89 protein-coding genes and 1 tRNA gene (2 of these 90 cut by a window edge) are annotated in these 115,343 nt (G+C 73.7%); 45 read left to right on the top strand and 45 right to left on the bottom strand.

Annotation, left to right across the window (positions count from 1 at the left end; all coding sequences use genetic code 11):
* Positions 1-2,682, bottom strand: partial view of a methionine synthase gene (gene metH / locus AMK13_RS12875; RefSeq protein ID WP_074002317.1) — the 5' portion only. Its footprint begins 831 nt before the window's first position; only the first 2,682 of its 3,513 coding nucleotides appear in the window; its start codon is at positions 2,680-2,682; the stop codon falls past the left edge of the window.
* A gap of 142 nt (positions 2,683-2,824) precedes the next feature.
* On the opposite strand from metH, the gene AMK13_RS12870 reads away from it, so the two are divergent.
* Positions 2,825-3,919, top strand: a complete 1,095-nt coding sequence (locus AMK13_RS12870) for a hypothetical protein (RefSeq protein WP_198959341.1) — start codon at positions 2,825-2,827, stop codon at positions 3,917-3,919.
* A gap of 322 nt (positions 3,920-4,241) precedes the next feature.
* On the top strand, positions 4,242-5,195 hold the full coding sequence (locus AMK13_RS12865; protein WP_049650984.1) for a PAC2 family protein: 954 nt from the start codon (positions 4,242-4,244) through the stop codon (positions 5,193-5,195).
* 100 nt (positions 5,196-5,295) lie between these two features.
* Here the strand turns inward: AMK13_RS12865 and mshC are convergent, their stop codons facing one another.
* The 6 genes from mshC to AMK13_RS12835 form a co-directional block, all read right to left on the bottom strand.
* Entirely contained in the window at positions 5,296-6,525 is a 1,230-nt protein-coding gene (gene mshC, locus AMK13_RS12860) for a cysteine--1-D-myo-inosityl 2-amino-2-deoxy-alpha-D-glucopyranoside ligase (RefSeq protein WP_074002316.1), read from the bottom strand.
* A 229-nt stretch (positions 6,526-6,754) separates the two neighbouring features.
* Positions 6,755-7,591: a dioxygenase family protein gene (locus tag AMK13_RS12855; RefSeq protein WP_049650986.1), complete on the bottom strand. Its 837-nt coding sequence runs from the start codon at positions 7,589-7,591 to the stop codon at positions 6,755-6,757.
* 125 nt (positions 7,592-7,716) lie between these two features.
* The gene (locus AMK13_RS12850) at positions 7,717-8,595 is read right to left on the bottom strand and encodes a helix-turn-helix transcriptional regulator (RefSeq protein ID WP_049650987.1); all 879 of its coding nucleotides are present in this window, start codon (positions 8,593-8,595) and stop codon (positions 7,717-7,719) included.
* Positions 8,596-8,775: 180 nt separating this feature from the next.
* On the bottom strand, positions 8,776-9,573 hold the full coding sequence (locus AMK13_RS12845) for an SCO1664 family protein (RefSeq protein WP_074002602.1): 798 nt from the start codon (positions 9,571-9,573) through the stop codon (positions 8,776-8,778).
* A gap of 44 nt (positions 9,574-9,617) precedes the next feature.
* Positions 9,618-10,187, bottom strand: coding sequence for a DUF3090 family protein (locus AMK13_RS12840; protein WP_049650988.1), 570 nt, complete (start codon positions 10,185-10,187; stop codon positions 9,618-9,620).
* A 197-nt stretch (positions 10,188-10,384) separates the two neighbouring features.
* Positions 10,385-11,077, bottom strand: coding sequence for a histidine phosphatase family protein (locus AMK13_RS12835; protein WP_049650989.1), 693 nt, complete (start codon positions 11,075-11,077; stop codon positions 10,385-10,387).
* 161 nt (positions 11,078-11,238) lie between these two features.
* Here AMK13_RS12835 and AMK13_RS12830 point away from each other — a divergent pair, with 161 nt between their 5' ends.
* The gene (locus AMK13_RS12830; protein WP_074002601.1) at positions 11,239-12,219 is read left to right on the top strand and encodes a magnesium and cobalt transport protein CorA; all 981 of its coding nucleotides are present in this window, start codon (positions 11,239-11,241) and stop codon (positions 12,217-12,219) included.
* 36 nt (positions 12,220-12,255) lie between these two features.
* On the opposite strand, the gene AMK13_RS12825 is transcribed toward AMK13_RS12830, so the two are convergent.
* Entirely contained in the window at positions 12,256-13,302 is a 1,047-nt protein-coding gene (locus AMK13_RS12825; RefSeq protein ID WP_049650990.1) for an LLM class F420-dependent oxidoreductase, read from the bottom strand.
* Positions 13,303-13,542: 240 nt separating this feature from the next.
* Here AMK13_RS12825 and AMK13_RS12820 point away from each other — a divergent pair, with 240 nt between their 5' ends.
* Positions 13,543-14,523 carry an aldo/keto reductase gene (locus tag AMK13_RS12820; RefSeq protein ID WP_074002315.1) on the top strand — a complete coding sequence of 327 codons (981 nt, stop codon included), beginning with the start codon at positions 13,543-13,545 and terminating at the stop codon, positions 14,521-14,523.
* Between the two features lie 59 nt (positions 14,524-14,582).
* Complete coding sequence (locus AMK13_RS12815) at positions 14,583-16,745, top strand: helix-hairpin-helix domain-containing protein (protein ID WP_074002314.1); 2,163 nt, start codon at positions 14,583-14,585, stop codon at positions 16,743-16,745.
* Positions 16,746-16,865: 120 nt separating this feature from the next.
* Here AMK13_RS12815 and AMK13_RS12810 read toward each other — a convergent pair whose 3' ends face one another.
* Positions 16,866-17,471 (bottom strand): hypothetical protein, encoded by a 606-nt coding sequence (locus tag AMK13_RS12810; RefSeq protein ID WP_049660402.1) that lies wholly within the window; start codon positions 17,469-17,471, stop codon positions 16,866-16,868.
* Between the two features lie 363 nt (positions 17,472-17,834).
* Between AMK13_RS12810 and AMK13_RS12805 the strand changes: the two genes are divergently transcribed.
* Positions 17,835-18,044 carry a DUF5703 family protein gene (locus AMK13_RS12805; protein WP_037901221.1) on the top strand — a complete coding sequence of 70 codons (210 nt, stop codon included), beginning with the start codon at positions 17,835-17,837 and terminating at the stop codon, positions 18,042-18,044.
* Positions 18,045-18,201: 157 nt separating this feature from the next.
* Here the strand turns inward: AMK13_RS12805 and AMK13_RS12800 are convergent, their stop codons facing one another.
* The 3 genes from AMK13_RS12800 to AMK13_RS12790 all read right to left on the bottom strand — a co-directional run bounded on the left by AMK13_RS12800 (position 18,202) and on the right by AMK13_RS12790 (position 21,264).
* A complete protein-coding gene (locus AMK13_RS12800; RefSeq protein ID WP_241852863.1) occupies positions 18,202-19,083 on the bottom strand; it encodes a chaplin in 882 nt (293 codons plus the stop codon).
* Between the two features lie 327 nt (positions 19,084-19,410).
* Positions 19,411-19,653, bottom strand: a complete 243-nt coding sequence (locus AMK13_RS12795; protein ID WP_074002312.1) for a chaplin — start codon at positions 19,651-19,653, stop codon at positions 19,411-19,413.
* A 279-nt stretch (positions 19,654-19,932) separates the two neighbouring features.
* Positions 19,933-21,264: a M20/M25/M40 family metallo-hydrolase gene (locus tag AMK13_RS12790; RefSeq protein ID WP_049659731.1), complete on the bottom strand. Its 1,332-nt coding sequence runs from the start codon at positions 21,262-21,264 to the stop codon at positions 19,933-19,935.
* Between the two features lie 349 nt (positions 21,265-21,613).
* Between AMK13_RS12790 and AMK13_RS12785 the strand changes: the two genes are divergently transcribed.
* Positions 21,614-21,698: transfer RNA gene (locus AMK13_RS12785), tRNA-Leu, on the top strand.
* Between the two features lie 188 nt (positions 21,699-21,886).
* Here AMK13_RS12785 and AMK13_RS44050 read toward each other — a convergent pair.
* A complete protein-coding gene (locus AMK13_RS44050) occupies positions 21,887-22,306 on the bottom strand; it encodes a hypothetical protein (protein WP_198959340.1) in 420 nt (139 codons plus the stop codon).
* A gap of 456 nt (positions 22,307-22,762) precedes the next feature.
* On the opposite strand from AMK13_RS44050, the gene AMK13_RS12775 reads away from it, so the two are divergent.
* Positions 22,763-23,386 carry a MarR family winged helix-turn-helix transcriptional regulator gene (locus AMK13_RS12775; protein ID WP_074002600.1) on the top strand — a complete coding sequence of 208 codons (624 nt, stop codon included), beginning with the start codon at positions 22,763-22,765 and terminating at the stop codon, positions 23,384-23,386.
* On the opposite strand, the gene AMK13_RS12770 is transcribed toward AMK13_RS12775, so the two are convergent.
* The 3 genes from AMK13_RS12770 to AMK13_RS12760 all read right to left on the bottom strand — a co-directional run bounded on the left by AMK13_RS12770 (position 23,379) and on the right by AMK13_RS12760 (position 26,912).
* A complete protein-coding gene (locus AMK13_RS12770; protein WP_074002310.1) occupies positions 23,379-24,740 on the bottom strand; it encodes a chloride channel protein in 1,362 nt (453 codons plus the stop codon). The genes AMK13_RS12775 and AMK13_RS12770 overlap by 8 nt on opposite strands.
* A 199-nt stretch (positions 24,741-24,939) precedes the next feature.
* The gene (locus AMK13_RS12765; RefSeq protein WP_234348735.1) at positions 24,940-25,674 is read right to left on the bottom strand and encodes a TetR family transcriptional regulator; all 735 of its coding nucleotides are present in this window, start codon (positions 25,672-25,674) and stop codon (positions 24,940-24,942) included.
* Between the two features lie 86 nt (positions 25,675-25,760).
* On the bottom strand, positions 25,761-26,912 hold the full coding sequence (locus AMK13_RS12760) for an acyl-CoA dehydrogenase family protein (RefSeq protein WP_074002599.1): 1,152 nt from the start codon (positions 26,910-26,912) through the stop codon (positions 25,761-25,763).
* A gap of 195 nt (positions 26,913-27,107) precedes the next feature.
* Between AMK13_RS12760 and AMK13_RS12755 the strand changes: the two genes are divergently transcribed.
* Positions 27,108-27,545 (top strand): hypothetical protein, encoded by a 438-nt coding sequence (locus tag AMK13_RS12755; RefSeq protein WP_074002309.1) that lies wholly within the window; start codon positions 27,108-27,110, stop codon positions 27,543-27,545.
* Between the two features lie 140 nt (positions 27,546-27,685).
* On the opposite strand, the gene AMK13_RS12750 is transcribed toward AMK13_RS12755, so the two are convergent.
* Both AMK13_RS12750 and AMK13_RS12745 read right to left on the bottom strand, forming a co-directional pair.
* Positions 27,686-28,648: an electron transfer flavoprotein subunit alpha/FixB family protein gene (locus tag AMK13_RS12750; protein WP_049652673.1), complete on the bottom strand. Its 963-nt coding sequence runs from the start codon at positions 28,646-28,648 to the stop codon at positions 27,686-27,688.
* A 46-nt stretch (positions 28,649-28,694) separates the two neighbouring features.
* Positions 28,695-29,480 (bottom strand): electron transfer flavoprotein subunit beta/FixA family protein, encoded by a 786-nt coding sequence (locus tag AMK13_RS12745; protein ID WP_074002308.1) that lies wholly within the window; start codon positions 29,478-29,480, stop codon positions 28,695-28,697.
* A gap of 369 nt (positions 29,481-29,849) precedes the next feature.
* Between AMK13_RS12745 and AMK13_RS12740 the strand changes: the two genes are divergently transcribed.
* Together AMK13_RS12740 and AMK13_RS12735 are read left to right on the top strand one after the other, a co-directional pair.
* Positions 29,850-31,118: a hypothetical protein gene (locus AMK13_RS12740; protein ID WP_241852862.1), complete on the top strand. Its 1,269-nt coding sequence runs from the start codon at positions 29,850-29,852 to the stop codon at positions 31,116-31,118.
* 98 nt (positions 31,119-31,216) lie between these two features.
* The gene (locus tag AMK13_RS12735) at positions 31,217-31,741 is read left to right on the top strand and encodes a hypothetical protein (protein WP_143204530.1); all 525 of its coding nucleotides are present in this window, start codon (positions 31,217-31,219) and stop codon (positions 31,739-31,741) included.
* Here the strand turns inward: AMK13_RS12735 and AMK13_RS45860 are convergent.
* Complete coding sequence (locus tag AMK13_RS45860) at positions 31,707-33,887, bottom strand: ATP-binding protein (RefSeq protein ID WP_107418729.1); 2,181 nt, start codon at positions 33,885-33,887, stop codon at positions 31,707-31,709. The genes AMK13_RS12735 and AMK13_RS45860 overlap by 35 nt on opposite strands.
* A gap of 207 nt (positions 33,888-34,094) precedes the next feature.
* Between AMK13_RS45860 and AMK13_RS12725 the strand changes: the two genes are divergently transcribed.
* Positions 34,095-37,160, top strand: coding sequence for an AfsR/SARP family transcriptional regulator (locus AMK13_RS12725; protein ID WP_074002305.1), 3,066 nt, complete (start codon positions 34,095-34,097; stop codon positions 37,158-37,160).
* A 176-nt stretch (positions 37,161-37,336) separates the two neighbouring features.
* Here the strand turns inward: AMK13_RS12725 and AMK13_RS12720 are convergent, their stop codons facing one another.
* The 6 genes from AMK13_RS12720 to AMK13_RS12695 form a co-directional block, all read right to left on the bottom strand.
* Entirely contained in the window at positions 37,337-38,134 is a 798-nt protein-coding gene (locus tag AMK13_RS12720) for a family 1 encapsulin nanocompartment shell protein (RefSeq protein ID WP_074002304.1), read from the bottom strand.
* 25 nt (positions 38,135-38,159) lie between these two features.
* Positions 38,160-39,170 (bottom strand): Dyp-type peroxidase, encoded by a 1,011-nt coding sequence (locus AMK13_RS12715; protein ID WP_074002303.1) that lies wholly within the window; start codon positions 39,168-39,170, stop codon positions 38,160-38,162.
* Positions 39,171-39,202: 32 nt separating this feature from the next.
* A complete protein-coding gene (locus AMK13_RS12710; protein ID WP_074002302.1) occupies positions 39,203-40,858 on the bottom strand; it encodes a bifunctional aspartate transaminase/aspartate 4-decarboxylase in 1,656 nt (551 codons plus the stop codon).
* Between the two features lie 132 nt (positions 40,859-40,990).
* A complete protein-coding gene (aspT, locus tag AMK13_RS12705) occupies positions 40,991-42,664 on the bottom strand; it encodes an aspartate-alanine antiporter (protein ID WP_074002301.1) in 1,674 nt (557 codons plus the stop codon).
* 239 nt (positions 42,665-42,903) lie between these two features.
* Complete coding sequence (locus AMK13_RS12700) at positions 42,904-43,527, bottom strand: FMN reductase (RefSeq protein WP_074002300.1); 624 nt, start codon at positions 43,525-43,527, stop codon at positions 42,904-42,906.
* Complete coding sequence (locus tag AMK13_RS12695; protein WP_074002597.1) at positions 43,524-44,630, bottom strand: LLM class flavin-dependent oxidoreductase; 1,107 nt, start codon at positions 44,628-44,630, stop codon at positions 43,524-43,526. Before AMK13_RS12695 ends, AMK13_RS12700 begins: the two co-directional genes overlap by 4 nt.
* A gap of 161 nt (positions 44,631-44,791) precedes the next feature.
* On the opposite strand from AMK13_RS12695, the gene AMK13_RS12690 reads away from it, so the two are divergent.
* Positions 44,792-45,553, top strand: a complete 762-nt coding sequence (locus AMK13_RS12690; protein WP_074002299.1) for a PP2C family protein-serine/threonine phosphatase — start codon at positions 44,792-44,794, stop codon at positions 45,551-45,553.
* A 92-nt stretch (positions 45,554-45,645) separates the two neighbouring features.
* Here AMK13_RS12690 and AMK13_RS12685 read toward each other — a convergent pair whose 3' ends face one another.
* The 3 genes from AMK13_RS12685 to AMK13_RS12675 all read right to left on the bottom strand — a co-directional run bounded on the left by AMK13_RS12685 (position 45,646) and on the right by AMK13_RS12675 (position 51,428).
* Positions 45,646-47,952, bottom strand: coding sequence for a M9 family metallopeptidase (locus AMK13_RS12685; RefSeq protein ID WP_241852860.1), 2,307 nt, complete (start codon positions 47,950-47,952; stop codon positions 45,646-45,648).
* A gap of 291 nt (positions 47,953-48,243) precedes the next feature.
* A complete protein-coding gene (locus AMK13_RS12680; RefSeq protein WP_107418728.1) occupies positions 48,244-50,562 on the bottom strand; it encodes a M9 family metallopeptidase in 2,319 nt (772 codons plus the stop codon).
* A gap of 296 nt (positions 50,563-50,858) precedes the next feature.
* The gene (locus AMK13_RS12675; protein ID WP_049651490.1) at positions 50,859-51,428 is read right to left on the bottom strand and encodes a DoxX family protein; all 570 of its coding nucleotides are present in this window, start codon (positions 51,426-51,428) and stop codon (positions 50,859-50,861) included.
* A gap of 210 nt (positions 51,429-51,638) precedes the next feature.
* Between AMK13_RS12675 and AMK13_RS12670 the strand changes: the two genes are divergently transcribed.
* On the top strand, positions 51,639-52,235 hold the full coding sequence (locus tag AMK13_RS12670) for a TIGR03086 family metal-binding protein (protein ID WP_074002298.1): 597 nt from the start codon (positions 51,639-51,641) through the stop codon (positions 52,233-52,235).
* A 125-nt stretch (positions 52,236-52,360) separates the two neighbouring features.
* A complete protein-coding gene (locus AMK13_RS12665; protein ID WP_074002297.1) occupies positions 52,361-52,819 on the top strand; it encodes a hemerythrin domain-containing protein in 459 nt (152 codons plus the stop codon).
* A 71-nt stretch (positions 52,820-52,890) separates the two neighbouring features.
* Here the strand turns inward: AMK13_RS12665 and AMK13_RS12660 are convergent, their stop codons facing one another.
* Complete coding sequence (locus tag AMK13_RS12660) at positions 52,891-53,679, bottom strand: VOC family protein (protein ID WP_074002296.1); 789 nt, start codon at positions 53,677-53,679, stop codon at positions 52,891-52,893.
* Between the two features lie 122 nt (positions 53,680-53,801).
* Positions 53,802-54,392, bottom strand: coding sequence for a Uma2 family endonuclease (locus AMK13_RS12655; RefSeq protein WP_074002295.1), 591 nt, complete (start codon positions 54,390-54,392; stop codon positions 53,802-53,804).
* A gap of 165 nt (positions 54,393-54,557) precedes the next feature.
* Between AMK13_RS12655 and AMK13_RS12650 the strand changes: the two genes are divergently transcribed.
* The 7 genes from AMK13_RS12650 (at position 54,558) to AMK13_RS45855 (ending at position 81,135) form a co-directional block, all read left to right on the top strand.
* Positions 54,558-55,235, top strand: a complete 678-nt coding sequence (locus AMK13_RS12650) for a TetR/AcrR family transcriptional regulator (protein ID WP_049651485.1) — start codon at positions 54,558-54,560, stop codon at positions 55,233-55,235.
* A gap of 182 nt (positions 55,236-55,417) precedes the next feature.
* Positions 55,418-56,950: an MFS transporter gene (locus tag AMK13_RS12645; protein ID WP_049651484.1), complete on the top strand. Its 1,533-nt coding sequence runs from the start codon at positions 55,418-55,420 to the stop codon at positions 56,948-56,950.
* A 624-nt stretch (positions 56,951-57,574) separates the two neighbouring features.
* The gene (locus AMK13_RS12640) at positions 57,575-58,489 is read left to right on the top strand and encodes a LysR family transcriptional regulator (RefSeq protein ID WP_049651483.1); all 915 of its coding nucleotides are present in this window, start codon (positions 57,575-57,577) and stop codon (positions 58,487-58,489) included.
* 74 nt (positions 58,490-58,563) lie between these two features.
* Complete coding sequence (locus tag AMK13_RS12635; protein WP_241852886.1) at positions 58,564-59,400, top strand: ACP S-malonyltransferase; 837 nt, start codon at positions 58,564-58,566, stop codon at positions 59,398-59,400.
* 3 nt (positions 59,401-59,403) lie between these two features.
* Entirely contained in the window at positions 59,404-59,655 is a 252-nt protein-coding gene (locus AMK13_RS12630; RefSeq protein ID WP_049651481.1) for an acyl carrier protein, read from the top strand.
* 10 nt (positions 59,656-59,665) lie between these two features.
* Entirely contained in the window at positions 59,666-61,660 is a 1,995-nt protein-coding gene (asnB, locus tag AMK13_RS44745) for an asparagine synthase (glutamine-hydrolyzing) (RefSeq protein ID WP_074002293.1), read from the top strand.
* On the top strand, positions 61,657-81,135 hold the full coding sequence (locus tag AMK13_RS45855; protein WP_074002292.1) for an SDR family NAD(P)-dependent oxidoreductase: 19,479 nt from the start codon (positions 61,657-61,659) through the stop codon (positions 81,133-81,135). Before asnB ends, AMK13_RS45855 begins: the two co-directional genes overlap by 4 nt.
* A gap of 106 nt (positions 81,136-81,241) precedes the next feature.
* Here the strand turns inward: AMK13_RS45855 and AMK13_RS12615 are convergent, their stop codons facing one another.
* Positions 81,242-82,330, bottom strand: a complete 1,089-nt coding sequence (locus tag AMK13_RS12615) for an NADH:flavin oxidoreductase (protein WP_074002291.1) — start codon at positions 82,328-82,330, stop codon at positions 81,242-81,244.
* A gap of 382 nt (positions 82,331-82,712) precedes the next feature.
* Here AMK13_RS12615 and AMK13_RS12610 point away from each other — a divergent pair, with 382 nt between their 5' ends.
* The 7 genes from AMK13_RS12610 to AMK13_RS12580 all read left to right on the top strand — a co-directional run bounded on the left by AMK13_RS12610 (position 82,713) and on the right by AMK13_RS12580 (position 91,939).
* Positions 82,713-83,465, top strand: coding sequence for an oxidoreductase (locus tag AMK13_RS12610; protein WP_074002290.1), 753 nt, complete (start codon positions 82,713-82,715; stop codon positions 83,463-83,465).
* Positions 83,466-83,494: 29 nt separating this feature from the next.
* Positions 83,495-84,691, top strand: a complete 1,197-nt coding sequence (locus tag AMK13_RS12605; protein ID WP_049658615.1) for a cytochrome P450 — start codon at positions 83,495-83,497, stop codon at positions 84,689-84,691.
* Positions 84,688-88,173: a carboxylic acid reductase gene (gene car / locus AMK13_RS12600; protein WP_241852858.1), complete on the top strand. Its 3,486-nt coding sequence runs from the start codon at positions 84,688-84,690 to the stop codon at positions 88,171-88,173. Before AMK13_RS12605 ends, car begins: the two co-directional genes overlap by 4 nt.
* A gap of 12 nt (positions 88,174-88,185) precedes the next feature.
* Positions 88,186-88,533, top strand: coding sequence for a nuclear transport factor 2 family protein (locus AMK13_RS12595; protein WP_049658964.1), 348 nt, complete (start codon positions 88,186-88,188; stop codon positions 88,531-88,533).
* 120 nt (positions 88,534-88,653) lie between these two features.
* Complete coding sequence (locus tag AMK13_RS12590; RefSeq protein ID WP_074002289.1) at positions 88,654-89,697, top strand: glycosyltransferase; 1,044 nt, start codon at positions 88,654-88,656, stop codon at positions 89,695-89,697.
* Positions 89,698-89,820: 123 nt separating this feature from the next.
* Positions 89,821-91,431 (top strand): cytochrome bc1 complex cytochrome b subunit, encoded by a 1,611-nt coding sequence (qcrB, locus tag AMK13_RS12585; protein WP_074002288.1) that lies wholly within the window; start codon positions 89,821-89,823, stop codon positions 91,429-91,431.
* 31 nt (positions 91,432-91,462) lie between these two features.
* On the top strand, positions 91,463-91,939 hold the full coding sequence (locus AMK13_RS12580; RefSeq protein WP_074002287.1) for a PPOX class F420-dependent oxidoreductase: 477 nt from the start codon (positions 91,463-91,465) through the stop codon (positions 91,937-91,939).
* Positions 91,940-92,054: 115 nt separating this feature from the next.
* Here AMK13_RS12580 and AMK13_RS12575 read toward each other — a convergent pair whose 3' ends face one another.
* Positions 92,055-92,324 (bottom strand): DUF1876 domain-containing protein, encoded by a 270-nt coding sequence (locus AMK13_RS12575; RefSeq protein WP_049655118.1) that lies wholly within the window; start codon positions 92,322-92,324, stop codon positions 92,055-92,057.
* A gap of 177 nt (positions 92,325-92,501) precedes the next feature.
* Between AMK13_RS12575 and AMK13_RS12570 the strand changes: the two genes are divergently transcribed.
* From AMK13_RS12570 to AMK13_RS12555, 4 genes are all read left to right on the top strand, one after another.
* Positions 92,502-93,407 (top strand): YndJ family protein, encoded by a 906-nt coding sequence (locus AMK13_RS12570; protein ID WP_241852857.1) that lies wholly within the window; start codon positions 92,502-92,504, stop codon positions 93,405-93,407.
* Complete coding sequence (locus AMK13_RS12565; RefSeq protein WP_074002285.1) at positions 93,404-93,916, top strand: DUF1990 family protein; 513 nt, start codon at positions 93,404-93,406, stop codon at positions 93,914-93,916. The genes AMK13_RS12570 and AMK13_RS12565 overlap by 4 nt, the downstream gene beginning before the upstream one ends.
* Before the next feature lie 241 nt (positions 93,917-94,157).
* Positions 94,158-94,811, top strand: a complete 654-nt coding sequence (locus tag AMK13_RS12560; RefSeq protein WP_074002284.1) for a hypothetical protein — start codon at positions 94,158-94,160, stop codon at positions 94,809-94,811.
* A complete protein-coding gene (locus AMK13_RS12555) occupies positions 94,808-95,569 on the top strand; it encodes a hypothetical protein (RefSeq protein WP_074002283.1) in 762 nt (253 codons plus the stop codon). Before AMK13_RS12560 ends, AMK13_RS12555 begins: the two co-directional genes overlap by 4 nt.
* On the opposite strand, the gene AMK13_RS12550 is transcribed toward AMK13_RS12555, so the two are convergent.
* Genes AMK13_RS12550 through AMK13_RS12540 form a run of 3 tightly spaced genes read right to left on the bottom strand, consistent with a single transcriptional unit; the run spans position 95,537 to position 97,505 of the window.
* The gene (locus AMK13_RS12550) at positions 95,537-96,298 is read right to left on the bottom strand and encodes a zf-HC2 domain-containing protein (RefSeq protein ID WP_107418727.1); all 762 of its coding nucleotides are present in this window, start codon (positions 96,296-96,298) and stop codon (positions 95,537-95,539) included. The genes AMK13_RS12555 and AMK13_RS12550 overlap by 33 nt on opposite strands.
* Positions 96,295-96,867 (bottom strand): sigma-70 family RNA polymerase sigma factor, encoded by a 573-nt coding sequence (locus AMK13_RS12545; RefSeq protein ID WP_079272079.1) that lies wholly within the window; start codon positions 96,865-96,867, stop codon positions 96,295-96,297. Before AMK13_RS12545 ends, AMK13_RS12550 begins: the two co-directional genes overlap by 4 nt.
* 59 nt (positions 96,868-96,926) lie before the next feature.
* Entirely contained in the window at positions 96,927-97,505 is a 579-nt protein-coding gene (locus tag AMK13_RS12540; protein WP_074002281.1) for a hypothetical protein, read from the bottom strand.
* Between the two features lie 188 nt (positions 97,506-97,693).
* Here AMK13_RS12540 and AMK13_RS12535 point away from each other — a divergent pair, with 188 nt between their 5' ends.
* Positions 97,694-98,083, top strand: a complete 390-nt coding sequence (locus tag AMK13_RS12535; protein WP_049655132.1) for a thioredoxin family protein — start codon at positions 97,694-97,696, stop codon at positions 98,081-98,083.
* A 106-nt stretch (positions 98,084-98,189) separates the two neighbouring features.
* On the opposite strand, the gene AMK13_RS12530 is transcribed toward AMK13_RS12535, so the two are convergent.
* Entirely contained in the window at positions 98,190-99,152 is a 963-nt protein-coding gene (locus AMK13_RS12530) for a helix-turn-helix transcriptional regulator (RefSeq protein WP_074002280.1), read from the bottom strand.
* 174 nt (positions 99,153-99,326) lie between these two features.
* Here AMK13_RS12530 and AMK13_RS12525 point away from each other — a divergent pair, with 174 nt between their 5' ends.
* The 5 genes from AMK13_RS12525 (at position 99,327) to AMK13_RS12505 (ending at position 104,161) form a co-directional block, all read left to right on the top strand.
* Entirely contained in the window at positions 99,327-100,061 is a 735-nt protein-coding gene (locus tag AMK13_RS12525; RefSeq protein ID WP_074002279.1) for an alpha/beta hydrolase, read from the top strand.
* Between the two features lie 144 nt (positions 100,062-100,205).
* A complete protein-coding gene (locus tag AMK13_RS12520; RefSeq protein ID WP_074002278.1) occupies positions 100,206-100,544 on the top strand; it encodes a hypothetical protein in 339 nt (112 codons plus the stop codon).
* Positions 100,541-102,064, top strand: a complete 1,524-nt coding sequence (locus AMK13_RS12515; protein WP_198959339.1) for a dihydrolipoyl dehydrogenase family protein — start codon at positions 100,541-100,543, stop codon at positions 102,062-102,064. The genes AMK13_RS12520 and AMK13_RS12515 overlap by 4 nt, the downstream gene beginning before the upstream one ends.
* A 128-nt stretch (positions 102,065-102,192) precedes the next feature.
* A complete protein-coding gene (locus AMK13_RS12510; protein WP_074002277.1) occupies positions 102,193-103,287 on the top strand; it encodes a WD40/YVTN/BNR-like repeat-containing protein in 1,095 nt (364 codons plus the stop codon).
* Between the two features lie 124 nt (positions 103,288-103,411).
* On the top strand, positions 103,412-104,161 hold the full coding sequence (locus AMK13_RS12505) for a GNAT family N-acetyltransferase (RefSeq protein ID WP_074002276.1): 750 nt from the start codon (positions 103,412-103,414) through the stop codon (positions 104,159-104,161).
* Positions 104,162-104,253: 92 nt separating this feature from the next.
* Here the strand turns inward: AMK13_RS12505 and AMK13_RS12500 are convergent, their stop codons facing one another.
* On the bottom strand, positions 104,254-105,216 hold the full coding sequence (locus AMK13_RS12500; RefSeq protein WP_107418726.1) for a DUF4436 family protein: 963 nt from the start codon (positions 105,214-105,216) through the stop codon (positions 104,254-104,256).
* Between the two features lie 156 nt (positions 105,217-105,372).
* Between AMK13_RS12500 and AMK13_RS12495 the strand changes: the two genes are divergently transcribed.
* Positions 105,373-106,383 carry a LacI family DNA-binding transcriptional regulator gene (locus AMK13_RS12495; RefSeq protein WP_049654763.1) on the top strand — a complete coding sequence of 337 codons (1,011 nt, stop codon included), beginning with the start codon at positions 105,373-105,375 and terminating at the stop codon, positions 106,381-106,383.
* Positions 106,384-106,469: 86 nt separating this feature from the next.
* Here AMK13_RS12495 and AMK13_RS12490 read toward each other — a convergent pair whose 3' ends face one another.
* The 3 genes from AMK13_RS12490 to AMK13_RS12480 all read right to left on the bottom strand — a co-directional run bounded on the left by AMK13_RS12490 (position 106,470) and on the right by AMK13_RS12480 (position 108,190).
* A complete protein-coding gene (locus AMK13_RS12490; RefSeq protein WP_049654760.1) occupies positions 106,470-106,988 on the bottom strand; it encodes a GNAT family N-acetyltransferase in 519 nt (172 codons plus the stop codon).
* A 119-nt stretch (positions 106,989-107,107) separates the two neighbouring features.
* Entirely contained in the window at positions 107,108-107,569 is a 462-nt protein-coding gene (locus AMK13_RS12485) for a molybdopterin-dependent oxidoreductase (RefSeq protein WP_074002275.1), read from the bottom strand.
* A 153-nt stretch (positions 107,570-107,722) separates the two neighbouring features.
* Complete coding sequence (locus tag AMK13_RS12480; RefSeq protein WP_074002590.1) at positions 107,723-108,190, bottom strand: MarR family winged helix-turn-helix transcriptional regulator; 468 nt, start codon at positions 108,188-108,190, stop codon at positions 107,723-107,725.
* A gap of 130 nt (positions 108,191-108,320) precedes the next feature.
* Here AMK13_RS12480 and AMK13_RS12475 point away from each other — a divergent pair, with 130 nt between their 5' ends.
* A complete protein-coding gene (locus AMK13_RS12475) occupies positions 108,321-109,103 on the top strand; it encodes a dioxygenase family protein (protein ID WP_074002274.1) in 783 nt (260 codons plus the stop codon).
* A gap of 45 nt (positions 109,104-109,148) precedes the next feature.
* On the opposite strand, the gene AMK13_RS12470 is transcribed toward AMK13_RS12475, so the two are convergent.
* Positions 109,149-109,796, bottom strand: coding sequence for an NAD(P)-dependent oxidoreductase (locus AMK13_RS12470; RefSeq protein WP_074002273.1), 648 nt, complete (start codon positions 109,794-109,796; stop codon positions 109,149-109,151).
* A 191-nt stretch (positions 109,797-109,987) separates the two neighbouring features.
* Between AMK13_RS12470 and AMK13_RS12465 the strand changes: the two genes are divergently transcribed.
* Positions 109,988-110,605 carry a maleylpyruvate isomerase N-terminal domain-containing protein gene (locus AMK13_RS12465; RefSeq protein ID WP_074002272.1) on the top strand — a complete coding sequence of 206 codons (618 nt, stop codon included), beginning with the start codon at positions 109,988-109,990 and terminating at the stop codon, positions 110,603-110,605.
* A 9-nt stretch (positions 110,606-110,614) separates the two neighbouring features.
* On the opposite strand, the gene AMK13_RS12460 is transcribed toward AMK13_RS12465, so the two are convergent.
* Genes AMK13_RS12460 through AMK13_RS12450 form a run of 3 tightly spaced genes read right to left on the bottom strand, consistent with a single transcriptional unit; the run spans position 110,615 to position 112,006 of the window.
* Positions 110,615-111,001: a VOC family protein gene (locus AMK13_RS12460; protein WP_049654752.1), complete on the bottom strand. Its 387-nt coding sequence runs from the start codon at positions 110,999-111,001 to the stop codon at positions 110,615-110,617.
* 4 nt (positions 111,002-111,005) lie between these two features.
* Positions 111,006-111,551, bottom strand: coding sequence for a GNAT family N-acetyltransferase (locus AMK13_RS12455; RefSeq protein WP_241852856.1), 546 nt, complete (start codon positions 111,549-111,551; stop codon positions 111,006-111,008).
* Entirely contained in the window at positions 111,548-112,006 is a 459-nt protein-coding gene (locus AMK13_RS12450) for a group II truncated hemoglobin (RefSeq protein ID WP_074002270.1), read from the bottom strand. Before AMK13_RS12450 ends, AMK13_RS12455 begins: the two co-directional genes overlap by 4 nt.
* A 242-nt stretch (positions 112,007-112,248) precedes the next feature.
* Between AMK13_RS12450 and AMK13_RS12445 the strand changes: the two genes are divergently transcribed.
* Genes AMK13_RS12445 through AMK13_RS12435 form a run of 3 tightly spaced genes read left to right on the top strand, consistent with a single transcriptional unit; the run spans position 112,249 to position 115,043 of the window.
* The gene (locus AMK13_RS12445) at positions 112,249-113,013 is read left to right on the top strand and encodes an SDR family NAD(P)-dependent oxidoreductase (protein WP_074002269.1); all 765 of its coding nucleotides are present in this window, start codon (positions 112,249-112,251) and stop codon (positions 113,011-113,013) included.
* A 20-nt stretch (positions 113,014-113,033) separates the two neighbouring features.
* A complete protein-coding gene (locus AMK13_RS12440; protein WP_079272137.1) occupies positions 113,034-113,456 on the top strand; it encodes a MerR family transcriptional regulator in 423 nt (140 codons plus the stop codon).
* A gap of 51 nt (positions 113,457-113,507) precedes the next feature.
* Positions 113,508-115,043, top strand: coding sequence for an AMP-binding protein (locus AMK13_RS12435; RefSeq protein WP_074002268.1), 1,536 nt, complete (start codon positions 113,508-113,510; stop codon positions 115,041-115,043).
* A gap of 18 nt (positions 115,044-115,061) precedes the next feature.
* Here the strand turns inward: AMK13_RS12435 and AMK13_RS12430 are convergent, their stop codons facing one another.
* A protein-coding gene (locus AMK13_RS12430; protein ID WP_074002267.1) for a LuxR C-terminal-related transcriptional regulator crosses the window boundary here: on the bottom strand, positions 115,062-115,343 show its final stretch. Its footprint extends 555 nt past the window's final position; only the last 282 of its 837 coding nucleotides appear in the window; the start codon falls outside the window, past its right edge — the gene reads right to left on this strand; its stop codon occupies positions 115,062-115,064.

The raw sequence follows: 115,343 nt of genomic DNA, 5'->3' as shown, positions 1-115,343 counted from the left end.
GAGGTTGACCTCGGGCTCCGGCTCCTCCACCTCGACCCGGGCGTGCCGGCGCTGCTTGAGCTCTGGCAGGGCCGCGCCGGGGACGCCGCGCTTGACCGCGATCAGCGCGTCCATCAGCCGCAGGCCCTCGAAGGCGTCCCGGGCGTAGCGGACCTCGCCCTCGTAGATCTCGTGCAGGTCCTGCTCGACGTAGGCCCGGGTGAGCGCGGCGCCGCCGAGGATCACCGGGAAGCTCGCGGCCAGCTTGCGCTGGTTCAGCTCCTCCAGGTTCTCCTTCATGATCACGGTGGACTTCACCAGCAGGCCGGACATCCCGATGACGTCCGCGTTGTGCTCCTGCGCGGCGTCCAGGATCGCCGAGACCGGCTGCTTGATGCCCAGGTTGACCACGTTGTAGCCGTTGTTGGACAGGATGATGTCGACCAGGTTCTTGCCGATGTCGTGGACGTCGCCCTTGACGGTGGCCAGCACGATGGTGCCCTTGCCCTCGCTGTCGGACTTCTCCATGTGCGGCTCCAGGTGGGCCACCGCGGTCTTCATCACCTCGGCGGACTGGAGCACGAACGGCAGCTGCATCTGGCCGGAGCCGAAGAGCTCGCCGACCACCTTCATGCCGGACAGCAGGGTGTCGTTGATGATCTCCAGCGCGGGCCGACCGGCCAGCGCCTCGTCCAGGTCGGCCTCCAGGCCCTTGCGCTCGCCGTCGATGATCCGGCGCTGGAGGCGCTCGTCCAGCGGCAGCGCGGCCAGCTCCTCCGCCTTGGACGCCTTGACCGAGGCCGAGGAGACGCCGTCGAACAGCTCCAGCAGGTGCTGCAGCGGGTCGTAGCCGTCCCGGCGGCGGTCGTAGACCAGGTCGAGGGCGGCCTCGCGCTGGTCCTCGGGGATCCGGGAGATCGGCAGGATCTTGGAGGCGTGCACGATCGCCGAGTCCAGGCCGGCCTCCACGCACTCGTGCAGGAAGACCGAGTTCAGCACCACCCGGGCGGCCGGGTTGAGGCCGAAGGAGATGTTGGACAGGCCCAGCGTGGTCTGCACGGCCGGGCGGCGGCGCTTGAGCTCGCGGATCGCCTCGATGGTCTCGATGCCGTCCCGGCGGGACTCCTCCTGGCCGGTGGCCAGGGTGAAGGTCAGGCAGTCGACCAGGATCGAGCCCTCGTCGACGCCGTAGTCGGCGGTGAGCTCGGCGATCAGCCGCTCGGCGATCTCGACCTTCTTGTCCGCGGTGCGGGCCTGGCCCTCCTCGTCGATGGTCAGCGCGATCAGGCCGGCACCGTGCTCGCGGGCCAGCGAGGCGATCCGGCCGAAGCGCGAGTCCGGGGCGTTGCCGTCCTCGTAGTTGACCGAGTTGAGCACCGCGCGGCCGCCGAGCGCCTCCAGGCCGGCCCGCAGCACCTGCGGCTCGGTGGAGTCCAGCACGATCGGCAGGGTGGAGGCGGTGGCCAGCCGGCCGGCGATCTCCTTCATGTCGGCGACGCCGTCGCGGCCGACGTAGTCCACGCAGAGGTCCAGCAGGTGGGAGCCGTCCCGGATCTGGTCGCGGGCGATCTCCACGCAGGCCTGCCAGTCGCCGGCCAGCATCGACTCGCGGAACTTCTTCGAGCCGTTGGCGTTGGTGCGCTCGCCGATCGCCAGGTACGAGGTGTCCTGGCGGAACGGCACGGCCTGGTACAGCGAGGCCGCCGAGGGCTCGGGGCGGGGGTCGCGCGGGGCGATCGGGCGGCCCTGGACCCGCTCGACCACCTGGCGCAGGTGCTCGGGGGTGGTGCCGCAGCAGCCGCCGACCAGCGAGAGGCCGTACTCGCGGGTGAACACGTCGTGGGCGTCGGCCAGTTCGGCCGGGGAGAGCGGGTAGTGGGCGCCGTCCTTGCCGAGCACCGGCAGGCCCGCGTTCGGCATGCAGGACAGGCCGATCCGGGCGTTCTTGGCCAGGTAGCGCAGGTGCTCGCTCATCTCGGCCGGGCCGGTGGCGCAGTTGAGGCCGATGTAGTCGACGCCCAGCGGCTCCAGCGCGGTGAGCGCGGCGCCGATCTCCGAGCCGAGCAGCATGGTGCCGGTGGTCTCCACCGTCACCTGCACCAGCACCGGCAGGTCCAGGCCGGCCTCGGCCAGGGCCCGCTTGGAGCCCAGGATGGCGGCCTTGGTCTGCAGCAGGTCCTGGCTGGTCTCGACCAGCAGCGCGTCGGCGCCGCCGGCGATCAGGCCGGCCGCGTTCTGCTGGAACCCGTCGCGCAGCGTCTCGTACGGGGCGTGGCCGAGCGTCGGCAGCTTGGTGCCGGGGCCGATCGAACCGAGCACCCAGCGGGTGCGGCCGTCGGCGGCGGCGTGGGCGTCGGCCGCCTCGCGGGCGATCCGGGCGCCGGACTCGGACAGCTCGAAGATCCGCTCGGCGATCTCGTACTCGCCGAGGGCGCTGAAGTTGGCGCCGAAGGTGTTGGTCTCCACGCAGTCCACGCCCACCGCGAAGTAGGCCTCGTGGACGGACCGGACGATGTCCGGGCGGGTGGTGTTGAGGACCTCGTTGCAGCCTTCGAGGTTCTGGAAGTCCTCCAGCGTCGGGTCCTGCGCCTGGAGCATGGTGCCCATGGCACCGTCGGCGACCACCACCCGGGTGGCGAGCGCTTCACGCAGCGCGTTCGCACGGTTCTGCTGAGTGATGGACGGGGTGGCTGCTGTGGCCATGGGCTTCTCCCTGGTGCGACGGCTGTCGGCTTTGCGGACCCGCTTGCTCGGGCCCGCACGTGGCCAGGGTATCCGGCCCACGGGTCGGCCCGCCGTTCCATTCCGTATCCTGAGCGTTCGACCGCAAGGGGGGAGCAAGCGCGTGGCCCGATTCGGGACCTCCGCGCAGCGAGCCGGTCGGGCCCTGACGGCCCCGTTCCGCGTGCTGCGCGACCGCTGGCGGGCGTGGTCGTGGTGGCGCCGGTCACTGCTGGCCCTGGTGCTGGTGGCGGCCGTGCCGGCCACCGCGCTGGGCTCGGTGTTCGTGCTGTTCCGGCTGCACTACACCGGCGAGCCCGCCGCCGACGCCCGTACCCGGGGCCGGGACGCGCTCTGGCTCGGCCACGCCTGGGTGGACGGCCGCAGGACCGAGGCCGACGTGGCCGCGCTCGGCCGGCTACTGGCCGGCACCGGCATCCGGGACCTCTACGTGCACACCGGCCCGCTGGAGCACGACGGCTCGCTGCCGCCCGCCGTCCACCCCCGGGGCCGCTGGTTCACCGACACCGTGCACCGGGAGCTGCCCGGCGTACGGCTGCAGGGCTGGCTGGGCGACGAGGTCAAGCCGGAGAAGGACGCCCTGGACCTGGAGGACGGCCCGACCCGGGACCGGGTCACCGCCTCCGCCCGCCAGGTGCTGGACCTCGGCTTCGACGGGGTGCACTTCGACATGGAGCCGATCCGCCCGGGTTCGGCGGGCTGGCTGGCCCTGCTCGACCAGGTCCGCCCGGTCACCGCGGGGCGCGGCGCCAAACTGTCGGTGGCGGCCCCGCAGATCGACCCGGTCCCCGGCCTGCACACGGCCGGCATCCTGCTCACCGACCACGGCAAGTGGTGGGACCAGGCGTACTTCACCGAGACCGCCCGCCGGGTCGACCAGATCGCGGTGATGAGCTACGACACCTCGATGCCCACCGAGCCGCTGTACGGCGGCTACGTCGCCCGGCAGACCGAACTCGCCCTGCGGGCCACCCCGGCCGACGTGGACCTGCTGATGGGCCTGCCGTTCTTCTGGGACGACAAGTGGGGGCACTGGGGCGACGCCGAGACCGTCCGGGCCGCCGTCCGGGGCGTCCGGCTGGGCCTGGGCCGGGAGGACCGACGGCGGGCCGGCTTCGGCGTCGCGCTGTACGTGGACTTCGCCGCGCTGCCCGAGCACTGGACGGCGTACCGCGACGGCTGGGTGGACCCGGAGTAGCGCGCCCGGCGGGCCCGCGCGCCGGGCGGCGGCGGGCACAGCGCGTCGCCGGTCGAACACGCTCCGCCCCTGGTGAACGCCTGACGGACCGTCAGCTCCGGCGCCGCCGATATCCGGTGGATCCCGGCGGTCCGCTCCCCCAGACTGTCCCGGTGCCCGGCCGCGGTGCGCATCAAAGCCCGTAGGCTGGGCAGGTAGGGACCATGGAGCGAGGCGTTCCATGGGAGACGAGAGGTTCGACAGTCGGCAGCCGGCCCGTCGGCGCCCCGGCAGGCCAGCCGGGGCGGCGCAGGTCCGACCGCCGACCGGAGGGAGACGCTGGGTGATCGAGCTGGAAGATGTTCCCGAGTTGATCGACCCGGTGATGGTCTGCGCCTTCGAGGGCTGGAACGACGCGGGCGACGCCGCCTCCGCGGCTCTGGCACACCTCGACGAGACCTGGAACGGCAAGGTGTTCGCCGCGCTGGACGCGGAGGACTACTACGACTTCCAGGTCAACCGGCCCACGGTCTGGCTGGACGGCGGCATCCGCCGGATCACCTGGCCGACCACCCGGCTCTCGGTGATCCGGGTGACGGAGCCGACGACCAGGGACGTCGTGCTGGTCCGCGGCATCGAGCCGAGCATGCGCTGGCGCTCGTTCTGCAACGAGCTGCTGGGCTTCGCCCACGAGCTGGGCGTCGAACTGGTGGTGATCCTGGGCGCCCTGCTCGGGGACACCCCGCACAGCCGCCCGGTGCCCGTCAGCGGGGTCACCTCCGACCCGGACCTGGCCCGCCGGCTGGACCTGGAGGAGAGCCGCTACGAGGGCCCCACCGGCATCGTCGGGGTGCTCCAGGAGGCCTGCACCCACGCCGGGGTGCCGGCCGTGACGCTGTGGGCCGCGGTGCCGCACTACGTCTCGCAGCCGCCGAACCCGAAGGCCACCCTGGCCCTGGTCAACAAGCTCGAGGACCTGCTGGACCTGCGCATCCCGCCGGGCGAGCTCGCCGAGGACGCCCGGGCCTGGCAGCTCGGCGTGGACCAGCTGGCCGCCGAGGACAGCGAGGTGGCCGAGTACGTCCAGCAGCTGGAGGAGGCGCAGGACACCGCGGAGCTGCCGGAGGCCTCCGGCGACGCCATCGCCCGCGAGTTCGAGCGCTACCTGCGCCGCCGGGAGAACGTCGGGCCGACCGGCGAGAAGCCGGTGGCCGGGCACGCCACGGCGGAGCGGCCGGCCGATCCGGAGGCGCCGGGCGGCGCCCGGGAGAGCCAGGACGGCGCCGAGGACGAGTAGCCCGTACCGCACACGCCGAAGGGGCGTCGGGACCGTGTGGTCCTGACGCCCCTTCGGCGTGTGGTGCGGTGGCCCCGGCGCCGGGGCTACCGCACCCGGGTCACAGCGCGACGCCGAGCAGGGCGTCCACGGTGCGGGTCACCAGGCCGGGAGCGCCGATGTCGGTGCCGCCCTCGGCCTCCTGCCGGTCCGCCCAGCGGTCGACCGCGGCCAGCGCGGCGGGCGCGTCCAGGTCGTTCGCGAGCGCCTCGCGCACCTCGGCGAGCAGCTGCTCGGCCGAGGGGCCGTCCGGGCGGGAGACCGCGGCGCGCCAGCGGGCGAGGCGCTCGACGGCCTCGTCCAGGGTGCTCTTGGTCCACTCCCAGTCGGCCCGGTAGTGGTGCGAGAGCAGCGCCAGGCGGATCGCCGCCGGGTCGACGCCCTCGCGGCGCAGCGCCGAGACGAAGACCAGGTTGCCGCGGGACTTGGACATCTTGTGGCCGTCCAGGGCGACCATGCCGGCGTGCACGTACGCCTGGGCGTACGGGTGGGCGCCGGTGGCGACCTGGGCGTGCGCGGCGCCCATCTCGTGGTGCGGGAAGGAGAGGTCGCTGCCGCCGCCCTGGATGTCGAAGGACATCCCGAGGTACCGGAGGGCGATGGCGACGCACTCGATGTGCCAGCCGGGGCGGCCGTGGCCGAGCTCGGTGTCCCAGGCGGGCTCGCCCGGGCGGGCGGCCAGCCAGAGCAGGGCGTCCAGCGGGTTGCGCTTGCCGGGGCGGTCCGGGTCGCCGCCGCGCTCGGCGAAGACCGGGCGCATGGCCTCGCGGGTGAGGCCGGAGACCTCGCCGAAGCGCGGGTCGGCGTCGACCGAGAAGTAGATGTCGCCGTCGACGTGGTAGGCGGCGCCGGAGGCCAGCAGCTTCTGCACGATCGGGACGATCCACGGGATCGACTCGACGGCGCCGATGTAGTGGGCCGGCGGGAGCATCCGCAGCGCGGTCATGTCCTCGCGGAACAGGGCCGTCTCGCGCTCGGCGAGGGCGGTCCAGTCCTGGCCGGTCTCGACCGCGCGGGCGAGCAGCGGGTCGTCGACGTCGGTGACGTTCTGGATGTACAGGACGTCGTGACCGGCGTCCCGCCAGACGCGCTGCACCAGGTCGAACGCGTTGTAGGTGGCGGCGTGGCCCATGTGGGTCGCGTCGTAGGGCGTGATGCCGCAGACGTAGATCCGGGCGGTGCCGTCCTGCGGCACGACCTCCCGGACTGTGCCCGCTGCGGTGTCGTGGATACGGAGGGGGAGCCCCTGACCAGGCAGGGCGGGAACCTCGGAGGCGGGCCAGGCATGCATGGAAACAACTTTAACCTTGCGAACATTTGAAAGCCTAACCAGTACGAAAGATCGACTGGATTCGTTTCCAACCGTTGCCCGACAGTTTCCCGACTGGTATTGCACGGATCCGGCGCTGTCGGAACGCGTGGTGTACGCCCCCCGCACCCGGCTCCGGGCATGGGTGAGCGCCCGGTCGGCCCTGCCGCCGACCGGGCGCCCGGCTCCTCGGGTGGAGCGGCCGGAGCCGCTACGACCGCTGCCAGAGGGCCGGCACGTTCGGCGGCTCCCAGCCGGCCATGGCGGTGTGCGCCTGGAGGCAGGTGTAGGAGACGCCGGAGTAGGTCACGCGGTCGCCCGCGTTGTACGAGGTGCCCGCGGCCCAGCTGCCGCCGGGCGGCGTGGTCGGGCCACCGGTGGAGGTGGAGGTCGGGGTGGGCGTGGGGCTCGGCGTGCCCGGGGTCTGCGCCACGTTCAGCACGAAGTCGTAGCTGCCCTCGCGGGTCGACCCGTTCTGCCGGACGTTCATCAGCAGCCGGGCGTCGTAGATGGTGTCCGTGTTGTTGCGCGGCTCGCCCGGGAAGTACAGCTGGGTGGTGACGATCGAGCGGCCGGGGGCCTGGAGCTTGACGTGGATGTGCCGGGTGCGGCCCGGGTAGAGGCCGGGCACGATGGTGTCCAGCTTGTAGGCGCCGTTGGCGTCGGTGAACTGGTGGCCGCGGAAGGTGTATCCGCTGTTGTCGTAGTTGCCGCCGTCGTCGGCCTGCCAGAAGTCCAGCAGCACACCGGAGATGGGCCGGCACGCGCGACCGAAGACGTAGCCGCTGACGACCAGGCGGGTGCCGGGGCCGTCGTTGACCATCGAGCTGCGCAGCGGGGAGTTGGGCTTGAAGTACGGGCCCTCGGTCTGCTCGATGGTGGGGGCGTCGCCGTCGTGGCACTCGGGGGTGAGGGCGAGCGGCTCGCCGGTGCCGATCTGGTCCCGGGCCAGTGCGACCCCGCCGCCGACGAGCAGCGGGGCGGCCCCGAGCGCGGCGGCGGCCTTGAGGACGGTCTTGCGGCTGATCATGCCGTCGGGCGTGGGCATGCGCCGTCTCCTTATCGTGAGGCGGGGGGGTGGGGGCGGCCCTTGCCATGGTGGGGGCATGACAAGGGCCGGACCGGCCGCCCGTCCGTGCGCGCCGGACCGGCCACCGGTGGCCACCAGCAAAGTTACGGGCCGTCCGGTGCGACCGCGATGGACATGATCCGGGGATCGTGGTGATTTCCGTCGACCCTGGACCGGAACTCCCCCGGGGTCATCCCGGTCTCCCGGCGGAAGAACCGGCAGAAGTACGCCGGGTCGACGAAACCCGCCTCCTTGGCGACCTGACGGATCGTCAAATCCGTGCAGGCGAGCAGACGTTTGGCCTCCAAGGTCTGCTGGCGGCGGATCAGACCGCCGGGCGTCCGGCCGGTGGCCTGCTTCACCAGGGTCTGCAAGTGCCCCGGGGAGACGCCGAGTTCCTGCGCGGTGGAGGCCACCGAGTGCCGCACCCCGCCCGGCCGGGCGATCAACCGGGTGAAGGCGGCGGCCACTTCGGCCGGGCGGCCGGGCACCGACGGGCGGTCGGCCGGGGCGCAGGCGCGCAGCGCCCGGACGATCAGGATGTGCAGGCTGGCCCGCAGCACGCCCTGGTAGCCGGGCCCCCTGGTCCGGTACTCGTACTCCATGTCGGCGAGCAGCGCGGCGACGGCGTCGGCCTGGTCGCCGAGCGCGAGGGCCGGGCGGGTGGCCAGCGCCCGCAGGGCGGCGAGGTCCTGGGGGTGGCCGAGCAGGAAGTCCTCGTTGAACAGGACGACCCGGCCGACCAACTCCTCGGCGTCCGCCCAGTAGTGCACCTGGCCGGGCGTGATCACGCACAACTGCGGTGGCGCCAGCGGCCGGTGGACGAGGTCCAGGACGTGGGCGCCGTGGCCGCCGGTGACGTGGACGATCTCGTAGAACGAGTGCCGGTGGGGGAAGCCGGCCCGGGAGAGCGGGCCGATCGCGTCGAAACTGCCGATGGCGAAGGGGAGCAGCTGGGGCAGCGGGACCTGTAACCGGTGCAACGGCAGGTCCGGCGTGGTTCGGGGGGTGGGGGTCGTCCGTCGCACATCCATCGGAGCAGTGTGCGACCTGTTCCGGGGACAGGTCCAGACCATCTGCCGCCGTTTTCGACGAGCGGTCCGGACCACCGGCGCTCCGGGGCACCGGTTCGGGCTCCGGTTCGGACCCGCCGAAGCCCCGTCCTAGACCGGCGGCCAGGGGATCGCGGGCCAGTCCTCGGGCGGCAGCGGGTGCCGGCCGGAGCCGCGCAGCGCGGCCACCCGGGCCCGGGTGGCGTCCAGTTCGGCCGCCGTCAGGTGCGGGGCGAGCCGCTCGGCGAGCTCGCCGTCCAGCTGTTCGGCCAGCCGGGCCAGCACCTCCAGCGCCTCGGCGGGCAGCGGGTCGCCGGCCCAGCCCCAGAGCAGGGTGCGCAGCTTGTCCTCGGTGTTGAAGGTGACGCCGTGGTCGATGCCGTACACCCGGCCGTCGGCGGCCGGGATCAGGTGACCGCCCTTGCGGTCGGCGTTGTTGAGCACCGCGTCCAGGACGGCGAGCCGGCGCAGCCGCCGGTCGTCGTGGTGCACCAGCAGGGCCGTCCGTCCGCCCTCGACCTCGGCCCGGACGATCGGCAGCCAGCCCGCCTCCGGGCCGCGCGGGTCCTGGAGCGCGAGCAGCGGCTCGGCCGTCGGGTCCGGCTCGACCCACAGCTGCAGCATGCCGGGCCCGTGCGGGCCGTCGCGCAGCACGGTCGGCGGGATCAGCGCCCAGCCGGTCGCGGCGGACAGCTCGTACGCGGCGACCTCGCGGCCGGCCAGCGTGCCGTCCGGGAAGTCCCACAGCGGGCGCTCCCCGGCCACCGGCTTGTAGACGGCCTGCGCGCTCAGCGAGCCGTGCGCCACCGTGCAGTACAGCGCGGCGTTGGAGGCGTCGGTGAGCCGCCCGTGCACCGTCAGCCCGCCCTGGCGCAGCAGCGCGAGGGCGGTGGGCACGTCGGCGGCCAGCGCGGCGGCGGCCGACGGGTCGGCCTGCGGCGGGGTGTCGGTGTTCAGCGCCGGTAGCCGTTCGCGCGCGGGCACAGGTGGCCCTCCGGGTCGAGCGGCAGGTTGCAGAACGGGCAGGGCTTGCGGCCGGCCGCGACCAGGTCCAGCGCGCGCTTGGCGAAGACCCGGGCCATCGCGCCGGACAGCCGCACCCGCAGCATGTCCGGGCCGTTCTCGTCGTCGGTGAAGGCCGCCTCGGCGGCGTCCTCCTCCTCTTCCTCCTCGACCAGCGCCTGCGCCTCGACCACCAGGCAGGCGTCCACGCTGTCCCAGGCCAGGGCCATGGTGCCGACCCGGAACTCCTGCTCGAGCGGGAGGTCCAGCGGCGCGGTGTCGAGCAGGTCGTTCGGGGCGGCGGCCGGGATGGACGTGTCGCCGCCGCTGCGCCGCAGCGCCTCGTCCAGGACCTCCTCGATGCGCTCGGCGAGCGCCGCGACCTGGGTCTTCTCCAGCAGCACGCTGGTGATCCGGCCCCGGGCGCTGGCCTGAAGGTAGAACGCCCGGGCGCCGGGCTGGCCGACGGTGCCGGCCACGAACCGTTCGGGCTGGTCGTAGAAGAAGACCTGACGGGGCACGCTCTCGCTCCGGATCGTGTCGGTCGGCGCGGTTCCGCCGGGGGCGGGCCGCGGCCGGATGGACTCGCTAGTCACCCTACGACCTTCGGGCTCCGGCCGGGGAGCCGAGCCGACGGCCGCGGGCGGGGTGGCACCCGGGGAAGCGAACGGTGCCGCCGCGGACGGCGCCTCCCCGGACGGCCCGTCGGCGGCGCGGCCTAGACGGTGCCGCCGACCACCGCGTCGCCGGCCGGGGTGGCCGCCGCCGGGCCCGGCCGGGGGGCGAGCGAGGCGAGGTCGCCGGTGTCGCCCATCCTCAGCACGAAGGGCCGCTGCGGGGTGTAGCGGATCGCGGTGACCGAACAGGGCTCGACGCTGATCCGCTGGAAGTGGTCCAGGTGCAGCCCGAGCGCGTCGGCCACCACGGCCTTGATCACGTCCCCGTGCGAGCAGGCGATCCAGACCGCGTCCTCGCCGTGCTCGTCCGCGATCCTCCGGTTCCACTCGCGCACCGCGTCCACCGTGCGGTGGCTCAGCTCGCGCAGCGACTCCCCGCCGGGGAAGGCGGCCCCGGCGGCGTGGTCCTGCACGGTGCGCCAGAGCGGCTCCTTGGCCAGCTCGGCCAGCGGACGGCCGGTCCACTCGCCGTAGTGGCACTCCCCCAGCCGCTCGTCCTCGGCCGGCGGCCCGAGCTCGGGCCGGACCGCCAGCAGCGGCTCCAGCGTCTGCCGGCAGCGCTCCAGCGGGCTGCTGACCGCCCGCACCAGCGGGATGCCGGCCAGTCGGCCGGCCAGCGCGGCGGCCTGGTCCCGGCCGGTGTCGTCGAGGTCCACGCCGGGGGTCCAACCGGCCAGGATTCCGGCGGTGTTCGCGGTGGAGCGGCCGTGACGGACGAGCAGCAGGGTGGGCATGGGGTCAGCCTACGGCCTCCGGGCCCGGCCGTGGAGACCGGATTTCCCGCCCGTCCGGCCCGCGGCGGCCGGGTCCGCCACCGCCCCGGCCGCCGGGGGCCGGTGGACCGGAATCCCCCGGATCCGTGCCGGACGGCCCCGCTCGGGTGACAATGGCCCGCATGATCGTCCACTGCGCCGCCTACCACGACGGCCGCCGCATCGAGGCCCCCGAGGACCTGGCCGGCGCACTCGCCGCCGCCCGCGCGGCCGGTCCGGACGGCTTCGTCTGGATAGGCCTGTTCGAGCCCACCGCCGAGGAACTCGACCGCGTCGGCCAGGAGTTCGCGCTGCACCCGCTGGCCGTCGAGGACGCCGTCAGCGCTCACCAGCGCCCCAAGGTGGAGGCGTACAAGGGCTCGCTGTTCGTCGCGCTGAAGACCCTCGGCTACCACCCCGGCGGGCACGTCGTCACGGTCGGCGAGGTGATGGTCTTCCTCGGCCCGGACTTCGTGATGACCGTCCGGCACGGCGAGGACAGCCCGCTCGGCGGACTGCGGGCCGCCCTGGAGCAGGACCCCGAACAGCTGCGGTACGGGCCCAGCTCGGTGCTGCACTCGGTCTGCGACACGATCGTCGACGGCTACATGGACGTGGCCGCCGGGCTCCAGAGCGACCTGGACGAACTGGAGGCGGACATCTTCTCCCCCTCCCGGGTCGACCGCGACACCGCCGGACGGATCTACGGCTACAAGCGCCAGGTGATGTCCGTGCGCCGGGCCACCGGCCCGCTGCTGGAGCCGATGCTGGCCCTGGAGCGCGGCGCCCGCTTCGTCCGCCCCGAGGCCGCGCCCTACCTGCGGGACGTCGCCGACCACGTGGCCCGGGTGAACGACCAGGTGGACGGCATGGACCGGCTGCTCTCCGACATCCTGAACGCCAACCTGGCGCAGGTCAGCGTCCAGCAGAACAACGACATGCGGAAGATCTCGGCCTGGGCGGCGCTGGCCGCCGTACCGACCATGATCGCGGGCATCTACGGGATGAACTTCGAGCACATGCCGGAGCTGCACCAGATCTGGGGGTACCCGGCGGTGCTGGTGCTGATGACGGTGGTCTGCCTGGTGCTGCACCGGGTGTTCAAGCGGCACGACTGGCTGTAGCGCCGCCGGGCGGGCCGCTCGGACACCCGGCCCCGGTCAGGCCAGTCCGGCGCGCTCCAGCGCCTCGACACCGGTGCGCAGCGCCAGGATCCGCTCGTCCAGGGTGAACCCGGCCGGGGCCAGGGTGAGCGTGGTGACGCCCGCCTCGGCGTAGGCCTGCATCCGGTCGGCGATCCGGGCGGTGTCGCCGATCAGCGAGGTGGCGTCGATCAGGTCGTGCGGGACGGCGGCCGCGGCGCCCGCGTGGTCCCGGGCGAGGTACTTCTCCTGGACCTCGTCGGCGGCCTGCTCGTAGCCCATCCGCCGGGCGAGCTGGTTGTAGAAGTTCTTCTCCTTGCTGCCCATGCCGCCGATGTAGAGCGCGGCGTACGAGCGCAGGGCGTCGACACCGGCCTTGATGTCCTCGCCGACCGCGAGGTTCACGGTCGGGCAGAGGTCGAAGCCCTCCAGCGTCCTCCCGGCCTTGGCGCGGCCGGCCGTCAGCGGGTCGAGGGAGAGCGCGGCGTGCTCGGGCGAGAAGAAGATGCCGAGCCAGCCGTCGGCGATCTCGCCGGTCAGCTCCAGGTTCTTGGGCCCGATCGCGGCGATGTACAGCGGGATGTGTTCGCGCACCGGGTGCACGGTGAGCTTGATCGGCTTGCCGGGGCCGCCGGGCAGCGGGAGCGTCCAGTGCTCGCCCTCGTGCACCAGGCGCTCGCGGGACATCGCCTTGCGGATGATCTCCACGTACTCGCGGGTGCGGGCGAGCGGCTTGTCGAACTTCACCCCGTACCAGCCCTCGGACACCTGCGGGCCGGAGACGCCGAGGCCGAGCCGGAACCGGCCGCCGGACAGGGTGTCCAGGGTCGCGGCGGTCATCGCGGTCATCGCCGGGGTGCGCGCCGGGATCTGGAAGATGGCCGAGCCGACGTCGATCCGCTCGGTCTTCGCGGCGACGAAGCTGAGCACCGTCGCGGCGTCCGAGCCGTACGCCTCCGCCGCCCAGCAGACGGAGTAGCCGAGGCGGTCCGCCTCCTGGGCCACGGCGATGTTGTCGGCGTCCATGCCGAGTCCCCAGTAGCCGAGGTTGATCCCGAGTCGCATCTGCCGCACCTTCCAGTGGGTTGGGGTTGGTCGCGAGGGTAACCGTGCCCGCACCGAACACGCTACTGACGGGTAGGGGTGGATCCGGTCACACCGGTGCTGTTGATCGTTCTGCGGGTCTGCACCTCTCTCCGCGCACCGGCCGCTACGCTCAGCCGACGTGGGGAGCGCTCTCCCCACCTGCGCGTTCACAGGGCCGCCGGGGCTCCCGGGGCCACCGGCCAGTGGAAGGCCCGTCCGATGGAAAAGCGTCACCTCGGCCGTACCGGCCTCCAGGTCTCCCGACTCGGCCTCGGCACCATGACCTGGGGCCGCGACACCGACGAGCAGGAGGCCGCCGAGCAGCTCAAGGAGTTCGTCGACGCCGGCGGCAACCTGGTCGACACCGCCGACGTGTACGCGGACGGCGGCGCCGAGTACCTGATCTCCCGGCTCACCGACAGCCTGGTCCCCCGCTCCGAACTCGTCATCGCCACCAAGGCCGGCAGCGTCCCCGAGTCCGCCCGCCGCTTCGACGGCTCGCGCGGCCACCTGCTCGCCGCCCTGGACGCCTCGCTGCGCCGGCTCGGCACCGACTACGTCGACCTGTGGCAGGTGCACTCCTTCGATCCGGTGACCCCGGTCGAGGAGACGCTCAGCGCCCTCGACATCGCCGTCTCCTCCGGGCGCGCCCGCTACGTCGGGGTCTGCGACTTCAGCGGCTGGCAGCTCGCCAAGTCCGCCGCCTGGCAGCACGCCCACCACGGGCGGGTGCCGCTGGCCGGGGCGCAGCTGGAGTACTCGCTGCTCCAGCGCGGCATCGAGCGGGAGGCGCTGCCCGCCGCGCTGGACGCCGGGGTCGGCGTGCTGGCCGGCTCGCCGCTCGGGCGCGGGGTGCTCACCGGCAAGTACCGGCACGGCGTCCCGCAGGACTCGCGCGGCGCCTCGCCGTACCTGTCCGGGTTCGTCCAGCCGTACCTCGGGGAGCGCTCGCGGCGGATCGTGGACGCCCTCGCCACCGCCGCCGACGGGCTCGCCAGCACCCCGTTGGCCGTCGCGCTGGCCTGGGTCCGGGACCGGCCCGGGGTGGCGAGCGCCCTGGTCGGAGCCCGGACGGTGGCCCAGCTGCAGTCGGCGCTGTCGGTGGAGGCGCTTACGCTTCCGGATGAGATCCGTGGTGCGCTGGACGACATCTCGTCGCCGGTGCACCACTACCCGGACCAGGGGTGGACGGAGCTGTGACCACCGGCCCGGGTCGTCGAGCAGAACCTGCAGTGGAGTGACCTTTGGAGCGGACGACGATGACTGACACGGGGAACGGCGCTCCGGAGGTGACCGCCGGGGCCAAGCTGACCCCGGAGGCGAAGGCCGCGAAGTTCGCGGAGCTGGCCCGGCAGATCCGCGGCATGCAGCCGGAGGACGCCGCGGACCGTGCCGCACGGGCGGGTGCCGCCCGGGCGGAGGCCTCGATGGCGGAAGCCCCGGCTGAGGAGGATCCGACGGAGGAGGCCCCGGAGCCCGGAGGGTCGGAGCCCGGGGAGCCGGAGCCGGCCGCTGCGGCCCCGGTCCCGGCCGCCCCCGTTCCGACCCGGGTTCCCGCCCCGGCCGCCCCCGCCCCGGTGGTGTCCGACCGGCAGCGCGAGGAGGTGCTCCGCGCCACCGTCGAGGTGCTGACCGCCGGCGGCGCCCCGGCCGACCTGGCGGCCGCCGCCGTGGCCGCGCTCGGCGAGGAGGCGCCCGCACGGCTGCGCGAGGACCCGTGGACGGTGCTGGGCCTGCCCGGCGTCCGGCCCGAGCACGCGGACGGCTTCGCCCGGGAGCTGCTCGGCGCCGGCGCCGGCCCGGGCGACGAGCGCCGCGCCCGGGCGCTGGTGCCGTGGCTGCTGGAGCAGGCGGCGCTGCGCGGGCACTCCGCCCTGGAGCTGGCCGAGGTGGCGGTCGGGCTCGACCGGCTCCGGATGCCCGAGCCGGCCACCGCGATCCAGGCCGCCGTCGAGGACGGGCGGGTGCTCTCCTTCCAGGAGGAGCTGGCCGGCCCCGAGGCGCACGCGGCGGGGGGCGACGAGGAGGCCGAGGCGCCGACCCGGACGCTGCTCGCCCTGGCCGGGCTGGCGATGGCCGAGGACAGCCTCGCCGAGAAGCTGCTCCAGCTGATGGCCACCTTCGTGCCGGGCGAGGATGCCGAGGAGGCCGGGGAGGCCGACGATTCCGAGCACGCGGAGCCCGGGGCGGAGGCCGCCGAGGGCTCCGCCCAGCAGCCCCCCGCCGCCCCCGGCCCGGCCGCCTGGGCGGCCGCCGCCGAGGCCGCCTCGTCCTCCTCCGCGACCGCCCTGATCAAGGCCGTCGCCGAGCACGCCCTGGTGCTGCACACCGGCGGCGAGGCGGCCCGCGCCGAGCCGGCCGCGCTGGTCGCCGCCGCCCGCGGCCTCGGGCTGCGGGCCTGGGCCGCCACCTGGACGGACCAGGGCCGGGACTCCCTCGCCGCACTCGCCGAGGCGGGCGCCGGGGCCCCCGTGGTCACCCTCGCCGAGCTGCTCTCCGGCGCCGCCGGCCCCGGCCGCGCCCCGGACGGCACGCTCGCCCTGGACCTGCTGGTCGTGCTGGACGCCCCGCTGCTGGACGTCGACCTGGCCGCCGTCGTCCTGGAGTCGCTGGCCGACGGCACCCGGCTGGTGCTCAGCGGGGACCCGGGGCAGCTCTGGTCGGCCGGCCCCGGGCGGGTCTTCGCCGACCTGCTGGCCGCCAAGGCCTGCCCGGCGGTCGCCTCCCGCACCCCGGACTTCGGCCCGATCGGCGAGCTGGTCTCCGGTGTCGGCATCGGCGAGCTCCAGCCCGTCGAGGCGCCGGACAAGGAGGTGGTCATCCTGACCGCCAAGGACGCCGGCGAGGCCGTCCACCGCGCCGTCCAGCTGCTCACCGACTCCATCCCGCGCGCGCTGGGCATCCCGGCCGAGCAGGTGGTGCTGCTCACCCCGGGCCACGGCGGCCCGGCCGGCACCCGCGCGCTGAACGCCGCCGCCAAGGCCCGGCTCAACCCCGGCCCCGGCCGGTTCGGCGGCTTCGACCCGGGCGACCGGGTGGTCGACTCCCCCACCCCCGGCGTCACCCGCCCGGCCCGGGTGCTGGACGGCGACGCCACCGGTCTGCACCTGGAGTACGCGGACGGCTCGCACCGGACCGTCCCGCCGGCCGAGGCCGCCCGGCTGCGGCACGGCTGGGCACTGACCGTCCACCAGGCGGTCGGCCGGCGCTGGCCGGGCGCGGTCGTGGTGGTCCCGGAGGACGCCGCCCAGGCGCTCACCCGGCAGTGGGTCTACACCGCCTTCGGCCGCGGCGAGCGGCACCTGTCCGTGGTGCACGCGGCGGGCCCGGCGCTCGTCCAGGCCGTCGCCGAGCGCCAGGCGCAGTCGCGCACCACCCGGCTGCGGGCGGTCCTCGCCGAGAACGCCGCCTCGGCGTACTGACCGGCGTTCCGGCCGGCCCCGCTCCGACGGGCCGCCGGCCGGAACGCACGACGGGCGGGCCCCGGTGTTCCCGGGCCCGCCCGTCGGCCGTCCTGCACGGCGTCGGTCGTCCTGTCCGCGTCAGTCGTCCGGGTCCTCGTCGTCGTAGACCTCGCTCACGTCGAACCGGCAGATCAGCAGCTGCGGGTCGGCGTGCTCGAAGGGCTCGGGCAGCCACTCGCCCGGCTCGGTCGGCTCGGTGGCCGCGACCCAGAGCGTCGAGTCGGCCTCCTCCAGGCCGAACTCCTCGCTGCGGGCGGCGATCTCGTCGGGCTCGTACTCGCCGAACAGCACGCCGATCGCGGCGTTCACCCCGCCCGCGCCGGCGCCGCCCGGGGTCAGCGACTCGTCCAGCCGCTCGGCCTGGGCACGCAGCCGCTCGGGGTCGACGACGTGGTAGTCACGGCGGATCAACACGCTGATCGCCTCGGGCTGTTCGGGGCCGTGGTACCCGCCGGGGCCCTCGTCCCCGGGGATCTCGAAGGGCGTGACCTCGTCGTAGGCCTCGTACAGGAGCTGGTCGTAGGCGATGGCCGCCGTCGCGAGCTGCTCGTAGGCGGCGGTGACGGCGGGATCATCGGCTGCGTTGGGGCTTGACACCGCTTCCAGATGACGGTCGATGGCGGCCTTGACCGCCTCAGCGGCGGCGCGTACCTCGGCAATGGTGGGCTGCGCGGCATCAGACATGGTGCAGACGCTATCTCCCCGCGGTGTCGCCACGCACAGCGGTTGTCACCTACACCCGCGATTTCACCGCAACTTCCCCCCTGATGTCCGATCCGTCCCGCTTCGTCCCCACGCGCCACCGGCGCGAAGCGGGCGCGGAGGGCGCACGCCGGGCCCGCCGAGGCCGTCCGGCTGCCGCTTCGCGCGCCGGGATCGGGGTATCCCCTCCACAGCGGCAACAGGACTGATGCACTGTCAGTCGGCGGCCGGGGCCGCACCCGTTCCGACCGTTGCCCGCGCACGGGAGGACGGCCGGAAATACCCGGGCCGACTGTCCGGGGCAGGCCGTAGGCTTGCCTGAAGGTGATCCCCAGGAGGAGCGTTTTGACCCCACGGAAGCCGGTCCGGCAGCCGGAGTACGAGTACCAGTCCCTGCGCATGCCGCGCGGCACCACGCGCAACGCGGCGCGCCAACTGCTCACCGAGCACGCCGAGTACGGGCACTGGGAGCTCGACCGGCTGAGGCTGTTCCCCGACGGCAGCCGGACGGTCCGGCTGAAGCGGCGGATCATCCGGCAGGTCCGGAACTGGTGACGGGCGGGGCACCGCGGCCCCGGGCGGCAGCGAGCCCTCACGCGTCCGCGGCCGCCCGTTCGCTCGGCGGCCGCGGATGCGTCGTTCCTCAGGTACGTCCGGGGGCGGGCGCGCACCGGTCCCGTTCAGCGCGCGCCCTGGTTCCCCGCCCGCCGTGTCAGCGGGCGCCGGCCCGGGCCCGGCGGTAGAGCACGCCGCCGCCGAGCAGCATCGCGAGGCCGGCGGCCCCGAGCAGCTCGACGTTGCCGGCACCGGTGGTGGCCAGCTGGGCGGACGGCGCCGGCTTGGCGGCGGGCGCCACGGCGGCGGACGCGGAGGTGGCCGGAGCCACGCCGGTGCGCGCGACGCTCGTCACCTCCTCGGAGGAGGTCTGCGGCGGGGTCGGGCAGGTCTCCACGCAGCCCTCGGCCGGCGGCGTCGGGGTGACCTTCTCGACCTTCTCCACATTGGCGCAGTCGTTGCCGAAGGCCGGGTTGCCGACGCCGGCCACGTTCACCGAGTTGCCGCAGGCGTTGACCGGAACGTCCACCGGCGCCTGGACGCTGTTGCCCGAGAGCACGCCCGCCGAGTTGGCGGCGACACCGGAGGCGCCGGCACCCGGGACGTCGACACCCGTGCCATCGGCACCCGGAACCTTGGTGGCCGGACCCGCGGCGTCCGGGACGGCACTCGCCGGGAGGGTACTGGCCGGCAGAGTGCTGGCCGGGAGGGTGCTGGCCGGAGCCGTGGCACCCTGGCTCCCACTGGCACCGGAGCTGTCGGTACGGTCGGCGCCGGTGGCGCCGGACTGGCCGCCATGGGCGGGCTTGGACGCCTGATGGCCGCCGCCGTTGACGTTGGCACAGCGGTTGCCGAAGGACGGGTTCAGCAAGCCGATCACATCGATCGTGTTGCCGCAGGCATTGATCGGCACCTCGATCGGCACCTGGACCGAGTTGCCCGAGACGACACCGGGTGAACCGGTGGCCACCCCCTGCGCGTCGGCGCCCCCCGCGTAGGCGTAGCCGGCGGTCGAGGCCAGCACACTGCCGGTGGCCACGGCCGTGAGGATCCCCTTCTTGGCTACTTTCCTCATGTTTTCCCCTGACATTTCGAGACGACGTGTCGACCTTGGCATGAACCTTGCAAAAAAGTCGGAATTTCCGTATATCCGTAAATCACGCAAGGGCTTCGGCTGCACACGGGTTAACGAGAGGCCAACGGGGAGGTTGAGCAACGAAACCCCGCTTCACTCGATCGAGTGATCATGTCGGATCCCGTGTATCCGGTATCCCAGCGGGGACGCGAACGCCCCCGGCGCGGCGCGTCCGCCGCCCGGGGGCTCGCGTGAGTCGGCTCAACAGGCCCCGACGGCCCGGAGGTCGACTCAGAAGTTGGCGCAGTGGTTGGCGAACGCCGGGTTCAGCACGCCCACGACGCTCACGGTGTTGCCGCAGAGGTTGACCGGGATGTGCACCGGAACCTGGATCTGGTTGCCCGAGACGACACCCGGGGAACCGGCGGCCACACCCTCGGCGGCGGCGCCGCCCTGAGCGGACGCGACACCGGCGGCGGCGAGCACCAGGCCACCGGTGGCGGCGGCGACAGCGGCGATCTTCTTGACCTTCATCATTCCTCCTGTATGGACAACGCAACCCGTTCGGCGGGCTGCACAGGGATGAACGACGCTGCGGCAAACGGGGTACGGAGTGGATCTCCCATTCACCCGCAACGGTGAGATCTCGCACACATGATCGGCCTGGAATTCCGAGCAGAATCGCTTCTGTCGATCTCTTTCTTCCTGTCCCACAATCATCAGCTCGGACAATGCGGTCGGCCCGCCCCCGGAACCCCGGGAGCGGGCCGACCCAGTCACCTGATCAGCGCGGGCACCGCCGCGCGGAACGGCTCAGCAGGCGTCGATGAAACGGTCCAGCACCCGGGCGCCGAACTTCAGCCCGTCCACCGGCACCCGCTCGTCCACGCCGTGGAACATCCCGGCGAAGTCCAGCTCCGGCGGCAGCTGGAGCGGCGCGAAGCCAAAGCAGCGGATGCCCAGGTCCTGGAAGGACTTGGCGTCCGTCCCGCCCGACAGGCAGTACGGCACCGCGCGGGCGATCGGGTCCTCGGCCCGCAGCGCGGTCTGCATCGCCTCGACCAGGGCCCCGTCGAAGCCGGTCTCGATCGCCTTGTCCGAGTGCAGGCTCTCGCGCTTCACGCGCGGGCCGAGCACACTGTCCAGCTCGGCCAGGAACTCCTCCTCGTAGCCGGGCAGGAAGCGGCCGTCCACGTGCGCGGTGGCCTGACCGGGGATCACGTTGACCTTGTAGCCGGCGCCGAGCATGGTCGGCTGGGCGGTGTTCCGCAGCGTGGTGCCGATCATCTTGGCGATGCCGCCGAGCACGCGCAGCGTCTCGTCCATGTTCTCCGGGTCCAGCTCGACCCCGAGCGCGTCCGACAGCTCGTCCAGGAAGGCCCGGACGGTCTTGGTGATCCGCAGCGGGAACTGGTGCCGGCCGAGCCGGGCGACCGCCTCGCACAGCTCGGTGATCGCGTTGTCGTCGTTCTCCATCGAGCCGTGGCCGGCCCGGCCCTCGACCGTCAGGCGCATCCAGTGCATGCCCTTCTCGGCCGTCTCCACCAGGTAGAGGCGGACCTGGTCGTTGACCGTGAAGGAGAAGCCGCCGACCTCGCCGATCGCCTCGGTCACGCCCTCGAACAGCCCCGGGTGCTTGTCCACCAGGAAGCGCGCCCCGTAGGTGCCGCCGGCCTCCTCGTCGGCGAGGAAGGCCAGCACGATGTCGCGCGGGGGCTTGCGCCCGGTGCGCAGCCGGTCGCGGATGACCGCCAGGGTCATCGCGTCCATGTCCTTCATGTCCACCGCACCGCGCCCCCAGACGCAGCCGTCCGCGATCTCACCGCCGAACGGGTCGTGGGTCCAGTCCGCCGCGTTGGCCGGCACCACGTCGGTGTGGCCGTGGATCAGCAGACCCGGACGGGAACGGTCCTCGCCCTCGATCCGGACCACGGTCGAGGCCCGCCCCTTGGCCGACTCGAAGATCTTCGGCTCCAACCCGAACTCGGCGAGCTGCTCGGCCACGTACTCGGCCGCCTTCCGCTCGCCCGGGCCGGATCCGTCCCCGTAGTTGCTGGTGTCGATCCGGATCAGATCGCGACAGATCTCGGCGACCTCCGACTCAGCCGTCACCTTCGGCGCCGCCGACTCGCTCCGCTCGCTCACGGTCACTCCTCGCGTCTTGGGCCCGCACCGACGCACCAGCGCGCCACCCCCAGGACCTGCACCCGGGCCGTACGAGCACGTCCGCCCATCCTCCCCCAGCCCCCGATCCCGATCCAGCCCCCGCACGTTCCCGAAACCCGCTGGTCACGCCCCCGCCACACGCCGCCCCTTGCCCCCGAAACCCGCTGGTCACGCCCCCGCCACACGCCGCCCCTTGCCCCCGCCACCCGTCGGACCCGCCCGCCGGGAGCCCGCCGGAAACCGTTTTGGGACCCCAAGCCGATCTTTGCTACAGTTACATCTGTCAGCGCGACGGACGAGAGATCGGAAGCCGCGAGGACGACACCTAGTCCGGGTGGCGGAATGGCAGACGCGCTAGCTTGAGGTGCTAGTGCCCTTTATCGGGCGTGGGGGTTCAAGTCCCCCCTCGGACACCGAAAGAAAGGCCCCAGTTGATCTGGGGCCTTTCTGCTTTTCCGGTGCGGATCGCCCCTGTGGCGCGGGTCACCGCTGTGGTGCGACCGCCACGGGCGGATGCCCGGCCGGTGGGAACCGGCCGGGCATCCGGGTGGGCCTGGCCCGACGGGACGGTGCGGGTCACGCCCGAGGTGGCAGGGCTCGGTCAGCCCTCGTTGGCAGCGGCCGGAGCGGCGGCCTCGGCCGGGGCCGCAGCGGGGGCGGCAGCCTCGACCGGAGCGGCGGCAGGAGCCGCAGCCGGGGCGGCGGCGGGCGCGGCGACCGCGGCGGCCGGGGCGTCGGCGGGGGCCGCGGCCGGGTCGACGAAGGTGGCACCCGAACCCGTGAAGGAACCGGTGACGCCGCTGTCGTCCGCCCAGATCCAGAAGTCCTCGTGCGAGACGCCATCGGGGCCGACGTGGGATTCGAGGGCCGCGAGACCGGCGCCGTTCTCGTTGGCGGTGAAGTAGCCCTTGCCGTAGTTCGCGTCGATGCCTCCAGTGCCGGCCGAGGCGAGGCCGGCGCAGCCGAGGACCAGCGGAACGGTGAGGGCGCCGACAGCCACGACTCGCTTGAGAGCACGCATGAAAATCTCCTCCACGGAGTTTCTGGATCGAGTGGCGGCGCCGGTCGGCCCCGCCGCGATTCAGACAGCCACGGCCCGCACCCCGCCGCAACCGGCGCCGCGACCCGTCCGGCCTCACGCCCCGTCAGAATCGCCGATCCCACCAGCGGAAATACAGTTCGTATGCCTATCTCGCAGGATCAGTCGGCTGGAGCACTCCCCCGTCACCCCTCGTCCCGATCGGCCCCCCGCCACGGACCGCCGCCGCACCGCCCGTCCCGCCCCGTCCCTCGGCAGCGTCATTCGAACGGGCCGATACGCGGCTCCGGCGTACGGGAACGGTTGGCTGGCGGCTCGGGCGGCCGACGCACTCTCGCGGATCGCACGTCCGGCTCCCATCGAAGTCCCGCCCTCGGCGGGCGGGTTGACGGACCACCCCCTTGACAGGCGCGCCGCACAATGCAGAATGACTTCATTATGAAGCAGGTACATACATCGGAGGAAGCGGCGGCCGGCCCGCTGGGGCGGGATGCCGAGGGCCGGCTGTACGACAGCAGGGTGCGGACGGCCATGGGCGTGTTCACCAAGGGCGGGGACACCCTGGCGCTGGAGGCGGCGGCCGCCGCACGCTCGGCGTTCCACGCGGTGGAGAAGCTGCGGGCGCACGGATCACGGGGGCGGGGGCTGAGCGCGGGGGCGTTGGACGTGCTGGTGCGGCTCGGTGCGGCGAGCAGGACGGGTGGAGCGGACGGAGGGGGTGAACCGGGCCTGACGGTGGGCGAGTTGGCCCGGGCCGGCGGGGTGAGCCCGCGCAATGCGACCGGCCTGGTGGACACCCTGGAGCGGGAGGGTCTGGCCCGCCGCTCCCCCGACCCGAACGACCGCCGGGCGGTGCTGGTCACCGCGACGGACGAGGGGCTGGCCTGGCTGGAGGAGTTCCGGGCGCCCACCGAGCGCGCGATGGCCGCCGTCTTCCGCGGCTTCAGCGCCGAGGAGCTGGCCCAACTGCGGCACCTGTGCCTGCGGTTGGTGGAGAACCAGCAGCAGATCGAGCAGTACCTGACCGCGGTCCCGGACGGCCCGGGTGCAGAGGTCAGCTGACCCCGGATTCCTCCGTGCGGCCGGCCGGGGCGGCCTCCCGCTTCGGCCGGCCGCGCAGCGCCTCCGCGGTGATGAAGGCCGCCACCGTGGCCACGATCAGCAGCGGCATCGAGTTCGCCGCCTCGCCGCCGAGCAGGGCCGCCGCGAGGACGGTACTGGTGACGGGCAGGCCGGTGACGGCGGCACCGGAGGCCGCGAGGCCGACGGCCAGGGCGGGCGCGGCACCGAAGCCCGGCAGCGGCGCGCAGGCCGTACCGAGCGCCGCGCCGAGCAGGATCGCCGGGAAGATCGGGCCGCCGCGCAGGCTGCCGAGGGCGATCGACCAGCCCAGCCCCTTGCAGAGCACCAGGGCGAGCAGCGCGCCGACCGGCCAGGCGGCCGGGTCGGCGGCGAGCGTGCCCAGGGTGGCCTGCCCGGAGAGCGCGGCCTCCTCCGGGGAGCGGCCGGTGAGCAGGGCGTACGCGGCGAGGCAGCCGCCGACGGCGACCGCGCACAGCACCGTACGCAGAGCCGTCTGCCGGGCGGTGCCGGTCGTGGTGAGGGTCTTCACCCGGCGGCCGACGGTCTGCCCGGCCACGCAGACCACGGCGATCACGACGGCCAGCGGGACGCCCCAGAGGAAGTCACCCGCGTCCGGGACCCCGCTCTTCGGCACCTGCGGCAGCGAGAGCGCGCCGATCGCCAGGCCGGTCCAGTGGCCGAAGCCGGTGAAGACCAGCGCGCCGACCCCGCCGGCCAGCAGGCTGGGCAGGATCAGCGCGATCAGCTGCGGGCCGCCCAGCCCGGCCGCCTCGATCAGCATCACGGCGGCCACCAGCGGGCTGCCGAAGATGGTGGAGATCGCGGCCGCCGCCCCCGCCGTCCCCAACACCGCCACCAGCTGCGGCTGTTCGGCACGTCGGGCGGACCGGACGGCGAGCAGGGCGAGGCCGCCGCCGAGCGCCATCAGCGGTGCCTCCGGGCCGAGCACCACGCCCAGCGGCAGACCGGCGAGCGCGGCCAGCACCACGCCGGGGACGGCGACCGGCGGCGTGGGCGGGCCGCCCACCCCGTCCACCGGGACGTGGCCGCCGCGCCCGGGCAGCCGGGTCACGACCGGGGCGAGCAGCAGGCCGGCCAGCAGCAGCGCGGGCAGCGGCCACCACCAGGGGGCGCGCCCGTAGCCGACCGCGGCCGGCAGGCTCTCCCAGACCCAGTGCTGGAGTTCGTGCTCCAGGCCGACGAAGCCGAAGGCCGCCAGCGAGACCGGGATGCCGACCAGTGCCGAGATCAGCAGCAGGCGCGGGTAGCCCTTGTGCAGCAGCACCTCGTGCAGGGTCGGGCCGCTGCCCGGCTGCCGGGACGTCGTCGGCATCGCCGCTCCCTCGCGCTCCCGGGCCGCCCGCCGCCCGGGAGGCCCCGTCCTGCGACCGAGTCTCGCCCGGCGCCGGGAGCCGCGCACGGCGCACGGGCCGTCAACCGGGGCCGCGGCGGGCGCGGCTGCGCCGTCCGGGTGACGGTCGGGGGCGGGCGTACCGGGGCGGGGGCTCCTTGCCAGGCCCGTACGACGGGCCTCAGCGGGCGTCGGTGCCCAGCGCGCTCTCGATGCTCTGGACCATCCGCCACAGCGGCGCCCGGCGGCTGGCGACCAGCACCACGACGTCGTCGGACTCGCCCTCGGCGGCGGCCTCGGCCGGGCGGTCGCCCCAGGTGCCGGTGACGAAGGCCATCGCCGCGTCCACCTCGGCCACCCAGTCGCTCTTCCCGCCCGAGCGCAGCCAGGTGCGCAGGGCGTGGTTGTGCGCGGAGACGACGGCGGCGGCGATCACGTCCGCGCGCAGGGGGCCGTCCGGGCGGTCGGCGAAGCGGCCGCGCAGGTAGGCGGCGAGGGTGTGCTCGTAGCGCCAGACCACGGACAGCTCGTACGCCCGCAGGCCGGGCACCTTGCGGGTCAGCCGGTAGCGCTGGACGGAGAAGGAGGGCTGCTCGGCGTACATCCGCAGGACCAGGCGGGCGGCGTCGCAGGCGTGCTTGACCGGGTCCTCCTCGCCGGTGCCGGACTCCAGGAACTCCGTCATCTCGGCGAGGCTGCGCTCGTGGTCGGGGAAGACCACGTCCTCCTTGGCCGGGAAGTAGCGGAAGAAGGAGCGCCGGCCGACGCCGGCCAGCGAGACGATGTCGTCGACGGTGGTCTGTTCGAAGCCGCGCTCCAGGAAGAGCTCGAAGGCCGCGGCCACCAGCGCCTCGCGCATCGCCGGCTTCGAGGGCCCGTCATTCATGGGCTGGTCCTGCTCTTCCTTCTCGCTCATCCACCGGAACCTAACATCCGTGCGCGGGGTCGGCGCCGACGGCCGGGCCGCTCCCGGGACCGGCCGTCGGTGCGTGTCGGGGCGCGTTACGGGAGGTTGCGGGCCATCACGATCCGCTGGACCTGGTTGGTCCCCTCGTAGATCTGCGTGATCTTCGCGTCCCGCATCATCCGCTCCACCGGGTAGTCCCGCGTGTACCCGTACCCGCCCAGCAACTGCACCGCGTCCGTCGTGATCTCCATCGCCGCGTCCGACGCGAAGCACTTCGCCGCCGCACCGAAGAACGTCAGATCCGCGTCCCCCCGCTGCGACTTCGCCGCCGCCGCGTACGTCAACTGCCGCGCCGCCTCCAGCTTCATCGCCATGTCCGCCAGCATGAACTGCACACCCTGGAACTCCGCGATCGCCTTCCCGAACTGCCGGCGCTCCCGCACATACCCGTTCGCGTAGTCCAGCGCACCCTGCGCGATCCCGATCGCCTGCGCCGCGATCGTCACCCGGGTGTGGTCCAGCGTCTTCATCGCCGTCGCGAAACCCGTCCCCTCCGCACCGATCATCCGGTCCGCCGGGATCCGCACGTTGTCGAAGTACACCTCACGCGTCGGCGACCCCTTGATGCCCAGCTTCTTCTCCGGCGCACCGAAGGACACCCCCTCGTCGCCCTTCTCCACCACGAACGCCGAGATGCCCTTCGACCGCTTCTCCGGATCCGTCACCGCCATCACCGTGTAGAACTCGGACACCCCCGCGTTGGTGATCCAGCGCTTCACACCGTTCAGCACCCAGAAGTCCCCGTCCCGCACCGCCCGGGTCTTCATCCCCGCCGCGTCCGAACCCGCCTCCGGCTCCGACAGGCAGTACGAGAACATCCCCTCGCCCCGCGCCAGCGCCCCCAGGTACTTCGCCTTCAACTCCTCCGAACCCGACAGCTGCACCGGCAGCGACCCCAGCTTGTTCACCGCCGGGATCAACGAGGACGACGCGCACACCCGCGCCACCTCCTCGATCACGATCACCGTCGCCAGCGCGTCCGCCCCCGCACCGCCGTACTCCTCCGGCACGTGCACCGCGTGCAGGTCGTTCCCCCGCAGCGCGTCCAACGCCTCCTGCGGGAACCGCCCCTGCTCGTCCACCTCCGCCGCGAACGGAGCGATCTTCGCCTCGGCCAGCGAACGCACCGCCTCACGGAGCATCCCGTGCTCCTCGGAGATCCGGAAGAGATCGAAGTCCTGGCTCATGATCGCCACTCCTGTTTCACGACGGTACTCAGTACCCTTCATTATGCATGCGCGCGGCAAAAAGGGAACTCAGTGCCTTCCCTTGACGGCACTGAGTTCCCTATCCTTTTCGTGCCGAACTTCTGGCGTACACCCGCCGCGGTTCCGCCACGGTTCCACCGCACGAAGCCGGTCCGAGCGCAGGGAGATGACAGCGTGGTCCACTCAGCCATCGATGCCGACACCCGCAGCACGACGCTGTACTTCCAGCGCTGCGCGTGGTGCAACAACCCCACCTTCCAACGGCTGCTCTGCCCCACCTGCGGCTCCACCGAGCTGCGGCTGGAGCCCAGCGAGGGCACCGGCGTGGTGCGGCGCTGCGCGGTCGAACAGGCCCGGACGCCGCTGGTCCGTCAGAAGTCGCTGATCCGCATGGCGGAGGGCTTCGACGTCTGGTGCATCGTGGACGGGATGCGCAGCACCGTCCCGGTCGGCACCCGGGTGCGGCTGCTCTCTTCCCCCGACTCCGACCAGCCGGAGCTGCGGCTGCTGCCGGTCGAGGAGCCGCCGCCGGTGCAGGACACCGAGCCGCGCCCGCTGCCGCCCACCCAGGGCGGCTTCACCCAGCACCTCGCGGCCTTCGTCGCGGAGTGACCGGCGTCGCGGAGAGGTTCACGGCCCGGACGGAGGCGTGACCGGGACGGGCGGCGCGCGAAGGCGCCGCCGGGAGACGACGGAGGGCGTGGCACCGAGTACCACTCGGTGCCACGCCCTCACTGTCAGGCGGACCGGGCTCAGGCCTTGCGGGCCTTCACCTCGGCGGTGAGCTGCGGCAGCACCTCGAAGAGGTCGCCGACCACGCCGTAGTCGGCGAGCTCGAAGATCGGGGCCTCGGGGTCCTTGTTGACGGCCACGATGGTCTTCGAGGTCTGCATGCCGGCCCGGTGCTGGATGGCGCCCGAGATGCCGTTGGCCACGTACAGCTGCGGGGAGACCTGCTTGCCGGTCTGGCCGACCTGGCTGCTGTGCGGGTACCAGCCGGCGTCCACCGCGGCACGCGAGGCGCCGACGGCCGCGCCCAGCGCGTCCGCGAGCTCCTCGACCACGCCGAAGCCCTCGGCGGCACCGACACCACGGCCACCGGAGACCACGATCGCGGCCTCGGTCAGCTCGGGGCGGCCGGAGGACACCCGCGGGGTGCGCGAGACGACCTTGGCGGCGTTGCCGGTGAACGCCACGGCGACGTCCTCGACCGCGCCGGCGGCCGGGGCGGCCTCCGGGGCGACGGCGTTCGGCTTGACGGTGATGACCGGCGCGCCGTTGCTCACCCGGGAGTCGACGGTGTACGAGGCCGCGAACACCGACTGGGTGGCGATCGGGCCCTGGTCGCCGGCGCGCAGGTCGACGGCGTCGGTGATGATGCCGGAGCCGATCCGCAGCGCGACGCGCGCGGCCACCTCCTTGCCCTCACCGGAGGACGTCACCAGCACCGCGGCCACGTCGTTCGCCTTGGCGATCTGCGCCAGCGCGTCCACCTTCGGGACGACCAGCTGGTCGGCGAACTCCGCGCCGTCGGCGACGTACACCTTCACCGCGCCGTACTCGCCGGCCTTCGCCGCGATGCCGGCCGCGGCCGCACCGGCGCCCAGGACGACGGCGGACGGCTCACCGATACGGCGGGCCAGGGTCAGCAGCTCCAGGGCCGGCTTGCGCACCGCGCCGTCGGCGTGGTCCACCAGGACGAGAATCTCAGCCATTGCTCAATGTCTCCGTGTATTCGCTGGGTCGGGGGGTGGGGGCGGCTCAGATGAACTTCTGGTCGGCGAGGAAGCCCGCGAGCGACTTGCCGCCCTCGCCCTCGTCCTTGACGACCGTGCCCGCGGTCCGCGCCGGACGCGCCGCCACCGACTCCACCGCCGTCCACGAACCCGCCAGACCGACCTCGTCCGCCTCGATGCCCAGGTCGTCCAGGTCCCACGACTGCACCGGCTTCTTCTTCGCCGCCATGATCCCCTTGAACGACGGGTACCGGGCCTCACCCGACTGGTCCGTCACCGAGACCACCGCCGGCAGCGCCGCCTCCACCAGCTCCGTCGCCGCGTCACCGTCCCGACGACCCTTCACCACGCCGCCCTCGACCGACACCTCCGACAGCAGCGTCACCTGCGGCACACCCAGCCGCTCCGCCAGCAGCGCCGGCAGCACACCCATCGAACCGTCCGTCGACGCCATGCCACCGATCACCAGGTCGAACCCGGCCTTCTCCAGCGCCTTCGCCAGCACCGCCGACGTCCCGACCACATCCGAACCGTGGATGTCCTCGTCGTTCACGTGCACGGCCTTGTCCGCACCCATCGACAGCGCCTTGCGCAACGCGTCCTTCGCGTCGTCCGGCCCCACCGTCAGCACCGTCACCTCGGCGCCCTCGTTCGCCTCCGCGATCCGCAGCGCCTGCTCCACGCCGTACTCGTCCAGCTCCGACAGGAGGCCGTCCACACCCTCCCGGTCGGTGGTGTGGTCGTCCGCGAAACGACGGTCACCCGTCGCGTCCGGGACGTGCTTCACACAGACGACGATCCTCAAGCTCATGAGCGGTTCTCCTGTCACGGGTGCACGGGTGCACTGATCCATGGCCTCAGGCATGCCGAGGGTACTGAGTGCCAAGTCCGGCCCGGGCACGACCCGCGCACCGCAAGCGCCACCTGGACCGGCAGACCGTGTCGACTCCCGTCGACTGGCGTCAGAGGCTCCACGGAGAGAATACGGCACTCAGTACCCCTCGTAAAGGAACTCAGTACCCTTCCCGCTCCCGGGGCCGGACGAACGGGCGCGGAAAGCGGACACAAGGTTTCCGCAAGCACCCGCCAGATCCCCTCATGGATTCCGCCAGGGCGTCCGGGGACCATCGGCCACGGGGCCCGTCGAGGGCCAGACCTGGGATCAAGGAGGGGGAGAAGGATGACCTTGGTACACGGGGAACAGGACACCACGCCACCCCGCGGGAAACGCGGCAGCACGGCCTGGAGCAACAACGGGCCGTGGGAGACGCTGCAGGACCGCAAGGAGGTGCTGGTGGTCGCCCAGACCATGGTGTACGCGAAACGGCTCCACGACTTCTACTCGCTGCTCGCCTCGGACCTGCGGGTCCACGTGCAGTTCACGGTGGCACCGCACGTGTTCAACAGGGGCGCCACGGAGGTCCTCCGGGCACTGGGCGGCACGGTCCTGCCGTGGGAGCAGGCCGTCCGGCAGGAGTTCGACCTGATCCTGGCCGCCGGCTCCCAGGGGATGGAGCAGTTGCACGGCCCGGTCGTCCGGCTGCCTCACGGCGCCGGCAACATCAAACTGTCCCGGCGCAGCACGCCGGACGGCGAGCGGGCGGCCATCGGCCTCGGCCCGGACTACCTGTGCTGGGAGGGGCGGCTCGTCCCCGCCTCCTTCGCGCTCGCCCACGAGGAGGAACTGCTCGAACTCCGGCGCACCTGCCCGGAGGCCGTCCCGATCGCCGAAGTGGTGGGCGACCCCTGCTACGACCGGATCGCCGCCGCGGTGCCGCACCGGGAGCGCTACCGGGCGGCGCTGGGACTACGGCCGGAGGAGAAGCTGGTGCTGGTCTCCTCCACGTGGGGCAACGGCTCGCTCTTCACCCGGCTCGACGCCGTGCTGCCCCGGCTAACCTCCGAGTTGCCCCAGCACGGCTACCGGACCGTCCTGCTGACGCACCCCAACATCGCCGCCGCGCACGGCTCCTACGCCGTGCACTCCTGGGCGAGGGCCACCGCACGCGGGGCCGTCACGGTCATCCCGCCCGAGACGGACTGGCGGCCGCTGCTCGTCGCCGCCGACTTCATCATCGGGGACCACGGCTCGGTCACCCTGTACGGAGCGATGACCGGCGCTCCCGTCCTGCTCGCCGAGTACCCCCACCGCCACGTCAACCCGCGGTCGCCGGCCGCCCAGCTGGCTGCCACCGCTCCGGCACTCGCCCCCGGACACCCCCTCGTCGACCAGCTCGGCTACGCCGCCGAGCAGTACCGCCCGGAGGAGTACGCCGCCATCGCCGCCCGGATCAGTTCCGAGCCCGGCCGCTTCGACCGCAACGCCCGTCGGCTGCTGTACCGCGTCCTCAGGCTGGGCCAGCCCGCCCACGTCCCGGGCCCGGAGCCGCTGCACCTGCCCGACCCGCTGGACGCGATCGCGGCGGCCGGGTCGCGGCGGGACGGATGAGCGCGGCGGTGCACAGGGTGCGGCTGGCGTCGGTCGCGGGGGCGACCGGGCCCACCGGGGTGGAACGGCCCGCTCGGGCGGAGACCGGGGCCGGGCCGATGGACGTCCGACGGACCGCGGTGCTGTTCGAGGCGCAGGTGAGTTCGGCCGTCGGCACCGTGCACGGGCTGCTGGCGGCGGAACTGCCCGCCGGAGCCGGGCCCGCAGCGGCCGGCCCCGGATACGTGGACGAGCACCTCGCGCTCGACCTCACCCGGACCTCGGCGGCACGCTGGCGCCACCAGGCGGACGTGCTGCACGCCGGACGATTGACGACGGACGGCGTCCTCACCCGGCTCAAGGTGGTCCTGGCCACCTACCCGGGCTGTGCGCTGGCCACCGCCGAGCACCGCGCCGGAGCACTGCTGCTCCTGGCCCGGGACGGGGCGCCGCTGGTCCTGCAGCCGGCCCGGGCGGCCGGCGAAGCGGTCCCGCCGCTGGCCGTCGGCTCGATGGCCCACGCCTGGCTCACGCTCGGCCGCCGGCTGGCCGAACTGGCCCGGGTCGACGTGCTCGGGTGGCATTCCCCCGTGTTCCCGCGGTCCTGTTTCAGGGCCGTGGACCGGCCGGGCGGCCGGGTGTAGCCGGGGGGCCGGAGTCCGTGTCGTAGGCGGCGAGGCGGTCGGCCAGTCTGGCCGCCTCCGCCGTCGCGGCGAGTTCCCGGTAGCGGGCCAGCGACTCCTCGAACCGGGCGCGCGCGGCGGCGGGGCGGCCGCGCCGCTCCTCCAGCTCTCCGGCGAACTCCAGCGTCCGGGCCTCCCAATGCCCCGACAGTCGGGCCCGGAAGCCGGCCAGCGCCTCCTGGAGGCAGCGGTCGGCACGGTCGTACCCGCCCAGCGTCGTATGGGCCACCCCGAGGAAGGCGATCGCCCGGGCCGCCTCGTAGTCGTCCCCGATCGAGGCCAACTCGCGGTGCGCCCGCTCGATGGAGGTGACGGCCTCCGCCGCCCGGTCCGCGAGCAACAGCACCTCCCCGTGCGCCAGCCGGGCCAGTGCCGAGCCCCGCAGGTAGTCCTGGGCCTCCCGGATCCGGACCACCTCGCGCAGACAGTCGGCGGCCTCGTCCAGACGCCCGGTCATCCGGTGAGTCTGGCTGAGCCCGTACAGCGCGTCGGCCTGTGCCAGCGGCAGCGCCAACTCCCCTGCGAGGTCGAGTGCTTCATTGAACCAACGAGCCGCCTCGGCCGCCTCGCCGGCGTTCCGCAGACCGTTCCCGCCGGAGGTGAGCATGCGCAGCTCGCCACGGCGGTCGCCGTCCGCCCGGGCCGCATGCAGGCCGATCCGGTGGGCCTCGACCCAGAGCCGGGCCGGACGCAGCCGGAGGAACAACGGCCACATGGCGTCGGCGAGTTGCCAGGTGGCGGCGTTCCGGCCGCAGGCGGGCGCCCAGCGCAGCAGGTCGGCGAGGCGGTCGCGCTCCTCGTCGAGCCAGCCGAGCGCCTGCGTGTCGTCGGCGAACTCCCGGGCCGGGTGCACCGGCAGGGTCCGGTACTCGCGCGGCAGCGTGCGGTGGCTCGGGGAGACGACCGCCTCGGCGGCGGTCGTCGAGGCGAGGTACCAGTCGACGATCCTGTCGGTGGCGGCGCGGCCGACCTGGGCGTCGCGAAGTCCGGCGCCGTGCCCTTGGGCGTGCAGCCGGACCAGGTCGTGGAAGCGGAACCGGCCGGGCAGCACCTCCTCCAGCAGGTGGACGTCCATCAGTTCGTCCACTAGCCGGTCCGCCGCCACCCGGTCCACGTCCGCCACCACGGCGGCCGCCTCCACGGTGAACTCGGCGAACGGCAGCAGTCCGAGCAGCCTGTACAACCGGGCCGCATCCGGCTGCAGCACGTCGTAGGAGGCGTCCAGCAGGTCCCGCACCGCCTCGCCGTCCGCGTGCAACGCCCCGAGGCGGTCGGCGCCGCGCCCCAGGATCTCGGCCGTCGCGGCGAGCGACTGCACCGGGCGGGCCGCGATCCGCGCGGCCGCCAGACAGATCGCCAAGGGCAGCCCGCCACAGGCGTCCACCACCTCGGCGGCGGCATCGCGCTCGTCCACCACCCGGCTCCGGCCGACCCGCTCGGCAAGGATCTCGGCGGAGGCCTCCGTGGCGAGCGGGCCCAAGGACCGGAACACCGCGCCGTCGATGCCGAGCCCGGTGAGCCGGCGGCGGCTGGTCACCACGACCACCGTGTGGTCCGAACCGGGCAGCAGCGGCCGCACCTGGGCGGCCGTCGAGGCGTTGTCCAACAGCACCGCGATCCGGCGCCCCGCCGCCAGCGAGCGCCAGAGCGCGGCACCCTCCGCCATGCTCCCGGGCACCGGGGAGACCCCGAAGGCCCGCAGGAAGCCGCCCAGGGCCTCGGCGGGGTCGGCGGGGCCTCCGGGTGCGTAACCGCGCAGGTCCGCGTAGAGCTGGCCGTCCGGGAAACGGCCGGCCAGGCCGCGAAGCCACTGCGCGGCCAGCGCCGTCTTCCCGACCCCGGCCGGACCGGTGACCACCACGGTGACGTCGGCCGACGCCGCCTCGGCGGCCAAGGAATCGTCCAGCGCCTCCAGATCGGCTTCCCGCCCCACCAACCTGCGAGGGCAGGGCGGGAGTTGCCGCGGCGTCGGCAACACCGACGACCCGTGCAGGTGCAACCCGCCGTGGATCGCGCCGGCCTGCACCACCGGGCCGGAGACCGTCGCGGCACCGGCCAGCGAGTTCCGTACCACTCCGTACGGCAGGTTGACGTCGTTCACGGGCACCCGCCGAGCACGGTCGATCCTGTCACTGGCCCCCCAGCCTCGGACGAATTATCGGTGCGGCGCTATCACATGACGTATCATCAAGTCGAGATTATTCCCAAAAGTACGGCCCCGGAACCCCACAGTGGTATAGCCGGTTGCCCCGGACGCATGCGATGCTCACCCGCGACACAGCAAGCTGGTAGCCAACCGGCGGGGGACGTCACGATGAAGGTTCATCTCCTCGGTTCAGTTGAACTGTCGGTGAACGGAGAGCCATTGGCGATTCCGTCCGACAAGCGACGGCAACTGCTGGCCGCCCTGGCCCTGGAGGTCGGAAGGCCGCTCTCCCACGACTCGCTCGCATACCGACTGTGGGGCGAGGAACCTCCGCCCAGCGCGCTGACCAGCCTCTACAGCCACGTCTCCCACCTGCGCGCACTACTGCGGCGGGCGGCGCAGGCCTCGGGGGCGAATGCCACCGGGGACGTGCCCACGATCGACACCCAATCGCACACGTACATTCTGCGGGCGGACCCACTGCTGATTGACTGGCACCGATATCTGGACCTCTCCGACCAAGCCGGACTACTCGCCGAGAACGGACAGGACCACCAGGCCAGAACCGTGCTCAGCCGCGCCACCAACCTGTGGTGCGGCGAACCCCTGGCCGGCCTGCCCGGCACCTGGGCCCAGAACACCCGCGCCGCCATGGCCGACCAGCACTTCACCACCACGCTGCGCCGGATCGAGATCGACCTGCGCATCGGCCACTTCGCCGAACTGATCCCCGAACTCACCGCCCTGCGCGAGCACCGCCCCACCGACGAACGCCTCGCCGGCCACCTGATGACCGCGCTCTACGCCGTCGGCCGACAGACCGACGCGCTGGCCGTCTACCCCGCCGTCGCCCGACTGCTCCGAGCCCACTTCGCCACCGAGCCCGGCGAACCGCTCACCCGCCTCCACCAGCTCATCCTGCACGGCGACCCGCTCCCCGGGCCGCCGGTACGGAACGAGGCCGTACTGACCCCCGCCCCCCAGGCCGTACCGCCCGCCGACATCCCCGGGCGGCACCGGCTGATCGGCCGGGAGGATGACCTCCGCCGCGTCCTGCCCGGCCCTGACACCCGGCTCGCCCGCGGCGGCGTCGTCACCGTCTCGGCGATCCTCGGCATGCCCGGGGTCGGCAAGACCACCCTCGCCCTGCACGCCGCCGACCTGATGCGCGAGCACTTCCCGGACGGCTACGTCTACCTCAACCTGCGCGCCCACGTCGGCAACCAGCCGCCGCTCACCCCGGAGGCCGCAGGCGCCCTGCTGCTCAGACGCCTGGGAGTGCCCGCCAGCACCATCCCGCTCGACGCCGACGAGGTCTTCGCGCTGTGTGCCGAGGCGCTGTCCTCGCGCCGCGCCGTCGTCATCCTCGACGATGCCTCGAACGCCGCTCAGGTCCGCCCGCTGCTGCCGCCCGCCCCGTCCGCCCTGGTACTCGTCACCAGCCGCCAGCGGCTGACGGAGCTCCCGGACGCCCGGCCGGTGTTCCTGGACGTGCTGACAGTGGACGACGCCGTGGCCCTGTTCACCAACGTGGTCGGCCCCGAGCGTTCGACGGACCCGCAGAGCATCATCGAGATCGTCGAGCGCTGCGGCCACCTGCCCCTCGCCATCGAGATCGCCGCCAGCCGCTTCAAGGGCCGCCCGTCCTGGACCCTCGCCCACTTCGCCCGGCGCCTCTCCCGGAAGAACGGCAGGCTCGCCGAGATCCGCAGCGGCACCTCCAGCATCGCCCGGGTCTTCGAGGTCTCCTACCAGTACCTTTCCGCCAGCCAGCGGTCGGCATTCCGGCTGCTCGGCCTCTACCCCGGACCGGATTTCGGCGTCCATGCGGCAGCGGCCCTGCTCGGGCGGAGTGTCGATGAGACTGATGAGGTTCTGGAGGCATTGTTGAACTGCCACCTGATCCAGGAGATCGCACCTGAGCGGTACCAACTCCATGATCTATTACGGGAGTTCGCAATGGCGCTGGGCGTCGATCGGAAACAGCGCGAATCGGCCGACCGCCGCCTGCTCCGTTTCTCCCTGCACGCCGCCGACCGCGCGGACCATCTGCTCTACCCGCACAGATCGAGATCACACCTACCAGACGATCACCAACTCGGCCCTCTTTCAGATATATTGGGCGACATCGCCATGAACTCACCGGAATCGGCACGCACTTGGCTTGAGGTCGAGCACGCCGGCCTGATCACCCTGACGGCATACGCTCACGTCAGCGGCCTCGCGGAAGCCGGAGCATGGCTCGCCCACGTCCTGGCCGGCCACCTGAACGCCGAGGCCTACTGGAGCGAGGCACAGGACATGCACCGAGCGGCCGCGACCCACTGGCGGTCGCAGGCGAACGACCGACAGGAGGCGTGGGCGCTGATCGACCTGGGCGCGACCCTCGCCCAGGCGTCCCACTACGAGCCCGCCGCCGAGGCCCTCGAACGCGGCCTCGCTCTCGCCCGCTCGGAAGGCGACCTGGACGCGGCGGCGAACGCCCTCAATCTCCTCGGACAGCTGCGGTGGCATCAGAGCCGGCTTCACGAAGCCCTGGCCCTCCAAAAGGAGGTGCTCGCCATTCGACTGGAGCAGGACGATCAGTGGAATGCCGCCCGTTGCCTCGCCAACATCGGCATCCTGCATCGCTCGACCGGAGATTCGAAATCGGCATTCGCCGACTATGAAAGCGCCCTTCCATTCGCCAGAAAATTCAACGACAGAGTTCTTGAGTTCCGAATACTCAACAATCTCGGAGAACTCCATCTCGGAGCCGGGCGGAGTTCCATGGCACGCGACACATTCGAACACATTCTGGAGATCGGGGACGGCCTCATGCCACAACTGGAGCTGTCCGTCGTACGCACAAACCTGGCGGCGACACTCACGATCCCCGATGAGCTCGAACATGCCCTTTCGCTTTACCGGTCGGCTTTGACAACCTTCCGCGAGGTCGGCAGCGTCCGTTACGAAGCCGACGGTCTCAACGGCCTCGGCAAGACCCTGTCGGCAGCGGGTCGGCACGACCAGGCACGCGACCAGCACGCGGCCGCCCTGCAGTTGGCCAGATCCATCGGCGCGGCCCGGGAGGAGGCCGGGGCTCTGCGCGGCCTGGGCCACTGCGAGGCCGCACTCGGGAATACGACCGCCGCCGCCGCACATCTGACCGTAGCCGTACGCCTGGCCGAGCAGGTGAATATCGCCGACGAAGCCGCGCTGGCCCGCTCGGCGCTCGCCAAGCTTGTCATATAATCACTACCGGAACTCTGTTCTCTTCCAGATCGCCAGCTCGACGTTCGGGACACTTTCTGTCTAGGATCTGCCCACATCGGTGATCATGCCGACCGCAACTGAGGCAGAAAGTCACTACGTTCCATGAACATGCTCATGCACATATTCCTGTTCGCTGCTTCCATGCCTCTCTGGTGCTAGCCGCGTAGGACGACGGCCGCCTCTCCCGTGTACACACGGAACGTCAGCGTCTCCTGAAGGTAGAGCTGAATCGTTTCGGCATCGTGGGAGAGGTAGCCCACAGAGGCGTCCTGGCCGAGGTGGAGTTCGAAGTCGCCGCCTCGGGTGGAGAGCAGGTAGGCGCCTTCGATGGCCGGGGCCCAGATGATCTCGCCGTCGAGGAGGCGGGTGAGGTGGTTGTGGACCGGGTAGCCGCTATCGCTGGTCTCGTTGACGGCGGTGAAGGCGGCGGCGCCGAGCAGGAGTGAGTAGGGGCCGCCGACGCCGGCCAGGCGGAGGGCGGTGAGGGCGCGACTGACGGCCTCCGGGTATTCGCGGACGTCCTCGGGGAGTTGGACCGGCGGGTTGGTGGAGGCGGCGCGGATGCCGTCGATGGAGGCCGCGCGGTAGCCCTCGAAGACGGCGCGGTCCTCGGCCAGGGCGAGCTTGCGGCCCGCGTCCTTCACGGGTTGCCAGTCGGAGTCCCGGGAGCCGCGTTCGACGTCGTCCACGGCGTCGCGGCGGACGGTGAAGGGGACGCGTAGCTCGACCACCGGCTGGGCGGTGCGGGCGCGGGCCTGGATGCCGTCCGTCGGGGGGTCGATGGCGGTCAGGTGGCCGGTGCCGACGGCGGCGAGGGTGGCGCCCTCGGGGCCGTCGAGGTCGACGACTCGGCGGCCGGCGATGTGGAGCTTGAAGGTCTGGCGGGCCTCCTCCTCGATCTCCTCCCAGGCGGCGGCGGAGATCGGGGCGAGGTCGCGGTGGAGGTTGTCCATGGGCGGGGTCCTGTTCAGGGGTCTGTCAGGGGGTCTGCTTGAGGCTGCCGATGCCGAGCGAGCCGTCCCCGGAGCGGGAGGCGGGGGCCGCCGAGGGCGCCGGGGGCGGGGAGTCGAGGAAGTCGGCGGTCGGGACGAAGAACAGCCCGCCAGTGACGGCGGTGGAGAAGTCGAGCAGCCGGTCGGTGGTGCCGGGCGGGTTGCCGACGACCATGTTGCGCAGCATCTGCTCGGTCACCCCGGGGTCGGCCGCGTAGCCGATGAAGTAGGTGCCGGACTCGCCGCCGCGGTCCGCGGAGCCGAAGGTGCCGTACGGCATGTTGAAGCGGACGATCTTCCGTTCCTCGCCGTCCGGGCCGGTGATGACGGTGAGTGCCACGTGCGAGTCGGCGGGTTTGGCGTCGTCGGACAGTTCGATGTCGTCGAGTTTGGTGCGGCCGACCGCCCCCTCCTGCTGCTCGACGCTCAGCGCGTTCCACTTGTCCATGGCGTGCACGTACCGCTGGACGAGGACGTAGCTGCCGCCGGTGAACCCCGGGTCCTCGGCGCCGACCAGGGCCGCGCGTTCGGCGGCCCGGCCCTCCGGGTTCTCGGTGCCGTCGACGAAGCCGAGCAGGTCGCGGTCCTCGAAGTACTTGAAGCCCTGGACGGAGTCGACGACGGTGGCGGCCCCGGCGAGCCGGCCGGTGAGCTGCGCGGCCAGTTCGAAGCAGAGGTCCATCCGCTCGGCCCGCAGGTGCAGCAGCAGGTCGCCGGGGGTGGCCGGGGCGCGGTGGCGGGGGCCGGCGACCTCCTGGAAGGGGTGCAGGGAGGCCGGGCGGGGGCCGGTGAAGAGGCGGTCCCAGAGCTCGGAGCCGATGCCGGTGACGCAGGTGAGGCCGCCGTCGGGGGCCCGGAAGCCGACCGCGCGGCGCAGTCCGGCGAGTTCGGGCAGCAGGTCGCGGACGGCGGCCTCGCGGCCGGGTTCGACGGTGAGGACCAGGAAGACGGCCGCGCTGGTCAGCGGGGAGAGGACGGCTTGCGATTCGGCCTGCATGGTGGTGGATCTCCTCGTCGTCGTGGCTTTTCTCAGGACGCCCGGGAGGCGTCCCACTCGGCGCGGTAGTCCGCGAAGATCTGCTTGAGGTGGTGCCCGATCTTCAGGTAGTCGAGGTCGTCGAGGTTCGCCAGCGAGACCCGGACGGACCATTCGGGCCCGTCGAAGCCGCCGCCGTTGAGCAGCACCACGCCGGTCTGCTCGGCGAGCCGGAACAGCGGTTCGGTGGGCTCGTAGTTCTTCTCCAGGAAGGTCGCGAAGTCCTTGCCCGCGACCCGTTCGGCCTCGGCCAGCAGGTCGAGCTCGACGTAGTAGCCGGCCCGCCCGGGGTCGTCCGCGATCTTCATTCCGGAGCCCTCCATCAGCAGGTCGAGCCGCCGGCGGACGATGCCCTGCACCCGCGCCTTGTACGCCTTGCCCTCGGGCAGCAGCGCGAACAGCGAGAAGAGCACCATCTGGGCCTGCTGCGGCAGGCTGAGCCCGGCGGTGTGGTTGAGCGCGACCTGCCGGGAGTCGGCGACCAGCCGGTCGATGAAGCGGAGCTTCCCGGGTTCCAGGCTCAGCGTGCCGTACCGGCGCGCGAGGCGCTCCTTCCACTCCGCGGGGAGGGTGGCGATCAGGTCGTCGATCACGTTGTCCCGGTCCAGGCCGATCACCCCGAGGCGGTGGCCGGTGGCGCCGTAGTGCTTGGAGTACGAGTAGACGAGCAGGGTGTTGCGGGGCAGTTCGGCGGCCAGGGTGCGGAAGCCGTCCACGAAGGTGCCGTACACGTCGTCGGTGACGATCATCAGGTCGGGGTTGGTGGTGGCCACGATCTGCTTGATCTGGTCGGTGACCTGCCGGGACAGCGCCAGGGAGGGCGGGTTGCTCGGGTTGACCAGGCAGACCAGCCTGATCCCGGGGTCGGCCAGCTTGGCGACCTCGTCCGCCGGGTAGCGCCACTCCCGCACCCCGGTCTCGACCAGCTTGTCGGCCTGGATCCGGACCACCTCGAAGCCGTAGGTGTCCAGTTCGGGGATCTCGATGTACGGGGTGAACACCGGCACCATCAGGGCGATCCGGTCGCCCTTGTGCAGCAGGCCGTTCTTCGTCAGCGAGTCGAAGACGTAGCACATCGCGGCGGTGCCGCCCTCGGTGGCGAACAGCTCGGGCTGCTGCGGCGACGGGGGCCGCCGGTCCATCAGCTCCTCCTGGAGGTAGCCGCGGACGATCCGCTCGGCGTGCACCAGCATCCGGTCGGGGACGGGGTAGTTGTCGCCGATGCTCGCGTCGGCGAGCTCGTGGAGGAAGGCCTCGCGCTCGAACCCGAAGCGGTCGACGGCGAGTTCGACGCTGCGCCGGAGCAGCTCGATGCCGGGAAGCCCGGGGTGGCTGCGGACGAAGGCGTCGAAGCGGCCGGCGATGCCGGACCGTTCCGGCATGCCGCCGAGGTCGTCGGCGGTCCACACCCGGCGGCTCTCCGCCAGCGCGAAGTGGCCGAGCGCGAGGCAGGCCTCGCGGGGGCCGGTGCAGACCCAGTTCGGGTTGCCGCGACCGGCGTTGAGCATGTGGGCGGTGGACTTGCCCTTCTGCCCGGGCTCGTCGCGCTGGTAGGCCTCGGCGAGCCGGACGAACTCGGCCTTGAGCTCGAAGGGGCTGAGCCGGGCCAGTCGGCGGATCTCCTCGCGGCCGGTCGTGGGCTTCGTCATGGCGTTCTCGACTCTCCTCGGGAAGACGGGCGTTCGGCCCGGCAGGGCGACGGCGGCGGCGCCCCGGACGACCCTCCTCGCCGCACGGCGGCGGCGCCGGCGCTCGACGCGATGATGTGACGGTCCGTCATGTCAGCTCCCCAGCATGCCGACCAGGATCGGTCCGGTGAGCGGGAGCAGGAAGTTGGAGATGGTGTAGGTGATCGTGTAGCCCAGCATCGGGATGCTGCTCTGCGCGACGTTGGTGACGGCGGTGATCGCCGGGGTGCTGCACTGCTGGCCGGCGATGGCGCCGACCAGGATCGGCGGCTCGATCCTCAGCAGCTTGCGGCCGACGAACAGCGAGAGCACGGCCGGGACGGTGACCATGAGGATGCCGGACAGCGGCAGCAGCACCGGGTGGTCCTTGAGCAGCGCCGCCGCGTCGGGGCCCGCGGCCAGGCCGGTGACCGCGATGAAGACGGAGAGCCCGAGGTCCTTGGCGGTCTGCGCGGCGACCGGCGGATAGGCCCCGAAGGTGGGCCGCTGGGCCCGGAGCCAGCCGAAGACCAGACCGGAGACCAGGCAGCCGCCGCCGGTGCCGAGCGAGAGCGCGGCGTTCCCGGCGTGCACGGTGACCAGGCCGATCAGCACGCCGACGCAGATGCCGAGGCTGATGTAGATGTAGTCGATGGCGTCCTTGCGGATGCCGACGCCGGCCTTGGCGGCGAACCGGTCGACGGCCGAACGGGCGCCGGTGACGGTCACGGTGTCGCCGCGGTGCAGCTCGGTGTCGGCGATCGCGGGCAGGTGCTGGTCGACCCGCTGGATGTCGGTCAGGTAGATCCCGGAGGTCGTGGACGGCTGCTCCTCGGCCAGCTCCCCCGCCGTCCGGCCGACGAAGTCCCGGTTGGTGAGGACGATGTCGCGGACCACCAGCGGGCTGTCCAGGCCGGGCACGCCGGAGGTCTCCGGGCCCAGTTCGTGGCCGGTGTCGATGACCGCCTCGCGGCGGCCGACCAGCAGCACGAGGTCGCCGCGGCGCAGCCGGAAGTCCCGGTCGGGGTGGAGGGTGCGGCCGTCCCGCCGGACGCCCTCGACGGTGACCAGGCCGGGCTGGACCTCCTCGACCCGGGCGATGGCCGAGCCCTCGCCCTGGGAGACCAGGTAGGTACGGCCGACCAGCGGGGGCAGTGCGGGCTGCTCGTCGGCGGCCGGCGCGCCCTTGCCGCCGCGCAGCCCCTCCCACAGTTCCCGGGAGGCGTCGGGCAGCTTGATCCGCATGACCAGCGGGAAGATCTGGCTGGTCAGCAGCACGATGGAGACCAGTCCGAAGAGGTAGCAGACCGAGTAGGCGGCGGCCACGTGGTTCTGCAGCTGGGCGGACTGGTCGGCGCTGATGCCGGAGAGGTTGGCGATCGCCTCCTGGGCGGTGCCGACCACGGCCGACTCGGTGGCCGCCCCGGCCAGGATGCCGGCCGCGGTGCCGACGTCCAGGTCGAAGGCCTTGCCGATGCCGTAGGCCATTCCGACGACCAGCACCGCCTCCATGACGCAGAGCACCGCGAAGCGCAGGCCCTTGGCGTTGAGGTTGGCGAAGAACTGGGGGCCCGCGATGTAGCCGAGCGAGAAGATGAACAGGGCGAAGGCGACGTTCTTGACATCGGCGTTGACGCTGACGTGTCGGCTGCCGATCAGCATGGCGACGATCAACGTGCCGCAGATTCCGCCGAGTTGGATCGGCCCGACGCGCAGTTTGCCGAGCAGGTAGCCGAGCGCCAGGCAGACGAACAGCGCGAGGACGGGGTTCTCCCGCAGCAGGCTCACGGCAGCCGCCCCCGCCGCGGTGCGGGGACGCCGAACGGGGGACGGACCAGCACTAATCTGATCATGGGAATGATTACACCGCAAAGCGGACAATCCGGCACGGCCGACGCGCATCCGAACGGCATCGGCGGACGGCCCCGCCGGACGGGCTCACCGGACGGGCCCGCCGAGCGGACGCGCCGAACGGCCCCGTCGGAGGCTGTCCCGACGGGGCCGTTCGACCGGGGGCCGAGGCCGGCTCAGACCCGCAGGGCCGCCAGCTGCTCGGCGAACGGCACCACCTGGTCGGGCAGCGCCGGCGCCGCCGGGGCCCGACCGGCCAGCAGGGCCGCCAGCTCGCCGGCCGCCCGGTCGATCCGGCGCGGCAGGCCGTCGGTGAGCCCGTCCCCCGCCGCGCCCCAGTCGTCGGTGGCCGCGTAGACGGCCGTCGGCAGCACCACCGCGCGCAGGTAGCTGAACAGCGGGCGGACGGCATGCTCCAGGGCGAGCGAGTGCCGGGGCGTGCCGCCGGTGGCGGCGATCAGCACCGGCTTGCCGGTGAGCGCGTCGTTGTCGACCACGTCGAAGAAGGACTTGAACAGGCCGCTGTACGAGGCCGTGAAGATCGGCGTCACCGCGATCAGGGCGTCCGCCTCCGTGACCGCCTCGATCGCCGCGCGCAGCCCGGCGCCGGGGAAGCCGGTGACGAGGTTGTTGGCGATCTCCACCGCCAGGTCCCGCAGTTCGACCACGGTGACCTCCGCCTCCCGCCCCTCCAGGGCGAGTCGGCGCACCGTCGAGTCGGCGAGCCGGTCGGCCAGCAGCCGGGTCGAGGACGGCTTGCTCAGCCCGGCACTCACCACCACCAGCTTGAACGCGGTCACTTGGCCACCTCCACGGTGTTCTCGTCCTTCTCGTCCTTGGCCGCGACCAGCGCGGCGTGGGTCGGCCCGTCCGGCACCCCGGCCGGGCGGCCCTTGGCGAACTCCTCGCGCAGCACCGGCACGACCTCCTCGCCGAGCAGGTCCAGCTGCTCCAGCACCGTCTTCAGCGGCAGGCCGGCGTGGTCCATCAGGAACAGCTGGCGCTGGTAGTCGCCGAAGGACTCGCGGAAGGTCAGGGTCTTCTCGATGACCTCCTGCGGGCTGCCCACGGTCAGCGGGGTCTGCTCGGTGAACTCCTCCAGCGAGGGCCCGTGCCCGTACACCGGCGCGTTGTCGAAGTACGGACGGAACTCGCGCACCGCGTCCTGGGAGTTCTTCCGCATGAACGCCTGTCCGCCGAGGCCGACGACCGCCTGCTCGGGCGTGCCGTGGCCGTAGTGGGCGAAGCGCTCGCGGTAGAGGTTGATCAGCTTCTTGAAGTGCTCCTTGGGCCAGAAGATGTTGTTCGCGAAGAAGCCGTCACCGTAGTAGGCGGCCTGCTCGGCGATCTCGGGGCTGCGGATCGAGCCGTGCCAGACGAACGGCGGGACGTCGTCCAGCGGGCGCGGGGTGGAGGTGAAGCCCTGGAGCGGGGTGCGGAAGCGGCCCTGCCAGTCGACGACCTCCTCGCGCCACAGCTGGTGCAGCAGCGCGTAGTTCTCGATCGCGAGCGGGATGCCCTGGCGGATGTCCTGGCCGAACCACGGGTAGACCGGGCCGGTGTTGCCGCGGCCCATCATGACGTCCACCCGGCCCTCGGCCAGGTGCTGGAGCATCGCGAAGTCCTCGGCGATCTTCACCGGGTCGTTGGTGGTGATCAGCGTGGTCGACGTGGAGAGGATGATGCGGTCGGTCTGCGCGGCGATGTAGCCGAGCATGGTCGTCGGCGAGGACGGGACGAACGGCGGGTTGTGGTGCTCGCCGGTCGCGAAGACGTCCAGGCCGACCTCCTCGGCCTTGCGGGCGATGGCGACCATCGCCTTGATCCGCTCGTGCTCGGTCGGGGTGCGGCCGGTGGTCGGGTCGGTCGTCACGTCGCCGACGGAGAAGATTCCGAACTGCATGCTGATCACCACATCCCAGGTAGTCCAACTTTCAACTACCTTAGCATCCGGGTGGGTCCCGTTATTCCCCCTCCCCCCGCTCCCCCTCGTCGTCCCCCCTCCCCAGCGACGACAATGGAAGGCGCGGGCGGCCAGGAAAGGCTCCGGAAGGGCGGCGGACGATGGGTCCGTACATCGCGGTGAGCGCGCTGAGCCACGAGGGCCTGGTGCGGGAGCACAACGAGGACAGCCTCACGGTCGGGCCGTGGACGCTCTGCGCCACCGTGACCACCAACCCGCAGACCCTGCTCTTCCCGCTCGGCCCGCCCTGCGTGATCGCGGTCGCCGACGGCCTGGGCGGCCACCCCGGCGGCGAGGTGGCCAGTGCCCTGGTCGCCCGCCGGCTCGCCGCCGACGGGGGCGCGCTGGACGGCGAGGAGGCCGTCCGCGAGGAGCTCCTGGCCTGCAACCGGGCCGTCTACGCGGCCGCCGCCGAGGAGCCGGAGCTCGCCGCGATGGGCACCACCGTCGCCGGGCTGGTGCTGCTGCCCGAGTGGGCGCTGGCCTTCAACGTCGGCGACAGCCGGGTCTACCGGATCACCGGGGACGGGCTGCGCCTGGTGAGCGTGGACGACAGCCCGCCGCTGCCGCCCGGACGGCGCACCACCTCGGTGGTCACCCAGACCCTGGGCGGCTCGCTCGGGCTCACCTTCGTCGAGCCGCACGTCCGGGCCGTACCGCTGACCGCCGGGGACCGGTACCTGGTGTGCAGCGACGGCCTGACCGACCCGGTGCCCGAGGAGGAGCTGGCCGGGCTGCTGGAGCGGTCGTTCGAGGGGGCGGACCGATCGGACGGCAGGGCGGCGTTCGAGCTGTGGAAGGCGGCGATCGAGGCCGGCGGGCCGGACAACATCACCCTGGCGCTGGTGCGGGTCGGCGCGTAGGCCGCGCGCCGTCCGGAAAAGCGGACCCGCCCCGGGCGGGGCGCCGTAGCGCTCCGCCCGGGGCGGTCACCTGTCCGTTCGCCGTACTCGGCTCACATTTCGCTCGTGACGCTCACCCCGCTGAAGCCCTGCTGGGCGTAGAGGCTGAAGAAGATGTAGCCGCCGGCCGGCGGGTCCGTGACGGTCAGCGTCTCGGAGTTGTCCGGGCCGGTCGACCGCGCGGTGTTCGTGTCGGTGTAGGCCCAGCTCGTCGGGTTGTAGTAGAGGTCGCCGTTGCCGGTGCCGCCGCTGGTGGTGATCTTCACCTGCTTGGTGCCGGCCGGCACCAGGAGGTAGAAGTGCGCGTAGTTGCCCGTGGTGGCCGCGACGTTGCTGCGGGTGCAGTTGGCCGCCAGCAGCCGGGTGTCGGTGCCGGTGCACTCGGGCAGCGGGGTACCCGGCGTGGTGGGCGGGTTGCCGCTGCCGTCGGTGGCGCAGCCGCCGGACGCGCACTTGGTCAGCCAGCTGTCGAAGTCGGCGTCGTAGCGGGTGCCGATGGTGGTCTTCAGGATGGTGCGGGCACCGTCCCAGTCACCGGTGCGGTACTTGGCGAGGACCGCGTCCAGGTCGGAGCGGTGCTGCTCCAGCATGTAGCGGACGGCCAGGTAGCCCCAGCGGTAGACCCGGTCCTGGTCGCCGTAGCCGGTGTCGAAGAGGTCGCTCAGCTTGTAGGTGTGGCGGGCGGCCGCCGCGATGGCGCCGTCGTTGTTCACCTTGCGGTACGAGTAGGAGACGTACTCCGCGAAGCCCTCGACCCACCAGACGGTCGGGGTCTTCATGCCGGCCTCGAAGTCGCCGTACATGTCGAACCGGCCGTCGAGGTAGTGGGTGTACTCGTGGTTGAGGTTCCAGATCTCGAAGGACGGACGGGCCCACTCGGCCTCGTAGCAGAGGAAGCGCGGCTGGTTGTCGGCCTTGGTCGGGTCGCCCTCCAGGTACATGCCGCCGTTGTTGGTGTCGATGCCGTAGATCGCGGCGGCGAGCACCTGGTAGTCGAGCGAGGAGTGGAAGGCCACGACCTCGATCGTCTTGTTGTTGTCGTCCTTGACCGGGCCGCTGTCCTTGGCCACCGAGTGGAAGTACTCGTCCTGGCCGTTGAGGCTGGTGCAGGCGGTGTTCAGCTGGGTGGCGTCCAGCGCCTGGGCGAGCAGCGTGATGCTCGGGCTGCAGGTGTGCTTCACGGTCAGCACGCCGGCCTTGAGCTGGGCGGACTTGTCACAGGTGCCGTAGAAGGAGCAGTTGCCCTGGTCGTAGTAGTCGACCGCCTCCGCGACCGCGGCCCACTGGTAGACGGTGCGGCCCTTCGGCTCCGACTTCTCGACCAGCGTCTTGGCCAGCGGGCGGACCTTGGCCTGGAGGGCGGTGTCCTTCAGGAAGCGGGTCAGCTCCTTGGTCGCGTTGTAGACCAGCACGCCGAAGCTGTCGCCGAGCAGGGCGTTGTTGCGGGTCGCGAAGTCGGACAGCGCGTCCAGCACGCTCGGGTCCGCCTCGACGGCCGCGTCGAAGCCGGGCACCTGGTGGCCGCGGAACAGCACGGTGAACACCGGGTTGACCGCCCAGGCCATGCCGGCCGGGTTCCAGGTGTCGGCCTTGTAGTCGCCGAGCAGCCGCTTGACCACCGGCAGGAAGCGGACGTTCTCCTGCGCGCTGTCGATCAGGGTGACGGCCTCGCCCAGGATGGGCGCGTTGCCCGAGGCGACGTCGCGCGAGTGGGCGCTGTTGAAGAAGGCGTCCAGCCCGGACTGGATCGCGGTCTTGAGGCCGGCGCCGTACTCGCCGACGTCCTCCTTGTGGTACCACTGCACGAAGTAGCCGGCGCGCAGGTAGAGCACCAGCTGCTCGACCGAAGTGCTGTTGTCACCGGGGTAGTTGGCCGAAGCGTCGCGCAGCGCGTAGGCCACCGTGTTCATCTGCTCCTCGCGGAACGCGCCGCGCGCGTCGCCGCCGGTGAGCTGGAACAGGCTGTTGATGCAGTTGATGTCCGCGCTCTTGATGTGCTGGACCAGGTCGCTGCCGGTCCGGCCGCTGAAGTCGCCGACGGTACAGGCCTGTTCGGCCGCCGCGCCGAGGCTGAGGGCCTTGGCGGTCGGCCGGACCTCGGCCGGCCGGGTGTCGACCGAGAGCGGGGCGCGCTGGTCGACCGAGGCCAACTGCTGCCCGCTGTCGGCTCGTTCGGCTGCGCCGGTGGCGGGCTGCGGGGCCGGCCCGGTGGGGACGGGCGCGGGCGAGCCGCCGGGGGCGGGGGTGGCGGGGGCGGCCTGGGACTGCGGGGCGAACAGGCCGACCGCCAGGAACAGGGACAGGACGAGCGTCAGCAATCGTGCCAGCTGCGGGAGTCGCAGCAGACGTGAAGGACTCACGTGGGGGCCTCCGGGCCGTCGTCGGCCGCGATTTGGGGCGCGGCCGGTGGGGGGTGTCGAGGACCGCTGGTGACGGCGCCGCGTGGGGAGCGGTTCCGTCGGGCACGGTGGGGGGTGTGACATGTACCATGGCACATCTCACATGGCCTTGGGAACCCGGGGCGTTGTGCGCAGTTTGCGGGGAATTCACGGAGGGATCGTGGTGACGGTCCGTCAACAGACCCGCCCCGGACGGGGCGCCGTAGCGCTCCGCCCGGGGCGGTCACCTGTCTGGGGTCAGCCGGGGTCGGCTCACATCTCGCTCGTGACACTCACCCCGCTGAAGCCCTGCTGGGCGTAGAGGCTGAAGAAGACGTAGCCACCGACCGGCGGGTTGGTGACGGTCAGCGTCTCCGCGTTGTCCGGACCCGCCGAGCGCGTGACGTACGCGTTGGTGTAGGCCCAGCTCGTCGGGTTGTAGTAGAGGTCGCCGTTGCCGGTGCCGCCCTTGCTGGTGACCTTGATCTGCTTGGTGCCGGCCGGCACCAGGAGGTAGAAGTGCGCGTAGTTGCCGGTGGTCGCCGCGACGTTGCCGCGCACGCAGTCGGCCGAAAGCAGCCGGACGTCGTTGCCCGCGCACTCCGGCAGCTGCGGCTGGCCCGGCGTGTCGGTGGCGCAGGCGCCGGCGGCGCACTTGGTCAGCCAGCTGTCGAAGTCGGCGTCGTAGCGGGTGCCGATGGTGGTCTTCAGGATGGCGCGGGCGCCGTTCCAGTCACCGGCGCGGTACTTGGCGAGGACCGCGTCCAGGTCGGAGCGGTGCTGCTCCAGCATGTAGCGCACAGCCAGGTAGCCCCAGCGGTAGACCCGGTCCTGGCTGCTGGTGGCGTAGACGGTGTCGAACAGCTCGCTCAGCCGGTAGGCGTGCTGCGAAGCGACCGCGATGGCACCGTCGTTGACGACCTTGCGGTACGAGTAGGAGACGTACTCCGCGAAGCCCTCGACCCACCAGTCGATCGGCTGGACCTGGCCGGCGTCGTAGTCGCCGTACACGTTGAACCGGCCGTCGAGGTAGTGGGTGTACTCGTGGTTGAGGTTCCAGATCTCGAAGGACGGGCGGGCCCACTCGGCCTCGTAGCAGAGGAAGCGCGGCTGGTTGCCGACCGCCGCCGGGTCGCCCTCCAGGTACATGCCGCCGTTGTTGGTGTTGATGTCGTAGATGACCGCGGCGAGCACCTGGTAGTCGAGCGAGGAGTGGAAGGCCACGACCTCGATCGTCTTGTTGTTGTCGTCCTTGACCGGGCCGCTGTCCTTGGCCACCGCGTGGAAGAACGCGTCCTGGCCGTTCAGGCTGGTGCAGGCGGTGTTCAGCTGGGCGGCGTCCAGCGCCTGGGCCAGGATGACGATGCTCGGGCTGCAGCTGTGCTTCACCGTCAGGTTGGCGGCCTTGAACTTCGCCGGGTCGTCACAGGTGCCGTAGTACGAGCAGTTGCCCTTGTCCCACCAGTTCACCGCGAGCGTCACCGAGCCGCGCTGGTACATCGTGGGGCCGGTCGGGGCGGACTGCTGGGCCAGGGCCCGCGCGTAGGGGCGCAGCCGGGGCAGCAGGTCCGGGTACTGCATGAAGCGGGTCAGCTCGTTGGTCGCCTCGTAGACCGTCCGCCCGTAGGTGCCGCCGTGCAGGCCCTGGTTGCGGGAGATGAAGGTGAACAGGGCGTCCAGCACGCTCGGGTCGGCCTTGACGGCGGGGAGGAAGTCGGCCTCCCAGTGGCCGGCGAACAGCGCGGTGAGCGCCGGGGTCACCGCGTAGACCATGCCGTTCGGGTTCCAGGTGGCGCTGTCGTAGTCGGACAGCAGGCGCTTGACGACGGGCAGGTAGCGGGCGCTGTCCTTGATGCTGTCGATCAGCGTGGCCGCCCGGGCCAGCGGGCTCGCGTTGTCCGCGGTGACGTCCCGCGAGCGGGGGTTGGCGAAGAACGCGTCCAGCGCGGCGCGGGAGGCGTCCTTCAGGCCGCTGCCGTAGGGGCCCACCACGTCGGGGTTGTAGAACTGCGTGAAGTAGCCGGCCTGCAGGTAGAGCATCAACTCCGCGATCGAGCCGCTGTCGTTGCCCTGGTAGCCGTTGGCGGCGTCGCGCACCGCGTTCGCCACGGTGACCATCTGCGACTCGCGGAAGGCGTTGGCGGCGTCGCCGCGGCCGATCTTGAACAGCGAGTTGACGCACTGGAGGTCGACGGACTTGATCTGCTGGACCAGCGCGCTGCCGGTCCGGCTGGTGAAGTCGCCGACGTTGCAGGGCCGGGCGGCGGCCGCGTCCAGGCCGAAGGCCTTGGCCTGCGGCTGCCCGGCCGTCGGCAGGCCGGTGAGCGGGGCCGTCGGCGACTGGGGCACCAGGTCCTCGGGGCTGAGGCGCTTGCGGCCGTCCGGCTTCGCCGGGGTGGTGTCGGCGCGGCTCTCGCCGATCGCGGGCGGCGGCGCCAGGTGGGCGGGCGCCGTGCCGGCGGGCGTACCGGCGGGGGTGCCGCCGGGGGTGGTTCCGCCGGGGGTGGGGCCGGCGGGGGCGGCCTGGCTGAGCGGGGCGAACAGGCCGACCGCCAGGAATAGGGACAGGACGAGCGTCAACAGTCGTGCCAACCGCGGGACTCGCAGTAAGCGTTGGCCATTCACGTGGGGGCCTCCGGGCCGTCATCGGCCGCGATTTGGGGCGCGGCCTACGGGGGAGCGAGGACCGTCCGCGACGGGACCCGTGGGGCGGGTCCGTCGTGGAAACAGTGGGGATGTGCCATGTAATATTGCACACATCACACATCATTGTGAAGGCCTTTACCCAAGCCCTACCCATCCGGAAAAGCGGAAGGGCATGGCGACGTCGTCGTCGCCATGCCCTTCGGGCCCGCGGATCGGTGGAACCGACTACCGCCGGATTCCGGCTACTTGCGGAGCAGCAGGATCACGCCCGCCGTCACCAGGCCGACCACGACGGCGGCCGCGCCGTACGCCAGGCGGTGCGCCCGCAGCACCGGCAGGAAACGGTCCACGGCGTAGCGGCCGGGGCCGGTCAGGGCGAGCGCGGCGGCACCGGCGGTCAGCAGCAGCTCGTACTCGCTGCCCTTCGGGGCGAAGAAGCCGCCGCCCCAGGTGACGGCTATCGCGTTGACCATCGTGCCGACGATCGCGGCGCCCGCCAGCGGGGTCAGCAGGCCGACGGCGAGGGCGAGTCCGCCCAGCGTCTCGGTGAGGCCGGCCACCACGGCCATGGCGTTGCCGGCCGGGTAGCCGCTCATGGTGAAGAACTGACCGGTGCCGTCGATCCCGCCGCCGCCGAACCAGCCGAACAGCTTCTGACTGCCGTGCGCGGCCATGGTCAGGCCGAGGGCCAGGCGCAGGAGCAGGAGTCCGGCGTCATAGGCGTGCGGGGAGGTCGTCGCGGACCCGGCGGTGTCCCGGGTCGGGCTGACGGTGGTGGTGGCGGCGGTCGTGCTCGGGCTGCTGCTCGGCATGCGCGTCTCCATCGATCGGGGTTCGGTCGTCGTCCGGTGCGGCCGGACACGGTCAAGGGTTGTGGTGGTGCGGCAGGCAGGGATCGTCACCCGGCGCCATTGTTCAAATTTGAACCGCCGCTCACCGACCGTACCCCGAAGTTCGAATTTGAACAACTGACGGGCCGTCGGCGACTCGCGGGCCCCGCCCCGGCCGGAGAGGGTGGAGACATGGCCCACCACAGGCAGCACCGACGGGAGCCCCGGACCGGCACCCCGTACCCCGAGGCGCTGGACGCCTTCGGCGAGCGCGTCCGACTGATCACCCCCGAACAGTGGGACTCCCCCACCCCGTGCAGCGACTGGTCCGTCCGCGACCTCGTCAACCACCTCACCGGCGAACAGCTCTGGGTGCCCGAGCTGCTGATGGGCGCCACCGTCGGCGAGGTCGGCGAGCGCTTCGACGGCGACGTGCTCGGCGACGACCCGGTCACCGCCTGGACCGACGCCGCCGAGGCCGCCCGGGAGGCCTGGGCCGTCCCGGGCGCCACCGAGCTGACCGTCCACCTCTCCTTCGGGGACACCTCGGGGCAGTACTACCTGGACCAGCTCACCACCGACCTGGTGATCCACTCCTGGGACCTCGCCGAGGGCATCGGACGGCACACCCGACTCCCCGACGGGCTCGTCGGGTTCGCGCTCGGCGAGTTCGCCGGGTACGGGGACCTCTCCGGCAGCGGGCTCTTCGACCCGCCGCTGCCGGTGCCCGAGGACGCCGACCCGCAGACCCGGCTGCTCGCCCTCACCGGGCGGCAGGACGGGGGGTGAGCGGGACCGACGGAGGGTGAGCGGGCTCGACGGGGAGTGAGCGGCGCGTGCCTCCGGGCGGGCGGCCCGGCGCCGGATACTGGAAGACAGCGGGGGAAGTCTTCCGTGCGAGAGGCGGGCGGGCCATGAGCCGCAGGCCTGACATCCTCGGCGAGTTCACCGCCGACCACCGGGCGGTCACCGAACTGCTCGACCGGATCGAGGCCGCACCGGCCGGCGACCCCGGACGCGGCGAGCTGGTGGCCCGGCTGACCGACCTCCTCTTCACCCACTGCGCCGCCGAGGAGGAACACCTCTTCCCGGTGGTCCAGCACGACGTGCCCGACGGCGGGGCCCTGGTCTTCCGCAGCATCCACGACCACCTGGCGATCGGGCAGTACCTCGCCGACCTCCAGGGGCTCGGACCGGCCGAGCCGGCCTTCGACACCCTGCTGCGCGGCCTCGCCGAAACCCTGCGGCGGCACCTGCGGGGGGAAGAGGAGCAGCTGTTCCCGGCCGCCCGCAAAGCCCTGCCCGCGGCCGCCCGCACCGCGCTGGGCGACCGGCTGCGGGCGGAGCGGGCCGAACTGGACGCCCCGGACTGATCAGCGCTCCCGCCGGCCCGTCCCTCCGGGCCCGCTCATTCCTTCAGGCCGGATCATTCCGCCGGACCGGATCAATGCTTCGGGCTGATCACCGCGAACCGGGCGCCCTCGCGGTCCCGCAGCCGGGCCACCCGCCCGTACGGGGAGTCGAAGGCCGGCCCGAGCGCCCCGCCGCCCAGCTCCGCGGCCCGGGCCACCGCCCGGTCCGTGTCCGGGACGGCGAAGGACACCTCCCAGTGCGGCGGCATCCCGGCCGGGCCGCCGGCCTGCTCCTTGGCCAGCGCCGCGACACTGTGCCCCTCGGCGCGCAGCACCACCCGGTCGTGCTCCCAGCGGACGTCGAAGCGCTCCGGGTCGCGGCCGTCCCAGCGGAACACCTCGCCGTAGAACAGCGCCGCCGCGAACGGGTCCGGGGTGCGCAGCTCGATCCAGACCGGCGCCCCGGGCAGGTCCAGCTTCCGGGCCCGGCCCAGCGGGCCCTCCCAGATGCCGAACACCGCGCCCGCCGGGTCCGCCGCGAAGGCCACCCGCCCGGCGTCGAAGGCCAGCGGGCCGACCGCCAGGGTCGCGCCGCGCTCCCGCACCGCGTCGGCGGCGGCGTCGGCGCTCTCCGTCCCGAAGTAGCTGGTCCACGCGAGCGGAACCGCCCCGACACCGGCGACGCCCAGCCCGGCCACCGCCTCCCCGCCGGTCACCGCGTGCACGTACGGGCCGAAGCGGTCCGGCCCGGGCTCGAACTCCCAGCCGAGCAGCGGCCCGTAGAACTTCTTCGCGTCCTCCAGATCCGGGGCCATCAGGCTCACCCAGCACGGCACGGCCGCCACACAGCGCACCCGGGCGACCGTCTCACCGCTGCCCATCGCGAACCTCCTCCGCCCACCCGGCCGCCGGGCCCCTCCCGACTCCCACGGCCCACCGGCCGCCCGGGACGCCCACAGCCTAGGGCGCCACCCTCACCGCCCCGGGGAAGCCATGCCCGGGATCAGCGCACCCAGTTCTTGAGGGGCTCGGTGTCCAGGGAGATGCCCACCGGGTCGGGGAGGCGGACGGCCTTGCCGAACGGCAGGGTGTGAACGGTCTCGTAGCGGACGCCGTCGGGCTGACTGTGGACGATGGTCTCCGCGGAGTCCCGGTCGATCAGCAGGTAGACGGGGATGCCGGCCTCGGCGTAGGCGCGGGGCTTCTCGACCCGGGCGCGCCGATCGGCGTCGACGTCCGCATCGGTCACTTCGACCACCATCAGCACGCGATCCGCATCGACCCACTCCCCCTGCCCGACGAAGGCCTCGGCGGGGGCCAGACTGCCATCGGGGTGGACCCGGCCGCCGTCGGTTCCCCGCATCCTCAGGCCATGGCTGTGCAGCCACAGCTCCGGCCGCGCCTGGAGGCAGCTCCGCACCAGCCACTCGATCACACAGCCGTGGTTGCCGCCCGACCTCGGTTTCACTCCCAGTCGCCCGCCGAGGAACTCCAACTGGAGGCCCTCGAGCGCCCGGAAAGCCAGGCGCGCGAGTTCCTCGAACTCTTCGGGTCGCATCTGCGATCGGCGCGGTGCGTCAGGAGTCGTGCACATACCGCGACCGTAGGGCCGGGGTGTGACATCCCTATCCGAGAGCAGAGGGATTGTGTGACGCAGGTCACATGGTGAGGGGAAATTCCGGGGACGGATTCCCCGTTTCCGAGTACGTTGGAAGAAGCGGGGAGATTTTCCCCGGTATCCTGATGAGGAGCAGTCGTCGTGACCACCACCGCCGAGTCGGTCCGTCCCGCGGGGAGCGCACGTACGCCGAAGTTGCGTGCGGACGCGAGCCGGAACCGGGAGCGGATCGTGCTGGCGGCCCGGGAGGCGTTCGTCGAGTACGGTGCGGACGCGCCGCTGGACGAGATCGCGAAGCGGGCGGGGGTCGGCAATGCCACGCTGTACCGGAACTTCCCGGACCGGGTGGCGCTGATCCGCGAGGTGGCGGTGCTCGTCAAGAACCGCATCCTGGCCCTCGCCGAGACGGCGACGGCGGAGGCGGACGCCCCTGACGGCAGTGGGCCGTTCGACGCCCTCCAGCGGTTCGCGCACGCGTCCGTCGGGGAGAAGGTCGGCGGTCTGTGCACCCTGTTCAGCAACCATGTCGACCTGTACGACCCGGAGTTGACCGAGATCCGGGAGCGCCTGCAGGCCGCCGTGGGCGGGCTGATGGAGCGCGCCCGGGCCGCGGGCGAGCTGCGGTCGGACGTCGACCACGGTGACCTGTTCATCGCGATGAGCCAGCTGACCCGGCCACTGCCGAACACCGCCTGCCGACTGCTCGACGACTTCGTCCACCGGCACCTGCAGATCTTCCTGGACGGCCTGCGCGCACCGGCTCCTTCGGTGCTGCCCGGCCGGGCCGCGACCTTCGAGGACTTCCAGCCCCAGAACTGACCGACCCACCAGTACCGACCCCCCGCCAGTAGGGGCCCGACCAGTACCAGCCGTCCGGGCGCGCGCCGCCGTGCCCCGGCGCGCCCTGCCACCGCACCCTCCCGGTGCGGCGACCCGCCGTGCCCGCCGCACGGCACCCGACCGTTCACGCACACCACACGCACCGTGAAGTGAGTACCCCCATGTCTCGAACCGACGCCGCCCGACCGGCGACGCTGCCCGATCCCCGGCGCTGGAAGGCGCTGATATTCATCGGCCTCGCCCAGCTGATGGTCGTCCTCGACGCGACCATCGTGAACATCGCCCTGCCGTCCGCACAGCGGGACCTGGGCATCTCCGACGGCAACCGCCAGTGGGTGATCACCGCCTACGCGCTGGCCTTCGGCGGGCTGCTGCTGTTCGGCGGCCGGATCGCGGACCTCTGGGGCCGCAAGCGGACGTTCATCGTCGGCCTGACCGGCTTCGCGCTGGCCTCCGCGCTCGGCGGCGCCGCGGCCAACACCGCGATGCTGCTGGGCGCCCGCGCACTCCAGGGCGTGTTCGGCGCGCTGCTCGCGCCGGCCGCGCTGTCGCTGCTCGCGGTGACCTTCACCGAGGCCAAGGAGCGCGCCAAGGCCTTCGGCATCTACGGTGCGATCGCCGGTGGCGGTGGCGCCATCGGTCTGATCCTCGGCGGCCTGCTCACCGAGTACATGAACTGGCGCTGGACCTTCTTCGTCAACATCCCGTTCGCCATCGTGGCCGCCGTCGGCGCCGTGATGGTGATCCGCGAGCCCGCCGAGGGCCGCAACCGCAACCGGCTGGACGTCCCCGGCGTTCTGCTGGTGACCACCGGCCTGGTCTCGCTGGTCTACGGCTTCACCCGCGCCGAGTCGGACGGCTGGTCGTCCGGCACCACCATCGGCCTGTTCGTCGCGGCCGCCGTGCTGCTGGCCGCCTTCGTGCTGGTGGAGCTCCGGGTCAAGGCCCCGCTGCTGCCGCTGCGCGTGGTGCTCGACCGCAACCGCGGCGGGGTGTACCTGTCGCTGGGCATGGCCGTGATCGGCATGTTCGGTCTGTTCCTCTTCCTGACCTACTACCTGCAGATCGTGCTCGGCTACAGCCCGGTGCTGACCGGCGTGGCCTTCCTGCCGATGGTGGCGGGCATGATCACCGGCTCGACCCAGATCGGCGCCCGGCTGATGACCCGGGTCCCGGCCCGCTACCTGATGGCGCCCGGCTTCCTGGTCGCCTCGGCCGGCATGTTCCTGCTGACCCACATCAGCCTGGACACCTCCTACCCGGCGCTGATCCTGCCGGGCCTGGTCCTGATGGGCCTCGGTATGGGCACCGCGTTCATGCCGGCCATGAGCCTCGCCACGCACGGCGTCCAGCCGCGCGACGCGGGTGTGGCCTCGGCGATGGTCAACACCTCGCAGCAGGTCGGCGGCGCCATCGGCACCGCGCTGCTGAACACCATCGCGGCCAGCGCGACCACCGGCTGGCTGGCCTCGCACGCCACCGCCGCGGCCGCCGCCTCGCCGGAGGCCGCCAAGGTGCTGCAGTTCCAGGGCATGGTGCACGGCTTCTCGACCGCGATCTGGGTGTCCTTCGGGATCCTGGTGGCGGCCGGTGTGGTCGCCTTCACCTTCATCAACGCCGGCCGGCCGGGTGCCTCGACGGGCTCGGACGCGGGCTCGGCGGCCGAGAACGACGTGCCGGTGCTGGTGCACTGACGCGCAGGGGTTGCTCGGGTGCGTACGCGGCCCGTCCGGTGTCCTCCACGACACCGGGCGGGCCGCCCGCCGTTTCCGCCCGGGACACCCCAGGACGGTCCGACCCCGGTCACCCCAGGACGATCCGACCCCGGACGGTCCCGGACGGTCCGGCCTCGGACGTCCCCGTACGGTCCGGCCCGCGGAATCCGACCCACCGGATACGCCCGCGAGTTCCTCACATCCCGGCCCCAGGGCGACCTTGTTCCACGGTCAACCTGTCGCCTAAGGTGAGCGAAGCGCTTCGTTCCGTGTGCACCCTTGAACCTTCCTGCACACTCCTGGCCACGACCCTCCGGCCTGCGCTTTTTACTTTCTTGACACGCGCATGACACACAGCGTTCCGCGATACCCGCTCGACAGTGTTCTCCTCGCTCCCGAAGCCAGAGAAGAGCCCCGCCATGTCGCCATCGCACACGTACGACCGGTACCGCCTGCCACGGTTCCACTGTCCCGGCGCCGGAACCGCGCCGCGTACGCCCAGACGATCGCCCCGGAACGCGCACCGGACCTGAAGCGGCCGGAACGCGCGCGAACCGCGCCCACACGATCCGACCGACCGAGAAATCACTCCGGACGTGAAGAATGACCGACCGCCTGGACTTCAGCCTCACGCAGTTGCGCTATTTCGTGGAATCGGCCGAACTCGGAAACATCTCGGAAGCGGCCGAGAAGCTCAGAGCCTCGCAATCGACCGTCTCCTCGGCCATCATGCGGCTGGAACGCCAACTCGGCGTGCAGCTGCTGCTGCGCCACCACGCCCGCGGGGTCACCCTCACCCCGAACGGGCGGGACCTGCTCCTCGGCGCCCGCGCGCTGCTGGGACAGGCCAGGAGCCTCCAGGAGCAGGGGGACGCGCTGGCCGGCGGCATCGAAGGCCGGCTCGGCGTCGGGTTCCTCACCCCGGTCGCCCCGTTCCTGCTCCCCCAGACCCATCGGATCACCGCGGAACGCCACGCGGGCCTGCGGCTGACCACCCGGGAGGAACCGGCCGACCGGCTGCTGGCCCTGCTCCGGGACGGGCAGTGCGAACTGGCCGTCACCTACGACTTCCTGAGCGGCGGCTCCCGGTTCGTTCCACTGGCCGAGCTGCCCATGCGGGCGCTCGTCGCGGACGACGACCCGTGCGGCCGGGCCGACCCCGTCCGCCTGGCCGAGCTCGCCGAGCGGCCGTTCGTCGCCCTCGACGACCCGCCGCTGCTGCTCCACTTCGAGAAGTTCTTCGCCGACGTCGGCGTCCCGCTGCCACCGGTGGTCACCGCCACCGGGCCGGAGACCGTCCGCGGCCTGGTGGCCGCCGGGTGCGGGTTCGCCCTCGTCCACCAGCGCGCCCATCGGGCCACGACGCTGGACGGCGGCCGGATCCGCTCGGTCGAACTCGCCGGGGACGCGCCGACCGCGTCGCTCGGCGTGGCCGCCGCCCCCGGCCTCGCCCTCGACCGGCGCGGCCGCGCGGTCCTGAACGTGCTCAGGTCGGTCGTCCCGACCTGCCGTCTGTGAGACCGGGCGCGCGCCCCCTTCTCGCCACACCCCCTCATCCCCGCGACACCCGTCGGAGGAATGCCGTGTTCGCCATGCTCTTCGCCGGCCAGGGCAGCCAGCACAAGGGAATGGGCGCCGAGGTCCTCGAACGCTACCCAGGACTGGTCGGATTCGCCTCCGACCTGCTGGGGTACGACCTCGCCACCCTGTGCACCAAGGACCCGGACGGCCTGCTCGGCCGGACCGAGTACACCCAGCCGGCGATCTTCGTCGTCAACGCCCTGCACGGTTTCGAGCGCACCCACCGGGAGGACCGCCCGGCGGACGTCTACCTGGGGCACAGCCTCGGCGAGTACAACGCCCTGCTGGCCGCCGGGGTGTTCGACTTCGAGACCGGGCTCCGGCTGGTCGCCAAGCGCGGCGAGCTCATGGCCGCGGCCTCCGACGGGGGCATGGCCGCCGTCCTGGACACCCCCGAGGAACGGCTGCTGGAGCTCCTCGCCGACCACGGGATCGACGGCGTCGACATCGCCGGCCTGAACACCCCGTCACAACTCGTCATCGCGGCCACTCCCCCCGTGCTGGCCGCCGCGGTCGAATGCCTGGAGGAGAACGGGATCCGGGTCGCCCGCCTGAGGGTGAGCGCGCCGTTCCACTCCCGCTACATGGAGCCCGCCCGCGTGCGCTTCGCGGAATTCCTCACCGGCTTCGCATTCGCCGCACCCCGCACCCCGGTCGTCTCCAATGTCACCGCCCGGCCGCACCGGCCGGAGGAGACCGCCCGGCTGCTGGCCGAACAGCTCGTCGCCCCGGTGCGCTGGACCGACTGCGTACGAAGTCTCCTCGACCGGGACGACGACGTGGAGTTCACCGAGATCGGGGGCACCTCCCTCACCCGCATGGTCGACAAAATCACGTCTGGAGCCTGAACGATGGAATCGACGACGGACACGATCCGGACGTACCTGGAGGAGCGCTTCCTCTTCGAGTTCGACGATGAGACCACCCCGGACACCGACCTGTTCAAGGCCGGGGTCATCGACTCCTTCGGCTACGTCAGGATGATGCGCTTCCTGGAGTCCGAGTTCTCGCTGGCCCTCGACGGCGACGAGATCCTCATGAACGTCCTCGTATCGCTCAACGCGATCGATGAATTCGTCCAGAAGAAGCTCGCCGGGGAATAGGGGGACTGCCATGTGCGGAATCGCCGGGTTCCTCGCGGACCCACCACTGACCGGAGCACCCGACGAGGTCATCACCTCGATGCTCTCGACCATCCGCCACCGCGGACCGGACCAGGCCGGCTACTACCTGGACGACGGGCTCGCGATGGGCACCGTACGGCTGGCGATCGTCGATCCCGCCGACGGCGCCCAGCCGATGTCGGACCCGACGGAGCGCTACTGGATCTGCTTCAACGGCGAGATCTACAACCACGTCGAACTGCGCGCGGAACTGGAGGGCCTGGGCCGCCCGTTCCGCACCGACCACTCCGACACCGAAGTCGCCCTCCAGGCCTGGATCCAGTGGGGCCCGGCCTGCTTCGCCCGCTTCAACGGCCCGTTCGCGCTCGCGATCAGGGACACCGCCACCGGCGGGCTCGTCCTGGCCCGCGACCGCTACGGCAAGCGCCCGCTGTACTACGCCGAGCACGGCGGCGCCCTCCTGTTCGCCTCCGAGGCGAAGGCCTTCGGCGCGTTCCCCGGCTTCCGCTTCGAGCTCTCCCCGCCGGACCTCGCGTCGATCTACGCGGTGTGGACGCCGCTGCCCGACCGCACGCCGTTCGCCGGCGTCCGCCAACTGCCCATGGGCTGCTACCTGGAGGCCGGCGGCGGCCGGCGCTCGCCGCGCGCGTACGAGGAACTCTCCTTCGACGTACCGGGCTTCGACGGCACCGAGCCGGAGGCGGTCGCTTTCGTCCGGGAGAGCCTGCGCACCGCGGTGGAGCTGCGCCTGCGCTCCGACGTGGAGGTCGGCGTCTACCTGAGCGGCGGCCTCGACTCCTCCGTGGTCACCAGCCTCGCCACCCAGCTGTCCCGGCACCAGGTCCGCACCTTCTCGGTGGCCTTCCGGGACAAGAACTTCGACGAGTCCGACAGCCAGCTGCTGGTCGCCGAGCACCTGGGCACCCTGCACTCCGCCCTCCCGGTCACCGGCGCGGACATCGCCGACAACCTCCCGTCGGCGGTGTACCACGCCGAGGTGCCCGCCTTCCGGACCTCCTTCGTCCCGATGTTCCTGCTCTCCCGCCACGTCCGCGACGCGGGCATCAAGACCGTGCTCAGCGGCGAGGGCTCCGACGAGGCCTTCCTCGGCTACTCCCTGTTCCGCGAGACCATGCTGCGCGAACGCTGGCACGGGCTCACCGACACCGAGCGGCGCGCCGGACTCGCCACCCTGCACCCGGAGCTGGCGCACTTCGGCCCGGCCCACCAGGGGCACCTGCTCGGCCTGTACCAGCAGTTCGCCACCGAGCGGCTGCCCGGCCTGTTCTCCCACGAACTGCGGTACCAGAACGGCAGGTTCGCGGCCCGGCTGCTCGCCTCCCGCAAGGACCCGTTCGCCGACCTGCTCGACCTGGTCGCCCGGGCGCCGGGCTACCAGGCCATGTCCGCGGTGCAGAAGGCCCAGTGGCTGGAGTACAAGACCCTGCTGCCCGGCTTCCTGCTCTCGACCCAGGGCGAGCGCGTCGCCCTGGCGCACAGCGTGGAGAACCGCTGCCCGTTCCTCGACCCGGCGGTGGTCCGGGCCGCCTCCGCGGTCAACCTCCGCTTCGACGACGGGTGGAACGAGAAGGCCGTCCTGAAGAAGGCGTTCCGCGCCGAGCTGCCGCAGTGGACCACGGACCGCCCCAAGCAGCCCTACCGCGCCCCGGGCAGCGAGGTGTTCAAGGAGCACCGCCCGGACTACCTGGAACTCCTCCTGTCCGACGCCGAGTTGGGCAAGCTCGACTTCCTGGACCAGCGGTTCGCCCGCCGCCTGACGGACCGCGTCATGGCCTCGCCCGCCGAGGACGTGAGCACCAAGGAGGACCAGGCCTTCGTCTACCTGCTCACCACCGCCGTGCTCCACCGGCAGTTCGTGCTCGACGGCGCCGGCCGGAACGGCGGATCGGCCGCCCCGGCGCTCGACCTGAAAGTGACCGTGGACCGGCGCCACGCCGTCCGGACCGGAAAGGAGGCCCGGTGACCACCGACGGCATCGCCATCATCGGACTCGCCCTGCGCTTCCCCGGGGCCGACACCCTCGCCACGCTCTTCGACCACCTCGCCGCCGGACGCTCCCTGATCACCGAGGTCCCGGCCGAACGGTGGTCCAAGGAACGCTACTTCGGGGACCCGCGCAACGGCGGCGAACGGACCAACAGCATCTGGGCCGGGTTCATCGAGGACGCGGACCGCTTCGACGCCGCCTTCTTCGCCATCTCCCCGCGCGAGGCCGAGACGATGGACCCGCAGCAGCGGTTCGCCCTCGAACTCGCCTGGAAGGCCGTCGAGGACGCGGGCTACCGCGCGAGCGAGCTCGCGGGCAGCCGCACCGGGGTCTTCATGGGCGTCTGCCACGCCGACTACGCCGAACTCATCGAACGCGACGACGTGGCGACCGACGCCTACTTCCCGACCGGAACGGCGTACTCGATCGTCGCCAACCGGCTCTCCTACCACTTCGACCTCCACGGCCCGAGCATCACCAACGACACCGCCTGCTCCAGCTCCCTGGTGTCCGTCTACGAGGCCGTGACCGCGCTCAACAACGGGGACTGCGACCTGGCGCTGGCCGGCGGCGTCAACCTGTGCTGGTCCCCGAAGCACTTCGTGGCCTTCAGCAAGGCCGGCATGCTCTCGCCCACCGGCCGGGCGCAGGCCTTCGACGAGGGCGCCGACGGGTTCGTCCGGGGCGAGGGCGGGGCGGTCCTGCTGCTCAAGCCGCTCGCCCGGGCGATCGCGGACGGCGACCCGGTCCACGGGGTGATCAAGGGCGTCGGCACCAACCACGGCGGCCGGACCAACTCGCTGACCGTGACCAGCCCGACCGCCCAGGCCGCGCTGATCGAGGACGTCTACACCCGGGCGGGCGTCGCGCCCGGCACCGTCGGCTACATCGAGGCGCACGGGCCGGGCACCCCGGTCGGCGACCCGATCGAGATCGTCGGCCTCAAGCGCGCCTTCCGCAACCTGCACGAGGCCGCCGGGACCGAACCCGACCCGGACACCACCGGCATCGGCTCGGTCAAGACCAACATCGGGCACCTGGAATCCGCCGCCGGGGTGGCGGGCATGGTGAAGGTCGTCGCCGCCATGACGGCCGGGGTGCTGCCCGCGACCGTCAACTTCCGGAACCTGAACCCGCTGATCAACCTGGCCGGCAGCCCCTTCTACATCGTCGACGGGACCCGGCCCTGGCCGGCCGTGGACGGCGCGCCCCGCCGGGCCGGCGTCAGCTCCTTCGGCTTCGGCGGGACCAACGCCCACGTGCTGATGGAGGAACCGCACCGCCGCACCCCCTCGGCCGGCGCGCCGGGCCCGTACGTCGTCCCGCTGTCGGCGCGCAGCCCCGAGCGGCTGCGGGTGCTCGCCGGACTGCTGCGGGAGCACCTGCTCGCGCCGGAGTCCGCGCTGCTGCCGCACCAGTCGCCGGCCGACATCGCCCACACCCTGCGGGTGGGCCGCGAACCGCTGGCCGTCCGGGCCGCGCTCGTCGTCGCCGACCGGGACCAGCTCGTGGCCGCGCTGGGGACGCTGGTGTCCGGTGAGCTCCCGGCGGGCGAGGCCGCCAACCCCGCCGGCGCCGGCCCCGAGCTCATGACGGCGGTCGCCGACTGGCTGGCGGGCGGCGACGCGAGCTGGCCGCACCACCCCGGCGCCCACCGGGTGCGGCTGCCCACCTACCCGTTCGCGCGGGACCGGCACTGGTACCGCGTGCCGGAGCCCGTCGCCCCCGCCGCCACCGGGCAGCTGCACCCCCTCGTCCACCGCAACACCTCCGACCTGGCGCAGCAGCGCTACACCTCGACGTTCACCGGCGCCGAACCCTTCCTCGACGACCACCGGGTCGGCGGCCGGCGGGTGCTGCCCGCCGCCGCCTACGTCGAGATGGCCCGGGCCGCCGTGGCGCTCTCGGCCACCGGCACGGGGACCGTCCGGCTGCACGACCTGGCCTGGGTCCGGCCGATCACCGTCGACGAGGAACCCGTCGACGTCCAGGTCGAACTGACGCCCGGGGACCACGGCATCGCCGTCGCGTTCGTACGCGACGGCACGGAGCACGGCACCGGCCGCGCCGCACTCGTCCCGCCCGCGCCGCCGGCCCCGCTCGACCTGGCCGCGCTGCGCGCCTCCTGCCCGGACCCGGCCGAGCCCGACGCCGTCCACCGGCGGCTGCGCGCCCAGGGCCTGGAGTACGGCCCGGCCATGCGCGCGCTGCGGGAGCTGCGCACCGGCCCGGACGGGGCGCTCGCCCGCATCCGGCCGACCGAGCCCGAGGGAGCCGGACACCTGCTGCCGCCGAGCCTGCTGGACGCGGCCTTCCAGGTCTCCGTCACGCTGATGCCGGACACCGCCGGGCCAACCCTGCCGCTGGCCCTGGACGAGGTCCTGGTCCACGGGCCGTGCCCGGCCGAGAGCTGGGCCTGGATCCGGCGCACCGGCGGTTCCGGGGGCTCCGGCGGCTCCGGCGCGGTGGCCAGCTTCGACATCGACCTGTGCGACCAAGCGGGCACCGTCCACGCCACGGTCCGGGGGCTCGCCCAGCGCGCCACCGGCACCGGCGCCGGCACCGGCCCGCGGGTCGTCACCGCCACCACCCGGTGGACGGACCGGCCGGCCGTCCCCGGCGGCCCGGCCCGCACCCCGCACACCCCGGAGCTGCCGGGCATCGCCCCCTCGGCCCCGGCCGACGGCGTCGAGGCCGTGACGGACACGGTGTTCGCCGCCGTCCGGGAGCTGCTGCTCACCCGGCCCACCACCGAGCACCGGTTCGTGGTGCTGGTCGACGGGCGGGTCCCGGCGCACTTCCACCGGCCGCTGGCGGGCCTGTTCCGCACGGTGGCCCTGGAGAACCCGCTGGTCACCGGCCGGGTGGTGCGCGTCGACGGCCTGGAGGGCGCGGACCCGGCGACGATCGAGCGGATCGTCGCCGAGGAGTGCGCGGACGAGGGCGCCGACAGCGAGGTCCGCCGCCGGGCCGACGGGGTCCGGCAGGTGCTGGAACCCGTCGACGCCCCGCTCGCGGCCGGCCCGGCCGTCCCGGAGCTGCGGACCGGCGGGGTGTACTGGATCACCGGCGGCCTGGGCGGCCTCGGTCCGCACCTGGCCCGCTACTTCGGCCGGGCCGGGGCCACGGTGGTGCTCAGCGGACGGTCCGCCACCGGCTCGCTCGCCGACCTGCGCGCCGACGGCGTCGACGCCCACCACCTCCCGGTGGACGTGGCCGACGCCGAGGAGGTCCGGGCCGCGGTCGAGACGATCCTGCGCGACCACGGCTCGCTCGACGGCGTCGTCCACGCGGCCGGCGTCCTGCGCGACCAGTACCTGGTGCGCAAGGACCTGGCCGATGTCCGCACGGTGGGCGCGCCGAAGATCCGCGGCGCGCTCAACCTCGACGCCGCCACCCGCCACCTCGACCTGGACCACTTCGTGCTCTTCTCGTCGGTCGCCGGGGTGTACGGCAACCCCGGCCAGTCCGACTACGCCGCGGCCAACGCCTTCCTGGACGCGTTCGCCGCGCACCGGCAGTCCCTGGTCGACTCCGGCGAGCGCACCGGCCGTACCGTCGCGGTCAGTTGGCCGCTGTGGGCCGACGGCGGCATGACGATGGACGCGGCCGGCCAGGAGGCGATGCGCCGCGAGCGGGGCTGGGAGCCGCTGCCCACCGAGGACGGGCTGCGCGCGCTCGGCGGGGCGCTGCGCGCCGACGCCCCGGCGCACGTCGTGGTCGGCTACGGCGCGGGCGCCACGCTCGCGGCCCGGCCCGCCGTACCGGCCCGAACCGCCGTACCGGGCACACCGGTTCGGACCGCCGTACCCGCCGCCCCGGTACCCGGCGGCGACGGCGGGGACCTGACCGAGCGGACCGAGGAACTGCTGCGGCGGATCGTCGCCGAGGTCCTCCGGCACCGGCCGGAGGACCTCGACCCGGCCACCGACCTCGTCGCGTACGGCATCGACTCGCTGAGCATCATGGGCGTGACCGCCGAGCTGGAGAAGCTGTTCGGGCCGCTGTCCAAGACCATCTTCTTCGAGTACCTCAACATCGCCGACGTCGCCGCCCACTTCGTGGAGTCCCGGCGGGAGCAGTTGGAGGCCGTCCTCGGCGGGGCGGCGCCGCGGGCCGAACCCGAGCCGGAGCCCGTCGAGGTGCCCGTCCGGACCCCTGCCGCCGTCAGCGCCGTCGATGTCGCCGAGGCCCGCGCGGAGCCGTCCGGCCCGCACCGGGACCGCGACGACCGGCACGACATCGCGATCATCGGGGTCTCCGGGCGCTACCCCGGCGCCGACACCCTCGACGAGCTGTGGGAGCTGCTGGAGAACGGCCGGCACAGCTTCACCGAGGTCCCCGCCGACCGCTGGGACCACCGCGTCGTCCACGACAGCGACCGGGCCGTGCCCGGCAAGAGCGTGATCCGGACCGGGACCTTCCTGCGCGACATCGACGCCTTCGACCCCCGGTACTTCCGGATCTCCAAGCGCGAGGCCGAGCAGATGTCCCCGGAGGTGCGGCTGTTCCTCCAGGCCGGCGTGCAGGCGCTGGAGGACTCGGGCTACTCCCGGGAGACCATCCGGCGCCGCTACCAGGGCGACGTCGGCGTGCTCGTCGGGACGATGAGCAACCACTACAACCTGTACGGCTTCCAGAACAGCCTCACCCGCGGCGCCCCGCAGAGCGGCAGCTACACCGGGACGATCCCGAACATGCTGTCCTACTTCTACGGCCTGACCGGGCCGTCGATCTTCGTGGACACCATGTGCTCGGCCTCCTCGACCTGTGTCCACCAGGCCGTGCAGATGCTGCGGGCCGGCGAGTGCCGGATGGTGGTCGCGGGCGGCATCAACCTGCTGCTGCACCCGTACAACCTGATCACCTCCTCGCAGGAGCACTTCACCACCGGCACCTCCGACGTGATCCGCAGCTTCGGCGTCGGCGTGGACGGCACCATCCTCGGCGAGGGCGTCGGCGCGGTGGTGCTCAAGCCGCTGGTCGACGCGGAGCGCGACGGCGACCACGTGTACGCCGTGATCAAGGGCACCGCCCTGTCCAACGCCGGTGTGCGCAACGGCTTCACCGTGCCGAGCCCCGGCATGCAGGCCCGCGCGATCGAGAAGGCCGTCGAGGACGCCGGGATCGACCCGAGGACGATCGGCTACGTCGAGGGCCACGGTTCGGGCACCGCCCTGGGCGACCCGATCGAGGTCCGCGCCCTCACCTCGGCGTTCCGGAAGTACACCGAGGACCGGCAGTTCTGCGCCCTCGGCTCGGTCAAGGCCACCATGGGCCACCTGCTCGCCGCGGCCGGGATGGTGGGCCTGGCGAAGGTGCTGCTCCAGCTGCGGCACGGCAAGCTGGTGCCGTCCCTGCACAGCACGGAGCTCAACCCGGACATCGACTTCGCGGACACCCCGTTCCGGGTGCAGCAGACCCTCGCCGACTGGCAGCCGGTCGTCACCACGGTCGACGGCCGGGAGGTCACCCACCCGCGCCGGGCCGGCCTCACCTCGATCGGCGCCGGCGGCATGAACTCCCACATCATCCTGGAGGAGTACCCGCCGCGGCCGGAGCGCCAGGAGCCCTTCGGCGAGCAGCTGTTCGTGTTCTCGGCCATGAACGAGGACGCCCTCGGACGCCACCTGGCCGTCTTCCGCGACCACCTCGCCGGGGCCCGCGAGGCCGACCTCCCCGACATCGCCTTCACCCTGCGGGTCGGCAGGAACGAACTGCCGCACCGCTGGGCCTTCGTGGCGGCCGACAAGGCGGCCGCCCTGGCCGCCCTGGACGGCTGGGCGGCGGGCCGCCGGGACCTCCCGGAGCACGAGATCGCCCGGACCTGGCTCGCGGGCCGCAGCATCGACTGGGACCGGCTGCCCGCTGCCCGACGGGTCCCGCTGCCCCCGTACCCCTTCGACCGGGTGCGCTGCTGGGTCGAGGTGGACGAGGACGCGCCGACCGTGCTCGCCCCGCTGGCCCACCGCGAGCGGCTGCACCCCTTCCTGGGACGCAACGAGTCCGACGTCCACGGCCTGCGCTACACCGCGGACCTGCGGCTCGACGACCTCCAGGACTACACCTACCGCCAGGACGGGCTCCCCGTCGTGGTGTCCACCTTCGCCGTGGACCTCGCGCTCGCCACCGCGAAGGTCAGCGGGTACGCGGCCGAGCCGGCCGTGCACGACCTGCGGGTGCTGCGGCCGGTCGACTGGTCGGCCACCGACCGCCTCGTCACCGAGTTCGCCGACGGCCACGGCCTGGTGCGGGCCGGGGACGGGCCGCCGGCCGTCGAGTTCACCGTCCGGGCGGCCGACGCGCCCACCGGCCGGATCGACCTCACCGGCCTGCGGCAGGTGCTGGACCGGGCGGGCCTCCTGGCCGAACTGGCCGAGGGCGGCGTCGTCCCCCGGGCCGCCTCCTGCGCCGTCGACGCGGTATCCGCCGCCCCGGACGGCAGTACCGTCCTGCACCTGTCCCGCCCCGGCGTCCAGCAGGACCACGTCCGGCGGAACGTGACCGTCGAACCGTCCGTCCTCGCGGCGATCGCCCTGGGCGTGCAGTGGACGGCCCGCCGGGCCGGGCACCCGGACTGGCAGCGGGTCGCGCCGCACCGGATCGACCGGATCGCCGTCCGGTCCGGCGGGCCGGTCGCCCACGTCCTCCTCGGCGCCGACCGGATCCTCCTGGCCGACGCTTCGGGCGAGGTGCTCGGCGCGCTGGAGGGCGTGCTGTGCGGCACCGGGGGGACGCCACCGGCGGCCCGCCGGGCCCCCCGGCCCGCCGTACTCCGCCCCGAGCCGGGTACTCCCGCGCCGGCGGAGGGCACGTCCGGACCTTCGGGTGCGGACGGGGTCGTGGAGGTGCTGCGCGAGATCGCGGCGGGGCTGCTGAAGTTCGAGCCGGAGGAGCTCGACCCCCGGACCGGCATGGACGAGTTCGGCTTCGACTCGATCTCGCTGGTCTACTTCGCCAAGCAGATCGAGGAGCGCTTCGGCGCCAAGGTCAGCCCGGCCGTGTTCTTCGACCTCAGCACCCTGGAGGCGCTGGGCGCCCACCTGGTCGCGGAGCACGGGGCCTCGGCCGCGCCGCGCCGCCCGGCGGCCCGCCCCGCGACCGTCCCGGCAGCCGTCCCCGTGACCGCCGCCGTGACAGTCTCCGCGACGGCCCCCGCCACCGGGCGCCGGCCCCTCCCGGACCGGCCCGGACGGGCCCCGGACACCCCGATCGCCGTGATCGGCGCGGCCGGACGCTTCCCCGGCGCCCGCGACCTCGGCGAGTTCTGGGCGAACCTGCTGGCCGGGCGGGACTCCGTCACCGCCTTCCCGCTGGACCGCTACGACGAGGAGCAGCGCCGGGCCATCACCGCCCTGGACTTCCCCCGGCGGATGGGCGCCCTCGACGAGGTCGACGCCTTCGACGCGGCGTTCTTCCGGATCCTGCCGCGCGAGGCCGAACTGATGGACCCCCAGCACCGGCTGGTGCTGGAGACGGTGTGGCAGGCACTGGAGGACAGCGCCCACCGCCCGAGCGAACTCCCCTCCAACACCGGGGTGTTCATCGGCGTCACCAACAACGACTACGCGACCCTGCTCAGCACCCGAGGGGTGCGGCCGGACGCCTTCACCGCGACCGGCACCAACCACTCGATCCTGGCCAACCGCATCTCCTACCTGCTCGACGTGCGCGGCCCGAGCGAGCCCATCGACACCGCCTGTTCCAGCTCGCTGGTGGCGGTGCACCGCGCCATGGAAGCCATCCGGTCCGGCGCCTGCGACCTGGCGATCGCGGGCGGGGTGAACGTCCTGCTCGACGCCGGCACCTTCGTCAGCGCCCACCGCGCGGGGATGCTCAGCCCGGACGGCCTGTGCCGCACCTTCGACGCCGACGCGAACGGCTACGTGCGCGGCGAGGGCGTCGGGGCCGTCGTCCTCAAGCCGCTGGCGGCGGCCGAGCGGGACGGCGACGCGATCCTCGGCGTGCTCCGGGGCAGCGCCTACAACCACGGCGGACGGGCCAACTCGCTCACCGCGCCGAACGCCGACGCCCAGGCCGAGCTGGTCACCGCGGCCGTCGGCGACCTCGACCCGGACACCATCGGCTACATCGAGACCCACGGCACCGGCACGGCCCTCGGCGACCCGGTCGAGGTCCGCGCGCTGCGCACGGCCTTCCGCCGGCTCGGCCGCAGCGACGACGGCGCGTGCGGCCTGGGCTCGGTCAAGACCAACATCGGGCACCTGGAGTCCGCCGCCGGCATCGCCGGGCTGCTGAAGGTGCTGCTCTCGCTCCGGCACGGGGTGCTGCCCGCGAACCGGCACCTGCGGCGGGTCAACCCGTTCGTCGAACTCGACGACGGGCCCTTCCACCTGGTCCGGGAGAACGAGCCCTGGCCGCGTCCGCGCGACCGCGACGGCCGGGACGGGCCGAGGCGCGCCGGGGTGAGCAGCTTCGGCTTCGGCGGCGTCAACGCGCACGTCGTGGTCGAGGAGTACGTCCCGGTCCGGGCCGGCCGGGAGGAGCCCGCCGGGGACGTCCTGGTGCCGCTCTCGGCGCGCACCCCGGGGCAGTTGACCGACCGGGCCCGGGACCTGCTGGCCTTCCTGGAGCGGTCGGAGGGGGTGTCCCTGCGCTCGGTCGCCTGGACCCTCCTGGCCGGCCGGGAGGAGATGGCCGAGCGGATCGTCTGGACGGTGTCCAGCGTGGCCCAACTCGCCGACCGGCTGCGGGCGTTCGTCGCCACCGGCGACCGGGGCGAGGCCACCGGTCCGGCGGCGCGCTGGATCGCGGGCGAGGCCCTCGACCGGTCGGCCTGGACCGGCGGAGCGACGCCCGGACGGGTTCATCTGCCCGGGTACCCCTTCGCCCGGGACCGCTTCTGGCACCCGGAGGCCGAGCCCGCCCCGGCGCCCGCCCAGGCGCCCGTCGCGGCACCGGACACCGAAGCGGCCGCCGCTCCCGGCGCCGCCCCGGAGGCCGTCACGGTCCTGTCCGTCCCGGCCTGGGCTCCGGCCCCCGCCGCGCCGGGCCGCCGCCACGACCGCCGCGCGGTCGTGCTGTGCGGGGTCGACGGCGACCTCCCCGGGGCGATCCGGCTGGAGACCGCCAAACAGCGGCCGGAGAGCCGGTTCCGCGACCTGTCCTGGCAGCTGCTGGAGACCGTCCGGGGCCTGGCGGCCGAGGAGGGCACGGTGCTGGTCCAGGTGGTCGCGGACACCGCGGCCCTGGCCGGCCTGCTGCGCTCGGTGGCCAAGGAGGACCCCGGAGTCCTCGGCCAGGTGATCGTCCTGGACGGCGCCGCGGGCGTCGACCCGGCCACCGCGGTCGCGGAGAACGCCGACGGCGCGGACGACCTCGTCCGCTACCGCCACGGCGTCCGGCAGACCCTCGGCTGGACCCCCGTCACTCCCCCGGCCACCGGCTCCGCCCCGCCGTGGCGGGACGGCGGCGTCTACCTCGTCACCGGCGGCGCCGGCGGCATCGGCGCCGCGACGGCCCGTCGGATCGCCGCCGACGTCCGACGGCCCACCCTCGTCCTCGCGGGCCGCTCAGCGGCCGACGAGCGGGTGGAGGCGCTGCTGGCCGACCTGCGGCAGGCCGGCGCGGTCGCGCGCTACGTGCGGGCCGACCTCTCGCGCTGGGAGGAGGTCCGCCACCTCGTCGCCGAGGCGGGCGAGGTCACCGGGGTGGTGCACGCCGCCGGAGTGGTCCGCGACGCCCTGCTCGCGGAGAAGACCGCGGCGCAGTGGGAGGAGGTGCTCGGCGCCAAGGCGGACGGCCTCGTCCACCTCGACCGGGCCACCGCGCACTGCCCGCTGGAGTTCGTCCTGGCCTACTCCTCCGGCGCCGCCGTCACCGGCAACCCCGGGCAGAGCGACTACGCGGCCGCCAACGCCTTCCTCGACGAGTTCGCCGCCTCCCGCAACGCGGCCGTCGCCCGGGGGGAACGGCGGGGCCGGACGCTCTCGGTGGCCTGGCCGCTGTGGCAGGACGGCGGCATGACCGTCGACGACCGCACCCTGGCCTACCTGTGGGAGGACCGGGGGCTGGTCCCGATGCCGACGCCGACGGGCCTCGCCGCCCTGGTCGACGCCTGGCACACCGGGGCGGACCGGGTGTGGGTGCACCACGGCTCGCCCGCCCCGGCCGCTGCTCCTGTCGCTGCCGCTGCCGCTCCGCCCGCGCCCGCACCGTCCGGGGGCCGCACCGCGGACCGCGCCGTGCTGGACCACCTGCGGGAGGTCTTCGCGGAGGTCAGCAAGCTGCCCCCGCAGGCGGTGGACCCGGACCGGCCGTTCGTCGACATCGGCCTCGACTCGGTGATGGTGATCCAGCTCAACCGTGCGCTGGCCCCGTTATACCCCGAGGCCTCCTCGACCCTGTTCTACGAGCAGCCGAACCTGCGGGCGGTGGCCGCCCGACTCGGCGGCGCACGCCGCCCGGAGCCCGTACCGCAACCCGTACCGGAGCGGGCGACCGGGCCCGCCCCGGCGGCCCCCTCGGGACGGACCGTCCCCGCCGGGGAACCCGCCGTCGGACGTGCCGCCGGGAGCGCCGCCGGCCCCGACGAGCCGATCGCCGTCATCGGGCTGAGCGGCCGCTACCCGGGCGCCGCCGACCTGGGCGAGTTCTGGGAGAACCTCAGGGCCGGCCGCGACAGCGTCCGCGAGATCGACCGGTGGCCGCTGGACGGCTTCTTCGAACCCGACCGCACCACCGCCGCGACCACCGGGCGCAGCTACAGCAAGTGGGGCGGGTTCCTGGACGGCTTCGCCGACTTCGACCCGAGGTTCTTCGGCATCGCCCCGCGCGACGCCTACGCGATGGACCCGCAGGAGCGGCTGTTCGTCCAGGCCGCCTGGGAGGTGCTGGAGGACGCCGGGTACACCCGCGCCCGCCTCGCCGAGCAGCACGACCACCGGGTCGGGGTGTTCGCCGGCGTCACCAAGGTCGGGCACGCCCGGCACCCTGCGGGCCGACTGCCCTCGGGTGAACTCGTCGTCCCCGGGCTGTCGTTCGCCTCGCTGAGCGCCCGGGTCTCCTACCTGCTCGACCTGCGCGGGCCGAGCCTGACCGTGGACACCATGTGCTCGGCCTCGCTGACCGCGATCCACGAGGCCTGCGAGCAACTCCGCAGCGGCGCCTGCGAGGTCGCCCTGGCCGGCGGCGCGAACGTCTACACCCACCCGCTGGACTACGTCGAGCTGTGCCGCTCCGGCATGCTCTCGCCCGACCGGTACTGCCGCAGCTTCGGCGCCGGCGGCCACGGGTTCGTCCCGGGCGAGGGCGTCGGCTGCGTGCTGCTCAAGCCGCTGTCCCGGGCCCTGGCCGACGGGGACCGGGTGCTGGGCCTGATCCGCGCCACCGGCGTCAACCACGGCGGGCGCAGCACCGGTTACACCGTGCCGAGCCCGACCGCCCAGGCCGCGCTGATCCGTCAGGTGCTCGACCGGGCCGGCGTCTCGGCGCGGCAGGTCGGGTACGTCGAGGCGCACGGCACCGGCACCGAGCTGGGCGACCCGATCGAGGTCGCCGGCCTGGCCGCGGCGTTCCGGCAGGACACCGAGGACCGGCAGTACTGCGCGCTCGGTTCGGTGAAGTCCGGCATCGGGCACCTGGAGGCCGCCGCCGGCGTGGCGGGCCTCACCAAGGTGCTGCTGCAGCTCGGGCACCGGGAACTGGTCCCCACGCTGAACGCCGAACAGCCCAACCCGAACATCGACTTCGGGTCGTCCCCCTTCCGGCTCCAGCGCGAAGCGGCGCCCTGGCACAGCGAGGGCCCGCGGATCGCGGCGGTGTCCTCCTTCGGTGCCGGCGGCTCCAACGCGCACGTGATCGTCGAGGAGTACCCCGTGCAACCCGCAGACGGCACCGAGGACGGCGCCGAACACGTCGTCGTCCTCTCCGCCCGGACCCCCGACCGACTCGCCGCCTCCGTCGACCGGTTGGCCGCGTTCCTCGACCGGGCCCCGGACACCCCGCTGGCCGACCTCGCGTACACCCTCCAGGTGGGACGGGAGGCGATGGCCGAGCGGTACGCGGTCGTGGTCTCCTCCACCGGGGAGCTGCGGGACGCGCTGCGCGAGGGCCGGGGGCTCCGGGGCAGCGCGGGGACGGCGCCCGACGGGCTGCTCGCGGAACTCACCGCGGACGGCGAGCTCCAGGAGCTGCTCGTCCGGCGGTGGAGCGCCGCCGGGGAGCTGTCCAAGGTCGCGGCCCTGTGGGCGTCCGGCGTCTCGATCGACTGGCGGAGCACGCACCGGGAGGCGCGGCGGACCATCGCCCTGCCCACCTATCCGTTCGCCGCGGAACGGTTCTGGATCGGCGACCTGGCCCGGTCCGGGGACGTTCCCCCCGCAGCACCCGTTCCCCCCGCAGCACCCGTTCCCCCCGCGGCCGCCGAACCGGTCGACCTGGACGACCTGGCCGGTCTTGACGAACCGGCCGAACCGGCGGACGACCTGGCCGACCTGGACGGGCTGGTGCCCGCGCTGGTGCGGGAGAAGGTCGCCGCCGCCCTCGCGATGGAGGCTGGCGAGGTCCTCGACGGGTCGGCGTTCGCCGATCTGGGCCTGGACTCCATCCTCGCCGTCCGGCTGGTCCACGAGCTCAACACCGCGCTCTCGCTGGACCTTTCGACCACCGTGGTCTTCGACCACAGCACGGTCGACCGGCTGGCCGCGCACCTGCTCGCCGAGCACCGGGACGCCATGGTGCCGGCCCGGACCGGCGGCGGGGCCCGGCCCTCGGCCGCGCTCGACGCCACACCGGGCGCCGCGCCGAACGCCGGAGCCGCCGACGGCGGCGCCCCGGCCACCGACCGCCGTCCCGCCACCGGACAGCCGGTGGCCGCCCCCGGCCCGGTGGACCGCGGCCCGATCGCGGTCGTCGGCATGAGCGGCCGGTTCGCGGGCACCGGCTCGCTGGACGAGCTGTGGACGCGGCTGGAGAACGGGGACGACCTGGTCACCGACGCCACCCGCTTCCGCCTCGACGGCCTGAGCGCGTGCACCCGGGGCGGGTTCCTCGACCGGATCGACGAGTTCGACGCGCTGTTCTTCAACATCTCCGGCACCGAGGCCGCCGCGATGGACCCCCAGCAGCGGCTGCTGCTGGAGGAGTCGTGGAAGGCCCTGGAGGACGCCGGGTACGCCGGCCGGATGGACCGGCGGCCGTGCGGCGTGTACGTCGGCGCCTGGGCCGGGGACTACCTGGAGCTGCTCGACGGGGACGCGCCGGCCCAGGCCCTGTGGGGCAACATGGCCTCGGTGATCCCGAGCCGGGTCAGTTACGCCCTGGACCTCAAGGGCCCGGCGATCGCCGTCGACACCTCCTGCTCCAGTTCGCTGGTGGCGCTCGACCTGGCGTGCAAGGACCTCTGGTCCGGCGAGACCTCGATGGCCCTGGCCGGCGGGGTGTTCGTCCAGTCCACGCCGCGGCTGTACGGGCTCGCGGGCCGCGCGGGGATGCTCTCCCCGAGCGGGCGCTGCCACAGTTTCGACCACCGGGCGGACGGGTTCGTCCCCGGTGAGGGCGTCGGGGTGGTGGTGCTCAAGCGGCTCGCCGACGCGCTGGCGGACGGGGACCACGTCCACGGCGTGATCACCGCCGTCGGGGTCAACCAGGACGGCGCCACCAACGGCATCACCGCCCCGAGTTCGGTCTCCCAGGAGAGCCTGATCAGCGGGCTGTACGAGCGGGCCGGCGTCGACGTGGAGCGGATCGGCCTGGTCGAGGCGCACGGCACCGGCACGCCGCTGGGCGACCCGATCGAGTTCCGGGCCCTGGACCGGGTCTTCCGCGCCCGGACCGACCGCGCCGAGTACTGCGCGCTGGGCTCGGTGAAGACCACGATCGGGCACGCCCAGTTCGCCGCCGGCATCGCGGGCGTGCTGAAGGTCCTGCTGGCGCTCAGGCACCGGCGGATCCCCGCCGCGCTGAACTTCGAGACCGCCAACGAGGCGGTCCCGCTGGCCGGCAGCCCGTTCTACGTCAACACCCGGACCCGTGACTGGGCGGCCCCCGCCGCCGGCCCGCGCTGCGGCGTGGTGAGCTCCTTCGGGGCCAGCGGCACCAACGCCCACGTCGTCATCGAGGAGGCGCCGTCGGCCGAGCGGCCCCCGGCGCCGAGGGCGGACCACCCCGTGGTCCTGTCCGCCCGGACGGAGCAGCAGCTCGCCGAGCAGCGGCGCCGGCTCGCGGCGCACCTGCGCGCCCACCCCTCGGTGGAGCTGCGCGACCTCGCCCACACGCTGTGGGTCGGCCGGAAGCGGTTCGAGCACCGCTTCGAGTGCCTGGCGGGCGACACCGCCGAACTGGTCGCGGTGCTCGACGGCATCGCGCCCGCCCGTCCGGTCGGGGACGCGCCGGCCCCGGCCGGGGGACGCCTCGTCCCGCTGCCGACCTACCCGTTCGCCCCGGACCGGCACGGGCCGGCGGCGGGCCGCGACCGCGACCACGACCGCGACCACGACCACGACCACGACCACGTCACGCTGTCCCGTACGGACGGGCTGCTGCGGGACCACGTCGTGCAGGGCCGGCACATCCTGCCCGCCGTCGCCCACCTGGAACTGGCCCGTCGGGCCCTGGGCGGCACCCGCGTCCGGATGACCAACGTGACGTGGGTCCGGCCGCTGGAGGTCGGGCCGGAACCCGTCGAGGTGCTGGTCGACCTGCGCACCGACGCCCGCGGCGGCCGGCGGTTCACGCTGTCGACCGGCGGGACGGTCCGCAGCGAGGGCACCCTGGCCCCCTCCGACGCCCCGCGCCCGGCCCGGGTGGACCTCGCCGCGCTGCGCGCGCGGTGCCCAGAGACGGTGCCCGGCGAACGGATCCACCAGGCCCTGCGGTCGATGGGCATCGAGCACGGCCCGAGCCTGCGGGCCGTCCGGCAGGCGCACGTGGGCCCCGACACGGTGCTCGCCGACCTGGTCCTGCCCGACGCGGCCGAGCCGGGCGCGCTCACCCCGGCCCTGCTGGACTCGGCGATCCAGGCCACCGTCGCGGCGCACCTGACCGAACTGCGGGACACCGCCGTGCCGTTCGCGCTGGAGCGGCTCGAGCTGTTCGCCCCCTGCACCCCGGCCATGACGGCCGTGGTGCGGGGCCTGGCGGCCGGGCCGCTCGGCCGGCTCGACATCGATCTGGTGGACGAGGACGGCGAGGTCCGGGTACGGCTGGTCGGCTACAGCTCCCGCCGGACCGGGAGCCGCACCGAACCCCGCCCGGAGGCCCCTACCGGAACGGCCGGCGCGGACCGGCCCGAGCCCGCCGTCGAAGGCGCCGTCGAGGCCGCCGTCGAAACCGCCGTCGAACCGGCCCTCTACGCCCCGGTCTGGGACCCGATCCCCGCGGACGGCCCCCCGGTGCCCTCCGGCGCGGACCGCGTCCTGGTCGTCGGCGGCCCGGCCCCGCTCGACGGCGCGCTCCACTGGCCGCTGCCGGCCTCGGCGAGCGTCGAGGAGGCCACCGCCGCGCTGCGCGGACTCGGACCGGTCGACCACCTGGTGTGGGCCGCCCCCGAGGCCGACCTCGCGCCCACCGACGCCGCCGGCTACACCGCCGCGCAGGAGGACGGGGTGGTCGCCGCGTTCCGTCTGGTGAAGGCGCTGGTCGCGGCGGGCTACGACGCCAGGCCGCTCGGGATCACCCTGGTGACGACCCGTGCGCTCGCCACCCACGCGGACGACGAGGTCCAGCCCGCGCACGCCGGGCTGCACGGCCTGTTCGGCTCGCTGGGCCGGGAGTACGGCAACTGGACCGTCCGCCGCGTCGACCTGGACGGCTCCGGCTGGCCCGCCGACCTCACCGCCCTGCCCGCCCAGTCCCCCGACGACGCCTGGGTCCGGCGGACCGGCCAGTGGCTGGCCCGCCGCTGGGCCCCGTGCGAGGCCCCGGAGCGGCCGGTGTACCGGGAGGGCGGCGTGTACGTCGTCATCGGCGGCGCCGGCGGGCTGGGCTCCGCGTGGACCCGGCACGTCGTGCGGAACCACGGCGCCCACGTCACCTGGATCGGCCGCCGGGCGCACGACGCCACCGTGGCGGACCGGATCCGCTCCGCCGGAGGACCGGAGCACGTCCGCTACCTCCAGGCCGACGCCGGCGACCCGGCCGCGCTGCGCCGGGCCCTGGCCGAGGTCAGGCGCCGCCACCCCCGGGTGCACGGAGTCATCCAGGCGGCGCTGGTGCTGCGGGACAGCACCGTCGCGCGGATGGACGAGGCCGACCTGCGCGCCGCGCTGGCCGCCAAGGTCGACGTGACGACCGCCATGGCCGAGGCCTTCGACGGCGAGCCGCTCGACTTCGCGGTCCTGCTGTCCTCCATGCAGTCCTTCACGACCGCCGCCGGCCAGGGCAACTACGCGGCCGGCTGCACCTTCAGCGACGCCTACGCGCACGCCCTCGGGCAGCACTGGGACACCCCGGTCCGGGTCATGAACTGGGGCTGGTGGGGCGGACTCGGGAGCGTCACCTCCGAGTTCTACCGGGAGCGGATGACCCGGGTCGGGCTGGTGTCGATCGAACCGCCGGAGGGGCTCGCCGCCCTGGCCGCCCTGCTCGGCGGCCCGCAGCGGCAGCTCGCCTACGTCCGCACCGACCGGCGCAACACCCTGCCCAACTTCGACCGCGCCACCCGGGTCTCCGCGCACGGCCCGGCCGTCCTGCCGCGCCCCGGCACGCTGCCGGCCGGCGTCGACGAGACGGACGCCGCCCTGGACGAGGTCGTCCGGTGGCGGCGGGCCGAGCGGGACCCGTGGCTCGCCAAGGTCCTCGCCGCCCAGCTGGCCGACGTCGACCGCGCGGCGGTCCTGCCGCAGTACGCCCAGTGGTGGGAGCACGCCCAGCGGCTCCTGGCGCCGGCGGAGCCAGCGGACCAGGTGCTGGCCCGGTGGGAGCGGCAGTGCGCCCGGTGGTCCGCGGACCCCGACCGGGCGGCGGAGCTGCGCCTGGCCGCGGCCATGCTCGGGGCCCTGCCCGGGATCCTGACCGGCCGCGTCCGGCCCACCGACGTGATGTTCCCGCGCGGCTCCATGGAGCTGGTGGAGGGCTGCTACCGCGACAACCGCGCCGCCGACCTGTTCAACCGCGCCATGGCCGCCACCGCCGCCGGCCTGGTCGCCGACCGGCTGCGCCGGGACCCGGGCGCCCGGCTGCGGATCCTGGAGGTCGGCGCGGGCACCGGCGGCACCAGCGTGGGGATGTTCGCCGCCCTCCAGCCGTACCGGGACAGCATCGAGCGCTACGTCTACACGGACGTCTCCAAGGCCTTCCTGAACCACGCCCGGGCCTCGTACGGGCCGGAGGTCCCGTACCTGGACTGCCGACTGCTCGACATCGAACGGCCGCTGGCCGGGCAGGAGGTCGCCGAGGGCGCCTTCGACCTGGTCATCGCCGCGAACGTGCTGCACGCGACCAAGGACACCCGCAACACCCTGCGCAACGCCAAGGCCGCGCTGCGGCCCGGCGGTTGGCTGCTGCTGAACGAGCTCTCGGCGTTCGACCTGTTCAGCCACGTGACCTTCGGCCTGCTGGAGGGCTGGTGGCTGTTCGACGACCGGTCGCTGCGGATCCCCGGCTCGCCGGCGCTGTCGCCCGGGAACTGGCGGGACGTGCTGGCCGGTGAGGGCTTCCGCACCGTCGTGTTCCCGGTGTCCCGGGCGCTCCCGCTGGGGCAGCAGGTGATCGCGGCGGAGAGCGACGGGGTGGCCCGGCAGCGGGTGCCGGCGGCACCGGCTGCACCAGCGGGAGGCGGACGGGAGACGTCCGCGGCGCCCGACCGACGCTCGGCGGCCCGGCCGCCGGCCCGGGTGGTCGACACCCCGCCGGCCCGACCGCAGGCGCCCTCCGTCGACCACCGGCCCGCCCGGCCCGTCGACAGCCGGCCCGTCGACGCCCGGCCCGCCCGGCCGGTGGAGACCCTGCCGGTGGACACCCTGACCGCCCGGCCGCCGGCCGATCCGGCGGCGCTGGTCCTGGCCAAGGCGGCGACCGTGCTCGGCATCCCGGCCGAGCGGATCGACTCCTCGGCCCCGCTCACCGACTACGGCCTGGACTCGATCCTGGTCCTCCAGCTCACCAACGCCCTGCGCGAGGACTTCGGCGAGGACGTCTCCCCCACCCTGCTGTTCGAGGCCGAGAGCGTCGACGCCCTCTGCGCCCGCCTGGCCGGCGCCACCGACACCACCGACACCACCGGTGAACCCGGCCGGCGCTGGGCGCTGTCCCGCGGCCAACTGACCATGTACCGGGACCAGGTGCGCTGCCCGGACTCCGTCGCCTACCACCTCCCGCTCCTGTTCGAGGTCCACGGCGACCCGGACGAGGCGGCGCTGGAACGCGCGGTCCGGGAGCAGGCCCGGATCCACCCGCTGCTGGGCGCGGTGGTCGCCGAGCGGGACGGCGTCCCGTACCTGGACGTCGATCCGGCCCGGGGCCCGTCCTTCGAACGGGTCAACCTCACACCCACCACGCGGGACGGCCGGCTGGCCGCGCTGCGCGAACTGGTCGGCGCCCCCTTCGACCTGGCCGCCGGTCCGCTGGTCCGGGCGCACCTGGCCGCCCTGCCCGACGGACGCCGGCTGCTGCTGGTCACCGCGCACCACATCCTGCTGGACGGGACCTCGACGGCCCTGCTGGTCCGCACCCTCAAGGACGCCTACCGGGGCCGGGGACGGCTGCGCAGCGCCGAGTTCGGCGACTACACCGCCTGGGAGGAGGAGCTGCTGGCCGGCCCGCGCGGGCAGCGGCACCGGGACCACTGGCTGGCCGAACTGGCCGGCGCGGACGGGCGGTTGGACCTGCCGTACGACCGCCCGCCGGTCCCGGGGCGGCTGCCGCGCGCGGACGTGGTCGTGACCCGGCTGCCGCGGGAGCTGGCCGACGCGGTCGCCACGACGGCCAGGAGCCACCGGGTCAGCGCCTCGACCGTGCTGCTCGCCGGCTACACCCGCTTCCTCCACCGGGTGACCGGCCAGGACGACCTGATCGCGGGGGTCACCACGGCCGCCCGCTACGAGGAGCGGTTCCAGGACGTCGTCGGCCAGTTCGCGAACTGCCTGCCGATCCGGTCCACCGCCACGGAGGACGTCGCCGGGCTGCTCCGCTCCCTCCACCGCCGGGTGCTGGCCGGGATCGAGCACGGCGCCTACCCGCTGGCCGAGATCGTCCGGGCCCGGGGCGACGGGGACGGACCGCTGGTGCGGACCAACTTCCTGTTCCAGAACTTCGACGGCGCGGAGCTGCTGACCAACGGGGCGCCCACCGCTCCCGGCGACCTGGACCTCCGGGCCTTCGACGACCTGCCCTACCCGGGGGAGTATCCCCTCGCCCTGGAGGTCTACCGGGACGAGGACGGCTACAAGGCCTTCCTGAAGTACGACACCCGGCTGTTCGAGGAGGCCACCGCCCGGTGGCTGGCGGACGACTGGGTGGCGGCCCTGCGGGAGGTCGTGGCCGGCCGGTAGCGGGGCCGGTGTCCCCGCCGCCGGGCGGGGACACCGGAGGGCCGGGCCCGCGGCGTGTGCCGCGGGCCCGGCCCTCCTTCTGTCAGCCGGTCAGCCGGTCCGGTGGTCAGACCAGGGTCGCGAGCACCGACGGGTCGTACGGGACCGCCCCGGCCAGCCCGCCGCCGAGCGCCCGCTCCGCCCAGTCGGGGTTGGCCAGCAGCGGCCGGCCGACCGCGACCAGGTCGAACTCGTCGCGTTCCAGCCGCTCGACCAGTTCCTCGATGCCGGTGAGCCCGGCCGGCCGGGTGAAGCCGTCGGTGAACACGCCCTCGCCGTACTGGCGGTCCAGGCCGACCGAGCCGACCGTCACGGCGGCCTTGCCGGTGAGCTTGCGCGCCCAGCCCGCCAGGTTGAGGTCGCTGCCCTCGAACTCGGGCAGCCAGTAGCGGCGGGTGGACGCGTGGAAGGCGTCGACCCCCGCCTCAGCCAGCGGGGTCAGCAGCTGCTCCAGCTCCTCCGGGCTCTCCGCGATCCGGGCGTCGTAGCGGCCGACCTTCCACTGGGAGAGCCGGAAGAGGACCGGGAACCCGGGGCTCACCGCCGCCCGGACGGCCTGCACCACCTCGGCCGCGAACCGGGCCCGGGAGGCCGGGTCGCCGCCGTAGCGGTCGGTGCGGCGGTTGGTGCCGTGCCACAGGAAGTCGTCGATCAGGTAGCCGTGCGCGCCGTGCAGTTCGACCCCGTCGAACCCGAGCCGCTCGGCGTCCGCGGCGCCGCGCGCGAAGGCGGCCACCGCGTCGTCGATGTCCTGCTGGCTCATGGCCCGCCCGGCCGGGCCGCCGTCCAGGCCGATCCCGGAGGGCCCCTCGGCGGGCGGTTCGGTGCCCGGGCGCTGCACCCCGGTGTGCCACAGCTGCGGGACGATCCGGCCGCCGGCCGCGTGGACCAGCGACACCACCCGGGACCAGCCCGCCAGGGCCTCCTCGCCGTGGAAGTGGGGGACCCCGTCGTAGGCCGCAGCGGCGGGGCGGCCGATGTAGGTGCCCTCCGTGACGATCAGCCCCACCCGGTGGGCCGCACGGCGGGCGTAGTACTCCGCGACGTCCGGGCCCGGCACCCCTCCGGGGGACTTCATCCTGGTCATCGGCGCCATCACGATCCGGTTCGGGACCGTCAGGTCGCCCACGGTGAACGGCTCTCCCAAGCCCGCCATTGTTCCTCCCGAGTTCGTCTGAATTCCGGGCCGGACGCCCCGGGCGATATCCCGCCGCGCCGCGGCGGTGTTTCCGTCCGTCTCATACCGGAGGTCCGTGCGTCGGCAATTCGACGATTATCGGGGCTATCGTTCCCGGCGTCCAGCGGCATCGGCCCGCCCGGCGGCCGACCGCCTTTCTGCACCGCGCCAGGCGATGCACTGCATCGACACAATCTTCTTGACCTTGCCGAAGCGGGTCGCGGATAGTGGTCCGCGGTGGTTCCGCGCCGCCCTTCCGCACCGGCACCGGGCCGTACCCGCCCGTACGCCGAAAAGCGTCTCTTCTGCCGAAAGGCGTCGCGGACAGGTTTTCCGACCAGGGAGAGGCGGCGGAACCGGAATGGAACGGGAATTGGCGGGAAAGCGGGCGGTGGTGACCGGCGGAAGCCGCGGCATCGGCGCCGGCATCGCACGGAAGCTGCTGGAGAGCGGCGCCACCGTCGTCACCACCGCGCGCAAACCGACCGGGGACACCCCGGCCGAATCCGCCTTCGTCCCGTCCGACCTCAGCACCGCGGCCGGTGTCCGGGAATTCGCCGACACCGCGCTGGAAATCCTCGGCGGCGTGGACATCGTGGTCAACAACGCCGGCGGCTGTCGGACCTTCCAGAGCGCGCTGGACATCGAGAAGGACTGGCAGTACACCGTCGACATCAATTTCCTCTCCGCCGTCCGGCTCAATTCCGCACTCGTCCCCGCGATGCGTTCGGGAGGCGGCGGCGTCATCGTCCACATGTCCTCGATCGCCACCGTCTCGTCCTATCCGGTGATCCTGCACTACGCCGCCGCGAAAGCCGCCCTGGAGGTCTACCACAAAGGGCTGGCGACCGAACTGGCGCCGGACGGCATCCGGGTCGTCGCGCTTTCCCCCGGGAACGTCATGACGCCGGGCGCGGACGAGGCCAGGGACGGGATCGCCGACTACCTCGGGCTCGGGACGGACACGGCGGACTGGGCCGAGGGGATCCCGCTCGGCCGGATCGGGCGCACCGAGGACATCGCCGAGGCGGTCGGGTTCCTGGTGTCCCCGCGCGCCTCCTGGATCACCGGCAGCAACCTCGTCATCGACGGCGGGCGGATCGCGGCGCTGTGACCGCCCCCGGGACCGGAAGGACTGACAACATGACCGCGACGGACGACGGGCCCCGCGCCTATCCGTTCGGCCCGACGCACCGGCTCGACATCGACCCGGAGCTGGCCGCGGTCTGCGGCGAGCAGCCCGTGCTGAGGGTCCGTCTGCCGTTCGGCGGGGACGCCTGGCTGGTCAGCCGCTACGCCGACGTCCGCGCCGTGCTGGCCGACCCCCGGTTCAGCCGCGCCGAGGCGGTCGGCGACCACGTGCCCCGCACGGTCTCGGCCGGCCTCCCCCGCACCTCGATGCTGAGCATGGACCCGCCCGAGCACACCCGGCTCCGGCGCCGGGTGGCCAACCCGTTCACCCTCCGCCGGGTCGAGGCGCTGCGGCCGCGCGCCCAGGAGATCGTGGACGAGCTGCTGGACGCGATGATCGCGTCGGGCTCGCCGGCCGACCTGACCAAGGCCCTGACCTGGCCGCTACCGGTCACCATGATCTGCGAACTGCTCGGGGTACCGCTCGCCGACCGCGACCGGTTCAACTCCTGGGTCGACGGTCTGCTGACGCTCTCCGACCCCGAGCTGTCCGCCCGCGACCGCGGGCACCTGAACGACTACCTGGCGGGCCTGGTCGCCGAACGCCGGGTCCACCCCACCGCCGACCTGCTCGGCGAACTGGCCTCCGTCGAGGGCGAGGAGAACGCGCTCACCGAGGAGGAGCTGGTCGGCCTCGGGGTCAGCCTGCTCTCCGCCGGCCAGGAGGCCACCGCCAACCAGATCGGCAACTTCGTCTACACCCTGCTGACCCGCCCCGAGCTGTGGCGGGAGCTGGTCGCCGATCCCGGCCTGATCCCCGGCGCGGTGGAGGAGCTCTCCCGGGTCGTCCCGATCAGCGCCACCGCCGGGTTCACCCGGATCGCCGTCGAGGACCTGGAGCTCAGCGGGCAGAAGATCCGCGCCGGTGACGCCGTGGTCGCCGAACTCGGGCTGGCCAACCGGGACCCGGAGGTCTTCGAGCAGCCCGACCGCATCGACTTCCACCGCAGCGCGTCCCCGCACGTCACCTTCGGGCACGGCGTGCACCACTGCCTCGGCGCGCAGCTCGCCCGGATGGAACTGCGCACCGTGCTCGGCTCCCTGGTCCGCCGTCTGCCGGGGCTGCACCTCGCCGTCCCGCCCGAGCGGATCAGCTGGCGCACCGAACGCCTCATCCGCGGGGCCGACGCCCTGCCGGTCGCCTGGTGAGCTCCGCCACGGCCGGGGCCGGCCACCGTCCGGGCGCGACGGGGCAGTCGGAAGGGCCGGGCGCGACGGGGCAGTCGGCGGCCGTACGGGCGGCGCTCGCCGATCCGGCCACCAGCCCGGCCGAGATCATGGCGACCGTCATGGCGGCCTACCGGGACCGGCCCGCCCTCGGCGAACGCGCCCGCGACCACGCGACGGGGCGGCTGCTCCCGAGGTACGACACCGTCAGCTACGGGGAGTTGTGGGCGCGCGTCCGGGCGCTCGCCGGGGCCTGGGCACACGAGCCCGGGTACCGGCTGGCCCCGGGCGACCGGATCTGCGTCCTCGGCTTCAGCAGCACCGACCACGCCACCGTCGACCTGGCCGGCGTCCACCTGGGCCTGGTCTCCGTGCCGCTGCACGCCAGCGCGCCGCTCTCCCAGCTGGCGCCGATCGTCGCGGAGACCGGGCCGCGGCTCCTCGCCACCAGCGTCGAACGGCTGGACACCGCCGTCGCCGCGGTGCTCGGGCAGCCGTCGGTCCGCCGCCTCCTGGTGTTCGACCACCACCCCGGGGTCCCCGCCGAGCGCGCCGCCGTCGAGGCCGCCGCCCGGCGGCTGGCCGAGGCCGGCGGCACCGCCGTGCTCGACACGCTCACCGCCGCGGTCGGGCGCGGCGCCCTGCTGCCCGACCCCCCGCTGCACGTCCCCGCCCCGGGCGAGGACCCGCTGGCCCTGCTCCTCTACACCTCCGGCAGCACCGGCGCCCCGAAGGGGGCGATGTACCCGCAGCGCCTCGCCCGCAACGCGTGGTGGGGATTCGTCTACGGGCCCGCCGACGTGCCGTCCGTCGTCGTCCACTACATGCCGCAGAGCCACCAGGCGGGCCGGATGTCGGTGCTGGGCACGCTCGCCCGGGGCGGCCTGGGCTGCTTCACCGCCAGGAGCGACCTGTCCTCCCTGTTCGAGGACATCGCGCTGGTCCGGCCCACCGAGCTGACCATGGTCCCCCGGATCTGCGACATGCTCTTCCAGCGGTACCGCGGCGAACTCGACCGGCGGGCCGGCGAGCCCGGCGACGTCGACGCGGCCGTCAAGGCCCACCTGCGGGAGACCGTCCTGGGCGGGCGGGTGGCGAAGGCCTTCTGCGGGACGGCGCCGCTGTCCGCCGAGGTCGCGGAGTTCGTCGAGTCCTGCCTGGGACTGCACCTGTACACCGGGTACGGCTCGACCGAGGCCGGCGGGGTGCTGCTGGACACCGTGGTGCAGCGCCCGCCCGTCCTCGACTACAAGCTGGTCGACGTCCCGGAGCTGGGCTGCTTCCGCACCGACCGGCCGCACCCGCGCGGCGAGCTGCTGCTCAGGACGAGCGCCGCCATCCCCGGGTACTACCGCCGGCCCGAGCTCACCGCCGCCGTCTTCGACGAGGACGGCTACTACCGCACCGGCGACATCATGGCCGAGGTCGGACCGGACCGGCTGGTCTACGTCGGCCGCACCAAGGACGTGCTCAAGCTGTCCCAGGGCGAGTTCGTCACCGTCTCCCGGCTGGAGGGCGTCTTCCTCGGCAGCCCGCTGGTCCGGCAGGTCTTCGTGTACGGCAACAGCGAACGCTCCCACCTGCTCGCCGTGGTGGTGCCCACCCCGGAGGCGATCGCCCGCGCCGACGGCGACCCGGCGGCGCTCAAGCTGCTGATCGACCGGGAACTGCGGCGCACCGCCCGGGAGAACGGGCTCAACCCGTACGAGGTGCCCCGGGACTTCCTGGTCGAGACCGAGCCCTTCAGCCCGGCCAACGGCCTGCTCTCCGACAGCCACAAGCTGCTGCGCCCCCGGCTCCATGAACGCTACGGCGCGGCCCTGGAGCGCCGCTACGCCGAACTCGCCGACGAACAGGGCCGGCAGTTGCGGGAACTGCGCCGGACCGGTGCCGACCGGCCGGTCCAGGAGACCGTGAACCGGGCCGTGCGCGCCGTCCTGGGCCGGGCCGACGCCGGCGCGGACACCGGCGCGCGGTTCACCGAGCTCGGCGGCGACTCGCTCTCCGCGCTGTCCTTCACCACCCTCCTGAAGGAGGTCCTGGACGTCGAGGTGCCGGTCGGCGTCGTCCTCGGCCCGGCCACCGACCTGGCCGGGGTGGCGGCGTACGTCGAGGCCCGGCGCACCGCCCCGGGGAGCAGGCCCACGGCCGCCTCCGTGCACGGCGGCGGCGCGACCGAGGTCCGGGCCCGCGACCTCACCCCGGACCGGTTCATCGACGCCCCGACCCTGGCCGCCGCGCCGGGCCTGCCCGGCCCCGCGGAGTCCCCCCGGACCGTCCTGCTGACCGGCGCCAACGGGTTCCTCGGCCGCTTCCTCTGCCTGGAGTGGCTCCGCCGGCTGGCCCCGTCCGGCGGCCGGCTGGTCTGCCTCGTCCGCGGCCGCACGCCCGCCGACGCGGCCGAGCGGCTCGCCCGGGCCTTCGGCGACGGGGGCGAGGCGGCCCGGCGGTACCGGGAGCTGGCCGCCGGCACGCTGACCGTCCTCGCCGGGGACCTCGCCGAACCGCGCCTGGGCCTGGACCGGGCGGTGTGGAACGGGCTGGCCGAGTCGGTGGACCTGGTCGTCCACCCGGCCGCGCTGGTCAACCACGTGCTGCCCTACGCCGAGCTGTTCGGCCCCAACGTCGCGGGCACCGCCGAACTGGTCCGGCTGGCGCTCACCGAGCGGCTCAAGCCCGTCACCTACCTGTCCACCGTGGCCGTGCGCGGCGGAGCCGGGCCGTCCGCACTCGACGAGGACGCCGACGTCCGGGAGGCGATCCCGCGCCGCCGCCTCGGCCGGGGCTACGCCGACGGGTACGCCGCGGGCAAGTGGGCGGGCGAGGTGCTGCTGCGGGAGGCCCACGAACGGTACGGCCTGCCGGTCACCACGTTCCGGTCGGGCATGATCCTCGCGCACAGCAGCTACCCGGGACAGCTGAACGTGCCCGACGTGTTCACCCGACTGGTCCTCAGCCTGGTGGCCACCGGGATCGCACCACGGTCGTTCCACCGCGGCGGCACGCCCGCGCGGTACGACGGCCTCCCGGTCGACTTCCTCGCCGAGGCGGTCACCGCGCTGGGCACCCCGGGCCCGGACGGCTACCGCACCTACAACGCCTGGAACCCGCACGACGACGGCGCCTCACTGGACACCCTCGTGGACTGGCTGGTCGAGGACGGCCACCCGATCCGGCGCGTCGACGACTACGACGACTGGTTCGCCCGCTTCACGACCGCGGTCCGGGCCCTGCCGGAACGGCAGCGCACCCACTCGGTGCTGCCCCTGCTGCACGCCTTCGAGCAACCGGGCGAGGACCGGCCCGCCCCGGCCCCGCGGTTCCGGGAGGCCGTCCGGGCGGCCGGGATCGGGCCCGACCGGGACGTGCCGCGGCTGTCCCCCGCCCTCGTCGCCAAGTACGTCACCGACCTGCGCGGCCTCGGCCTGCTCGACCGGCACCCCTCCCCTTCCCGCCCGCACTGAACGGAGAAGCCCATGGACCAGGACCTCGACGCGACGGTGGATGCCGGACTGCGGCTGCTGGAGGCACGCGACCTCGCCGGCTTCCGGGCCCTGTGCACCCCCGGCGCCACGGTGTGGCAGAACGACGGCGACGGCACCCGGCCGATCGACGCCCGGCTGGAGCGGATCGCCGCGTTCTTCGCCACCGTCGACTCCCTGCGGTACGAGGTCGTGCGCCGCTTCCACAAGCCCGACGAGGTGCTCCAGCAGCACGTCCTGGTGCTGGAGGCGCCGGACGGCACCCGCAGCCGGGTCCACGCCACCACCTACTTCCGCTTCGAGGACGGGCTGATCGCCGAGATCGAGGAGCACCTGCAGTAGCCCCGGATCCCTGGTTCCCTGGATCCGGGGATCCGTGGGTCCGTGGGTCCGTGGGTCCGGGGGTCCCTGGATCCGTGAGGCCCTGTTCCGCTCAAGTCGCTGGTTCGTCAGGGAGGTTCGGTGACCGGCCGAGTCGTCTACGCGTCGTTCGAGTTCCAGTTCCCGCTGGGCGGCATCCGCGTCCTGAACCAACAGGTCGCGCTGCTGCGGGCCGCCGGCGTCGAGGCGTACCGCTGGACGCCCACACCGGGCTTCCGCTACACGTGGTTCGACGACGACGTGCCGACGCTGTCCGGGATGACCCTGGACCTCGGCCCCGAGGACGTCCTCGTGCTGCCCGAGGTCAGCGTGCTCCCGGGCCGCGACCCGGCTCCCGGCGGCCGCAAGGTCGTCTACTCGCAGGGGCACTACATCCACTTCCTGACCTGCCCCGCCCCCGGCCCGTACCCGGGCTGGTCGGCCCGGCCGGCCCTGTGGACGGTCTCGAAGGCGGGCGCCGACATGCTCCGCCGCGCCCTGCCCGGGTTCGAACCGCACCTGGTGCCGAACACCGTCGACACCGGGCTGTTCCGGCCGGCGTCGACCGGGCGGGTCCGGCGCATCGCGTGGATGTCCCGCAAGCGCCCCGTCGAGAGCACGCTGCTCCACCGTCTGCTCCACGCCGACCCGCGGTCCAGGGGCGTCGAGCTGTACGACATCCACGCGGTTCCGCACGAGGAGGTCGCCCGCGTACTGTCGGACACCTCGGTGTTCATCGCGCTGGGAGCGCCCGAGGGCGAGGGCTTCGGCCTGCCGCCGGCCGAGGCGATGGCCAGCGGCTGCCTGGTGACCGGTTACGCCGGCGGCGGCGGAGCGGAACTGTTCGACTCGCCGTCCGCGTGGCGGATCCCGGAGCTCGAAACGGACCGGCTGGCGGACCGGGCCCTGGAACTGCTCGACCTGCCCGGCCAGGACGAGGTGCGGCGGGCGGGCCGCCGCTGGGTCTCCGAGCGGTACACCACCGAGGCCGCGGTGGAGGCGCTGCTCGACGGCATCCGCAAGGCGCGCGCCCTGCCCGGCGGCGCGGCTCCGGCCACCCATCCGACCGCCTGGATGGAGGAGTTGCTGAGGCGCTTCCCGATCCCGCCGGAGGCGTACGCCCGGATGGAACCACCGACCGCCTAGGACCCGCCGCCCTTCGGCGCACCGACCACCCCGAATGGAAATGGGGATTACCCCCCGGTTATCGTGGGCACCAGTGCGAATCGGGGACTCCTCCCCGCTTCCTTCGGATCGAGGTGCGTGCACATGACCCGGAATCAGAGCCCTGGGCGGGGGCAGCGGGCCGCCGACTGGGCGGACGGCCGGCTGGGGATCTACTCCCTGGCCAGGGCGAACCTGCGGAAGATCTTCCCGGACCACTGGTCCTTCATGCTGGGCGAGATCTGCCTCTACACCTTCGTCATCATCATCCTGACCGGTGTCTGGCTGACGCTGTTCTTCAAGCCCAGCATGGGCGAGGTGGTCTACGCCGGCTCGTACGTGCCGCTCAAGGGCGTCCCGATGTCGGAGGCCTACGCCTCCACCGTGGACATCAGCTTCGAGGTGCGCGGCGGCCTGCTGATCCGGCAGATCCACCACTGGGCGGCGATCGTCTTCGTCGCCGCCATGTTCGTCCACATGATGCGGGTGTTCTTCACCGGCGCCTTCCGCAAGCCGCGCGAGATCAACTGGGTGTTCGGCTTCCTGCTGCTCTTCCTCGGCATGCTGGACGGCTTCTTCGGCTACTCCCTGCCCGACGACCTGCTCTCCGGCACCGGCATCCGGTTCATCGAGGGCTCGATCCTCGCCGTGCCGCTGGTCGGCACGTACATCCAGATGTTCCTGTTCGGCGGGGAGTTCCCCGGCCACGACATCGTGCCGCGGTTCTTCACCATCCACGTGCTGTTGATCCCGGGCATCATGCTCGGCCTGCTGGTGGCCCACCTGATCCTGGTCTTCTACCACAAGCACACCCAGTGGGCGGGCCCCGGCAGGACCGAGAAGAACGTCGTCGGCATGCCGCTGATGCCGGTCTACCTGGCCAAGGCCGGCGGGTTCTTCTTCCTCGTCTTCGGCATCGTCGCGCTGGCCGCCGCGATCGCGACCGTCAACCCGATCTGGGCGTACGGCCCGTACCGTCCCGACCAGGTCTCCACCGACGCCCAGCCCGACTGGTACATGGGCTTCGCCGAGGGCCTGATCCGGATCATGCCCGGCTGGGAGATCGGACTGTGGGGGCACACCCTCAACCTCGGGGTGCTCATCCCGTTCGCGCTGTTCCCGCTCGTCCTGGGCGCCATCGCGGTCTACCCGTTCATCGAGAACTGGGTGACCGACGACAAGCGGGAGCACCACCTGCTCGACCGGCCGCGCAACGCGCCCGTCCGCACCGCGCTCGGCGCCGCCTGGATCAGCCTCTACCTGGTGGCCCTGGCCGCCGGCGGCAACGACCTGATCGCCACCCACCTGCACCTGTCGCTCAACTCCATCACGTACGCCGCCCGCGTCGGCTTCTTCGCCGTCCCGGTCGCCGTCTTCATCCTCACCAAGCGCTGGTGCCTCGGCCTCCAGCGCCGCGACAGGGAGAAGGTGCTGCACGGCCGCGAGACGGGTGTCATCAAGCGCCTGCCGCACGGCGAGTTCACCGAAGTGCACGCCCGGCTCACGCCGCGGGAACTGCACCGGCTCACGGCGCACGAACAGCCCCGCCCCCTCGAACTGCCCGCCCCCGTGGACGAGAATGGAGTGGCCCGCCCGGCGGGGGTGCTCACCCGCACCCGGACCCGGCTCTCCCGCGGGTTCCACGGCGAGGGCGGCCGGATCCCCAAGCCCACCGCCGAGGAGTTCCACGAGATCACCGAGGGCCACGGGCACTGACCCGCACCCCCCGATGGCACAGGGAGGACAGGTGCACGACCGAACCGACCGAAGCGACCGGACCGACCAGGTCGACCCGACCGACCGGATCGCCGACAGCAGGTACCTCCTGCTCACCACCTTCGGCGAGGACGGCAGCCGGCTGGAGTCACAGCTCTGGGTGGTGCAGGACGGCACGGCCCTCGGGGTCTGGACCCCGGCCCACTCCGGCGAGGCCGAACGGATCCGCCGCCACCCCCGGGTGCTGATCGGCCCCTGCGACGCCCACGGGCGCCCCACCGGCCGCCGGATCCCGGCCCGGGCCCGGCTCTGCGACGCCGACGACACCGCCCGCTACCGCACCTCGCTGATCAACAAGTACGGCCTGACGGCGCTGATCGCGCTCGCCCGCAGCCGGTTCCGGGTGGGGCTGGCCGGGACGGTCGGCATCCGGATCACGCTGAACGAACTGGAACAGCGGCTGGTCGGGCCGGAGTGGCTACCGCCGGCCACCTACTGCGTCAACTGACGGGCCGTCGCGTCCGGTCGTCAACCTCCGTCGAGTGCCGGGGCCTTGAGAAGGTCTGCCCCGGCACTCGGCGCTTTCCGGCACCTCGACGCGACTGCTGGCAGCGGGCCGGAGGTCACGACAGCGGGTGGGTCGGGACCGGACTGACCTCCTGGATCTCGGCATGGGCCTTGGTGAGCAGCTGCGAGGCGAGCTCGTTGAGCGCGCGGGCCCCCGCGATCTCCTCGCCCACCCTCAGCTGCTCCGGGTCCGAGGGGTGGCGGCTGCTGTAGCCGTGGGCGCGCAGTTCGCTCCCGTCGCGCAGCCGCAGCAGTGCGGCGGCGCTGGTCCGTGCCCCCTCTTCGCGGAACTCCATCTCGATGTGCCAACCGACCAGAGTCTGCATGGCGGATCACCTCCATCGGTTACCCCTCCAGAGTGCGCCGCACCCACCGTGAACACCAGGCCAGCCGGTCCGGGCGGCATCGGGGGCGACATCGGCGCTGAGTTGAACACGTTCAACTCGGCCGCGTAGAGTCGGCGACGCAAGCTATTTGAACGCGTTCAAGGGGGTGTGTCCACGATGGCTTCGCTCACGACGGCTGTGTCCGCGATGGGCCCGGGCACCACGGAACTGGTCGACCTGCTGATCCTGCTCGGCATGGGAGCCGTCGTCCCGCTCGGCCTCGCCCTGGTCGACGAGCCCGGCCTCGCCCGGATCCGCCGGCTCTGGCCGCTCGCCGCCGTCCCCGGCGCGCTCTCGCTCTGGCTGCCCCGCGGCGGCGGCCTCGCCACCGGCTGCGCCCTGCTCTACGCGCTCGGCACCCTGGCCGTCGCCCTGCACGCCCCCCTGCGGCTGGCCCGCACCCGCTCGCTCGCACCCGCCGAGGTCGCGGTGCTCACCGCGCTCGCCGCACCCTCGGTCGCCGGGGTCGCCCTGGTCGCCGAACGCTCCGGCTACCCGCTGTTCGGCTTCGAACCGCACATCCTGGCGCTCACCGTCCCGCACTTCCACTACGCCGGATTCACCGCCGCCCTGGTCGCCGGACTGGTCTGCCGCGCCGCCCGCCCGGGCTCCGCCCCGGCCCGCTGCGCGGCCCTCAGCGTCCCGGCGGGCACCCTGCTGGTGCTGGCCGGGTACTTCCTCGGCAACTGGTGGCAGTTCGCCGGAGCCGCCGTCCTGACCACCGGAATGTGGCTGGTCGGCCTGGTCACCTGGCGCGACCTGCGCCCCCGCAGCGGCGACCGGACCACCGCCCGGCTGCTCGCCGCCTCCTCGGCCGTCCTCTCGCTCACCATGCTGCTCGCCCTGTGGTGGGCACTCGGCCGGGCCGCCGGACTCCCCCACCCCACCCTGACCTGGATGGCCGCCACCCACGGCGTCGGCAACGCGCTCGGCTTCGCCCTCTGCGCGCTGCTCGCCTGGCGCCGGATCACCGCGGACCGGACCGACGCCACCCGGACCGACACGACGGAGACCCCCCGATGAACGACTACAGCTACCCCGAACAGGGCGCCAGCCGCACCGGCCACCTCCCCGCCGGCTACAACCACCTGCGGCACAGCGCCCTCATCGGCCACGGCCGCCCCGCCCTGGAAGCCGCCGGCGCCGCCCTGCTCGACTGGCGGATGCACCGGCTCGCGGGCGTCCGCATCGACGCGTCGGCCGACCGCGCCGCCCCCGGCGTCGCCGTGCACTGCGCCATCGGCCTCGGCCCCCTGCGGGCCGGCGCCCCCAACCGGGTCCTGGCCACGGTCGACGGCCCGGACCGGTACGGCTTCACCTACGGCACCAGGACCGGCCACCTGGCCCAGGGCGAGGAAACCTTCCTGGTCGCACTCACCCCCGACGGCGAAGTCCGCTTCTCCGTCACCGCCTTCAGCCGCCCCGTCGCCTGGTACGCCCGCCTCGCCGGCCCACTCCTCCCCCTCGCCCAACGCGCCTTCGCCCACCACTGCGGACGCGTCCTCACCCGCATCGCAGCCCAGGCCACCTGACCAGCGCCCCAGCACCATCAACCCCCCGATCCCCCCGGCACACCCCCGCTCGCCACCACCGTCATCGCGCAGACCGCCCAGGCGATGGCGGAGGCCGGTCGGAGGGCGGGCCGGTTGGACGGCAGCCGCGAGGTGGGTGGCCGAGGCCGAGCAGGTGGTGGCGGAGGCCGGCTGGGTCCAGGGCGGGGGTGGGGCGTAAAACGGCTGGTCGGGGCGGGGGTGTGTTCGGGATGATCGGCGGATGATGTCGATGCGACCGGTCCTGGAGATCTTCGCCTCCGACGGCTTCACGCTCTGGCCGACGGCCGAGCTCGGGCCGTACGGGGATCTCGCGCTGGACGGGCGGTTGACGTCGGACGAGGTGGGCACGGCGGTGTGGCGGCTGGCGGACTGCAACGACGTCGAGCCCGACCCCGGGCAGGCCGAGGGGCGCGGTCCCCGGCCGGCGGACCCGTTGGGCGCGTTCCTGCACGCGCTGTCGACCGAGCCGCACCCGTACGCCCCCGGCGGGCTGGTGGTGGCCGACTCCGCCACCGGCGCCGTCTTCAGGCCGGGCTGCTGCAACGGGCTGGAGGACTGGCGCGAGTGGCTGAACGTCACGGACGGGTCCGGCACCGCCTGGTTCGGCCACGACCCCGACGCCCGGGCCGAGTGCGTCGGCCGGGTGGTCCGGCTGACCCAGGACGCCGAGGGCGACGAGGGCCCGGTGGTCGAGTTGCCGGTGGACGAGCTGCGCCGGCTGCTCGCCGGAGTCGAGCGGGATCTGCGCGACTTCCTCGCGCTCGCGGCGGGCTGGGCCGAGCGGCAGCTGCCCGGGCACGCCGCCGCCGTCACCGCCGCGCTCGCCCGAGCCCTGGACCTGGACCCGGCCCCGGACCTGAAGCCGCCGTCATGACCAGCTTCCACACCCACCGGGCCCGGGTGCACGACGCCTCGCTCCCGCCGTACCGGCGGCACAGCGCGCTGCGCACCTGCCTGACCCGCTTCGCCCCGTACGGCCTGCGGGCGACGTACCACCACCTCACCGTCAGCGCCCGGATTCCGCGCTTCCTGGAGGCCGACCCGGACGCCCTGGTCCGCGCGGTGGACGAGTTGCACGAGGCGCGCGAGCTGTGGCGGGCCAGGGCCGAGGAGTACGCGGAGCAACGCCGGGCGCAGAAGCGGGCCGGGCGGCGGCTGCCTCCGGAGACGGCCTGGTGGCACGTGCGCTGGTGGGGGTCGCCGAACGCGGCCTGGGAGCACGACCCGTTCCTGCACCCGCCGTTGCGGCTGCCCGACTACGTCCGGCGGCAGAACGCGCTGCTGGACGGCGCCGAACTGCCCGGGTGCCCGGCCTGCGGGGAGCAGGGCCCGCCGGTGCCGCTCCCGACCGGCCCCGGTGACGACCGCGGCGACGGTCACGGCCACGGCCGGGCCGAGCTGTGCCGCTGCTGCGCGCGGGTGCTGAAGCCCTGCGGTTGCGGGCGGTGGCACAGCTTCGAGCCGGCGCTGCGGACCGGCTGGAGCCGGATCTGGGGTCGGGAGCACATGACCGGCGGCGGCGAGCCGAGCCCGTACTGGCCGGGTGTCCGGGGCGCGGCCCGGGTGGAGCGATTGGAGTCGTACACGATCCACTGGGGGTCAGGGGTGGTGTACGGGGATCGCGACCAGTAGCGCGCCGCCGTCCTGGACGCGGACCTCGAAGTGGTCGATGTCCGCCAGTCGGAAGGCCGCGCCGCCGGTGGTGCGCACGGTGCCGTCGCCGCTCCCGCCGCCGTTGCCGTAGCCGCCCGCCGGGACGGACCAGGTGGTGACCGTCTGCTGCTCGCCGGTGTGCGAGACGGCGACCAGTCGGCAGGTCAACGGGCCCTGAACGCCCGAGAGTTGCAGGCTGACCTGGGTACCCCAGGTGGTGCCGTCCAGGCCGACGGTCGCGTGCGCGCCGGTGCCCGGGTCGGTGGCGCTGAACTGCTCGGCCACCGCGACCACGGCCGGGGTGTTGTCGGCGGTGAGCACCGCGGCGGTGACGGCGGGGCCGGCCGCCACCATCGCGGTGGCGGCCAGGGCCAGCACCAGCCGCCGCACCCGGCCCCGCCGCCGGGTGGCGCCGACCTCGGCGACCAGCCGGTCCAGCAGTCGGGGGTCCGGCTGCGGGGCGGGACCGGCCGGGTCCGTTCCGGCCGCCCGCGCGGTGGCCGCGTACTCGGCCAACAACGGCTCCACCGAGCCGAGTTGGGTCACCTGCTCGGCGCACTGCGGGCAGTCGGCGAGGTGTTGCTCGAAGGCGGCGCGCTCGACGGGTTCCAGCAGGCCGAGGACGTACGCGCCCGCGTCGACGTGCACCGGGCCACCAGGCACCCGGTCGGGGTCAGGGGTGGGGTCGCGGTCGGGGTGCCTGGTCACGATGTCACTCCCCGTTCCTCCAGCGCGAGCCTGAGCGAGCGCAGCGCGTAGAACACCCGCGAGCGCACCGTCCCGGCCGGGATGCCGAGTTCGGCGGCCGCCTCGTTGGCCGTACGGCCCTTCAGGTAGGTCTCGACGATGATCTCCCGGTGCACGGGCGAGAGGTCGCCGAGCGCGTCCGCGACGGTCATCATCCGCAGCGCCCGGTCGATCTCGTCCTCGGCGGGCAGCTGCTCCAGTGCCGAGGCGTCCACCTCGCGCGGCCGGGCCATGGCGCCGCGGTGGCCGTCGATCACGATCCGCCGCGCGACGGTGACCAGCCAGGGCCGCAGCGAGCCGGCCTCCGGGTCGAGCCGGTGGATGTTGCGCCAGGCGCGGAGCAGGGTCTCCTGCACGACGTCCTCGGCCCGCTGCCGGTCCCCGGCGACCAGGTGGAGCACGAACCCGAACAGCGGACCGGCATGCTCCTGGTACAGGGCGCGCATCAGGTCCTCGTCCGGCGCCCCCGTGTCGTGGCCGCCGGTGCGGCCGACGGGGTGCTCCTCGGTCACCACTTCATCGTTGCGCACCCGGGCCTCCTGGGCGAGGGCGGTCGGAGCCGGTCATCGGGACCGGTCATCGGAGCCGGTCAGTAGCCCGGGGTGCTGGGCGTCGGGTTGCCCGGTGCCGGGGTGCCGGGCGTCGGGTTCATCGGGCCGGAGTTCGCGGCGCCCGCCCTGCCGCCGGTCGGGGTCAGTGCGAACCAGGTGCCGGCCACGCCCTGGCCCTTGGTGTCGCCGGGCTTGGTGTCCGGCGAGTAGCGGTAGGCCGGCCAGCCGTTCAGGGTGACCTGCTTGGTGCCGTCGTCGCGGGTGACGGTGCCGACCAGCTTGCTGTCGATGCCCTTCACCGTGACGTTGCCGTTGCCGTCGGCGTGCTCGGGCGGCCAGATGACGGCGCAGCTGCCGTTGCAGTAGGACCCCGGCGGGCTGTTCCGGTCCTGGTCGAAGCGGTAGAGCGTGAAGCCCGCGCTGTCGGTGACGATCGTGCCCAGCTTCGGGTCCTGGGCGGTCTGCAGGGTGACGGCCGCCGGGGTGCCCGGACTGCTCGGGCTGCTCGACGGACCGGAGGAGCCGCCGGACGATCCGCAGCCGGCGATCAGGGCGGCCGCCGCGATGCCGGACGCGGTCAGCGCGAGCGTCCGCCGGGTGCGGAGTGTGCTGCGCATGGGGTGCCTCCCTCGGGGGGAAGGGGTCGGAACGGACCGGACACCCTTCCGTACGGGCGGCGGCCGCCGGCTGCTCACTCCCTGGCTCCGGCAACCGCCGGAACGCCGCCGGAATACCCCGCCGACCGGGACGGTTGTGGCGGGCACATGGCCTGAACCGCCACGTCCGGAAGGGAAGGAATCACGAGATGAGCAACACGGTCGAGCTGACCAAGGAGAACTTCGACGAGATCGTCCCGGGCCCGGAGGGCAAGGACTTCGTCTTCATCGACTTCTGGGCCGGGTGGTGCGGGCCGTGCCGCCAGTTCGCCCCGGTGTACGAGAAGGCCGCCGAGCGCCACTCGGACCTGGTCTTCGCCAAGGTGGACACCGAGGCGCAGCAGGAGCTGGCGGCCGCGTTCGACATCCAGTCGATCCCGACGCTGGCGATCATCCGTGAGGGCGTGCTGGTCTTCTCGCAGCCCGGTGCGCTGCCGGAGGCGGTGTTCGAGGACCTGATCGGCCAGGCCCGCGAGCTGGACATGACCGAGGTGAAGCGCAAGGTCGCCGAGGAGCGGGCGGCCGGCGGCCAGGCCTGATCCGGACGTCCGAAGACAGGCCCTAAGGCCCGGGGAGTCGAAGCTCCCCGGGCCCTCGGCATGCCCGCTCCCCGCTCCTCGGGGCCGTCCGCCGCCGCACCCGCAGTCACGACGGCTCGGCGCCCCAGGCGGCGAGCCGGTCCGCGAGCGCCCGCACCTCGGCGCGCAGCGCGGCGGGTTCCCGGACGGTGAACGGCCACCCGAGGCCGGCCAGCAGCACCGCGACGCCGTCCAGGTTCTGCGCCCGGGCCCGCAGCAGCACCCGGTCCTCGGCGAGTTCGGTGAGCGTGCCGACGGCGGGCGGCAGTCGGCGGCGGGCCTCGCCGAGGGTGGTCCGCAGTTCGACCTCCACCCGGTGCCGCCAGGGCGCGCCGGCCAGTGACTCCACCACCCGCTGGACCGGGTCGTAGTCCTCCGGCGGCTCGAAGCCGGCCTCACCCTGTTCGACCCGGGTGATCCGGTCCAGCCGGAAGGTACGCGGCTCGCCGCTGCGGTGGTCGAGCCCGGTGGTGTACCAGCGCCCGGAGTGGAAGACCAGCCCGTACGGGTCGAAGTCGCGTTCGCTGGGCCGGTCCTCCCGGTCCCGGTAGGCGAGCCGCACCCGGCGACGGCGGCGGGCCGCCTCGGCCAGGGTGAACAGCGCGGCGGCGGCCGGGCCGGGGCCGGTGGCGGGGGTGGCGGTCAGTCCGAGGGTCTGTTCGACGGCCGCCACGCACTCGCGCAGCGGCTGCGGCAGCACCCGCTGGATCTTGGCGAGGGCCGTCCCGGTGGCCTCCTCCCCCACCGACAGGCCGGAGCTGCGGCCGGCCAGCAGGCCGAGCACGACGGAGGCGGCCTCGTCCGGGGTGAGCATCAGCGGCGGCAGCCGGTAGCCGGGCCGCAGGCGGTAGCCCCCGTAGCGGCCGCGGTCGGCCTCGACGGGGATGCCGAGTTCGGTCAGCCGGGAGACGTAGCGGCGGACGGTGCGCTCGTCCACGTCGAGCCGGGCGGCCAGGTCGGCGCCGGTCAGGCCGGGGCGGTCCTGGAGCAGTTCCAGCAGGGCGAGGACGCGGCTGACCGGGTGTTCCATCGCGCGTCCTCCTTTCCTCGGCGGAAATCCGGGCGACTTCTGTCCGGATCCGATCCTAGAGTCGGCGGTGGAGGAGGCCCCGCCTCGATGGAGCCCCTCGCGGGCCGCCCGTCGAGACGTCCACGGCTCGTCGCGGCCTCCCCGGATTTCCCACCGACGAAGGAGCGATCCGCCATGAGCACGTTCGTACTGGTCCCCGGATTCTGGATCGGCGCCTGGGCCTGGGACGAGGTGGCCGCGCCGCTGCGCGCGGCCGGGCACCGGGTGTACGCCGTCAGCCTGCCCGGAGTGGGCGAACGCGCGAGCGAGGAGGGCGAGTTCGGCCTGGAGGACCACATCGCCGACCTCGCCGGGCTGCTGGTCCGGGAGGACCTGTCGGATGTCGTCGTGGTCGCCCACAGCGGCGCCTGCGCCCCGGTGGGCGGGCTCGCGGACCGGATGCCGGAGCGGATCCGCCGGGTGGTCTACCTGGACAGCGGCCCGCTGATCGACGGCTCGTCGGTGTACGACCTCTGGCAGCCCGACTACCAGAAGACGGCCGAGGCCTCGGTGGTCGACGGCCGCCTCCCGCTGCCGTCCTGGGAGTACCTGGGCGAGCAGGGCACGAGCACGGCGGGGCTGGACGAGGCCGCCCTCGCGTCCATCCGCTCCCGCTCCACCCCGCACCCGGCCGGGGCGTTCCGGGACCGGCTGCGGCTGACCGGCGCCGGGGCGGCTCTGCCCCAGGCGCTGGTCTCCTGCTCCTTCCCGCTCTCCCAGGTGCGCGAGCTGATCGCCGCCGGGCACCCGTACTTCGCCGGGATGTCCGGGCCGAACTGGGAGCTGCGCGAACTGCCCACCGGGCACTGGCCGATGCTCTCCCGCCCGGCCGACACGGCGGCGTTGCTGGCGGAGCTCGCCGCGCTCTGAACCCGCCGGTCCGGCTCCCCGCCCTGTCCCGTCCGTGCCCGGTGGTGCGTCCCACGGCGCCCTCGGCGTGTCCGTCCGTCGCGCAACCGCGCCCGGACCGGCAGGATGGGGCCCACGCCGTACCCGAGCGAGGAGCGAGCACCCGTGCGCGAGCAGCCCAGCCGGACCGAACCGCCGGACGCCGTGCCGGAGTTCCGGCCGGACGGCGGTCCGGGGCCGGTCGGCCCGCGGCGTGCCCGGCTCGGCTCCCGCGCCCCGCTCACCCCGCGCTCCCTTCTCGCCCCACGCGTCCCGCGCTCGCGCGACCGGCGCGAGAAGTGGCCGCGGTGGGCGGTCCGGGTCACGCTCGGGTACGGAACCGCCGGCGGCAGCGGCGGGCCCGGGGTCGGGCGCGACCGGCCGCTCGACACCCGTGGGCGCACGCCCGCCGCCCCCGCCCGGCGGGCCGGGGCGGCCATCGAGACGACGGAGGACAGGGCATGACCAGCACCGCCGAGGAGTACGACGTCATCGTCCTGGGGGCCGGTCCGACCGGCGAGAACGTGGCCGACCGGACGGTCGCCGCCGGGCTGCGCACCGTGATCGTGGAGGCCGAGCTGGTCGGCGGCGAGTGCTCGTACTGGGCCTGCATGCCGAGCAAGGCGCTGCTGCGGCCGGTGGCCGCGCTGGCCGACGCCCGCGCGGTGGCCGGCTCCCGGGAGGCGGTCGGCGACCGGCGGCTGGACCCGGCCGCCGTGCTGGCCCGGCGGAACTCCTTCACCTCCGACTGGAAGGACGACGGCCAGGTGGAGTGGCTGCGGGGCACCGGCATCGAGCTGGTGCGCGGCCACGGCCGGCTGGCCGGGGTGCGGACGGTGACGGTGGAGGCCGAGGACGGCAGCGAGCGGGTGCTCACCGCCCGGCACGCCGTCGCGGTGTGCACCGGCAGCCGCCCGGTGCTGCCCGCGCACGTGCCGGGGCTCGCCGAGGCCCACCCGTGGACCAACCGGGAGGCGACCGGCTCGCAGACCGTCCCCGGGCGGCTGGCGGTGGTCGGCGGCGGGGTGGTCGGGGTGGAGATGGCCGCCGCCTGGCGGGCGCTCGGCTCCGAGGTGGTGCTGCTGGTCCGCGGTGACGGGCTGCTGCCGCGGATGGAGCCGTTCGCGGGCGAGCTGGTCACGGAGGGCCTGCGGGCGGCCGGGGTGGACCTCCGCTTCGGCACCGAGGTCACCGCGCTGGAGCGGGCGGACGGCTCCGGGCCGGTGACCCTCACCCTCGCCGCCCGGGACGGCCGGAACGGGGACGGAAAGGGCGGGGACGGCCAGCACGAAGACGGCCGGGGCGGGACCGGGACGCTGACCGTCGACGAGGTGCTGTACGCGACCGGCCGGGCCCCGCGCACCGCCGACATCGGGCTGGAGCAGGTCGGCCTGAAGCCGGGCGGCTGGCTGGAGGTGGACGACAGCTGCACGGTGCTCGGCGTGGACGGCGCGGAGGGTGTGGACGGCGCGTGGCTCTACGCCGTCGGGGACGTCAACCACCGGGCGCTGCTCACCCACCAGGGCAAGTACCAGGCCCGGATCACCGGCGCGGCGATCGCCGCCCGCGCCGAGGGGCGCCCGCTGGACACCTCGCGCTGGGGCGCGCACTCCGCGTCCGCCGACCTCGCGGGCGCGCCCCAGGTGGTGTTCACCCAGCCCGAGGTCGCCGCCGTCGGCCTGACCCGGGCCGCCGCCGAGGCCGCCGGACTGCGGGTGCGGACCGTCGACCACGAGATCGGCTCCGTCGCCGGGGCCTCGCTGTACGCCGACGAATACCGCGGCCGGGCCCGGGTGGTCTTCGACCTGGACCGGCAGGTGATCGTCGGCGCCTGCCTGGTCGGCCCCGGGGTCGCCGAGCTGCTGCACTCGGCGACCGTCGCGGTGGTCGGCGAGGTGCCGATCGACCGGCTCTGGCACGCGGTGCCCTCGTACCCGACGATCAGCGAGGTCTGGCTGCGGCTGCTGGAGGACTGCCGGGGGTAGCGGCACCCCCGGCACGGACGGCCCCCGGACGGTCGGCGCGGCGAGATGTGACCACTGGTGGACGGCGGGACACTGGCACTCGGGGGCCGTCCCGGGGGGCCGTTGCTCGTGACCAGGTGGTGTGAGACATGACCGAGGTGCTGTTGGCCGTCGGAACCGAGAAGGGCCTCTTTCTCGGCCGCAGCCGCGACCGGCTGACGTGGGAGTTCAGCGGGCCGCACTTCCCGATGAACGCGATCTACTCCGTCTCCGTCGACCGCCGCGACGGCCGGACCAGAGTGCTGGCCGGCGCCGACAGCAGCCACTGGGGGCCGTCGATCTGGCGCTCCGACGACCTCGGCGCGAGCTGGTACGAGCCCCCGCGGCCGGCCATCCGCTTCCCGGAGTCCACCGGCGCCTCGCTCACCCGGGTCTGGCAGCTCCAGCCAGCCGGGGCGGAGGCCCCCGGCGTCGTCTACGCGGGCACCGAGCCCGCCGCGCTGTTCCGCTCCACCGACGGCGGCGAGACCTTCGCGCTGGTCGAGGCGCTCTGGAACCACCCGCAGCGGCCGCAGTGGGGCGCCGGCTACGGCGGCCAGGGCCTGCACACGATCCTGACCGACCCGCGCGACCCGCAGCGGCTGCTGGTCGCCGTCTCCAGCGGCGGCGTCTACCGCAGCAAGGACGGCGGCGACAGCTGGCAGCCCTCCAACACCGGCCTGCGCGCCGAGTTCCTCCCGGAGGAGAGCCAGTACCCGGAGTTCGGCCAGTGCGTGCACAAGATCGCCCCGGACCCGGTCCACCCGGACCGGCTCTACCTCCAGAACCACGGCGGCGTCTACCGCAGCGACGACTGGGGCGCGAGCTGGCGCTCGATCGTGGACGGCCTGCCCGCCGAGTTCGGCTTCGCCGTAGCCGCCCACCCCCGCCGGGCCGACACCGCCTACGTCTTCCCGCTCGGCGGCTCGGACGACCGCATCCCGCCCGGCCGCCGCTGCCGGGTCTTCCGCACCACCGACGCCGGCACCAGCTGGCAGCAGCTCGCCCACGGCCTGCCCGGCGAGGACCACTACGGCATCGTGCTGCGCGACGCCCTGCGCACCGACGACGCCGACCCGGCCGGGATCTACTTCGGCAACCGGACCGGCGACGTGTACGGCAGCCGGGACGAGGGCGAGAGCTGGTCCCTGCTGGTCTCCCACCTGCCGGACGTGCTCTGCGTCCGGGCCGCGGTGGTGGCCTGACCCGGTGACTGCCTGATGCGGTGCCGGCCCGACGCGGTGGTGGCCGGAAATAACCGGTTGCCGGACGGCGGGGCCTCGGTGAACATGGCCGCCGACGAACGATCACGCGATTGTGGGGTGGGCCATGGCCGAGGACTGGGTGGTCAGGCGGGGTACCGACGGCGAGCCGGTGCTGCGCTACCTGCTGGACGAGCGGGAGGGCCGGCCCTGGGCCGACCTGCTGGAGGTCCTGGACGAGTCGGTGGACGCCGCCGCGTTCGTCCGGGCCGAGCTGCCCGGCTGGGTGGTCTCCGGCCCGCCCGGGCTCGGGCAGGAGCTGGTGGCGCACGGCGCACGGGTGCTGCGGCACGCCCACACCTTCCGCCGCGACCTGCGCGCCGACCCCCCGCCCGCCGACTGGGCCGGGACGCCGCTGCGCGAGGGCCTGCGCGCGGTGCCCTGCGACCGCGCGCCCGAGGAGCTGTACGAGGCCTGGCGGGCCGCCTTCGCCCCCGACCACGTCGACTTCTACCCGGGCGAGGACGCCCGGGTGGTGGCCGAGCGGATCACCCCGCTGCTGGAGGGCGAGGTCATCGGCCCGGTGCTGCCGTCCAGCCTGCTCGCCGTGGACGCCGAGGACCGCGTGGTCGCCGGGCTGATCCTCACCGACCGCGACGGCCTGCCCTGGATCGGCGACGTCTTCCGCCACCCGGAGCGCGGCTACCGCGGCCTCGGCGCCGACCTGCTGCGCCGCGCCGTCGGGGACGCCGCCGAGCGCGGGCTCGCCGACGTGACGCTGGTGGTGTCCGAGGGCAACCCGGCCCGCCGGGTCTACGAGTCGCTGGGCTTCCGGCTCCAGGAGACCTCACTGACGGTGGTCGTGCCCGACGCCTGAACCCCTGAGCCTCGGAGCCTCCGAACCCCTGAACCCCTGAACCTCTGACCCCCTGAGCCGAGTGGCCGGGCCGCCGGACACGTGCGCCCGGGCTACTCCTTGTGCCCGCCCTCGATCCGGGCGCCCCGCACCACGACCATGGTCAGGCCGACCGCGACCAGCAGCTCCGCCCAGAAGAACGCCGCGTAGTCCAGCAGCGAACCGATCGGCGGGCTGCCGGGCGCGGCGTTGCGCATGCCGACCAGGGCGAACAGCGTGGCCGCCATCCAGCCGAGGGCGGGCCAGACGATGCCGCGCCGCTGGCGGACGATCAGCCAGGCCGCCACCAGCACGGACAGCGCCAGCGCCCACATCGCGGCCATCATGAACCAGGCCAGGATGAAGGTGCTGCGCGAGCGGCTGATCCGCTCGGTCACCACGACGGCGCCGCCCTCGCTCTGCTGCTCGGCCTGCTTGAAGACGAAGAAGGGGTCGGCCTCCTCCACGCCGATCACCACCGGGACGGGCTGCCCGCCGGCGGTGGCCTGGAAGCCGATCAGCGCGTGGTAGTGGTCGAAGGGGTAGTCGGTGACCCGGCCGTCGAGGAGGCTGAACGCCACCGCGCCGGAGGCGACCTGCTGCCCGGCCGGGTACCTGAGCACGGTCTGCTCCAGCGAGGTGGTCTCCAGCACCACGTCCCGGGCCGGGACCAGCAGGCTGTCCGGCTGCTCCAGGGCGCCGTGCGGGTGGACCAGGACCTTCGCGGTGAGCGTCTGCGCCGCCGCGTCCACCCGCTGGAGCGTCACGTCGACCTCCAGGAAGTCCGGGCCGGGCACCGTCCCGACCACTTGGACGCGGCCGCGGCTGGAGCGTTCGTCGAGGTAGAGCAGCAGCCCGGCGACGACGGACAGCACGATCGCCGCCACCACGGCGTACGCGCGCCAGGGCCTGACCTTCGGCCGGGGGGCGGTGCCCGCGCCGCGCGCCCGGGCGTGGACGCGGACCCGCGGCCGGGCCGCCGGGCGCGTGCGCCGGACGGCCCGCCGGTGCGGCGGCGCGCCCATCGGCCTGTTCATCGGCCTGCTCCACGGTCGGCGGTGGCGGCTGCGGGTGCCGCCTGTCCCGCCACCCTCCGGGCGGCCGCGGCCGGGGCGCAACCGCAGAGGGCCGATCGGGCGGGCCCGAGACTCGGCAAAGACGCTGGTCGGAGGGGCTGTGTAGGCTCAACGGTCATGGCGAGGGTGACACGGGACGATGTGGCGCGGGTGGCGGGGACGTCCACGGCGGTCGTGAGTTATGTGATCAACGACGGGCCGCGGCCGGTGGCGGCGGCGACCCGGGCGCGGGTGCTCGCGGCGGTCGAGGAGCTCGGCTACCGGCCGAACCGGGTCGCCCAGGCGATGGCCCGGCGGCGGACCGACCTGCTCGGGATGGTCGTCCCGGACGCCCGCCAGCCCTTCTTCGCCGGGCTCGCGCACGCCGTCGAGCAGGCCGCCGCCGAGCACGGCCGGCTGCTGCTGATCGGCAACTCCGACTACGCCGACGAGCGCGAGGCGCACTACATCCGCGCCTTCCTCGGGATGCAGGTGGACGGTCTGGTCCTGGTCACCCAGGACCCGGCCACCCCCGGGCTGACCGGCTTCGACGTGGCCGACGGCACCCCGGTGGTGCTGCTGCACCACCGGGCGGAGAGCACCGGCGGCGTCGCCGTGGTCGCGGACGACCAGGGCGGCGCCCGCGAGGTGGTCCGCCACCTGCTCGGGCACGGGCACGCCGAGGTGCACTGCTTCGGCGGCACCCTCGCGCTCAGCCCGCACGACCCGGTCACCGGGCGGACGGCCGGCTGGCTCGCCGCGCTGGAGGAGGCCGGGCTGCCCACCGAGGGGCGGCTCACCCCGGCGCCGTTCGACCGGGTCCGGGCGCACGCCGAGGCGCTCGCCCTGCTCGCCCGTCCCGACCGGCCGTCCGCCGTGTTCTGCACGACGGACGACCAGGCGATCGGCCTGCTGCGGGCCGCCGACGACCTCGGCATCCGGGTGCCGGAGGACCTCGCGGTGGCCGGCTTCGACGACATCGCCGAGGCGGTGATCGCCGGGCCCGCGCTGACCACCGTCACCACGGCGCAGGACGAGATGGCCCGGGCCGCGGTGGAGCTGGTCCTCGGCGGGCCGGAGCGCCGCGCCCAGGGCGCCCGCACCTTCCCGGCCCAGCTGGTGGTCCGGCGCTCCTGCGGCTGCCCGTAGGGGACGGCGCGGGGCTGAGGCCGGGGGGCGGCCCCGGACCGGCCGGGCAGCGGCGCGGGGCTGATGTCGGGGACGGCGCGGGCGCCTCAGCCTTCGAGCAGTTCGTCCGCGAGCAGGTCCATCAGCAGGTTGTCGTGCCAGGTGCCGTCCGGCCCGCGCTCGTACTGGCGCATGGTGCCGACGGTGCGGAAGCCGACCTTGGTGTAGCAGCGGATCGCGGCGAGGTTGTCCGCGGCCGGGTCGATCACCAGCCGGTGGTAGTGGTGGTCGTGCACCAGGTACCGGGCCATCGTGCGCACGGCGTCGGTGCCCAGGCCCAGGCCGTGCACCGTCGGGTCGAGGTAGAGGTCCATCCCGGCGTGCCGGTACTCGTCGTCGTTGTTGGCGTACCACTGGATGGCGCCGACCACCTTGCCGCCGAGGTCGATCGCGAAGGTCTCGGTGCCGGGCGACTCCAGGTCGTTGGCGACCTCGTCGGCCAGGTCGTCACCGCCACGCCAGCGTTCGAACACCTCGGGCGTGCCGCGGATGGCCGCCAGCGCCGGGATGTCGTCGCCGGTGGCCGGGCGGAGCGTGACCAAGGTGCCGTGCAGAATCGTCCCCATATGGGGCATGTTGGCACGGAAACCCGGCTCCGGCGAGTGTTTTCGACCCGCCGTCCGGCCCCTTCCGGCGTGCGGCCTCGGGGCCGGGGCCGCACGCGCGCGAGGCGGGCGCCCGGGCGTCAGGCGGTGGGGCGCGCCGGGTCGCCGAGGGGGCCGAGCCAGACGGCCGTGACGGCGCTGACGTAGCGGGCGCCGCAGTGGTCGCCGGGGACGACGAGCTGCGGACCGGCGGCGTCCAGCGGGGCGCCGTCCATGCTGGTGGCGAGCAGGATCTGCTGGCCGCCGAAGTCCGGGTCGATCTCGGCCCAGGAGACCACCGCCCGGTGGCCGTCGGCGCCGGCCACCGAGAGCAGGAAGCGCAGCCGCTGCTTGCGGCCGGAGAAGTCGATCCGGGGCCGGGCCGCGCGCAGCACGTCCAGCAGCGCCGGGCCCTCGTAGCCGTGGCGCTGCTCGCCCGCGGTCCGGCAGTCGAAGCTGACCTCGACCCGGCGGGCGGGGAGGGCTCGCAGCTGCGCCACCGTCAGCTCGGCGGGGCGGTCGAGGTGGCCGTGCAGTCGGACGGTGGGTCTCGCCGGGGTCATGGGTGCTCCCTCCTCCCGGGCCACGGCTCCGCGGCCCGGGTGGAGGAGTACCCGAGCAGTGGCCGGAGCATTCGCAGATGCGATGGATTGGGCGGACTTCCACTCGCAGGTGCGGGCCCTGGGCCCGGGTGGCGGCTGTCGGCGGGGCCGGTCCTACGGGGTCTCGTCCTGGCGCAGCCGGGCGCTGACGGCGCCGAGCCCCTCGGCGAGCACCGCGAGCTGCTCGCGGCTGAGCACGTCGATCAGCAGTTCGCGCACCAGGGCGACGTGCCCGGGCGCGGCCTGGCGCAGCGCCTCGCGGCCCTGGTCGGTGAGTTCGGCGATGACGCCGCGCACGTCGCTGGGGCAGGAGCGGCGGGCGACCAGGCCGGCCCGCTCCAGCTGGGTGACCTGGTAGGTCAGGCCGCTCTTGGAGGTGACCAGCCTGTCGGCGAGCTCGGTCATCCGCAGCGAGTCGCCGGGGGCGGCGGACAGGTGCACCAGGATCTCGTACTGCTGGTGGGAGAGTCCGGAGTCGTCCTTGAGCTGGCGTTCCAGCCGCCGGTTCAGCAGGTTGCTCGCGACGACGAAGCCCCGCCAGGCGGCCGCCTCGTCCGGGTCCAGCCAGCGGGGTTCGTTCAGTGTGGACATGGGGTGAAGCCTACTCCTGTTGTTCAAATTCGAACGAAGGTGTACCGTCGGTTCCGTAAAGGTTCAAATTTGAACTACCTGTCGGACTACCTGCCGGTCGAACGGCCCCGAGGAGGACGCCATGAGCACCGCGGCCCCTGAGCGCATGCCCGCCCTGTACCTGTCGCACGGCGCGCCGCCGCTGGCCGACGACCCGGTCTGGCCGGGCGAGCTGGCCGCCTGGTCCGCCGACCTGCCCCGGCCCAAGGCCGTCCTGATGGTCTCCGCCCACTGGGAGGAGGCCCCGCTCGCCCTCGGCGCCGTCACCACCGTCCCGCTGGTCTACGACTTCTGGGGCTTCCCCGAGCACTACTACCGGGTCCGGTACGCCGCCCCCGGCGCGCCGGACCTCGCCGAGCGCGTGCGCAAGCTGCTGCGCGCCCCCGGCACGCCCGTCCAGGACATCCCCGACCGCGGGCTCGACCACGGCGCGTACGTCCCGCTGGTGGAGATGTACCCGGACGCCGACATCCCGGTGCTCCAGGTCTCGCTGCCCACCCTCGACCCGCAGCGGCTGATGGAGATCGGCCGCAAGCTCGCCCCGCTGCGCGACGAGGGCGTGCTGATCGTCGGCAGCGGCTTCTTCACCCACAACCTGCGGGCGCTCAGCAACGACGGCCGGATCACCTCGGTGATGGCCGAGTTCGACGACTGGGGCCGGCGCGCCCTGGAGGCCCACGACCTCGACGCGCTGCTCGACTTCGAGCACAAGGCCCCGGCCGGACGCCTGGCCCACCCGCGCACCGAGCACTTCGCCCCGCTGTTCGTCACCCTCGGCGCCGGCGAGGCCGACCTGGACAGCCAGCGCAGCGTCATCGACGGGTTCTGGATGGGCCTGGCCAAGCGCTCGATCCAGCTGGGGTGAACCCCTCACCTTCGAACGCCCCGCCTGCCGGACCCCTCACAGCCCTCACAGGGAGCGGCAGGTGAACCGCTCGCCGATGTGCTCGGGCTGCTCGATCTCGTCCACCAGGGCGACCGCGTAGTCCGCCACCGAGATCCGGCTCCGCCCCTCGGCATCGGTGAGCAGCTGGTCCAGGCCGGTGCGGTAGCGGCCGGTCCGCTCCCCCGGGCCGATCTCGGCGGCCGGGCTGAGCACCGTCCAGCGCAGGTCGGAGACCGTCCGGTAGTAGTCCAGCGCCGCGCCGTGGGCGTGCATGATCTGGAGGAGCGGCTCCGGCAGGCCCGGGGCGTCCCAGACCCGCACGCCCGGCGCGGTCTCCAGGTTGCCCGCCCCGCCGACCGCGATCAGCCTGGGGGCCGCGCCGCCCAGCGTGCGCAGGCCTTCGACCAGGGAGCGGGCGGCGGGCTCGACGAGCGCCTGGTGGCCCGGGCCGTCGCCGCCGCCGACGGCGCTCACCAGGACGTCCCGGCCGGCCGCGACCCGGGCCACGTCCGCCGGGTCCAGCACGTCCGCGCGCTCCACGGCGGCGGCCGCGCCCCGGTAGCGGTCCGGGTCCCGGACCACCGCGGTGACCTCGTGCCCGCGCGCCGCCGCCTCCCTGACGACCGCGCTGCCGATGGTGCCGCCGGCGCCGATCACGGCGATTCTGGCCATGGGTACCTGCCTGGGTGCTCGCGGGTGGGGCGGCGTCGGACCGCGGGACGCTGGATCGCAGGGCGCCGGACGCCGGACGCCGGACGCGCCGGACAGGACCGATTATCGGATGAACTCCCGGCGCGAGCCGGGGCACTGGGCCTATCGTGTGACGCCCCGGACACCCCGGACGCCCCGTCGAAGGAGTGGTCATGCGCAACGGCGACGCCGTACCAACCGCCAACGGCGACGCCGTACGAACCGCCCTGCACGCCGCCCTGGCCGTCCTCGCCCCGCACACCGGGAACCGCGACTGGGACGCCCCCGCCGGGCTCCTGGAGTGGAGCTGCCGCGACACCGCCGCCCACATCGCCCACGACCTGCTCGCCTACGCCGGCCAGCTCGCCGCCCGCCCCCGCGACCGCTACCTGCCGCTGGACCTCACCGTCCGGCCCGAGGCCGACCCGGCCCAGGTGCTCACCGTGGTCACCGCCGCCGGGCACCTCCTCGCCACCGCCCTGGACGCCGCCCCGCCCGAGCTGCGCGCCTACCACCACGGGCCCTGCGACCCGCTCGGCTTCGCCGCGATGGGCGTCGCCGAGACCCTGCTGCACACCCACGACATCACCCGCGGCCTCGGCCTGCCCTGGCAGCCGCCCGCCGAACCGTGCCGCTTCGCGCTCGACCGGCTCTTCCCGCACGCACCGCGGGAGCCGGATGCCCACCCGGCGGAGGTCCTGCTCTGGTGCACCGGGCGCGGGGAACTGAACGGCCGCCCGCGCAAGTCCTCGTGGACCTGGCGGGCGGCCATGGGCGAGTGGCCGGACTGATCCGACCGGTCAGGCGCTCCCGGTGGCGATCCGCTCGGCCTGGCTGCGCTCGATGCAGAACTCGTTGCCCTCCGGGTCCCCGAGGGTGACCCAGCCCTTGCCGTCCGGGAGGCGGTGGTCCGCCAGCACGGTCGCCCCGAGGGCGACCAGGCGCTCCACCTCCTCGTCCCGGCTGCGGTCCTGCGGCTGGAGGTCGAGGTGGACCCGGTTCTTCGCCGCCTTGCCCTCGGGCACCCGGATGAAGAGCAGCGAGGCGCCGGCGGAGTTCACCACCGCCTCCTCGTCGCACGGGTTGTCGTCCTCGCCCAGGGTGCCGTCCAGCGCCTGCGCCCAGAAGGAGGCCAGGGCGTGCGCGTCGCCGCAATCGATCGTCACATGTCGTACCAGAGATGCCATCCGCCTACTCTGACCTGCGCGGTTCGGGTTCGTCCAGCCATTTGCGGGAGTGCCGGTGGCCGTCCAGCGGAAAGGGCGGGAAGGGCGGGAGCAGTTCCACGAACGGGTAGCCGGCCTTCTCCGCGACCCGGCAGGAGGCGGGGTTGTCCACCTGGTGCAGCAGGTCGATCCGGCGCAGGCCGCCCTCGGCGAAGGTGGCGAAGGCCCAGGCGGTGAGGGCCTCCACCGCGCGCGGGGCCACCCCCCGGCCACGGGCCGGGGCCGCCGTCCAGTACCCCACCTCGGCCGTCTCCCCGCCGGGAGTGGGGTACTTGAGGGCGACGTTGGCGACGAGCTCGGCGCCGTCCAGGACGGCGAAGCTGTACCGGGTGCCCGCCGCCCGGCCCTCCTCCTGGAGGCGCAGCCAGTGCGCGGCCTCCTCGGCGTCGCCGACCGGGGTCCGGGTGAAGCGGCGCAGGGTCGCGTCCCGGTAGGCCTCGATCAGGGCCGGCGCGTCGGCGTCCTCGAAGGGGCGCAGCAGCAGGCCGTCGGCCGTCAGGGCGGCGGTCACTTGAGGCCCTCCCAGCCCCAGCGCGGGGTCGGGCCGGGATCGCCGAGGTCGGTGCCGGCCGGGGAGCCGGAGACGTCCTCGGCGATCCGGGTGCCCCAGTCGAAGTACTCCAGCACACGGCGGCGCAGCAGTTCGTCCCCGGGCAGCTCCGCGCGGACGGCCTCGGCCATCAGCTCCATCCAGCGCAGCCGCTGCTCCTCGGTGACGGCCAGGCCCAGGTGGGCGCGGAGCAGCGCCTGGTGGCCGCCCAGTCGGTCGGTGTAGCCGGTCGGGCCGCCGAACACTTCGGCCAGCCAGACCGCGACGTGCTCGATGTGGGTGGGGGTGAAGTCGGCGAAGACCGGCGCGAGCAGGGGGTCGGCGAGGGCGCCCCGGTAGAAGGTCCGGCTGAGCCGGCGCAGGGCGTCGATGCCGCCGACGGCCTCGTAGAGCGTGCCGGGCCGTTGGTCGTTCATGGCTGTGCTCCCTGTGGGTGAACCGTACGTTGCGACCTTCCTAGCAGCCGGAGGGCCCGGTCGGCGCGGCCCCGGGCCCGCTGTTCGCGCCGGGCCCGGCGAGCGGAGGCCCGGGCTCCCCCGCCCGGGCCCGGGTGGCGGGCGGGGCGGGCCCGGGTGCGCGGCGTCCTGGCGGACCGACCCGACGGCTCCGCCGTTCCCGCTTGACCCTGACGCTGGCGGCAGGGTCGGAGGGTGGGCCCATGGACGACGAGAGCGGGACGCGGAGCCGGGTCGTGGTGGTCACGGGGGCCGGGACGGGGATCGGGCGGGAGACGGCGCTGGCCTTCGCCGCCGAGGGGGCGCGGGTGCTGGCGGTGGGGCGGCGGCCGGAGCCGCTGGCCGCGACGGCCGCCGCGTACCCGGCGCTGATCGAGCCGCTGGCCGCGGACGTGACCGGGCCCGGGGCACCGGAGGAGATCGTCCGGGCGGCACTGGAGCGGTTCGGGCGGCTGGACGTGCTGGTCAACAACGCGGCGATCGTGCGGAGCGGGCAGGGGATCGGCGGCTTCGACCGGGCGGGCGTCGAGGCGCTGCTGGCGACCAACCTGGTCGCCCCGGTGCTGCTCGGCCAGGCCGCGGTGCCGGCGCTGAGCGGGAGCCGGGGCGTGGTGGTCAACGTCAGCACCGCCGTCGGGCAGCGCGGCTGGCCGAGCAACTCGGTGTACGCGGCGACCAAGGCGGCGCTGGAGACGGTCACCCGCAGCTGGGCGGTGGAGCTGGCGCCGCGCGGGATCCGGGTGGTGGCGGTGGCGCCCGGGGCGATCGACACCCCGATCGGCGACCACTCCGGGTACGGCCCCGAGCAGCGGGCGGCGATCCGGAAGTGGCAGATCGAGCACACCCCGCTGGGCCGGATCGGCCGCCCCGAGGAGGTGGCCTGGGCGATCACCCGACTCGCCTCGCCGCAGGCCTCGTTCGTGACCGGCGTAGTGTTGCCCGTGGACGGCGGCGCGCTGGTGGGCTGACCGGGAGGGGACGGGTGGCGGTGCGGATCGGCGAGCTGGCGGCCCGGACCGGCAGTACCGCGCGCGCTCTGCGGCACTACGAGCAGGCCGGGTTGATCGACTCCGAGCGCGCGCCGAACGGCTACCGCGAGTACGGCGAGCCGGCGGTCGTCCGGGTGCGCAACATCCGTGCGCTGGTGGCCGCCGGGCTCACCCTGGAGGACGTCCGCCCGCTGCTGGGCTGCCTGGACGGGGACGTGCTGGCGGTCCGGCCGTCCGAGCAGGTGCTGGGGATCGCCCGGCGGCGGCTGGCGGTGCTGGAGCGCCGGATCGCCGCCCAGACGGAGGCCCGGGACCGGCTGGCGGCGGCGCTGGCGGCGGCCGGGGTGAGCGCGGACGGAGCCCACGCGGACGGGGCGGCGGCAGCCGGGGCGGTGGCGGGCGGGGTGAGCGCGGGCGGGTGACACCCCCGATCGGGGGTGTGCAGGGGGCGGGTGGGGGAGGACAGTGGCCCCATGCAGATTCCACTCTCCGTGATGGACTTCCTCGACCGGGCCGAGCTGGTCTACGGCGACCGGGTCGGCATCGTCGACGAGCCCGTGCAGCCGGCCGAATCCTGGGGCGAGCTGAGCTACCGCAGGGTCGCCGAACTGGCCCGGGCCCAGGCCGCCGGGCTGGACCGGCTCGGTGTCGGGCCGGGCGAGCGGGTCGCGATCGTCTCGCACAACTCGGCCCGGCTGCTGACCTCCTTCTTCGGGGTGAGCGGGTACGGCCGGGTGCTGGTGCCGGTGAACTTCCGGCTGAAGGCCGAGGAGGTGTCGTACATCGTCGAGCAGAGCGGCGCCTCCGTGCTGCTGGTCGACCCCGAGGTCGCCGACGCCCTGGACGGGGTGGTGGCCAAGCACAAGTTCGTGTTGGGCGCGGCCAGCGACGCCGTGCTGTACGACACCGACGCCACCCCGCGGCGGTACGCGGTGGACGAGAACGACACCGCCACCATCAACTACACCAGCGGAACCACCGCCCGCCCCAAGGGCGTTCAGCTCACCCACCGCAACGTCTGGCTGAACGCGACACTGATGGCCCTGCACTACGGGGCCGGCGACCGGGACGTCTACCTGCACACCCTGCCGATGTTCCACGCCAACGGCTGGGGCCTGCCGTTCTCGCTCACCGGCCTGGGCGCCCGGCACATCGTGCTGCGCAAGGTGGACGGCGCGGAGATCCTGCGCCGGGTCGAGCGGCACGGGGTGACCTTCCTGTCCGGCGCGCCCGCCGTGGTCCAGATGGTGCTGGACGCGGCCGCCGACTGGGACGGCCCGGTGCCCGGCCGGGACCGGGTGCGGCTGGTGGTGGCCGGCGCCCCGCCGCCGACCTCGGTGATCCAGCAGGTCGAGGAGCAGCTGGGCTGGGAGTTCATGCAGCTCTACGGCCTGACCGAGACCTCCCCGGTGGTCACGGTCAACCGCTCGCGGGCCGAGTGGGACGCGCTGCCGGCCGCCGAGCGGGCCGAGAAGCTGGTGCAGGCCGGCTCCCCCGCGCTCGGCACCCGGCTGCGGGTGGACGCGTCCGGCGAGGTGCTGGTGCGCTCCAACACCGTGCTGGACGGCTACTGGCAGCAGCCGGAGGCCTCGGCCGAGGCGCTGCGGGACGGCTGGTTCCACACCGGCGACGGCGGCACCCTCACGGACGGCCTGCTGACCATCTCCGACCGCAAGAAGGACGTCATCATCAGCGGCGGGGAGAACGTCTCCTCGATCGAGGTGGAGGACTGCCTGTACGACCACCCGGCGGTCGCCGAGACGGCGGTGATCGGGGTGCCGCACGAGAAGTGGGGCGAGACGGTGAAGGCGCTGGTGGTGCTCCGGGAGGGCCACGAGGCCGTCACCGAGGCCGAGTTGATCGCGCACTGCAAGCAGCGGCTGGCCGGCTACAAGTCGCCCACCACGGTGGAGTTCCGGGACGCCCTGCCGCGCACCGCCACCGGGAAGCTGCAGAAGTTCCGGCTGCGCGAGCCGTACTGGACCGGGCGGGAGCGCCGGGTCAACTGAGGCCGCGCCGGGGGCCCGTCAACCGACGAGCCCCGACTCCCGCGCCGCGAGGGCGAGTTCGGTCCGGTTGCGGACGCCGAGCTTGTGCATCGCGGACTTGAGGTAGCCCGTCACCGTGTTGCAGGTCAGGCCCAGTCGGGCGGCGATCTCCGGGTTGGTCCGGCCGGTCGCCGCCCAGCGCAGCACCTCGTGCTCGCGCGGGGTCAACGGCGGTACGGGGGCGACCGTCCGGGGCTTGTCGAAGGGCTTGTCGAAGGGCTTTCCGCAGGACTGCTCGCAGGGCTTTCCGCCGGGCCGTTC

This window comes from Streptomyces sp. CB02056, from assembly GCF_001905545.1.
Taxonomy (GTDB): Bacteria; Actinomycetota; Actinomycetes; order Streptomycetales; family Streptomycetaceae; genus Kitasatospora.
Note: the sequence above shows the minus strand (reverse complement) of the source record. Positions and strands in the feature narration are given on the sequence as shown.

Bases quoted from the DNA above. Each gene is read 5' to 3' on its own strand.
- AMK13_RS12495 (WP_049654763.1), top strand. From the start codon at position 105,373: ATGGCGAGGGTGACACGGGACGATGTGGCGCGGGTGGCGGGGACGTCC.
- AMK13_RS12655 (WP_074002295.1), bottom strand. From the start codon at position 54,392: ATGTGCACGACTCCTGACGCACCGCGCCGATCGCAGATGCGACCCGAA.
- AMK13_RS12810 (WP_049660402.1), bottom strand. From the start codon at position 17,471: ATGTCTGATGCCGCGCAGCCCACCATTGCCGAGGTACGCGCCGCCGCT.
- AMK13_RS12505 (WP_074002276.1), top strand. From the start codon at position 103,412: ATGGCCGAGGACTGGGTGGTCAGGCGGGGTACCGACGGCGAGCCGGTG.
- AMK13_RS12630 (WP_049651481.1), top strand. From the start codon at position 59,404: ATGGAATCGACGACGGACACGATCCGGACGTACCTGGAGGAGCGCTTC.
- AMK13_RS12605 (WP_049658615.1), top strand. From the start codon at position 83,495: ATGACCGCGACGGACGACGGGCCCCGCGCCTATCCGTTCGGCCCGACG.
- AMK13_RS12510 (WP_074002277.1), top strand. From the start codon at position 102,193: ATGACCGAGGTGCTGTTGGCCGTCGGAACCGAGAAGGGCCTCTTTCTC.
- AMK13_RS12725 (WP_074002305.1), top strand. From the start codon at position 34,095: ATGAAGGTTCATCTCCTCGGTTCAGTTGAACTGTCGGTGAACGGAGAG.
- AMK13_RS12565 (WP_074002285.1), top strand. From the start codon at position 93,404: ATGAACGACTACAGCTACCCCGAACAGGGCGCCAGCCGCACCGGCCAC.
- AMK13_RS12555 (WP_074002283.1), top strand. From the start codon at position 94,808: ATGACCAGCTTCCACACCCACCGGGCCCGGGTGCACGACGCCTCGCTC.
- AMK13_RS44050 (WP_198959340.1), bottom strand. From the start codon at position 22,306: ATGCGTGCTCTCAAGCGAGTCGTGGCTGTCGGCGCCCTCACCGTTCCG.
- AMK13_RS12795 (WP_074002312.1), bottom strand. From the start codon at position 19,653: ATGAAGGTCAAGAAGATCGCCGCTGTCGCCGCCGCCACCGGTGGCCTG.
- AMK13_RS12820 (WP_074002315.1), top strand. From the start codon at position 13,543: ATGGAAAAGCGTCACCTCGGCCGTACCGGCCTCCAGGTCTCCCGACTC.
- AMK13_RS12515 (WP_198959339.1), top strand. From the start codon at position 100,541: ATGACCAGCACCGCCGAGGAGTACGACGTCATCGTCCTGGGGGCCGGT.
- AMK13_RS12475 (WP_074002274.1), top strand. From the start codon at position 108,321: ATGAGCACCGCGGCCCCTGAGCGCATGCCCGCCCTGTACCTGTCGCAC.
- AMK13_RS12830 (WP_074002601.1), top strand. From the start codon at position 11,239: ATGATCGTCCACTGCGCCGCCTACCACGACGGCCGCCGCATCGAGGCC.
- AMK13_RS12695 (WP_074002597.1), bottom strand. From the start codon at position 44,630: ATGCAGTTCGGAATCTTCTCCGTCGGCGACGTGACGACCGACCCGACC.
- AMK13_RS12570 (WP_241852857.1), top strand. From the start codon at position 92,502: ATGGCTTCGCTCACGACGGCTGTGTCCGCGATGGGCCCGGGCACCACG.
- AMK13_RS12665 (WP_074002297.1), top strand. From the start codon at position 52,361: ATGAGCCGCAGGCCTGACATCCTCGGCGAGTTCACCGCCGACCACCGG.
- AMK13_RS12660 (WP_074002296.1), bottom strand. From the start codon at position 53,679: ATGGGCAGCGGTGAGACGGTCGCCCGGGTGCGCTGTGTGGCGGCCGTG.
- AMK13_RS12525 (WP_074002279.1), top strand. From the start codon at position 99,327: ATGAGCACGTTCGTACTGGTCCCCGGATTCTGGATCGGCGCCTGGGCC.
- AMK13_RS12750 (WP_049652673.1), bottom strand. From the start codon at position 28,648: ATGGCTGAGATTCTCGTCCTGGTGGACCACGCCGACGGCGCGGTGCGC.
- AMK13_RS12435 (WP_074002268.1), top strand. From the start codon at position 113,508: ATGCAGATTCCACTCTCCGTGATGGACTTCCTCGACCGGGCCGAGCTG.
- qcrB (WP_074002288.1), top strand. From the start codon at position 89,821: ATGACCCGGAATCAGAGCCCTGGGCGGGGGCAGCGGGCCGCCGACTGG.
- AMK13_RS12610 (WP_074002290.1), top strand. From the start codon at position 82,713: ATGGAACGGGAATTGGCGGGAAAGCGGGCGGTGGTGACCGGCGGAAGC.
- AMK13_RS12450 (WP_074002270.1), bottom strand. From the start codon at position 112,006: ATGAACGACCAACGGCCCGGCACGCTCTACGAGGCCGTCGGCGGCATC.
- AMK13_RS12825 (WP_049650990.1), bottom strand. From the start codon at position 13,302: ATGCGACTCGGGATCAACCTCGGCTACTGGGGACTCGGCATGGACGCC.
- AMK13_RS12530 (WP_074002280.1), bottom strand. From the start codon at position 99,152: ATGGAACACCCGGTCAGCCGCGTCCTCGCCCTGCTGGAACTGCTCCAG.
- AMK13_RS12855 (WP_049650986.1), bottom strand. From the start codon at position 7,591: ATGCCCACGCCCGACGGCATGATCAGCCGCAAGACCGTCCTCAAGGCC.
- AMK13_RS12470 (WP_074002273.1), bottom strand. From the start codon at position 109,796: ATGGCCAGAATCGCCGTGATCGGCGCCGGCGGCACCATCGGCAGCGCG.
- AMK13_RS12835 (WP_049650989.1), bottom strand. From the start codon at position 11,077: ATGCCCACCCTGCTGCTCGTCCGTCACGGCCGCTCCACCGCGAACACC.
- AMK13_RS12540 (WP_074002281.1), bottom strand. From the start codon at position 97,505: ATGCGCAGCACACTCCGCACCCGGCGGACGCTCGCGCTGACCGCGTCC.
- AMK13_RS12710 (WP_074002302.1), bottom strand. From the start codon at position 40,858: ATGACGAAGCCCACGACCGGCCGCGAGGAGATCCGCCGACTGGCCCGG.
- AMK13_RS12560 (WP_074002284.1), top strand. From the start codon at position 94,158: ATGATGTCGATGCGACCGGTCCTGGAGATCTTCGCCTCCGACGGCTTC.
- AMK13_RS12770 (WP_074002310.1), bottom strand. From the start codon at position 24,740: ATGCCGACGACGTCCCGGCAGCCGGGCAGCGGCCCGACCCTGCACGAG.
- AMK13_RS12815 (WP_074002314.1), top strand. From the start codon at position 14,583: ATGACTGACACGGGGAACGGCGCTCCGGAGGTGACCGCCGGGGCCAAG.
- AMK13_RS12640 (WP_049651483.1), top strand. From the start codon at position 57,575: ATGACCGACCGCCTGGACTTCAGCCTCACGCAGTTGCGCTATTTCGTG.
- AMK13_RS12500 (WP_107418726.1), bottom strand. From the start codon at position 105,216: ATGAACAGGCCGATGGGCGCGCCGCCGCACCGGCGGGCCGTCCGGCGC.
- asnB (WP_074002293.1), top strand. From the start codon at position 59,666: ATGTGCGGAATCGCCGGGTTCCTCGCGGACCCACCACTGACCGGAGCA.
- AMK13_RS12445 (WP_074002269.1), top strand. From the start codon at position 112,249: ATGGACGACGAGAGCGGGACGCGGAGCCGGGTCGTGGTGGTCACGGGG.
- AMK13_RS12675 (WP_049651490.1), bottom strand. From the start codon at position 51,428: ATGCCGAGCAGCAGCCCGAGCACGACCGCCGCCACCACCACCGTCAGC.
- AMK13_RS12760 (WP_074002599.1), bottom strand. From the start codon at position 26,912: ATGAGCCAGGACTTCGATCTCTTCCGGATCTCCGAGGAGCACGGGATG.
- AMK13_RS12735 (WP_143204530.1), top strand. From the start codon at position 31,217: ATGGACGTCCGACGGACCGCGGTGCTGTTCGAGGCGCAGGTGAGTTCG.
- AMK13_RS12670 (WP_074002298.1), top strand. From the start codon at position 51,639: ATGGCCCACCACAGGCAGCACCGACGGGAGCCCCGGACCGGCACCCCG.
- AMK13_RS12740 (WP_241852862.1), top strand. From the start codon at position 29,850: ATGACCTTGGTACACGGGGAACAGGACACCACGCCACCCCGCGGGAAA.
- AMK13_RS12765 (WP_234348735.1), bottom strand. From the start codon at position 25,674: ATGAGCGAGAAGGAAGAGCAGGACCAGCCCATGAATGACGGGCCCTCG.
- AMK13_RS12490 (WP_049654760.1), bottom strand. From the start codon at position 106,988: ATGGGGACGATTCTGCACGGCACCTTGGTCACGCTCCGCCCGGCCACC.
- AMK13_RS12575 (WP_049655118.1), bottom strand. From the start codon at position 92,324: ATGCAGACTCTGGTCGGTTGGCACATCGAGATGGAGTTCCGCGAAGAG.
- AMK13_RS12645 (WP_049651484.1), top strand. From the start codon at position 55,418: ATGTCTCGAACCGACGCCGCCCGACCGGCGACGCTGCCCGATCCCCGG.
- AMK13_RS12690 (WP_074002299.1), top strand. From the start codon at position 44,792: ATGGGTCCGTACATCGCGGTGAGCGCGCTGAGCCACGAGGGCCTGGTG.
- AMK13_RS12460 (WP_049654752.1), bottom strand. From the start codon at position 111,001: ATGGCATCTCTGGTACGACATGTGACGATCGATTGCGGCGACGCGCAC.
- AMK13_RS12595 (WP_049658964.1), top strand. From the start codon at position 88,186: ATGGACCAGGACCTCGACGCGACGGTGGATGCCGGACTGCGGCTGCTG.
- AMK13_RS12635 (WP_241852886.1), top strand. From the start codon at position 58,564: ATGCTCTTCGCCGGCCAGGGCAGCCAGCACAAGGGAATGGGCGCCGAG.
- mshC (WP_074002316.1), bottom strand. From the start codon at position 6,525: ATGCATGCCTGGCCCGCCTCCGAGGTTCCCGCCCTGCCTGGTCAGGGG.
- AMK13_RS12535 (WP_049655132.1), top strand. From the start codon at position 97,694: ATGAGCAACACGGTCGAGCTGACCAAGGAGAACTTCGACGAGATCGTC.
- AMK13_RS12465 (WP_074002272.1), top strand. From the start codon at position 109,988: ATGCGCAACGGCGACGCCGTACCAACCGCCAACGGCGACGCCGTACGA.
- AMK13_RS12715 (WP_074002303.1), bottom strand. From the start codon at position 39,170: ATGCAGGCCGAATCGCAAGCCGTCCTCTCCCCGCTGACCAGCGCGGCC.
- AMK13_RS12720 (WP_074002304.1), bottom strand. From the start codon at position 38,134: ATGGACAACCTCCACCGCGACCTCGCCCCGATCTCCGCCGCCGCCTGG.
- AMK13_RS12775 (WP_074002600.1), top strand. From the start codon at position 22,763: ATGAAGCAGGTACATACATCGGAGGAAGCGGCGGCCGGCCCGCTGGGG.
- AMK13_RS12485 (WP_074002275.1), bottom strand. From the start codon at position 107,569: ATGACCCCGGCGAGACCCACCGTCCGACTGCACGGCCACCTCGACCGC.
- AMK13_RS12615 (WP_074002291.1), bottom strand. From the start codon at position 82,330: ATGGCGGGCTTGGGAGAGCCGTTCACCGTGGGCGACCTGACGGTCCCG.
- AMK13_RS12745 (WP_074002308.1), bottom strand. From the start codon at position 29,480: ATGAGCTTGAGGATCGTCGTCTGTGTGAAGCACGTCCCGGACGCGACG.